Source organism: Akkermansia sp. JRP_AM1 (genome assembly GCF_049262625.1).
Classification (GTDB): Bacteria; Verrucomicrobiota; Verrucomicrobiia; order Verrucomicrobiales; family Akkermansiaceae; genus Akkermansia; species Akkermansia massiliensis.
The window spans coordinates 1,889,930-2,005,272 of the sequence record NZ_CP118234.1 but is presented as its reverse complement, the minus strand read 5'-3'; the positions used below and the strand labels follow the sequence as shown (position 1 = coordinate 2,005,272).

The 115,343-nt window shown below is 58.8% G+C and carries 107 protein-coding genes and 8 pseudogenes (1 of these 115 cut by a window edge); 48 read left to right on the top strand and 67 right to left on the bottom strand.

The window, feature by feature from the left end:
* Together PVA48_RS09555 and PVA48_RS09550 are read right to left on the bottom strand one after the other, a co-directional pair.
* A protein-coding gene (locus PVA48_RS09555) for a MotA/TolQ/ExbB proton channel family protein (protein WP_022397803.1) crosses the window boundary here: on the bottom strand, window positions 1–140 show its 5' portion. The gene continues 511 nt to the left of window position 1, outside the view; only the first 140 of its 651 coding nucleotides appear in the window; it begins with the start codon at window positions 138–140; its stop codon lies beyond the left edge, outside the window.
* 55 nt (window positions 141–195) lie between these two features.
* Entirely contained in the window at window positions 196–894 is a 699-nt protein-coding gene (locus PVA48_RS09550; protein ID WP_180971075.1) for a UbiA family prenyltransferase, read from the bottom strand.
* A gap of 204 nt (window positions 895–1,098) precedes the next feature.
* Between PVA48_RS09550 and PVA48_RS09545 the strand changes: the two genes are divergently transcribed.
* The 6 genes from PVA48_RS09545 to PVA48_RS09520 all read left to right on the top strand — a co-directional run bounded on the left by PVA48_RS09545 (window position 1,099) and on the right by PVA48_RS09520 (window position 9,187).
* Window positions 1,099–2,217: a peptidylprolyl isomerase gene (locus PVA48_RS09545; protein WP_022397801.1), complete on the top strand. Its 1,119-nt coding sequence runs from the start codon at window positions 1,099–1,101 to the stop codon at window positions 2,215–2,217.
* A gap of 304 nt (window positions 2,218–2,521) precedes the next feature.
* Complete coding sequence (locus tag PVA48_RS09540) at window positions 2,522–3,748, top strand: discoidin domain-containing protein (RefSeq protein ID WP_423231649.1); 1,227 nt, start codon at window positions 2,522–2,524, stop codon at window positions 3,746–3,748.
* On the top strand, window positions 3,709–4,917 hold the full coding sequence (locus PVA48_RS09535; protein ID WP_423232517.1) for a glycoside hydrolase family 2 TIM barrel-domain containing protein: 1,209 nt from the start codon (window positions 3,709–3,711) through the stop codon (window positions 4,915–4,917). Before PVA48_RS09540 ends, PVA48_RS09535 begins: the two co-directional genes overlap by 40 nt.
* A gap of 5 nt (window positions 4,918–4,922) precedes the next feature.
* A complete protein-coding gene (locus PVA48_RS09530; RefSeq protein ID WP_423231648.1) occupies window positions 4,923–5,477 on the top strand; it encodes a DUF4982 domain-containing protein in 555 nt (184 codons plus the stop codon).
* Between the two features lie 176 nt (window positions 5,478–5,653).
* Entirely contained in the window at window positions 5,654–8,305 is a 2,652-nt protein-coding gene (locus PVA48_RS09525; protein WP_423231647.1) for a valine--tRNA ligase, read from the top strand.
* A gap of 18 nt (window positions 8,306–8,323) precedes the next feature.
* Window positions 8,324–9,187 carry a hypothetical protein gene (locus tag PVA48_RS09520; RefSeq protein WP_102728504.1) on the top strand — a complete coding sequence of 288 codons (864 nt, stop codon included), beginning with the start codon at window positions 8,324–8,326 and terminating at the stop codon, window positions 9,185–9,187.
* Window positions 9,188–9,820: 633 nt separating this feature from the next.
* On the opposite strand, the gene rplN is transcribed toward PVA48_RS09520, so the two are convergent.
* The 20 genes and pseudogenes from rplN to PVA48_RS09420 all read right to left on the bottom strand — a co-directional run bounded on the left by rplN (window position 9,821) and on the right by PVA48_RS09420 (window position 22,967).
* Window positions 9,821–10,186: a 50S ribosomal protein L14 gene (rplN, locus tag PVA48_RS09515; RefSeq protein ID WP_012419350.1), complete on the bottom strand. Its 366-nt coding sequence runs from the start codon at window positions 10,184–10,186 to the stop codon at window positions 9,821–9,823.
* A gap of 37 nt (window positions 10,187–10,223) precedes the next feature.
* Window positions 10,224–10,496, bottom strand: a complete 273-nt coding sequence (gene rpsQ, locus PVA48_RS09510; RefSeq protein ID WP_012419351.1) for a 30S ribosomal protein S17 — start codon at window positions 10,494–10,496, stop codon at window positions 10,224–10,226.
* A gap of 49 nt (window positions 10,497–10,545) precedes the next feature.
* The gene (gene rpmC / locus PVA48_RS09505) at window positions 10,546–10,749 is read right to left on the bottom strand and encodes a 50S ribosomal protein L29 (RefSeq protein ID WP_022397797.1); all 204 of its coding nucleotides are present in this window, start codon (window positions 10,747–10,749) and stop codon (window positions 10,546–10,548) included.
* Window positions 10,750–10,763: 14 nt separating this feature from the next.
* Complete coding sequence (gene rplP, locus PVA48_RS09500; protein ID WP_022397796.1) at window positions 10,764–11,186, bottom strand: 50S ribosomal protein L16; 423 nt, start codon at window positions 11,184–11,186, stop codon at window positions 10,764–10,766.
* A gap of 51 nt (window positions 11,187–11,237) precedes the next feature.
* Window positions 11,238–11,927, bottom strand: coding sequence for a 30S ribosomal protein S3 (gene rpsC / locus PVA48_RS09495; protein ID WP_022397795.1), 690 nt, complete (start codon window positions 11,925–11,927; stop codon window positions 11,238–11,240).
* A 39-nt stretch (window positions 11,928–11,966) separates the two neighbouring features.
* Window positions 11,967–12,305: a 50S ribosomal protein L22 gene (gene rplV, locus PVA48_RS09490; protein ID WP_022397794.1), complete on the bottom strand. Its 339-nt coding sequence runs from the start codon at window positions 12,303–12,305 to the stop codon at window positions 11,967–11,969.
* Window positions 12,306–12,344: 39 nt separating this feature from the next.
* Window positions 12,345–13,055, bottom strand: a complete 711-nt coding sequence (locus tag PVA48_RS09485; protein ID WP_022397793.1) for a hypothetical protein — start codon at window positions 13,053–13,055, stop codon at window positions 12,345–12,347.
* A gap of 20 nt (window positions 13,056–13,075) precedes the next feature.
* Window positions 13,076–13,345: a 30S ribosomal protein S19 gene (gene rpsS / locus PVA48_RS09480; RefSeq protein WP_022397792.1), complete on the bottom strand. Its 270-nt coding sequence runs from the start codon at window positions 13,343–13,345 to the stop codon at window positions 13,076–13,078.
* Window positions 13,346–13,380: 35 nt separating this feature from the next.
* On the bottom strand, window positions 13,381–14,217 hold the full coding sequence (rplB, locus tag PVA48_RS09475) for a 50S ribosomal protein L2 (protein WP_012419358.1): 837 nt from the start codon (window positions 14,215–14,217) through the stop codon (window positions 13,381–13,383).
* 27 nt (window positions 14,218–14,244) lie between these two features.
* Window positions 14,245–14,529, bottom strand: a complete 285-nt coding sequence (gene rplW, locus PVA48_RS09470; RefSeq protein ID WP_022397790.1) for a 50S ribosomal protein L23 — start codon at window positions 14,527–14,529, stop codon at window positions 14,245–14,247.
* A 6-nt stretch (window positions 14,530–14,535) separates the two neighbouring features.
* On the bottom strand, window positions 14,536–15,144 hold the full coding sequence (gene rplD, locus PVA48_RS09465; RefSeq protein ID WP_022397789.1) for a 50S ribosomal protein L4: 609 nt from the start codon (window positions 15,142–15,144) through the stop codon (window positions 14,536–14,538).
* Window positions 15,145–15,185: 41 nt separating this feature from the next.
* Window positions 15,186–15,821, bottom strand: coding sequence for a 50S ribosomal protein L3 (rplC, locus tag PVA48_RS09460; RefSeq protein ID WP_022397788.1), 636 nt, complete (start codon window positions 15,819–15,821; stop codon window positions 15,186–15,188).
* A gap of 45 nt (window positions 15,822–15,866) precedes the next feature.
* A complete protein-coding gene (gene rpsJ, locus PVA48_RS09455) occupies window positions 15,867–16,175 on the bottom strand; it encodes a 30S ribosomal protein S10 (RefSeq protein WP_022397787.1) in 309 nt (102 codons plus the stop codon).
* A gap of 37 nt (window positions 16,176–16,212) precedes the next feature.
* Window positions 16,213–18,360 (bottom strand): elongation factor G, encoded by a 2,148-nt coding sequence (gene fusA / locus PVA48_RS09450; RefSeq protein ID WP_022397786.1) that lies wholly within the window; start codon window positions 18,358–18,360, stop codon window positions 16,213–16,215.
* Window positions 18,361–18,423: 63 nt separating this feature from the next.
* Entirely contained in the window at window positions 18,424–18,897 is a 474-nt protein-coding gene (gene rpsG, locus PVA48_RS09445; protein ID WP_012419364.1) for a 30S ribosomal protein S7, read from the bottom strand.
* A 27-nt stretch (window positions 18,898–18,924) separates the two neighbouring features.
* Window positions 18,925–19,308: a 30S ribosomal protein S12 gene (rpsL, locus tag PVA48_RS09440; protein ID WP_102721861.1), complete on the bottom strand. Its 384-nt coding sequence runs from the start codon at window positions 19,306–19,308 to the stop codon at window positions 18,925–18,927.
* Between the two features lie 492 nt (window positions 19,309–19,800).
* The gene (locus PVA48_RS09435) at window positions 19,801–20,352 is read right to left on the bottom strand and encodes a hypothetical protein (protein ID WP_215451135.1); all 552 of its coding nucleotides are present in this window, start codon (window positions 20,350–20,352) and stop codon (window positions 19,801–19,803) included.
* The gene (locus tag PVA48_RS09430; protein WP_353415551.1) at window positions 20,343–20,570 is read right to left on the bottom strand and encodes an acyltransferase family protein; all 228 of its coding nucleotides are present in this window, start codon (window positions 20,568–20,570) and stop codon (window positions 20,343–20,345) included. Before PVA48_RS09430 ends, PVA48_RS09435 begins: the two co-directional genes overlap by 10 nt.
* Window positions 20,571–20,987: 417 nt before the next feature.
* Window positions 20,988–22,531: pseudogene (gene gpmI / locus PVA48_RS09425) on the bottom strand (2,3-bisphosphoglycerate-independent phosphoglycerate mutase).
* A gap of 43 nt (window positions 22,532–22,574) precedes the next feature.
* Window positions 22,575–22,967, bottom strand: a complete 393-nt coding sequence (locus tag PVA48_RS09420) for an acyl-CoA thioesterase (protein WP_309557224.1) — start codon at window positions 22,965–22,967, stop codon at window positions 22,575–22,577.
* Window positions 22,968–23,093: 126 nt separating this feature from the next.
* Between PVA48_RS09420 and PVA48_RS09415 the strand changes: the two genes are divergently transcribed.
* The 14 genes and pseudogenes from PVA48_RS09415 to PVA48_RS09350 all read left to right on the top strand — a co-directional run bounded on the left by PVA48_RS09415 (window position 23,094) and on the right by PVA48_RS09350 (window position 34,681).
* Entirely contained in the window at window positions 23,094–24,245 is a 1,152-nt protein-coding gene (locus PVA48_RS09415; RefSeq protein ID WP_102727669.1) for a sensor histidine kinase, read from the top strand.
* Complete coding sequence (locus tag PVA48_RS09410; protein WP_423231646.1) at window positions 24,242–24,478, top strand: response regulator; 237 nt, start codon at window positions 24,242–24,244, stop codon at window positions 24,476–24,478. The genes PVA48_RS09415 and PVA48_RS09410 overlap by 4 nt, the downstream gene beginning before the upstream one ends.
* A pseudogene (locus PVA48_RS09405) lies at window positions 24,475–25,121 on the top strand (sigma-54-dependent transcriptional regulator); the annotation flags it as partial. The gene PVA48_RS09410 and the pseudogene PVA48_RS09405, both read left to right, overlap by 4 nt.
* Window positions 25,122–25,169: 48 nt before the next feature.
* On the top strand, window positions 25,170–25,643 hold the full coding sequence (locus PVA48_RS09400) for a helix-turn-helix domain-containing protein (protein ID WP_423232516.1): 474 nt from the start codon (window positions 25,170–25,172) through the stop codon (window positions 25,641–25,643).
* Complete coding sequence (locus tag PVA48_RS09395; RefSeq protein ID WP_102728499.1) at window positions 25,640–27,523, top strand: hypothetical protein; 1,884 nt, start codon at window positions 25,640–25,642, stop codon at window positions 27,521–27,523. The genes PVA48_RS09400 and PVA48_RS09395 overlap by 4 nt, the downstream gene beginning before the upstream one ends.
* An 8-nt stretch (window positions 27,524–27,531) precedes the next feature.
* Entirely contained in the window at window positions 27,532–27,792 is a 261-nt protein-coding gene (gene xseB / locus PVA48_RS09390; RefSeq protein WP_022397776.1) for an exodeoxyribonuclease VII small subunit, read from the top strand.
* Window positions 27,773–29,659: a 1-deoxy-D-xylulose-5-phosphate synthase gene (gene dxs / locus PVA48_RS09385; RefSeq protein ID WP_102728498.1), complete on the top strand. Its 1,887-nt coding sequence runs from the start codon at window positions 27,773–27,775 to the stop codon at window positions 29,657–29,659. The genes xseB and dxs overlap by 20 nt, the downstream gene beginning before the upstream one ends.
* 7 nt (window positions 29,660–29,666) lie before the next feature.
* Window positions 29,667–30,440 (top strand): tetratricopeptide repeat protein, encoded by a 774-nt coding sequence (locus PVA48_RS09380; protein WP_102728497.1) that lies wholly within the window; start codon window positions 29,667–29,669, stop codon window positions 30,438–30,440.
* Window positions 30,440–30,607: pseudogene (locus tag PVA48_RS09375) on the top strand (recombination protein O N-terminal domain-containing protein); the annotation flags it as partial. The gene PVA48_RS09380 and the pseudogene PVA48_RS09375, both read left to right, overlap by 1 nt.
* On the top strand, window positions 30,607–30,975 hold the full coding sequence (locus PVA48_RS09370; RefSeq protein WP_309557225.1) for a DNA repair protein RecO C-terminal domain-containing protein: 369 nt from the start codon (window positions 30,607–30,609) through the stop codon (window positions 30,973–30,975). The pseudogene PVA48_RS09375 and the gene PVA48_RS09370, both read left to right, overlap by 1 nt.
* A gap of 151 nt (window positions 30,976–31,126) precedes the next feature.
* On the top strand, window positions 31,127–32,218 hold the full coding sequence (locus PVA48_RS09365) for an LptF/LptG family permease (protein ID WP_022397772.1): 1,092 nt from the start codon (window positions 31,127–31,129) through the stop codon (window positions 32,216–32,218).
* A gap of 75 nt (window positions 32,219–32,293) precedes the next feature.
* Window positions 32,294–33,016 carry a GTPase gene (locus PVA48_RS09360; protein WP_423231645.1) on the top strand — a complete coding sequence of 241 codons (723 nt, stop codon included), beginning with the start codon at window positions 32,294–32,296 and terminating at the stop codon, window positions 33,014–33,016.
* On the top strand, window positions 32,905–33,687 hold the full coding sequence (locus PVA48_RS09355) for a GTPase (RefSeq protein ID WP_423232515.1): 783 nt from the start codon (window positions 32,905–32,907) through the stop codon (window positions 33,685–33,687). Before PVA48_RS09360 ends, PVA48_RS09355 begins: the two co-directional genes overlap by 112 nt.
* 18 nt (window positions 33,688–33,705) lie before the next feature.
* Window positions 33,706–34,681 (top strand): annotated as a pseudogene (locus tag PVA48_RS09350) (ABC transporter ATP-binding protein).
* A gap of 50 nt (window positions 34,682–34,731) precedes the next feature.
* Here the strand turns inward: PVA48_RS09350 and PVA48_RS09345 are convergent.
* The 15 genes from PVA48_RS09345 to PVA48_RS09275 all read right to left on the bottom strand — a co-directional run bounded on the left by PVA48_RS09345 (window position 34,732) and on the right by PVA48_RS09275 (window position 45,792).
* Window positions 34,732–35,436, bottom strand: a complete 705-nt coding sequence (locus tag PVA48_RS09345; RefSeq protein WP_423231644.1) for a four helix bundle suffix domain-containing protein — start codon at window positions 35,434–35,436, stop codon at window positions 34,732–34,734.
* Window positions 35,437–35,446: 10 nt separating this feature from the next.
* Entirely contained in the window at window positions 35,447–36,076 is a 630-nt protein-coding gene (locus PVA48_RS09340) for a CatA-like O-acetyltransferase (RefSeq protein ID WP_180975199.1), read from the bottom strand.
* Window positions 36,077–36,080: 4 nt separating this feature from the next.
* Window positions 36,081–36,806: a DUF805 domain-containing protein gene (locus PVA48_RS09335; RefSeq protein ID WP_180976209.1), complete on the bottom strand. Its 726-nt coding sequence runs from the start codon at window positions 36,804–36,806 to the stop codon at window positions 36,081–36,083.
* Complete coding sequence (locus PVA48_RS09330; RefSeq protein WP_418173379.1) at window positions 36,803–37,303, bottom strand: DUF805 domain-containing protein; 501 nt, start codon at window positions 37,301–37,303, stop codon at window positions 36,803–36,805. Before PVA48_RS09330 ends, PVA48_RS09335 begins: the two co-directional genes overlap by 4 nt.
* A 171-nt stretch (window positions 37,304–37,474) precedes the next feature.
* Window positions 37,475–38,251, bottom strand: coding sequence for a DUF805 domain-containing protein (locus tag PVA48_RS09325; protein ID WP_022397766.1), 777 nt, complete (start codon window positions 38,249–38,251; stop codon window positions 37,475–37,477).
* Window positions 38,252–38,331: 80 nt separating this feature from the next.
* Window positions 38,332–38,748, bottom strand: a complete 417-nt coding sequence (locus PVA48_RS09320; RefSeq protein WP_423231643.1) for an ABC transporter permease — start codon at window positions 38,746–38,748, stop codon at window positions 38,332–38,334.
* Window positions 38,749–38,752: 4 nt separating this feature from the next.
* Complete coding sequence (locus PVA48_RS09315) at window positions 38,753–39,982, bottom strand: hypothetical protein (protein WP_423231642.1); 1,230 nt, start codon at window positions 39,980–39,982, stop codon at window positions 38,753–38,755.
* Complete coding sequence (locus PVA48_RS09310) at window positions 39,892–40,980, bottom strand: ABC transporter permease (protein ID WP_423231641.1); 1,089 nt, start codon at window positions 40,978–40,980, stop codon at window positions 39,892–39,894. The genes PVA48_RS09315 and PVA48_RS09310 overlap by 91 nt, the downstream gene beginning before the upstream one ends.
* Window positions 40,913–41,152 carry a hypothetical protein gene (locus PVA48_RS09305; protein WP_423231640.1) on the bottom strand — a complete coding sequence of 80 codons (240 nt, stop codon included), beginning with the start codon at window positions 41,150–41,152 and terminating at the stop codon, window positions 40,913–40,915. The genes PVA48_RS09310 and PVA48_RS09305 overlap by 68 nt, the downstream gene beginning before the upstream one ends.
* Window positions 41,149–41,895, bottom strand: coding sequence for an ABC transporter ATP-binding protein (locus tag PVA48_RS09300; protein ID WP_102728491.1), 747 nt, complete (start codon window positions 41,893–41,895; stop codon window positions 41,149–41,151). Before PVA48_RS09300 ends, PVA48_RS09305 begins: the two co-directional genes overlap by 4 nt.
* Window positions 41,896–41,910: 15 nt before the next feature.
* Window positions 41,911–42,612: a hypothetical protein gene (locus PVA48_RS09295; RefSeq protein WP_423231639.1), complete on the bottom strand. Its 702-nt coding sequence runs from the start codon at window positions 42,610–42,612 to the stop codon at window positions 41,911–41,913.
* The gene (locus PVA48_RS09290; RefSeq protein ID WP_423231638.1) at window positions 42,594–43,787 is read right to left on the bottom strand and encodes a hypothetical protein; all 1,194 of its coding nucleotides are present in this window, start codon (window positions 43,785–43,787) and stop codon (window positions 42,594–42,596) included. The genes PVA48_RS09295 and PVA48_RS09290 overlap by 19 nt, the downstream gene beginning before the upstream one ends.
* On the bottom strand, window positions 43,721–44,116 hold the full coding sequence (locus tag PVA48_RS09285) for a hypothetical protein (RefSeq protein ID WP_423231637.1): 396 nt from the start codon (window positions 44,114–44,116) through the stop codon (window positions 43,721–43,723). Before PVA48_RS09285 ends, PVA48_RS09290 begins: the two co-directional genes overlap by 67 nt.
* Before the next feature lie 135 nt (window positions 44,117–44,251).
* Complete coding sequence (locus tag PVA48_RS09280; protein WP_180971616.1) at window positions 44,252–45,139, bottom strand: prephenate dehydrogenase; 888 nt, start codon at window positions 45,137–45,139, stop codon at window positions 44,252–44,254.
* Between the two features lie 86 nt (window positions 45,140–45,225).
* Window positions 45,226–45,792 (bottom strand): hypothetical protein, encoded by a 567-nt coding sequence (locus tag PVA48_RS09275; protein WP_102721878.1) that lies wholly within the window; start codon window positions 45,790–45,792, stop codon window positions 45,226–45,228.
* Between the two features lie 397 nt (window positions 45,793–46,189).
* On the opposite strand from PVA48_RS09275, the gene PVA48_RS09270 reads away from it, so the two are divergent.
* Complete coding sequence (locus tag PVA48_RS09270; RefSeq protein WP_423231636.1) at window positions 46,190–48,802, top strand: MFS transporter; 2,613 nt, start codon at window positions 46,190–46,192, stop codon at window positions 48,800–48,802.
* Window positions 48,792–49,256, top strand: a complete 465-nt coding sequence (locus PVA48_RS09265) for a deoxycytidylate deaminase (RefSeq protein WP_022397758.1) — start codon at window positions 48,792–48,794, stop codon at window positions 49,254–49,256. Before PVA48_RS09270 ends, PVA48_RS09265 begins: the two co-directional genes overlap by 11 nt.
* 11 nt (window positions 49,257–49,267) lie before the next feature.
* Here PVA48_RS09265 and PVA48_RS09260 read toward each other — a convergent pair whose 3' ends face one another.
* Entirely contained in the window at window positions 49,268–49,582 is a 315-nt protein-coding gene (locus tag PVA48_RS09260; protein ID WP_022397757.1) for a hypothetical protein, read from the bottom strand.
* Between the two features lie 278 nt (window positions 49,583–49,860).
* A complete protein-coding gene (locus PVA48_RS09255; RefSeq protein ID WP_022397756.1) occupies window positions 49,861–50,268 on the bottom strand; it encodes an OsmC family protein in 408 nt (135 codons plus the stop codon).
* 167 nt (window positions 50,269–50,435) lie between these two features.
* Between PVA48_RS09255 and PVA48_RS09250 the strand changes: the two genes are divergently transcribed.
* The 3 genes from PVA48_RS09250 to PVA48_RS09240 are packed head-to-tail and all read left to right on the top strand — an operon-like array spanning window position 50,436 to window position 52,662.
* On the top strand, window positions 50,436–51,464 hold the full coding sequence (locus PVA48_RS09250; RefSeq protein ID WP_423231635.1) for a protein-disulfide reductase DsbD domain-containing protein: 1,029 nt from the start codon (window positions 50,436–50,438) through the stop codon (window positions 51,462–51,464).
* Complete coding sequence (locus PVA48_RS09245; RefSeq protein ID WP_423231634.1) at window positions 51,446–52,366, top strand: hypothetical protein; 921 nt, start codon at window positions 51,446–51,448, stop codon at window positions 52,364–52,366. Before PVA48_RS09250 ends, PVA48_RS09245 begins: the two co-directional genes overlap by 19 nt.
* Window positions 52,324–52,662 carry a thioredoxin family protein gene (locus PVA48_RS09240; RefSeq protein WP_423231633.1) on the top strand — a complete coding sequence of 113 codons (339 nt, stop codon included), beginning with the start codon at window positions 52,324–52,326 and terminating at the stop codon, window positions 52,660–52,662. Before PVA48_RS09245 ends, PVA48_RS09240 begins: the two co-directional genes overlap by 43 nt.
* Before the next feature lie 76 nt (window positions 52,663–52,738).
* Here PVA48_RS09240 and PVA48_RS09235 read toward each other — a convergent pair whose 3' ends face one another.
* The 8 genes from PVA48_RS09235 to PVA48_RS09200 all read right to left on the bottom strand — a co-directional run bounded on the left by PVA48_RS09235 (window position 52,739) and on the right by PVA48_RS09200 (window position 61,791).
* Window positions 52,739–53,470 (bottom strand): GDSL-type esterase/lipase family protein, encoded by a 732-nt coding sequence (locus PVA48_RS09235; protein ID WP_180975195.1) that lies wholly within the window; start codon window positions 53,468–53,470, stop codon window positions 52,739–52,741.
* 54 nt (window positions 53,471–53,524) lie between these two features.
* Window positions 53,525–53,995, bottom strand: coding sequence for an exonuclease domain-containing protein (locus PVA48_RS09230; protein ID WP_423232514.1), 471 nt, complete (start codon window positions 53,993–53,995; stop codon window positions 53,525–53,527).
* Between the two features lie 123 nt (window positions 53,996–54,118).
* Entirely contained in the window at window positions 54,119–56,620 is a 2,502-nt protein-coding gene (gene mutS / locus PVA48_RS09225) for a DNA mismatch repair protein MutS (protein WP_249853131.1), read from the bottom strand.
* A gap of 326 nt (window positions 56,621–56,946) precedes the next feature.
* Window positions 56,947–57,297 (bottom strand): ribosome silencing factor, encoded by a 351-nt coding sequence (rsfS, locus tag PVA48_RS09220; protein WP_022397751.1) that lies wholly within the window; start codon window positions 57,295–57,297, stop codon window positions 56,947–56,949.
* A 21-nt stretch (window positions 57,298–57,318) separates the two neighbouring features.
* On the bottom strand, window positions 57,319–59,763 hold the full coding sequence (gene ftsH / locus PVA48_RS09215; RefSeq protein ID WP_251827863.1) for an ATP-dependent zinc metalloprotease FtsH: 2,445 nt from the start codon (window positions 59,761–59,763) through the stop codon (window positions 57,319–57,321).
* 166 nt (window positions 59,764–59,929) lie between these two features.
* The gene (locus PVA48_RS09210; protein ID WP_102721885.1) at window positions 59,930–60,727 is read right to left on the bottom strand and encodes a hypothetical protein; all 798 of its coding nucleotides are present in this window, start codon (window positions 60,725–60,727) and stop codon (window positions 59,930–59,932) included.
* 9 nt (window positions 60,728–60,736) lie between these two features.
* A complete protein-coding gene (locus PVA48_RS09205) occupies window positions 60,737–61,219 on the bottom strand; it encodes an AAA family ATPase (protein WP_423231632.1) in 483 nt (160 codons plus the stop codon).
* On the bottom strand, window positions 61,177–61,791 hold the full coding sequence (locus PVA48_RS09200; RefSeq protein WP_423231631.1) for a hypothetical protein: 615 nt from the start codon (window positions 61,789–61,791) through the stop codon (window positions 61,177–61,179). The genes PVA48_RS09205 and PVA48_RS09200 overlap by 43 nt, the downstream gene beginning before the upstream one ends.
* Before the next feature lie 281 nt (window positions 61,792–62,072).
* On the opposite strand from PVA48_RS09200, the gene menB reads away from it, so the two are divergent.
* The gene (gene menB / locus PVA48_RS09195) at window positions 62,073–62,897 is read left to right on the top strand and encodes a 1,4-dihydroxy-2-naphthoyl-CoA synthase (RefSeq protein WP_022397747.1); all 825 of its coding nucleotides are present in this window, start codon (window positions 62,073–62,075) and stop codon (window positions 62,895–62,897) included.
* Window positions 62,898–62,909: 12 nt separating this feature from the next.
* The gene (locus PVA48_RS09190) at window positions 62,910–63,740 is read left to right on the top strand and encodes a hypothetical protein (protein WP_022397746.1); all 831 of its coding nucleotides are present in this window, start codon (window positions 62,910–62,912) and stop codon (window positions 63,738–63,740) included.
* 75 nt (window positions 63,741–63,815) lie between these two features.
* Here the strand turns inward: PVA48_RS09190 and PVA48_RS09185 are convergent, their stop codons facing one another.
* Together PVA48_RS09185 and PVA48_RS09180 are read right to left on the bottom strand one after the other, a co-directional pair.
* Window positions 63,816–64,772 carry a hypothetical protein gene (locus tag PVA48_RS09185; protein WP_022397745.1) on the bottom strand — a complete coding sequence of 319 codons (957 nt, stop codon included), beginning with the start codon at window positions 64,770–64,772 and terminating at the stop codon, window positions 63,816–63,818.
* Window positions 64,773–64,851: 79 nt separating this feature from the next.
* A complete protein-coding gene (locus PVA48_RS09180) occupies window positions 64,852–66,027 on the bottom strand; it encodes a hypothetical protein (RefSeq protein ID WP_146017875.1) in 1,176 nt (391 codons plus the stop codon).
* A 382-nt stretch (window positions 66,028–66,409) separates the two neighbouring features.
* Between PVA48_RS09180 and PVA48_RS09175 the strand changes: the two genes are divergently transcribed.
* Both PVA48_RS09175 and PVA48_RS09170 read left to right on the top strand, forming a co-directional pair.
* The gene (locus PVA48_RS09175) at window positions 66,410–66,835 is read left to right on the top strand and encodes a hypothetical protein (protein WP_215709451.1); all 426 of its coding nucleotides are present in this window, start codon (window positions 66,410–66,412) and stop codon (window positions 66,833–66,835) included.
* A 47-nt stretch (window positions 66,836–66,882) separates the two neighbouring features.
* Window positions 66,883–67,350: a hypothetical protein gene (locus PVA48_RS09170; protein ID WP_146017874.1), complete on the top strand. Its 468-nt coding sequence runs from the start codon at window positions 66,883–66,885 to the stop codon at window positions 67,348–67,350.
* A 250-nt stretch (window positions 67,351–67,600) separates the two neighbouring features.
* Here PVA48_RS09170 and PVA48_RS09165 read toward each other — a convergent pair whose 3' ends face one another.
* On the bottom strand, window positions 67,601–67,996 hold the full coding sequence (locus PVA48_RS09165; RefSeq protein ID WP_423231630.1) for a hypothetical protein: 396 nt from the start codon (window positions 67,994–67,996) through the stop codon (window positions 67,601–67,603).
* Between the two features lie 372 nt (window positions 67,997–68,368).
* Between PVA48_RS09165 and PVA48_RS09160 the strand changes: the two genes are divergently transcribed.
* Window positions 68,369–68,608: a hypothetical protein gene (locus PVA48_RS09160; protein ID WP_180971085.1), complete on the top strand. Its 240-nt coding sequence runs from the start codon at window positions 68,369–68,371 to the stop codon at window positions 68,606–68,608.
* On the opposite strand, the gene PVA48_RS09155 is transcribed toward PVA48_RS09160, so the two are convergent.
* The 5 genes from PVA48_RS09155 to PVA48_RS09135 all read right to left on the bottom strand — a co-directional run bounded on the left by PVA48_RS09155 (window position 68,586) and on the right by PVA48_RS09135 (window position 74,685).
* On the bottom strand, window positions 68,586–69,218 hold the full coding sequence (locus tag PVA48_RS09155) for an ATP-binding cassette domain-containing protein (protein ID WP_022397740.1): 633 nt from the start codon (window positions 69,216–69,218) through the stop codon (window positions 68,586–68,588). The genes PVA48_RS09160 and PVA48_RS09155 overlap by 23 nt on opposite strands.
* Window positions 69,215–70,234, bottom strand: a complete 1,020-nt coding sequence (locus tag PVA48_RS09150) for a hypothetical protein (RefSeq protein WP_022397739.1) — start codon at window positions 70,232–70,234, stop codon at window positions 69,215–69,217. The genes PVA48_RS09155 and PVA48_RS09150 overlap by 4 nt, the downstream gene beginning before the upstream one ends.
* Window positions 70,235–70,357: 123 nt before the next feature.
* On the bottom strand, window positions 70,358–70,924 hold the full coding sequence (locus tag PVA48_RS09145; protein WP_022397738.1) for a hypothetical protein: 567 nt from the start codon (window positions 70,922–70,924) through the stop codon (window positions 70,358–70,360).
* A 291-nt stretch (window positions 70,925–71,215) separates the two neighbouring features.
* Complete coding sequence (locus PVA48_RS09140) at window positions 71,216–72,400, bottom strand: ABC transporter permease (RefSeq protein ID WP_423232513.1); 1,185 nt, start codon at window positions 72,398–72,400, stop codon at window positions 71,216–71,218.
* Complete coding sequence (locus PVA48_RS09135) at window positions 72,400–74,685, bottom strand: ATP-binding cassette domain-containing protein (protein WP_423231629.1); 2,286 nt, start codon at window positions 74,683–74,685, stop codon at window positions 72,400–72,402. Before PVA48_RS09135 ends, PVA48_RS09140 begins: the two co-directional genes overlap by 1 nt.
* Window positions 74,686–74,877: 192 nt before the next feature.
* Between PVA48_RS09135 and PVA48_RS09130 the strand changes: the two genes are divergently transcribed.
* From PVA48_RS09130 to PVA48_RS09115, 4 genes and pseudogenes are all read left to right on the top strand, one after another.
* On the top strand, window positions 74,878–75,300 hold the full coding sequence (locus tag PVA48_RS09130) for a DUF6941 family protein (protein WP_102728484.1): 423 nt from the start codon (window positions 74,878–74,880) through the stop codon (window positions 75,298–75,300).
* Between the two features lie 438 nt (window positions 75,301–75,738).
* Entirely contained in the window at window positions 75,739–76,584 is an 846-nt protein-coding gene (locus tag PVA48_RS09125; RefSeq protein WP_022397735.1) for an SDR family NAD(P)-dependent oxidoreductase, read from the top strand.
* The gene (locus tag PVA48_RS09120; protein ID WP_423231628.1) at window positions 76,581–76,946 is read left to right on the top strand and encodes a hypothetical protein; all 366 of its coding nucleotides are present in this window, start codon (window positions 76,581–76,583) and stop codon (window positions 76,944–76,946) included. The genes PVA48_RS09125 and PVA48_RS09120 overlap by 4 nt, the downstream gene beginning before the upstream one ends.
* Window positions 76,943–77,875, top strand: a pseudogene (locus tag PVA48_RS09115) (glycoside hydrolase family 75 protein); the annotation flags it as partial. The gene PVA48_RS09120 and the pseudogene PVA48_RS09115, both read left to right, overlap by 4 nt.
* Before the next feature lie 282 nt (window positions 77,876–78,157).
* Here PVA48_RS09115 and PVA48_RS09110 read toward each other — a convergent pair.
* From PVA48_RS09110 to PVA48_RS09095, 4 genes are all read right to left on the bottom strand, one after another.
* The gene (locus tag PVA48_RS09110; protein WP_423231627.1) at window positions 78,158–78,706 is read right to left on the bottom strand and encodes a phytoene/squalene synthase family protein; all 549 of its coding nucleotides are present in this window, start codon (window positions 78,704–78,706) and stop codon (window positions 78,158–78,160) included.
* Entirely contained in the window at window positions 78,697–79,050 is a 354-nt protein-coding gene (locus PVA48_RS09105) for a squalene/phytoene synthase family protein (protein WP_423231626.1), read from the bottom strand. Before PVA48_RS09105 ends, PVA48_RS09110 begins: the two co-directional genes overlap by 10 nt.
* On the bottom strand, window positions 79,047–80,573 hold the full coding sequence (locus PVA48_RS09100; RefSeq protein WP_102728562.1) for a sigma-54 interaction domain-containing protein: 1,527 nt from the start codon (window positions 80,571–80,573) through the stop codon (window positions 79,047–79,049). Before PVA48_RS09100 ends, PVA48_RS09105 begins: the two co-directional genes overlap by 4 nt.
* Before the next feature lie 197 nt (window positions 80,574–80,770).
* Window positions 80,771–82,561, bottom strand: a complete 1,791-nt coding sequence (locus tag PVA48_RS09095) for a chloride channel protein (protein ID WP_180971086.1) — start codon at window positions 82,559–82,561, stop codon at window positions 80,771–80,773.
* Window positions 82,562–82,762: 201 nt separating this feature from the next.
* On the opposite strand from PVA48_RS09095, the gene PVA48_RS09090 reads away from it, so the two are divergent.
* Window positions 82,763–83,362, top strand: coding sequence for a M15 family metallopeptidase (locus PVA48_RS09090; RefSeq protein WP_102728482.1), 600 nt, complete (start codon window positions 82,763–82,765; stop codon window positions 83,360–83,362).
* Window positions 83,363–83,405: 43 nt separating this feature from the next.
* Here the strand turns inward: PVA48_RS09090 and PVA48_RS09085 are convergent, their stop codons facing one another.
* Window positions 83,406–84,194, bottom strand: a complete 789-nt coding sequence (locus tag PVA48_RS09085; RefSeq protein ID WP_146018241.1) for a hypothetical protein — start codon at window positions 84,192–84,194, stop codon at window positions 83,406–83,408.
* 237 nt (window positions 84,195–84,431) lie between these two features.
* On the opposite strand from PVA48_RS09085, the gene PVA48_RS09080 reads away from it, so the two are divergent.
* Complete coding sequence (locus PVA48_RS09080) at window positions 84,432–86,429, top strand: beta-N-acetylhexosaminidase (protein ID WP_102728481.1); 1,998 nt, start codon at window positions 84,432–84,434, stop codon at window positions 86,427–86,429.
* A gap of 335 nt (window positions 86,430–86,764) precedes the next feature.
* Here PVA48_RS09080 and PVA48_RS09075 read toward each other — a convergent pair whose 3' ends face one another.
* Genes PVA48_RS09075 through PVA48_RS09065 form a run of 3 tightly spaced genes read right to left on the bottom strand, consistent with a single transcriptional unit; the run spans window position 86,765 to window position 89,831 of the window.
* Window positions 86,765–87,292: a hypothetical protein gene (locus tag PVA48_RS09075; RefSeq protein WP_102726592.1), complete on the bottom strand. Its 528-nt coding sequence runs from the start codon at window positions 87,290–87,292 to the stop codon at window positions 86,765–86,767.
* The gene (locus PVA48_RS09070; RefSeq protein ID WP_423231625.1) at window positions 87,289–87,864 is read right to left on the bottom strand and encodes a hypothetical protein; all 576 of its coding nucleotides are present in this window, start codon (window positions 87,862–87,864) and stop codon (window positions 87,289–87,291) included. The genes PVA48_RS09075 and PVA48_RS09070 overlap by 4 nt, the downstream gene beginning before the upstream one ends.
* A gap of 11 nt (window positions 87,865–87,875) precedes the next feature.
* Window positions 87,876–89,831, bottom strand: coding sequence for a ligand-binding sensor domain-containing protein (locus tag PVA48_RS09065; RefSeq protein ID WP_423231624.1), 1,956 nt, complete (start codon window positions 89,829–89,831; stop codon window positions 87,876–87,878).
* A 622-nt stretch (window positions 89,832–90,453) separates the two neighbouring features.
* Between PVA48_RS09065 and PVA48_RS09060 the strand changes: the two genes are divergently transcribed.
* A complete protein-coding gene (locus tag PVA48_RS09060) occupies window positions 90,454–91,734 on the top strand; it encodes a hypothetical protein (RefSeq protein ID WP_423231623.1) in 1,281 nt (426 codons plus the stop codon).
* A gap of 11 nt (window positions 91,735–91,745) precedes the next feature.
* On the top strand, window positions 91,746–92,915 hold the full coding sequence (locus PVA48_RS09055; protein WP_423231622.1) for an autotransporter-associated beta strand repeat-containing protein: 1,170 nt from the start codon (window positions 91,746–91,748) through the stop codon (window positions 92,913–92,915).
* Between the two features lie 186 nt (window positions 92,916–93,101).
* Here PVA48_RS09055 and PVA48_RS09050 read toward each other — a convergent pair whose 3' ends face one another.
* The 3 genes and pseudogenes from PVA48_RS09050 to gltB form a co-directional block, all read right to left on the bottom strand.
* A complete protein-coding gene (locus PVA48_RS09050) occupies window positions 93,102–93,608 on the bottom strand; it encodes a hypothetical protein (RefSeq protein ID WP_022397198.1) in 507 nt (168 codons plus the stop codon).
* Window positions 93,605–96,118 (bottom strand): ligand-binding sensor domain-containing protein, encoded by a 2,514-nt coding sequence (locus PVA48_RS09045; protein ID WP_215833361.1) that lies wholly within the window; start codon window positions 96,116–96,118, stop codon window positions 93,605–93,607. Before PVA48_RS09045 ends, PVA48_RS09050 begins: the two co-directional genes overlap by 4 nt.
* 303 nt (window positions 96,119–96,421) lie before the next feature.
* Window positions 96,422–100,860: pseudogene (gltB, locus tag PVA48_RS09040) on the bottom strand (glutamate synthase large subunit).
* Between the two features lie 398 nt (window positions 100,861–101,258).
* Here gltB and PVA48_RS09035 point away from each other — a divergent pair.
* The 9 genes and pseudogenes from PVA48_RS09035 to PVA48_RS08995 all read left to right on the top strand — a co-directional run bounded on the left by PVA48_RS09035 (window position 101,259) and on the right by PVA48_RS08995 (window position 114,049).
* On the top strand, window positions 101,259–103,394 hold the full coding sequence (locus PVA48_RS09035) for a glutamine synthetase III (protein WP_180971036.1): 2,136 nt from the start codon (window positions 101,259–101,261) through the stop codon (window positions 103,392–103,394).
* A gap of 257 nt (window positions 103,395–103,651) precedes the next feature.
* A complete protein-coding gene (carB, locus tag PVA48_RS09030; protein ID WP_102728474.1) occupies window positions 103,652–106,855 on the top strand; it encodes a carbamoyl-phosphate synthase large subunit in 3,204 nt (1,067 codons plus the stop codon).
* 30 nt (window positions 106,856–106,885) lie between these two features.
* A pseudogene (carA, locus tag PVA48_RS09025) lies at window positions 106,886–108,003 on the top strand (glutamine-hydrolyzing carbamoyl-phosphate synthase small subunit).
* 153 nt (window positions 108,004–108,156) lie between these two features.
* The gene (gene gmd / locus PVA48_RS09020) at window positions 108,157–109,224 is read left to right on the top strand and encodes a GDP-mannose 4,6-dehydratase (protein WP_102721901.1); all 1,068 of its coding nucleotides are present in this window, start codon (window positions 108,157–108,159) and stop codon (window positions 109,222–109,224) included.
* Window position 109,225: 1 nt separating this feature from the next.
* Entirely contained in the window at window positions 109,226–110,314 is a 1,089-nt protein-coding gene (locus PVA48_RS09015) for a GDP-L-fucose synthase family protein (protein ID WP_102728473.1), read from the top strand.
* 34 nt (window positions 110,315–110,348) lie between these two features.
* Window positions 110,349–111,673, top strand: a pseudogene (locus tag PVA48_RS09010) (Na+/H+ antiporter NhaC family protein).
* Window positions 111,674–112,007: 334 nt separating this feature from the next.
* The gene (locus PVA48_RS09005; RefSeq protein WP_423231621.1) at window positions 112,008–112,772 is read left to right on the top strand and encodes a hypothetical protein; all 765 of its coding nucleotides are present in this window, start codon (window positions 112,008–112,010) and stop codon (window positions 112,770–112,772) included.
* Complete coding sequence (locus tag PVA48_RS09000) at window positions 112,760–113,029, top strand: hypothetical protein (protein ID WP_215840672.1); 270 nt, start codon at window positions 112,760–112,762, stop codon at window positions 113,027–113,029. Before PVA48_RS09005 ends, PVA48_RS09000 begins: the two co-directional genes overlap by 13 nt.
* A gap of 99 nt (window positions 113,030–113,128) precedes the next feature.
* On the top strand, window positions 113,129–114,049 hold the full coding sequence (locus PVA48_RS08995) for a type I phosphomannose isomerase catalytic subunit (RefSeq protein ID WP_180975191.1): 921 nt from the start codon (window positions 113,129–113,131) through the stop codon (window positions 114,047–114,049).
* Window positions 114,050–114,222: 173 nt separating this feature from the next.
* Here PVA48_RS08995 and PVA48_RS08990 read toward each other — a convergent pair whose 3' ends face one another.
* Entirely contained in the window at window positions 114,223–114,549 is a 327-nt protein-coding gene (locus PVA48_RS08990) for a hypothetical protein (protein ID WP_423231620.1), read from the bottom strand.
* Between the two features lie 132 nt (window positions 114,550–114,681).
* On the opposite strand from PVA48_RS08990, the gene PVA48_RS08985 reads away from it, so the two are divergent.
* Window positions 114,682–114,927 carry an N-acetylmuramoyl-L-alanine amidase gene (locus PVA48_RS08985; protein WP_259676462.1) on the top strand — a complete coding sequence of 82 codons (246 nt, stop codon included), beginning with the start codon at window positions 114,682–114,684 and terminating at the stop codon, window positions 114,925–114,927.
* Window positions 114,928–115,343 lie beyond the last annotated feature (416 nt).

Here is a 115,343-nt window from a genome sequence, read left to right as displayed (position 1 = left end):
ATGCCCCTTAAAAAATCCCCGGTATTAATCTGAATCCTGTGGAAATATAAAATCCGCTCCGCAACAACCGCCAGCGCGTACACGGCCAGAATGCTTAAAACCCAGAACAACGGCCCTATCTTGATGATCAATTCATTCATAACCCACTTTCTCGCGTCAGATGATGCACACTTTCCATGTAAATTCAATCCAAACCTATGTAGCCCGGCAGCCGAGCTTCTGCAGCAGCCGCGTTCCGGCCCACAATAAAACGGCGCCGATCCACAGCAGGGAACCCAGGCACAACAGCCATACCGCATCAAACAGGCACATGCCGGAAAGCAGCAGCACCACGGCCGCCTGAACCCGGGGCCTGCCCGCTTCACGCCGGGCCACCATGGAAATCAGGCAGGTAAACGCAAACAGGCCGAAAGCATACCACAGCAGGGACGCGGGCAGCACGGGTTCCCCGGCCGCATGGGCAAACACCAGCCCGGCGGCCAGCACCCACAGCCCGCGGCACAGCCCCATCAGAAAAACGGAGCCGCTCCACAACTTGTGAAACATATTGTACAGGGAAATCACGATCAGCAGCACAGCGCCCGCGGCAAACTCCCCGCCCAGCGCCATATTCAGCACCAGGCCGGACAGCCCGGCCACCAGGGACAGCAGCCTCAGCACGGACACGCTCACCGCGCCGCACGGCACGGGACGGTCCGGATAACGGGAAGCGTCCCACCTGGCATCCACACGGTCATTCTCCCACATGCCGTACAAATAAAAGCACAGCCCCATCAGCACCACGCCCGCATACAGGCCGGCAGGCGGCAGCTCCGCTCCCCGGACGGCAGCCCACGCCACGGCCGCATTGGTGAACAGCGTGGGAATATTGGCCGGACGGGAGGAACGGATCACTCCCCTCAATAAACGGCAATCATGCATCGACGCACACTGTATAGGGAAAAACGGCATTTACCAAGCACATCCACAGTCAGCAAAAGTGTGGAGACGGCCCTCCCTACCATGCAGGGCGGTATCCATACATACCCAGAAATAGATTGTCTTTACAGGGCTGTTCCCTATCATCCGGAAACATTAAAGCTTCTTTTTCTCCCCTCCATGAATATCAGAACCCACATCCAGGCGCTTCTCATCTGTACCATGGCCTTATCTGCACAGGCGCAAAGCATCGTGGATTCCCGGGCCTCCCTTCCCCGGGCCGTTCAGCTCCACGGGGATGAAGGAAGAGAAACGGTGCGTCCGGACGAATCCAAGCGCATCTCCCCGAACGAAGCGCCGGCCTCCCGCATGCAGCCCCAGCGCATCGTCAACCGGATAGCGGCCACCGTCAACGGTCGCCCGATCACGGCCAATGAAGTCAGCGTGCGGCTCATGCCCATCGGCGCGCAACTCGCGGCCCAGTACCCCAAACAGGGTCCCGAATTCTACAAACAGCTCGCCCTGGCGAAAAAAAACATCATTGAAGACCTGGTGGAGCGCGAACTGCTCCGCAACGAATTCGAAGGCATGGGCGGCGTCATCCGCGACTCCCTCATTGACCAGGAAATCAACCGCACCATCCTGACCACCTTCAACGGTGACCGCTCCGCTTTCCTGAAAAACCTCAACCTCTCCGGCATGACCATCCGCGCCTTCCGGGAAATGACGAAAAAACAGCTCCAGGTCCAGATCATGCGCGCCTCCAAATACGACCAGGAAATACCGCCCACCCCGGAAGAAATACGGCAGGAATACGAGGCAACCAAGGAACAATACCGGGACCTGACCAAGGACAAAATCAAATTCAAGAAAATCTTCATCCCCATGCTGGGGGACGACTCCGCCTCCACGCCGGAAGTGCAGCTCAACCTGGCGGAACTCATCGCCAAGGAAATCAAATCCAAAAACGCCACCTTTGAAGACATGGCCAAGCGGTACTCCAAAGACCTCTATGCGGAAAAAGGCGGCGATTGGCCCGTCACGGAGCGCTCCACGCTCTCCCCGGAATCCGCCGCCATCATCTTTGGCGCGCAGCCCGGCGAAATCATCGGGCCGCTGGTGGACTCCACCGGCTTCACCATCGTGCTGGTGGAAAAAAAGGAACTGGCCCCTCCTCCGCCACTTTCCGCCATCAAGGAGCAGATCGACATGATGGCGCGCAACAAGCGCAGCAATGAACGCTATAAAAAATGGGTGGAACGCCTCCGGAAAAAAGCCATCGTCAAGGTGTACATCTGAGTTCCTCCCGCCTCTCCCCTTTCCCCCGTTGCCGGACCGGCCCATTCAACAAGGCCGGTCCGGCATTCTCTTTTCATTCCCCCGGTTCCAGTCCATCCAACCGATTCATTCGTCCTCTTTCTTTGACCGGGGCAGCTTCCTCTCAACCATATTTCCGGAAGACGCCTCCATACATAACCGGACGGCGGCTGCAAGTCATCCCGCCGAATACGTGAAGCCCTGCTGACGGAATCCGTGCAGAAACCGCATTCTGCTGAATAAAAATCTTGCAAGATTGCAGATTTCCAGTCGTAATACCACAGATATGTTCACCAACATTACACGCACGACCCTCTGCATTACTGCGTTCAGCATCGCCAGCCTCATGGCGGCGCCCCTGGACGCCACCAAAACGGAGAGCCTGGATTGGAACTGGAAATTTGCCCGTTTCGGAAAAATGCCGGATGGCAGCACACAGCCGGAACCGGGAAAAGCCATGGGATTCGCCACTGCCACCAGTGAGGAATCCGGCAATCCGGCGGACAATGCCGTGGACGGGGACAAGTCCACCCGCTGGTGTGCCGACGGCGGCAAAAGCGGGGAGAAAATCACTGTGGACATGGGACGCCCCGTGGACGTGAAAACCGTCAACATCCTGTGGGAAAAACAAAACAACCATCTCTTCAAGCTGGAAGGCTCCGGTGACGGAAAACGCTGGACGACCATTGAAGACAAAACTTCCGGACAAAACGACTCCAAGGAAGACACGGTGGAAAACAAAACCGGCAAGCCACGCTACTTCCGCGTCACCGTCACGGGCAACAACCAGAGCAACTGGGCCAGCATCCGTGAAATCACCTTTAAAAACGACAAGGGGGAAATCATCCGCCCGCAGGCCGCCGCCGGAGCCAGCAAGACGGACCATCCCTCCAGCCCCGGTTTCAACGACAAAAACTGGCGTTCTCTGAACCTGCCGCATGACTGGGGTGTGGAAGGGCCATACCGCATGGACCTTCCCAATGAAACAGGCAAGCTCCCGTGGGACGGCATCGGCTGGTACCGCAAAACGCTGGAAGTACCGGCGGACGCCAAGGGCAACCAATTCTATCTGGACTTTGACGGCATCATGTCCCGCCCGAAAATCTATGTAAACGGAGACCTGGCCGGCGAATGGAAATACGGGTACGGCTCCTTCCGCGTGGACATCACGCCCTTCCTGAAATTCGGCCAGAAAAACACCATCGCCGTCAGGGTGGACAATCCCCCCAACTCCTCCCGCTGGTATCCGGGCGGCGGCATCCACCGCCATGTGTGGCTCACGGAATCCAACCCCGTGCACATCGAACACTGGGGCGTCTTCGTCAAAACCCCGGAAATCACTAAATCCTCCGCCAAGGTGGAAGTGGACACCACGGTGAAAAACACCACGGACAAGGCCGTCACCCCCTCCGTTACGGAAGAAATTCTGGACGGTGACAAGGTAGTGGCCACAACCACCACCAGGGGGAAGCGATCCCCGCCGGGGAAAAAGGCAAGGTCACCAGCACGCTGACGCTTAAAAACCCCACCCTGTGGACGCTTGAGGCCCCCCATCTGTACAAGATGAAAACCACGGTCAAGCTGGGTGACAAGGTCATTGACCAGAAACTCACGAACTTTGGCGTGCGCACCATTGAATGGAAGCCCACGGGCTTCTACCTCAACGGGGAGCGCGTGCAGCTCAAGGGCGTCTGCCAGCACCATGACCTGGGGCCCCTGGGCGGAGCCGCCCATACGCGCGGCTATGAACGCCAGATTGAAATCCTGAAGGAATTCGGCGTCAACTCCATCCGTACGTCCCACAACCCTCCCGCGCCGGAAGTGCTGGACCTGTGCGACAAGATGGGCATCCTGGTCATTGACGAACTCTTCGACATGTGGCACAGCGCCAAAAAAGGGCAGGACTACCACAACTACTTTGACGAATGGCATGAACGCGACCTGGTCAACTTCTGCCACCGGGACCGCAACCATCCCAGCGTCATCGCCTGGAGCACGGGCAACGAAGTGCCGGAACAGGGCAACAAAAACCTGCATAGCGTCTCCCAGAACCTCACGGACCTCTTCCACCGGGAAGACCCCACCCGCAAGGTGACGGCCGGCTGCAATGACGCAGGGGCCGCCCGGAACGGCTTCGCGGACACGATGGACGTCTATGGCTACAACTACAAGCCCTGGGCGTACAAGGCCTTCTCCAAGGACCGCCCGGACCAGCCCTTCTACGCCAGTGAAACCTCCTCCTGCGTCAGCACGCGCGGAGAATACTTCTTCCCCGTGGACTGGAACAAGAGCAAGGGCTTCTTCCTCTACCAGGTCAGCTCCTATGACCTCTACGCCCCCGGCTGGGCCTACCGCCCGGACGTGGAATTCGCCGCCCAGGACGACAACCCCAACAGCGCGGGCGAATACGTGTGGACGGGCTTCGACTACCTGGGAGAACCCACCCCGTACAACCTGGACGCCACCAACGCCCTGAACGTGCCGGAAGGTCCGGAACGTGAAAAACTGATGGCCGAGCTCAAGAAGCTGGGCAACCGCGCTCCCTCCCGCAGTTCCTACTTCGGCATCGTGGACCTGTGCGGCTTCAAGAAAGACCGCTTCTACATCTACCAGGCCCACTGGAGGCCGGATGTCAAAATGGCCCACATCCTGCCGCACTGGAACTGGCCAAGGGCCAGGTAACGCCCGTGCATGTCTACACCAGCGGGGATGAAGCGGAACTCTTCCTCAACGGGAAATCCCAGGGCGTCCGCAAAAAGGGCACCGGTGAAAAAGACCGCTACCGCCTCGTGTGGGAAGACGTGAAATACACGCCCGGCACCCTCAAAGTCGTCGTCAAAAAAGACGGCAAGCCCTGGGCTACGGACACGGTAACCACCACCGGAAAACCGGCGGCGCTCACCCTCAAGCCGGACCGCAGTGAAATCAAGGGAGACGGCTATGACCTCTCCTACGTCACCGTGGCCGTCCGCGACGCGCAGGGCCGCATGGTGCCCCGCAGCAAAAACCAGCTCACCTTCAAGGTAAGCGGCCCCGCGGACATTGCCGGCATCTGCAACGGCGATCCCACAGACTTCACCACCATGGCGAACCCGGAAAACAAAAACATCATGAAAATCAAGGCCTTCAACGGTCTTGCCCAGGTCATTCTGCGTTCCCGCAAGGGTGAATCCGGAAAAGTGACGCTCCAGGTCATCTCCAACGGCCTCAAGCCGGCCCAGACGACCGTGACGGTCAAATAAATCCTGAAAAAACTCCGCTCAGGCCGCCGGTTCCCGCCAGGGAGCCGGCGGCTTTTTCATACTGCTGCCCCTGGGGCGGAAAGGGCCGGTTTTTCCACCCATCCCAGGGCAGGTAGGGATTGAAAGAAAAAAACTTTATGGTACCCTTTTGCCCATGTCTGATCTGCCCAAAGCATATGAATCCGTCCCTAGTGGAAGAAAAATGGCAATCCCGCTGGATTGAAGAAGGTTGTTTCAAGGCTGACCCGGCTTCTGAAAAGCCTGCCTACTCCGTCGTCATTCCTCCCCCCAACGTCACGGGAGTGCTCCACCTGGGCCATGTGCTGAACAACACCATCCAGGACATCCTGGTGCGCCGCGCGCGCCAGAAAGGATATGAAGCCCTGTGGCTGCCGGGCACGGACCACGCCGGAATCGCCACTCAGGTACGGGTGGAAAAGGACCTCAAGCAGACGACGGGAAAGAGCCGCCATGACCTGGGCCGTGAAGCCTTCCTGGAAAAAGTCTGGGAATGGAAGGAAAAACACGGCGGCATCATCATCAACCAGCTCCACAAGCTGGGCTGCTCCTGTGACTGGGACCGCGAACGCTTCACGATGGATGAGGAATACACCAAAGCCGTCGGGCAGGTATTCATTGACCTCTTCCGGGAAGGCCTCATCTACCGCGGCCGCCGCATGGTCAACTGGTGCCCCGTTTCCCTCACCGCCCTCTCCGATGAGGAAGTCATCATGACGGAGCAAAAAAGCAAGCTTTACACCGTCCTCTACAAGCTGGAAGACGGCTCCGGAGCCCTTCACGTAGCCACCACCCGTCCGGAAACCATCATGGCGGACGTGGCCGTGGCCGTCAACCCGAAGGACCCGCGGTACGCCCACCTCATCGGCAAAAACGTCATGCGCCCGCTCAACGCCGCCCCCATTCCCATCATCGGGGATGAATACGTGGAAATAGAATTCGGCACGGGCGCTCTGAAAATCACCCCGGCCCATGACAAGGCCGACTTTGAAATAGGCCGGAAATTCAATCTGGAAATCATAGACATCCTCACCCCCGACGGCCATATCAACTGCACGGAAGTGCCGGAACTGCACGGCATGGACCGCTTTGACGCGCGCCGGAAATCCGTGGAAATGCTGGAAGCCGCGGGCCTCATGGTCAAAATTGAAGACTATGACAACAAGGTGGGCTTCTCCGAACGCGCCAACGTCCCGATCGAACCGCGCCTCTCCATGCAATGGTTCCTCAAATACCCGTGCGTGAAGGAGGCGGCGGACGCCGTGGCCGGCGGGGACATCACCTTCCGCCCCGCGCGCTGGGCGAAAACCTATGCCCACTGGCTGGAAAACATCCAGGACTGGTGCATCTCCCGCCAGCTCTGGTGGGGGCACCGCATCCCCGTCTGGTACCGGAAGGACAAGGCGGAAGAACTCAGGAACGCCCCTGCTCTGGACGCCTCCGCCCTGGAGCAAGGCTTCCTCTACGTGGGAACCGAGCCGCCCGCGGATCCGGAAAACTGGACTCAGGACAGCGACGTGATGGACACATGGTTCTCCTCCTGGCTGTGGCCCTTCTCCACCATGGATGACGAAACCCGCGCCAAATTCTACCCCACCACGGACCTCGTCACGGGACCGGACATCATCTTCTTCTGGGTGGCCCGCATGATCATGGCCGGCTACCGCTTCCAGCATGACAAGCCGTTCAGCAACGTCTTCTTCACGTCCATCATCCGCGACAAAATAGGACGTAAAATGAGCAAATCCCTGGGCAACTCCCCGGACCCGCTGGACCTGATCGCCAACTACGGCGCGGACGGCCTCCGCTTCGGCCTCATGCGCATCGCCCCCACGGGCACGGACGTGCGCTTTGACGAAAACCAGATTGGCGAGGGCAGGAACTTTGCCAACAAACTTTACAACGCCACCCGCTTCCGCCTGATGCAGGGCGCGGCGGAGGAAGACGCTGCGCCGCACTACTCCCCCGTGCACATCTCCATCATCTCCAAGCTCAAGCAGCTCCATGCAGATGTGGAAAAAGCGCTGGCGGACTACGAATTCAACGCCCTCATCCAGAACCTGTACCAATTCTTCTGGAACGAATACTGCGACCGCTTCCTGGAAGCCGTCAAGGGAGATTTGAGGGACGGAGCGGACCCTGCGGCACGGGCGGCCACGCTAACCACCATGGACACGGTGCTCAGGCACTACCTGGCCCTGCTGCATCCGGTCATGCCGCACATCACGGAGGAACTCTGGGTTTCCCTGGGCTTTGCGGACGCCAACGGCGGCCTTCCGCTCATGCGCACCCCGCTCCCCTCCGCGGACGGTCTTCTGGCAGGGCTGGACGAAACCCGCATCACGCTGGCGAACACCCAGGCTGCGGCTCTCTATGAAACGGCCAACAAGGCCCGGAACCTGAAGGCGGAATACGACCTCTCCAACAACAAAAACGTCAGCTTCATCCTGAAAACCACCCATGACGTCCCGCTGGACATCCTCTCCCGGCTGTCCATTCTGGCAAACGCCAAATCCGTCACCCGGGACGCTGCCTACTCCGCCCCCAAGGGAACGCCTGCGGCCCTCACGCCGCTGGGAGAGCTCTTCCTTCCCCTGGAAGGACTCATTGACGTGGAAGCGGAAAAGGAACGACTGGGCAAGGAGCTGGACAAAATTGCCAGGGAAATCGCCAAATCCTCCTCCAAGCTGGGCAATGCGGGCTTTGTAGAAAGAGCCCCGGCGGAAGTCGTGGACCAGGAAAAAGCCCGTCTGGCGGATTGGGAGGCAAAACAGGCCCAACTGAAAGGGATGCTTGATTCCCTTTCCTAATCATCTATTCTTCCGGGAATGAATGACCTTCAACAGTACTTTGCCGGTCGTGAGCAATTCATTGAATTGCTGGAAGCGGTGGGCATACGTACTCTTGAACAATTCGCTTCCGCGGACCCTTTCACCGTTTTGCCTGAACTCCATCAGGCAAAACGGATGCTGAAACTGCGCACGGAAATACCTCCGGCTCCCGTTTTCAGGGAATGGGTGAACCAGGCGCTTGCAATGCCCATAGCGCCGGAACCGGCTGCACTGCACGCTTCCACGGACGGAAGCCTCCCGCTTGCCACTCCCGTGGTGGAACTGGCTCCGGCGGTGCAGACAACTCCGCGGACATCCGGACCCGGCAGGGAAAAACGGCCACGCCCCCGTGCCGACGGCCCTGCGAAACATCTCTCCACCAAGGCAAGGCGCCAGGAAGAACAAAGCTACCAGCCCGCCAAGCGCGTCCATGTCCGGCAAGAGCCAAAAACCTACCTGCGCAAAAAGGGCGTCAAGCACATGACTCCTTTCCGGACATGGCTGGGAGCCGCCTCCGTCCTCCTCCTCTTCGTCTGCACCCTCTTTTCCATCGCAATCATCACCCTCGTGCTTCTCAACGGGGAACGAGGCTGGTTAATCATCAGCCTATGCTTCGGCCCCTGGTTTCTGGCGCTGATCCTGTATCTTTCCCTGGCGTTGCCCCGGAAATGTAGCGTATGCCGCGCCCACGTCTTCTCCTTTAAAAAATACACCCGCAACAAGGCGGCCCATCGCATCCCCCTCTTCGGCTACGTATTTGCCACGGCTCTGCATATATTCCTCTTCCACTGGTTCCGGTGCCCGGCCTGCGGTTCCTCCCAGCAGTTGGAAAAAACCCGCGCGGAACAGCACAAACACTAGCGTGCGCGTGGCCCCCTCCGCCTTGGCCTCCCCGGGATCTCCCGGCCTTTCTCCTGCGCGTAACGCCCGGAAAAAGGCTCCTTTCCTGTCCGGCGGCAGCAAGAACAGCAATCCCGAACAACGCGTTTCCCGCTCTTTGCCCTATCCCTGGGCCCCAAATCCGGATTCAGACGGGACAAACAGCCTTCCCTCTCCGAATTCTCTGAAATGGCCTTCTATCAGCGGTTCCCGCATCTTCCGCCGTCATCCCCTGCCCGGAAGCGGAACGGGCGCATCTCAAGTCTCTTGGCTCCCGGCACGCCCCAAGACATTCTCTCAGACAGACCGCCTGAGGCCCTTGCCTCCCTTCCGCCTGAAAAACCCGTATCGACATCTTCATGCCGTGCGATGTAAAAACACGTTCCCAACTCGGAAACACGGGAATCCATCGGGACGTTTCAAAAACAGGAAAAAACCTGCCCCATAAACTATTCCGGACTCTCTTCCCAGACGCCCGGCAAACTCGTAGTTCCGGTGACTTTATTGTTTCTCATGAAAAACGCCTCAAACACACATTCACCGGAAAAATACGGGCAACAAAAAAACGCCGTCCTCTCTTCAGAGAACGGCGTTCAAAATCCTGAGGTGTCTCGGTTAGAGCACTTCCGGAGCAAGGGAAACAATCTTCATGAACTTCTTTTCACGGAGTTCACGGGCGACCGGCCCGAAAATACGGGTGCCGCGCGGGTTGTTGTCCTTGTCGATAATGACGACGGCGTTGCCGTCAAAACGGAGCACGGAGCCGTCATCACGGCGGATCGGGGCGGCGGTGCGCACCACTACGGCCTTCACCACAGTACCTTTCTTCACGGAAGCGGTGGGAATGGACTCGCGGATGTGGCAGGTAATAATGTCGCCAATGTGGGCCTGACGGGTGCGCTTGCCGATGACGCCAATCATCTTGGCGGAGCGGGCGCCGGTGTTGTCGGCCACCTGGACTAGGGATTCCATCTGGATCATGGTATCAAATCTCCTTTATTTAATGGTTGATTCCTGATTAGTGGGTAAGCACTTCCACCAGTTCCCAGCACTTGAGCTTGGAAAGCGGGCGGGTTTCAACGATACGTACCTTATCGCCTACCTTGGCCGTGGAATTTTCGTCATGGGCATAGAACTTCTTGCTCTTCTTGACAATCTTCTTGAACTTGGGGTGCGGAACGCGGGCAACGTATTCCACGACGATGGTCTTGTCCATCTTGGTGGAGGTCACCACGCCGACGCGCGTCTTGCGAAGGCCGGGCTTCTTGGTTGTTTCGGTTTGTTCGGACATTGGATTCTAAAAGTGTTAGAATATTCTGTTGTTACCGGAAATCCTCAGTTTACGCTTCCCCGGTTTCACCCTTGATGGTAAGGGCGCGGGCAAGGTCCTTGCGGACGGTGCGGATTCTCTGGTTGTTTTCCAGCTGGCCGGTGGCCTGCTGGAGACGGAGATTGAAGAGTTCTTCACGAAGGCTGCGCACCAGAGCGGAAAGCTCTTTGGCGGACATAGCACGAAGTTCTTTGGGGGAATTCTTATCAGACATGGTGATGAGTAGCTTTAGTGTTGAACGCCTTGACGATAGACGAAGCGGGTCGGCACGCCCAGCTTGTTGGAAGCCAGACGAAGAGCTTCGCGGGCCTGGGATTCGGTCACGCCGCCTACTTCAAACAGAATGTTGCCGGGACGGACAACGGCCACCCAGCCTTCCACGGCGCCCTTGCCCTTACCCATACGAGTATCCGGGGGACGGGACGTAAAGGACTTCTGCGGGAAAATGCGGATGAACACCTTACCTTTACGTTTCAGGTAACGGTTGATCGCAATACGGCAGGCTTCAATCTGGTTGTTGGTGATCCAACCGCGGTCGAGCACCTGAAGGCCGAAGTCACCAAAGGCAACATAGGTACCGCTGGTGGCATTGCCGGAACGGCTGCCGCGGTGCATCTTGCGGTGCTTCACTCTTTTGGGCATTAAAGGCATATCTTATTCCTCCTTGTGTTAAGTGTGATGAACAATGTGATGGCGGCTTTCTTAGGCACGCGGACGACGGGGACCGCGGGGGCCGGACGGGCGTGAGGTCTGCTGGGAGACGACTTCATCGCGCTTGTTGACCCAGCACTTCACGCCGATGATGCCGTACAGGGTGCGGGCTTCGGCGAAACCGTAGTCAATCGGGGTGCGGAGCGTCTGCAACGGCACTTTGCCTTCGCGGTACCATTCGGCACGGGCGATATCGGCGCCGCCGAGACGGCCGGCGCAGCGGATGCGGATGCCGTCGGCGCCACGTTCCATGGCTACCTGCACGGCGCGCTTCATGGCGCGGCGGAAGGAAACGCGGCGTTCCAGCTGGACGGCCACGTTTTCAGCGATGAGCTGGGCGTCCGTTTCAGGAGAACGGATTTCCACGATGTCAATGTTGACCTGGGTGGAAGCGCCGCACAGGCCCTGGAGGTACTGGCGGATCTTTTCAATTTCTTCACCCTTGCGGCCGATGACAAGACCCGGACGGGCGGTGTGGACGGTAATGCGGACGCTGTTCCAGGCACGTTCAATCACGATGCTGGAGACGGCGGCGGACATCAACTGTTCCTTGATGTACTTGCGCATCACCAAGTCTTCATGCAGCTTGGTGGCGTAATCCTGGCCCGTGGCGTACCACTTGGAACGCCAGTCCTTGTTGACGGCGAGGCGGAACCCGATTGGATTTACTTTCTGACCCATGATATTAGTTCAGCTATATGTGTGTTAGATTGGAATGACTTAGCCTTCTTGATCGGCCAGTACGACGGTGATATGGGATGTGCGCTTGCGGATCATGTTGGCGGATCCACGGGCGCGGGGCATCGTGCGGCGCATCGTGGGGCCTTCATCGACCATGACGGACTTGACCACCAGCGTGTCAACGGACAGTTCCGCATTATTCTCGGCGTTGGCCAAGGCGGACTTGAGCGTCTTATTCAGCAGGTAGGCACCCTTCTTGGGGGTGTAGGACAGGATGTCGGTCGCCTGGGAGACGGACAAGCCTTGAATTTCTTGAGCAATATCGCGCATCTTCTTGGCAGAGATGCGGGCGTATTTGTAAACAGCTTTCACTTCCATGGGTTTTTCCTCGTAGTGCAGGTTATTGATGAAGATGATTTAGTCGTTGGTTTTTACTGAGGCAGAATCTCCGACGCGCACCGGCTCGGCGGGCGCCGCAAGTTTCTGAACAAGCGCGCCACATACTTCCTTGCGGACGTCCGTGACTACGGCTTCTCCGATGGTTTGCGCTCCCCGGGTCACCTGTACGGGCATCCCGACTTGCATCCCTGCCGTTCTGCCGGCGTTCAGCACCACTACTCCGGATTCGGAGTCAATGCTGAGCACCTTGGCTTCCGCCAGGGTTCCCGCGCCATCTCGCACGGGCTGTTGCCTGTATCCCAGAACGGACTCCAGCAGGCGCAGGGAGCTTTCCACTGCCGTCCTTGCATTTGCGTCCTCGGATATGGCTTGTTTCATGTAGGCGAGGATGGCTCCGGAGAGCTTGACGGACGCCTGCTCCAGCCGCTGAATGCGGTCATTGGAGGCTTCGATGTCTGCCACCGCCTGAATCAGGCGTTCCTCACTATTACCTAGCGCTGCGCCTCCCAAAGCTTCCAGCCGGGTACGGATGTCCACCAGCTGGGCGGCCGCCTTGTCGGCGTCGCTGCGGGCCTGGACATAGGATGCCTTGAGGGCCGCATTCTGCTTTTCGAGACGCTCGATTCTGCGCGTCAGTGCCGCCGTATCCTCTTCCGCTCCCTGCAGTATCCCGCCCAGCCCTACAAGGGTGGTAAGGGAATAGGCAAGGATGGAAGAAGAGTTCGACATGTTGATTGTTAACTTACTGATTACTTCTTACCGATACCGCCGTGCTGTTTGAAGACACGAGTCGGGGCAAATTCACCAAGCTTGTGGCCTACCATGTTTTCCGTGACGTACACCGTGGCAAAGTTCTTGCCGGCGTGCACCAGGAAGGTCAGACCGACGAAGTCAGGCGTAATCATGGATGCGCGGCTCCAGGTCTTGATCGGCTTGCGGTCACCGGTTTCAAGCTGAGCGTCGATCTTGGCGAGAAGCTTTTGACTGACAAAAGGGCCTTTTTTGAGAGAACGTCCCATGTTATATGATCCTAGTTAAAGTTATTGTGTATTGGTTACTTGGCGTTGCGGCGCTGTACGATGACGGAGTCGCTGGGCTTGCGGAGACGGCGGGTCTTCTGGCCCTTGACGTGGCCCCACGGAGACTTGAGGTGCTGACGACCACCGCCGGACTTGGACTTGCCTTCACCACCACCGTTCGGGTGGTCGACGGGGTTCATCGTCATACCGCGCACGGTGGGACGAACGCCCATCCAGCGGGTGCGGCCGGCCTTGCCGGACATTTCGTTCATGTGCTGGGTATTGCCAACCTGACCGATGGTGCAGTAGCAATCCTCATTGAAACGGCGGATTTCGCCGGAGGGCATCTTGATCAGCGCATAGCCTGCTTCACGGTTGGAAACAATGGCCTGCTGGCCGGCTGCACGGGCAACCTTGCCGCCGGAACCCGGACGGATTTCAATGTTGTGAACGGAGGTACCCAGGGGAACGTTCTTCAGGGGCATCGCATTGCCGACCTTGGGAGCAACCTTCTGGCCGCTTTCCACCTTCATGCCCACCTGGAGGCCCGTAGGAGCCAGGATGTAGGACTTTTCACCGTCCTTGTATTCGATCAAGGCGATGCGGCAGGTGCGGTTGGGATCGTATTCGATGGTAAGCACGGTGGCGGGCACGTCAAACTTGTTGCGCTTGAAGTCCACCAGGCGATACTTGCGCTTGTGGCCACCGCCGATGTGGCGGGTGGTGATGCGGCCGTTGTTATTGCGGCCACCGGATTTCTTGAGGGGTCTGCAGAGACTCTTTTCCGGGGTAGAGGTAGTGATTTCGTCAAAGGACGGCCACACCTTGTAGCGGTTAGAGGGAGTAACTGGCTTGAATGACTTGAGGGACATGATAGCTTTCCTTCCTAGTAGGGGGCTTTAAACGAGGTCAAGGGTTTCACCGTTGGCAAGCTTGATGTAAGCTTTTTTCCAATGAGCGGTGCGACCTGCATCAGCACGGCGCTGACGCTTGAGCTTGCCGTCATAGTTGGCGGTGCGCACGGAAGCGACCTTCTTGCCGAAAGCGACTTCGACAGCCTTTTTGATTTCGATTTTGTTGGCGTCGCGGTCAACTTCAAGGACCAGCTCGCCAGTGGTTTCCTGGAGCATGGTGGCCTTTTCGCTGATGCGCACCTTCTTGATGACTTGGTAAATGTCTTTCATGGCTTCTTAAGCAGTACGGCTGGCGAGGGTTTCTAAAGCGTTGTCAACGAGGATCACTGCATCAGCGTTCATGAGCTGTTCAATGTTCACTTCTGCGGCGGTCATCAGGAGAACTTCCTGAACGTTGCGGCCGGCAAGATAGGTGGAATCGTCAAAGGAGGCGGCTACGATGAGCACCTTCCTGGCGTCCGTCAAATCCTTGACGGCCTTGATGAAGGACTTGGTCTTGCCGTCAGCGACAGAGAATTCGGCAACGGTGCTGACCTTGGAAGCGGCGATCAGATCGCCCAGCACGCGGCGCAGGGCCAGGCGGCGGGTGCTCTTGTTCACCTTCTTGGTGTAGTCGCAGGGGCGGGGACCGAAGACCACGCCGCCGCCCACAAAGATGGGAGCGCGCTTGTCGCCGTGACGGGCATTACCGGTGCCCTTCTGGCGGAAGATCTTCTTGTTGTTGCCGCTGACTTCAGCACGGGTCTTGGAGTTGGCGGAACCGGTGCGGCGGTTCGCCTGGTAGGCCACGATGAGGTCATGCACGGCCTGGGAGCCCTTGTCACTGCCTACAAGCTGGATGTTGGCGGCAGCGGCGGCTTCTAATGTAAAGGTATTTGCGGACATAGATAGGTTTTCCTATAATCAATGTGAGGTTAACTAAAGCCTTACTTCTTCTTGGCGGGGCGGATCACGAGGTAGGAACCGCGTGCACCGGGAACGGCGCCGGAGATAAGAATGACGTTGTCTTCCGGACGTACGGCCACAACCTTCAGGTTCTGTACCGTGCGCTTGGCATTGCCCATCTGTCCGGGCATCTTCTGGTTCTTCCAGACGCGGCCGGGGGTGGAACAGCCACCCACACCACCGGTACGGCGGTGCATCATGGAACCGTGGGCGGCGGGAGAGCCGTGGAAGTTGTGGCGGCGCATCGCGCCCTGGAAGCCCTTCCCCTTGGAAGTGCCGATCACGTCAACCCACTGGCCGGCGGAAAAGAGGTCCACGCCGGGATCTTCAGCACCTTCAGCAGGCAGTTCGGAAGCTTCCACGCGGAATTCCTTGAGGAGCTTGGTGGGCTGGATGCCCAGTTTCTTGAAGTGGCCGGCCTGAGGCTTGGCCACGCGGCTTTCCTTCTGCGCATCAAAGGCAACCTGAATGGCGTTGTAGCCATCCTTGTCTTCCGTTTTGATCTGGGCGAAGGTGTTGCCCTTTACGTCAATGACGGTCACGGGCACCATAGCGCCGGATTCCTGGTCAAACAGACGGGTCATACCGACCTTTTTTCCGATAAGTCCTAGAGCCATTGTAGTGTGTCTTTCTGTTTTTTAATTACTTATCCGGGTACCAAACTAGATGCGGATCGTGATGTCCACACCGGCCGGGAGATTGAGCTTCTTGAGCTCATCAATCGTGCGGGCGGTCGGGTCGACGATGTCGAGCAGGCGCTTGTGGGTGCGGATTTCAAATTGTTCAGCCGACTTCTTGTTGACGTGAACGGAACGGTTCACGGAGAATTTTTCAATGCGGGTCGGCAACGGGATCGGGCCGTGAACTTTGGCTCCGGTGCGCTTGGCGGTTTCAACGATCTCCTGGGAGGAGCGGTCGATGGCGCGGGAGTCAAATGCGCGGAGTCGAATGCGGATTTTTGGACTTTGCATGGACGTGCGGTCTATTGGTTATACTTCAAAGGTTTGTTTATTTAGCCTTCTCGGTGACGATCTGGTCAACGAGGTTCTGAGGCACCTGTTCAAAGTGGGAGGGCTCCATGGAGTAGGAGGCGCGGCCACTGGAAAGGGTACGGATGGCGGTGGAATAACCGAACATTTCGGACAAGGGAACCATGGCCTTCAGGATGCAGGCGTTGGCCTTGTTTTCCATGTTGCTGATCTGACCGCGGCGGCGGTTCAGGTCACCCATGATGTCGCCCTGGTAGTCGGTCGGCGTGGAAGCTTCAACGGACATGATGGGTTCCAGCATGATGGGCTTGGCCTTCTTGAAGGCGTCCTTCATGGCGAAGATGGCGGCCATCTTGAATGCGTTTTCGTTGGAGTCCACTTCGTGGTAGGAACCGTCCACCACTTCAACGTGCACGTCCACCACCGGATAACCGGCGATAACGCCCGTGGTCATGGCTTCATTGAGGCCGGCATAGACGGCGTTCATGTATTCCTTCGGAATGGCGCCGCCCACGATCTTGTTTTCGATGGTGAGGCCCTTGCCGCGTTCGTTCGGCTTCACGTCAATCACCACGTGGCCGTACTGGCCGCGGCCGCCGGACTGCTTGACCAGCTTGCCGTCGCCATGGGCGGGGGCAGTGATGGTTTCGCGGTAGGCGATCTGGGGCTTGCCGATGTCGGCTTCCACCTTGAATTCGCGCATCAGGCGGTCAATGATGATTTCCAGGTGAAGTTCACCCATGCCGGAGATCAGGGTTTGTCCGGTTTCTTCGTCGGTCTTCACGCGGAAGGTCGGGTCTTCTTCAGACAGGCGGCCCAGAGCGTTGGACATTTTTTCCTGGTCGGCCTTGGTCTTGGGTTCCACGGCCATGGAAATAACGGTTTCCGGGAAGGTAGGGGGTTCCAGGCAGACATCGTTGTCCGGGCTGGTGATGGTGTCGCCCGTGGTCACGTTGCGCAGGCCCACGATGGCGGCGATGTCGCCGGAGTATACGGCGTCAATGTCCGTGTGCTGGTCAGCCTGGATCTGGATGATGCGGCCCACGCGTTCCGTCTTGCGGGTGCGGGGGTTGTACACGGTGTCACCCTTCTTGAGGACGCCGGCGTACACGCGGATGAACACCAGCTTGCCGACGAACTTGTCAGCCCAGAGCTTGAATGCCAGAACCATGGGCTTGGCGTCGTCCGTAGCGGTAATCTTGAAGGTTTCTTCCGCATCCAGCGTGCTTTCAGCGTGGGCGGGAACGGTTTCCACCGGAGAGGGGAGGTAATCCACCACGGCGTCAAGCAGGAACTGGACGCCCTTGTTCTTGAAGGCGGAACCACCGGCAACAGGGATGAACTTGTTGGTGATGGTGGCGCGGCGGATGGCTTCCTTGAGTTCCTTGGGGGTGAAGGGTTCTTCCATGAGAACCTTTTCAGCAAGTTCGTCGTCCACGTCGGCCACGCGGCTCACCAGTTCATGGTAGGCCAGTTCGGCTTCTTCCTTGAGTTCAGCGGGGATTTCCTCAACCGTGTAGGTGGAGCCCAGACGGTCGTTGTCGGCATACATGACAGCCTTCTGGTTCACCACGTCAATCTGGCCGCGGAGCTGGTCTTCAGCGCCGATGGGGATCAGAATGGCGGCGGCGTTCGCACCCAGCTTGTTGTGGATGTCGTCCAGCACGTTGTTGAAGTTGGCGCCGGTACGGTCCATCTTGTTCACGAAGCACATGCGGGGAACGCTGTACTTGGTGGCCTGGCGCCATACGGTTTCCGTCTGGGGCTGCACGCCGGCCACACCGCAGAATACCACGATGGCGCCGTCAAGCACGCGGAGGGAACGTTCCACTTCAGCGGTGAAGTCAACGTGCCCGGGGGTGTCAATAATGTTCAGCTGGAAGTTTTCGCCTTCGAACATTTTGCTGATACCTTCATTTTTCACCTGCTTCCAGTTGGTGGTAACGGCAGCGGAGGTAATGGTGATACCGCGTTCGCGTTCCTGCTCCATCCAGTCGGTAGTGGTGGAACCGTCGTGGGTTTCACCGATCTTGTGAATCATGCCGGTGTAGAAAAGAATACGCTCGGACAAAGTAGTTTTGCCGGCGTCAATGTGAGCGGAGATACCGATGTTGCGGTAGCGCTCAAGGGGAGCCTTGCGATTGGGATTGTTTACGTGATCGGACATAGTGTCTGGAAAGTATCTGTAATGATCGAAAGTGAATGGTTCGGCTGACAGTCGCTGAAGGGATTACCAGCGGAAGTGGGCAAAGGCGCGGTTGGCCTGGGCCATCTTGTGAACGTCGTCGCGCTTGCGGACGGAGGAACCCTGGTTGTTGGCGGCTTCCTTGATTTCGTTGGCAAGAGCCTTGTGCATCGGCACGCCCTTGCGGTTGCGGGCGTAGTTCACAATCCAGCGCATGGCCAGGGATTCGGAACGGGCCGGGTCCACTTCCAGAGGCACCTGGTAGGTGGCGCCACCTACGCGGCGGCTCTTCACTTCCACACGGGGCTTGGCATTTTCAATGGCGCGGGTGATCACTTCCAGGGGATCAATGCTGTCCGTGCCTTCGTTAGCCATGTCGATGGCGGCATAAACAATGCGTTCCGCAAGGGAGCGCTTGCCATCCAGCATAACCTTGCTGATCAGTTTGCCAACAAGAGCGCTGTCGTAACGGGGGTCACGACGTTCGATTTTTCTATAGACGCGTTTACGGCGGGCCATAATATATAGTAGGTAAGATGTTAATGTTTACTTGGCGGCAACCTTCGGGCGCTTGGCGCCATACTTGGAGCGGCCCTGGCGGCGCTTGTCAACACCGAGGCAGTCAAGAGCCCCGCGGACGATATGGTAGCGAACACCCGGCAAGTCCTTCACACGACCGCCGCGAACGAGCACGATAGAGTGTTCCTGGAGGTTGTGACCTTCACCGCCGATGTAGGCGATCACTTCTTCACCATTGGTAAGACGGACTTTAGCCACTTTACGAAGAGCCGAGTTCGGCTTCTTGGGCGTACGGGTCATTACCTGGAGACAAACACCGCGGCGTTGCGGGCAGCTATGAAGAGCGCGTGACTTGGACTTCTCTTCCGGAGTAATACGTCCCTTGCGGACGAGCTGATTAATGGTCGGCATGTTTTCCTGCTTTGGTTGTGGTTCGTCGGTCTGGTCCGATATTCAAGGCGAACATCCCTTTCAGTAAGCAGGAAGCGCGCCTTTTTTCCGGAGGCAAACCCGATAGAAAACGTATTTCTTGCGCCTTTCGGCGCGTTTGGGGACGGCCAATATAACGTGATTTTATATCATGACAAGTCTTTTATTCATCTTTTCCTAAATATTTCATCCGTACCATTTTCCCCTGCTCTTTCCCAAGCTTCATTCCGGGTTGCCGGCGCCTTTTTCAGCCTCTTCCCCACCTGGCAGACCTCCACATGCTGATAGACGAAATAGGCGATAACCAGGGAAACACACAAGGCGATTCCCCAGAATAAAACTGGAGGCCATCCACCCCCCACTTCATTCCCGCATGTTCCCGCAGCATGCGGAGTACTTCGGCCATGCCCCGCATCACCGGCATGTGGAACAGAAAAAGGGCGTAAGCCATTCCCGCGCCAATCCCCACCCATTTCAGGAGGGGGCAGGCAGGGACGGCAGGCGGACGCTCCACAGGGAGGCAATGCACAGGGCAAAGATGACGGAAGAAACAACGTACCCCGGGAATGAATAGCTCAGGGCTCCGATTCCTTCATGGGTGGCGGCAGAAGAAGCCAGCAGCCACGCCGCGCCTGCTCCAATCCAAAACCATCGCCATGGACTCTTCCACCGTTCCATATTCCAGGACGCACACCACATCCCCAGCAAAAACTGCCACAGGCGGAAACTCACCTGATAATACAGCCTGCCGTAGTCCATCACGGTGCCGCTCCGGAACGCAGCAAAAAGAACGCTTGCCGCCAGAAGCCACAGGAACGGCCTTTTCTCGTAATAACGGTAAAGCCACGGAAACAGCGCCAGAAAGGCCATGATGCAGACGATGAACCAGACCGCCGCCTTCCCCATCATCTTCCACATCGCAAGTGTTGGCGCGGCTATCAGCAGCCTGACTCCGGCCCACGCCGTCGCCTGCTGGCCTTCAATAAGAAGAACGGCAAAACCGGCAGTCCAGGCAATCAACAGCACCGGCAGCAGGCGTCAGCCTTTTTCCGGCAATATTCCCCGATGCTTCCTTGTGTGAAACCTCCGGCGGATCGAACGGCCAGAAAACCGCTCAAGACAAAAAAGCCATCCACAGCCACGCTCCCTCCGCAATTCCATCCCCCGCTGTAATGGAAAAAGACAACCGTCAGGCACAACAAAATTCTCAGCAGATCCAATCCATAATTCCTGACAGGCAGCATATCCGGAAGCCAACGGATAAGCAATCCGTGGTCAAGCGGTATTTCCAAGGGAGAAAAACTTGCGATGACTCCCCCTTGCCTATCGGAAGCCGTTTGCATGGAAAGGGAAAACCTTCGGAACTGCGTGCCCGGACGGGATGCGGCGCAAGCCTCTCCGGCATCTCAATTTGAAAGGGAACGTTAGCGAACCCTCTTCCCTAAAGCCGGTACATCCTGGCGGACGTTTGCATTCCAGTTCCACAAAGGACTGCTCCGCTCCCCGTGGACAGGGGAATGCTTCCCCGTCTCCAGTCTGTAACGGATTGCTTATCCGCATCCTTTTCCGGCGTTTTTCCGTCAGGGCAACACGGAGACAAAAAAATCCGTTTCCAGCCACGCAAGCTGGAAACGGATTCCAAAGATCAACTGCGGGAACCGTTATTTTTTCGGCGTCACCAGGGAATGCCCGGACATTTCGGCAGGCTGTTTCAGCCCCATCAGGTTCAGCAGGGTGGGGGCCACGTCCGCCAGAATGCCGTTGGAGAGGTTGACCTGGTCCTTGTCGTCCGCCACATAAATGAGGTCCACAAGATTGGTGGTATGGGCCGTGTTCGGGGAGCCGTCCTCATTGCGCATGTGTTCGGCATTGCCATGGTCCGCGGTGATGAGCAGCTTGCCGCCCAGGGCCAGCACCTTCTTCACGCACTTTTCCAGGGCGCTGTCCACCGCTTCGCAGGCGGCGACTCCGGCTTCCACAAATCCGGTATGGCCCACCATGTCCCCGTTGGCAAAATTCATGATCACCACGTCGTACTTGTCCACGGCGTCCACAAACTTGTCCGCCACTTCCTCCGCGCTCATCTGGGGCTTGAGGTCATAAGTGGCCACTTCACGGGGGGAGGGAACCAGAATGCGGTCCTCGCCGGGGAACTGCGTTTCCACGCCTCCGTTAAAGAAGAAAGTGACGTGGGCGTATTTTTCCGTTTCCGCAATGCGGAGCTGAGTCTTCCCGGCTTCTGACACAATCTGTCCGAAAATGTTGTCCAGCTGCTCCTGTTCAAAAACGATGGGGGAGGGATACTTGGCATCGTACTCCGTCAGCGTCACATAATGAACCCTGGGCGTCACTTCACGGTCAAAGCCGTCAAACCCGGGATACAGGAAGGCATCGCTCATCTGGCGGGCGCGGTCCGCACGGAAGTTGAAGAAAAACACCACGTCATTATCGCGCACGCGCTGTTCGTTGCCGTAGGCAAAAATGCCGGGCTTCAGGAATTCATCCGTCTCGCCCTTGGCGTAGCACTGTTCCACATATTCGGAGGGGGAACAGGTGCACTGTTCGCCGCGGCCCAGCACGATGGCGTCCCATGCCAGCTTGTTGCGGTCCCAGCGCTTGTCGCGGTCCATCGCATAGAAGCGGCCGATAACCGTGGCGATTTTCGCGCCGTAAGGCTTGATGGCTTCTTCCAGTTGGCGCATGAATCCGGCCCCGCTGGTGGGGGAACAGTCACGGCCGTCCGTGATGGCATGGATGCAGATGTCGCGCACGCCCGCTTCATAGGCGTATTTGACGATGCCTACCAAATGGTTGATATGGCTGTGCACGCCGCCGTCGCTCACCAGGCCGAGCAGGTGCAGGCGGAGCCGGCGGCCTGGGAAAAAGCGGTCTTCAGCACGGAATTTTCACCCATGGAGCCGTCCTTGATGGCGTTGTCCACCCGGCAAAGATCCTGGAAAACCACGCGGCCAGCGCCCAGGTTCAGGTGCCCCACTTCGGAGTTGCCCATCTGCCCGTCCGGAAGGCCCACGTCCTCCCCGGAAGCGCCCAGCAGGCTGTGGGGATAGTTGGCCAGGAGGTAATCAGTAAAGGGGGTATCAGCCAGAACAGTGGCGTCACCGTACTCTTTCGCGACATCAGGCCCCAACGGATTGCGGCCCCAGCCGTCGCGAATGACAAGAACGACAGGCTTTTTAGAAGACATGGGCCTTATTTACAGGCATCCCCTCCTTTTGAAAAGCCTGAAATCAGGCATTCCTTCTCCGACTCTGAAATAGCCTGCGGTTTCCCCCCTTCCCCACGCGGACAACTACATACCTTCCACTCATGACCGGATGCTCCGAATGGAACACCGCAAACTTCCATTCCAGCGAACTGGTTCCCACCGCTCCCAGGCTCAATTCAATGCTCAACCAGTCGCCCAGACCGGCGGAACTGGCGTAATCCACCTCCACATGCACGCGGGGCCAGCCGCAATCGGGGGAAAGAACCTCCAGCCCCTGGGAACGCAGGTACTCGTGCTCCACCTCCTCTACCAGGCACAGCAGCCGGGTGAAATGAGCCACGCCGGAGGCGTCCGTATCGTGAAAGGCTACCTGGCGTGTTCTGACAAAGGGGATGCAGGGAAGTTCTTCAGGCATGCCTTCATCCTGCCTCCTTTCCCGGAAGCATGTCCAGCCGCAAATGCGTGACAATATGTCACATCAGCTTGATTTGTGACATCCCTCTCTTTATATATAGGGGCGAGCCCGGACGGAAACGCCGCCATGAAGAAAGACACCATCGATAAGCTGATCGGCCGCATTGACCATATCAAGGAAGAGGACCTCCAGCGTTTCTTTGTAAAGCTGGCGGAACAGCAGGGTTTTTTCCAGCAGGTGTTTGAAGCCATCCAGGAAGGCCTGATCCTGCTGGACAGCAAGGGAAAAATCCTGTTTGTCAACCAGGCCGCCCTCAAGCTCCTTGACAAGGAACGCGGCCAGATCACGCCGGAAGACTTCTGCATCTTCCTGGGCAGGGACTGCACCTGGGACACCATCCAGCAGAGCCGGACCGCCGTTTCCCGGGACGTGGAGATTTTTTATCCGGAGCACAAATTCCTGAACATTTTCATCTCCCCCATCGGCGGCAGGAGCCAGGGCCATCTGATCCTGATACGGGATGAAACGCCCCGGCAGAAGAAAAACGCGGAGAACATCGAGGCGGAACGCCTGAACGCCCTCACGCTGCTGGCCGCGGGGGTGGCCCATGAAATAGGCAACCCCCTCAACTCCATCGGCCTTCATCTCCAGCTCCTGGCCCGGAAGGCAAAACAACTGCCCGCGGAGTACCGGACGGACATGGAAGAACTGCTGAAAACGGCAGAGAGCGAAACCACGCGGCTGGACGTCATTCTGAAACAATTCCTCCAGGCCATCCGCCCCACCAAGCCCATCCGGGAACCCCACAACATTGAAACCATCATCATGGAGGTCCTGAAACTGCTGGAGCCGGAAATCCGCCAGCGCGGCATCCAGATCAACACGGACCTCCAGCCCAGCCTCCCCATCCTCAGCCTGGACCCCGTCCAGATCAAGCAGGTCTTCTACAACCTGATCAAAAACGCCTACCAGTCCATCCCGCCGGAGGGAGGCACCATTCTGGTTAAAAGCGGTTATACGGATGACAGCGTGTTCGTCACCGTGGCGGATACCGGCTGCGGCATTTCCCCGGAAGTCATGGGCAGCATTTACGAACCTTTCCTGACCACCAAATCCACCGGCTCCGGCCTGGGCCTGCTCATCGTGCGCCGCATCGTGAAGGAACACGGCGGCTCCATCACCCTGGCCAGCCAGCCGGGGCAGGGAACCACCATCACGGTCTTCCTGCCGCGCGTGGAACGCACCATCAGGCTCCTGCCCTCCTCCATCCCGTCATGAAGATGCCCGTTCTGCTGATCGTAGATGATGAAAAACCCACGCGCGACGCCCTGCGCATGGGCTTTCAGGACGATTACGAAGTGTACACTGCCGCCAATCTTTCCCAGGCCGTCACTCTCCTGCGGGAGGAATCCCCGGACCTGGTCCTGACGGACCTGCGGCTGGGCGGGGAAAGCGGCATGGACGTGCTGAAAGCCGCGGCTTCTCTGCCCCATCCCCCCAGAGCATCATGATGACCGCCTACGGATCCGTGGACGCCGCCGTGGAAGCCATGAAACAGGGCGCGTACGACTTCGTCACAAAGCCCCTGAACCTGGATGCCGTGGAGCTGGTGCTCAAAAGGGCGCTCCATACCCGGAACCTGGAGACGGCCAACCAGGAGCTCACCACCCGCATCCAGGCGGACTCCGGCCTGCAAAAACTGCTCGGACGGTCCGCCGCCATGGAACACGTGTTCTCCATCATCCGCCAGGTGGCGCCCAGCAAGACGACGGTGCTGATTGAAGGGGAAAGCGGAACCGGGAAGGAACTGGTGGCCCAGGCCATCCATTCCCTTTCCGGCAGGCCGGAGAATAAATTCGTGGCCGTCAACTGCGCGGCCCTTTCCCCCAGTTATTGGAAAGCGAGCTGTTCGGCCATGAAAAAGGCTCCTTCACCGGAGCCGGGCAGCGCCGCATCGGCCGCTTTGAACAGGCGGACGGCGGCACCATCTTCCTGGATGAAATCGGGGAAATAGACGCCGGAACGCAGGTCCGCCTGCTGAGGGTGCTGTCCGAACGGACCATTGAACGCGTAGGCTCCAACACGCCCATTCCGGTGAATGTGCGCATTATTGCCGCCACCAACAAATCACTGAAGAAACTCGTCCAGGAGGGCAAATTCCGGGAAGACCTCTATTTCCGCCTCAACGTGGTCCACATCCAGATGCCCCCCCTCCGGGACCGGCGAGAGGACGTGCCCCTGCTCGCCACCGCCTTCCTGAAAGAATTCGCCAGGGAGAACAACAAGGAATTCAAACCCCTTTCCCGGGACGCCCTTGACGCCGTACGGAACTACTCCTGGCCCGGAAACGTGCGGGAGCTGCGCACAGCCATGGAGCACGGCGTCGTCATGAGCAACTCCGCCAGCATAGAACTCTCCCATCTCCCACCCCGGCTGCACGCGCCGCAGCAGCCGGCCGCCCCGGGGAGCATGGCGCAGGAACAATTGGAGGACAATGCCCCCAGCACACAGAATGGGCTTGTCCCGGCAGGGGTTTTGAATTTATCCTTGCTGGAGCGGAATGCCATCCAACAAGCGCTGGCCCGGTCAAACGGCAACAGAACGGCGGCAGCCCACCTTCTGGGCATCAGCCGCCGCACCCTTCAACGCAAATTACAAGATATTCAACCTTCATGAATGCGCCCACCACGGCATCCCGCACACCGTTTATCATCATCCTCATCCTGCTGCTGGCGATTACGGGTGTGCAGTACTTTTTCAATTTTAACGGCCTGAACGCCAGCGCCGCCATGGACCAGGCCCAAATCGCCCGGAACGTGGCCAGGGGACAGGGAATGGCCACCAACTGGCTGAGACCCATCCAGATGGTCTCCGGGAGCACCCGCGCCGGCCTCAACCCCTTTCTTTCCGACGCCCAGATCCGCGAACAGGAAACCATTCTGGCGGGACAGGGGGAATCCCTCGTCAATCCGGAAAAATTCAATCCCTACGCCCTCCGGGACACACGCAACGCCCCTCTGAACATCCTGGTGGAAGCCGCCGTCTTCAAGGTGGCCGGCGTCCACAAGTTTGACCTGTGGAGCATGACGGGCAGCTCCATGATCTACCTGCCGGACCGCATCGTGGCGGGCATTTCCTGCATGTTCTTCATCCTGGCTGTCCTGAGCTGCTATTACATCCTCCACCAAATGTTTGATGTCACCATCGCCAGCTTCACCTGCCTGACGATGATTCTCAGCAACCTCTTCCTGCAATACGCCACCAGCGGCCTCCCGCAGATGATGATGCTCTTCTTCTTTGCCTGGGGCATCCATTTCCTGTCCACGGCCCTGCAAAACAGGGAGGAGAAGCGTAAATTCCTGATGCCGCTCATTTACAGCTCCATCTGTTTTTCATGCGTCTGCCTCACCGGCTGGATCGGCCTGTGGCCCATGGCCGGCTTTCTGATTTTCGTGGGCATCCGCTTCAAGCCTCACGGCCTGTACTGCATTCCGGGACTTGTGATCCTGTTCCTCCTCCTGGCCTACCCCGTTTACATCAACCGCTCCCTCAGCGGAGGCTTCTTCGGAACGGCCTATTACACCATCTTCACGGGGCTGACCGGCAATGAAGAAATCGCGATGAACTCCCTGGCCGCCGGGGACATTCCCATCGCCGCCCAGAAAGCCGTCACCTCCATCGTCAACAACATCCTGACGCAGGGCGACCTCCTTTACGAAAACCTCGGGAACCTTCCCCTGGCCATGGTGTTCCTGCTGGCCCTCCTGCACAAATTCAGAAGGCCGGAAGTCAACCAGGCCAAATGGGGCGTCTTCGCCATGTGGGTGCCCGCCGTCATCGGCATGGCCCTTTACACCTCCAACAAATCCGGTATTTCCCTGGGACAGATTCAAATCCTCTTCGCCCCCTTCTTCACGGCCTACGGCACGGCCTTCGTCCTCAACCTGATCGCACGGCACTCCAACAAGGAGGTAGTCCCCATCCTGCGGGGCGGCGTCCTGCTGCTCGCCCTGCTCATCACTTCCCTCCCCCTTCTGCTCAGCCTTCCCCAGATGGTGCGGGTGGGCATCCTGACGGCCAGCCGCGGCATTCCTGCATGGCCCCCTTATTTCCCCCCGGGCCTCAACCGGGACCTTCGCGCCCAGACGTCGGAAAAGGATTTCATCCTCACGGACCAGCCGTCCGCCGTCGGCTGGTACGCAGACAGGAAAGCCATCGGACTCCCCAAAATGGTGGAGCAATTCATGGTGCTGGAACGCATTCTGAAATTCCACGGCGGCAAGGTGGGCAGCATCCTGGTGACTCCCTCATCCACGCTCAACGCGGACCTCCGCACCATTGCCGCCTCCTACGGGGAATTCACCCCCCTCGTTCTGGAAGGCACCGTCCTGCTTCAGACGAAGGACAGGAATCCCGTATACCTCTTTGACCACAGCCGTGCGCTCTACCCCTTGTCGCAACGCTTTGGGACGCCGGACTCCCGCCAATTCATCCAGGGAGCGGACATGATTCTTTACAAAGACCTTCAGGAAACCGCTTCCACCCCTCAACCTTAATTCCCCATATGGCCAAACAACGGAAAAACGCTCCCGGATTTGAAGAATCCGTAGCCCGCCTGGAAGAAATCATACGCTTGACGGAAGCCCCCGTCACCGAACTGGAAGACATGATAGCCCTGGTGGAAGAAGGCAACAAGCTCATCCGCCACTGCCGCGGCATCCTTCATGATGCGGAACTGCGCATCCAAACCCTCAGCAACCCGGAGACCGTCCAGGATGGAACGGATCCCGATGAACCAGACAGCAATGAATTCTCCCTTACCTGAACTTCCGGAGCTGCTGGCAAGCATCCGCAGCCATGCAGACCTGATGAAAATCCCTGAGTCGGAACTGCCCTGGCTCGCGGAAGAAATCCGGAACACCCTCATCCACTCCCTTTCCCTCACCGGCGGCCATCTGGGCCCCAACCTGGGCGTGGTGGAACTGAGCATTGCCCTTCACCGCGTCTTTGAAACACCGCGGGACAAAATCATCTTTGACGTTTCCCACCAGGCCTACGTCCATAAAATGCTCACGGGGCGCGCCCCGCTGATTCACACCATCCGCCAGCATGAAGGGCTCTCCGGCTTTGCCAAAATGTCGGAATCCCCCCATGACGCCTACGGTGCAGGCCACGCGGGCACGGCGCTTTCCGCCGCCCTGGGCATGTGCGCGGCCAGGGATCTGAAAGGGGAGGACTACCATGTAGTGGCCGTGGCCGGGGATGCGGCATTCACCTGCGGCACCACCCTGGAGGCGCTGAACAACATCAGCCAGACCACCAAGCGCTACATCACCATTCTGAACGACAATGAATGGGCCATTGATAAAAACGTGGGCGCGCTGGCAAAATACTTCAACTCCCTGCAAACCTCGGAAACCTTCTCCTGGCTGAGGGACAAGACGGCCTCCTTCATTGAAAAGCTGGGGGGAACGCAGGCTAGGGACTTCGCCTTCAAGCTGGAAGGCACCACCAAGAACCTCATCTTCCCCTCCCTGCTCTTCAATAAATTCGGCCTGCGCTACTTCGGCCCCTTGGACGGGCACGACATCCCCACCCTCATCCGCACCCTTTCCTACATCAAGGACCTCAACGAACCCGTTATCCTGCACGTGGTCACCCAGAAGGGAAAAGGCTACCAGCCCGCACTGGACAACCCCACCAAATTCCACGGCCTGGGCTCCTACTGCGTGCGGGACGGCGAAACGCAGGCAACCGCCACCCCCACCTTCTCCCACATCTTCGGTTCCACGCTGGTGGAAATGGCGCACGAGGACGAATCCGTCACGGCCATCACGGCCGCCATGGCCAGCGGCACCAAGCTGGACCTGTTCAAGGAAGCCTTCCCAAAACGCTACTTTGACGTAGGCATTGCGGAAGAACACGGAGCCCTCTTTGCGTGCGGGCTGGCGGCGGAAGGCATGAAGCCCTACATCGCCATTTACTCCACCTTCATGCAGCGCTGCATTGACATGATCCAGCATGACGCCGCGCTCCAAAAGCTGCCCGTGCGCTTCTGCATGGACCGCGCCGGGCTCTCCCCGGACGACGGCCCCACGCATCACGGCCTGTTTGACATCGCCATGATCCGCAGCATCCCGAACATCGTCTTCATGCAACCCAAGGATGAAGCGGAATTCGTCCACATGCTCCGGACCATGAACCATTACCAGAACGGCCCCACCGTCATCCGCTATCCCCGGGGTTGCGGCGCCGGGGTCCCCCTTCCCTCCACGCCGGAAATTCTCCCCATCGGCAAGGCGGAAGTGCTCCAGACGGGGAAGGACGTGACTCTCGTTTCCCTGGGCACCATGATTGGCATCGCCCGGGAGACGGCAGCGCTGCTGGAAGCGCAGGGCCACACGGTCACCCTCATCAACGCCCGCTTCATCAAGCCTTTGGATGACGAATGCATCCGCCGGCATGCGGCCTCCAGCCGGGTGGTCTGCACCTTTGAAGACCATTCCATCAGCGGCGGCTTCAACTCCGCCGTGCTTGAATCCCTGGAAGCCGGAGGCGTCACCACGCCCGTGGAAGCCATCGCATGGCCGGACCAGTTCATCGAACACGGTTCGGAACCCATCCTCAGAAAAAAATATGGACTCACGGCGGAAGCCGCGCTACAAAAAATCATTCCCCACCTGAATTCCTGACCCATCCATGAAAGCATGCACCTTCCTACTGGCAGCCCTGACGCTTGCCCTTCTCCCCGCCTCCGCGCAGCAAACACCGCCGGAACCTCCGTCCCCGGCGTGGATTCAGGAATTCAACAGCCTGCCGGAAGCAACCAGAAAAAGCTACATTGACCAATTCCGCAAGGCGGAACAGCTCTTTGCGCAGAAGAGAACCATGGAATGCCTCTTCTCCCTGACGGAGCTGGAAAAGCTTTATGCAGGAAACCCGGGCTTATACAATCTCCGCGGCGCATGCTACATTGAAATCCGCAACATTGAAAAGGCCCTGGAAAACTTTGAAAAGGCCCAGAAGCTGGATCCCTCCAACCTCACCATTCAGTTCAACCTGGCGGAAGCGCACTACGTCAATCATGACTATGCCAGGGCGCTGAAAGCCTTCACGGAGCTTCTGCCTCCCTTCAAAGACAATCCCGGCATGACTCCCCTGCTGCAATTCAAGCGCTATATCTGCGCCCGCAAGCTGGACAACCGGCCCCTGGCCAAGGAACTGGAAAACCTGTACGGCCCGATGGACGACACGCCGTACTACTACTGCACCCAGGCCATCGTCAAATTCATGGGAGGAGACAAGGACGCCGCCCAGGAACAGCTCCTTTCCGCCATCCGCATCCACGGAGGCACCAGCGCCATCCAGGCCTTTACGGACGCCATGACGGAAGCCGGCATCCTGCCCTCCCCCTACGGGCAGACCGTCCCAACGGAACAACCGGCTAAAACAGGGCTGGAAAAACGCCGCTGATGAATGCGGAAGCGACGGTCCTGAAGCTCTATCCCCTGGGAGAGAACGGCCTGATTGTCGTCTGGTGCACGGAGGAAGGCATCATCAGAACGGCGGCCAAAAGCGCCAGAAAGCCCAACAGCCCCTTTGCCGGGCGCCTGGACCTCTTCTACCAGTGCCGCATGCAGTGGACGCAGGCAAAAACGGGAGACCTGCACTCCCTGACTTCCGCGGACCTGCTCTCCCCCGCCTGCCCCTCCGGAAAAGCTACCTCCGGCTCAGCGCGGCAGGCTACTTCGCGCGCCTGTTTCTCCAAATGCTGGAGCCGGACACGCCCATCCCGGAATTCTACGACCTCCTGCAACGGGCATACGCCTATCTGGAAAACAACGACCCCTCCCTCCGCGCCGTCCTGCACTTTGAACAGGAACTCGCGCGGCTGCACGGCATCGCGCATCCCGGCATTCCGGCGCACGTCATTCTGAAATCCCACTTCGGCAAGCTTCCCCCACAGCGGGAAAAACTGCTCGGCAGCCTGGAACAAAAAGAAAACTGAACAACATGCCGCATCCTTTTTCACCAGCCGCACGGACTTTCATCCTCCCATCCAACTCCTCCTTCCCTCCGGGGAAGGATACGGATTGTTCCGTGCGCGTGATTGACTTGTCCGCGGCCTTCGGGCAAAATCTCCGGCACGGTTTTACTGCATGAAGATCTTTGACAGATACATTGCCCGCCAGCTGCTGGGTGTTACGGCCCTGGGGGTGATGGCCCTGAGCGCCCTGCTGCTCCTGGGCAACCTGTTCAAGGAACTGCGCCCCCTTCTGGTGGAAAACAAGGCGCCCATCAGCATCGTTCTGGAATTCATCTTCCAGGTAATACCCTTCTCGCTGATGTTCTCCATTCCATGGGGATTCCTGACGGCCGTGCTGCTGGTATACGGACGCCTGGCCTCGGACAACGAACTCACCTCCATGCGCATGTCCGGCATGAGCCTGTGGCGTCTGAGCGCCCCCGCCATCGCCATCGGCATCGCCCTCTCCGGCCTCTGCTACTGGATCAACATAGACATCGCGCCCCGCGCCAAGCAATCCATTTCCGAACTGCTCATCAAGGCCGCCTCCATCAACCCGAAGGGGCTTCTCAATGAAGGACAGGCCATCACCAAATTCGATAATCTGGAAATCTACATTGACAAGCGCGTGGACGACGTCATCCACGGCATGCACATCTATCAGAAGGCGGACGACAAATCCCCCGCCGTGGCCATGCACTCGGAACGCGTGACCATGGACTTCTCTCCCGAGAAAAAAACCCTTTACCTGCACCTCATCAATCCGCTCATCACCACGCAGGAAAAGGACTCCATCTCCCAAAGCGTGACCATGGATGAAATGCCCCTGAGCATCAACCTGGACAAATCCCGCTCCCGGCGCATCAAGGCCAACCGCTTCACCAACCGGGAAATCAGGGAAGCCCTGAACACGCCCGGCTATCTGGATAAAAAACAGACCACGGAATTCGCCACGGAACTGCCCAGGCGCGCCTCCTTCTCCCTGGCCTGCATCGTCTTTGCCCTCATTGGCGTGCCCCTGGCCATCAACACCCGCAGAAAAGACACCTCCACGGGATTTGCCCTGGGCATCCTGATCGCCTCCCTCTACTTTGTGGCCCTGATCTTTGCGGACCTGTCCCGGAAAAGCGACACGATGCTCCCCTACATCCTGCTATGGCTTCCCAACGTCATCACGATCGCCGTGGCGCTGTACCTTCACAATCAGGCCAGGCACAAGGGATAAGCCCCCGGCGGAAGCGCCCGCCGTTGGCGCGGAATTAGCTTTCACAGCTCCGGCCCTTCGGGTAACATGGCGCGCATGCAGCACGTCCCCACCATCGCCATCGTAGGCAGGCCCAATGTCGGGAAATCCGCCATCTTCAACAGAATGGCCGGAAGGCGCATCGCCATCGTGCATGATGAACCCGGCGTCACTCGCGACCGGCTCTCCGCCCCCTGCAAGATTACGGACCGCGCCTGTAAAATCATGGACACGGGCGGCATCGGCGCGCGCCTGACCGACGGCTTTGCGGAACAGGTGGCGGCAGAGGCGGACATAGCCATGAAAACGGCGGACCTCATCCTCTTCGTGCTGGACTGCCGGGACCACCTCACTCCCATTGACCAGAGCATTGCGGACCACCTCCGCAAGTCGGACGTTCCCGTCATCCTCCTGCTCAACAAGGCGGACCATGAAAAGCAGGATCTGAACCTGGGAGAATTCGCCGGACTGGGCTTTGACGACCATATCTTTCTCTCCGCCGCCCACGGCAGGGGCTTCTCCGAACTCGCCTCCCGGCTGGACGATTTCCTCAAACAGGAGGGCGCCCCGCTGAAAGAAGAACTGGAGGAAGAACCGGAAGAAGGGGAGGTCGCCGCCCCCCCATCAAGGTGGCCGTCGTTGGACGCCCCAACGCGGGCAAATCCTCCCTGGTCAACGCCATCCTCCAGGACAAGCGCACCATCGTTTCCGACGTGGCGGGCACCACCCGCGACGCCATTGACGTCCCCTACCTGCACGACGGCCAGCCCTACGTGCTGATCGACACCGCCGGCATGCGCCCGCGCTCCCGGCGGGACACCTCCGTGGAAGTCTTCTCCGCCATGCGCAGTGAAAAAGCCATCCGCCGGGCGGACATCTGCCTGCTGGTCATTGACATTGCGGCAGGCATCACGCAGCAGGACCGCCGTATCGCCGGCATCATTGCGGAGGAAGGGAAACCCTGCATCATCATCGTGAACAAATTCGACCTCTTCCACCCGAATGCCCCGCGCAAGGACCGCATGGCGGAAGTGGAGGAACAGGTGCGCAGGGAACTCTTCTTCATCAACTATGCGCCCTTCATCGCCACCTCCGCAAAAAAAGCGGAGGGCGTGGAAATCATCTTCAAGGTCATCACGCGCATCCGCCGGGAATCCCGTAACCTGCCCACCACCGGACAGCTCAACCGCCTCATCCAGCTTGCCCAGCAGATGAACCCTCCCGGCACCGCCAGCGGCTCCACCAGAAGACTGAAAATCTACTACGTCACCACGGCGGTGGACCCCAAGTACAACACCATTCCCGTCCCGCGCTACGTCCTCTTCGTCAATGACAAGAACCTGCTCACGGACAGCTACTCCCAGTACCTGCGCAACAAAATCAGGGAAGCCTACCCCGCTCCCGGCATCCCGGTCATCTTCTCCGCCCGCTCGCGCGTGCGCAATGACTGACAATCCCGCCTTCTCCGCATGCTCTCCGTCAGGAACCTCAGCGCCTCCTTCCACACCAGGGCCGGCATCGTCCGGGCGGTGAGAAACGTGTCCTTTGACGTGGCGCCGGGGGAAACGCTCGGCATCGTGGGGGAATCCGGGTCCGGAAAATCCGTCACCTGCTACTCCATGATGGGGCTCATCCCGATGCCTCCGGGCCGCATTGAAAGCGGTTCCGCCATGCTGGACGGCACGGACCTGCTTCATTGTCCGGAAAAGGAACTCCGTTCCATCCGCGGCAAGCGCATCTCCATGATCTTCCAGGATCCCATGACCTCCCTCAATCCGTACCTGACCATCGGGGAGCAGGTGGCGGAACCCCTCGTCATTCATGAGGGAGCCGGCAAAAAGAGGCGCGCGACCGCGCGCTGGAACAGCTTGCCCTGGTAGGCATACCGGACGCTGAACAGCGCATGGACGCCTATCCCCATCAATTCTCCGGCGGCATGCGCCAGCGCGTCATGATCGCCATGGCCCTTATCACCAGGCCGGAAATCCTCATTGCGGACGAGCCCACTACTGCCCTTGACGTCACCGTGCAGAAGCAGGTGCTTGACCTCATCAGAAAACTTCAGCAGGACATGGGCACCTCCGTCATCCTCATCACGCATGACCTCGGCGTGGTGCGCCAATATGCGGACCGCATCAACGTCATGTACGCAGGCCGCATTGTTGAAAGCGCCCCGGCGCGGGAGCTTTTGGAACATCCCCGGCACGCCTACACCAGGGCCCTGATGAAATCCATTCCCGGACTACATGCGAAAGGCTCCCCCTCTACACCATTCCCGGACTGCCTCCCAACATGATGCAGGAGCCTTGCGGATGCAGCTTCCGCCCCAGAAATACCCTCGGGAACCCGGAACTCTGCCTGACGGACCGGGAACCGGAGCTGGTGGAAATATCTCCGGGGCACTCAGTCCAGAACTGTCCGGGATGCCTGGCCGGGAATCAGTAAAACCTTGGGAGAAGAATAGGGCCTATGGGGCTCACAGGAAACTTTAGGGATTATAGGGAATTCCCATCATCACCCCTATCACCCCTATCACCCCTATCACCCCTATCACCCCTATCACCCCTATCACCCCTATCACCCCTATCACCCCTATCACCCCTATCACCCCTATCACCCCTATCACCCCTATCACCCCTATCACCCCTATCACCCCTATCACCCCTATCCCTTCTCATCCGGCTCATTCTTTCCCTCATCCCCCCTTCTCCAAGAAACTTCCCCTCCAAAAACCTGAGCTGCCGCATTAATAAATACTTGGCCTGAAAAATCAGGCAAATGGCCATATTGGCCACCACCTCCGGCGGCCTTGTCCGGGCCAGTTCCAAAAAATAATCCCGGGCCAGACATTTATCCTCACCCTTCTTTCTGACAAAAAGGGACTCTCGTGAATCCTTTTCCCACACGGGAAAGCCTCTCACTCTCAAAACGTATTCATAATCAGCCAGTAATTCATCCAGACTGGCTCTGGCTACATTCATCAGCTTGATTTCCGTTTCCATGGAGACCAGCCCCGCCTCCTTTCCCTCCGCAATATTCTGCTTTCCGGAACGGGCAGCCTGAACCATCTGATCAACCGTCCTGTCGCGAGAAGACAAGTACGCCTTACAAAAATAATAGGTCAGATCATAAATCTGCTCCGCCTTTCTGTAGGAAAGCAGAGACCGGTAATCGCCGGAAGGGCGCAACAGGGAAGCCATGCGTCCCAGCCTAAAACCCGCAACAAAAACAATCAATATTTTTATAAAAATTACCAACATGGACCCCGTCCACCAGCACATGGTTCGCCTGAATGGCCACGGGCATCATCAGCCTGCCGGAAACGTCCGCCTCCATCTTCCCCCAATGGATGAGGGGAAGGTACTGCCCCCGGAACACCCTGTAGGCGCTGGCCACCTGCGTAAACGGAATCCACGGCAGGCAGCTGAACACGGCAATATCCGTCCGATGGCAGGGATTCGCCCGGGCCGGAGCCTGCTTGGCTGCCTGAATGAGCGGAACGGCATGCTCCAGAAAATCAGCCAGCTCCGCCCGGTACTCTACTAAAATCTGGGTGAATTCCCCATCCTTAGCCAGCACCGGAACCAGGGCGTCCACGGATTCATACTCCCACACCTCCCCTTCCTCCACCCTCTGGCGCAGTTGGGGAATCTTATTCACCGCCTTCAACAGCACAAACAGGCACAGGGCGAAAAAGGAAATCCCCTCCTGTTTCGCATAATGGTACAAGGCATCCACCCGCACGGGAGACGTGATGGAAAACATGGGACATTCAAACGTCTGGAAATACTCGTAATGGGACCTTCGCGGCCAGGAAGCGATTTCTATTTTCTTTTTCATGCACTTATTTTCTATTCCAGGAAGGCTCTCCATAGATGTTTTTGCGCTTTTGCTCCGGCAGCAAAAGACTGAACAGGACGGGAGCAGTCAAGACAGCTATGCCCGTAAATATTCCCCCTACAAGATCCCAGCAAAAGGACATTGCCAGAAACTTTCCCTTAAAAGAACAAATCAGGACTGCTATCCATACCGGCCAGATGATCGCCAACCAGCCCCCATCCAGCCCGGCATCATGAAAACGTCTGACGCCCAGCGCAATGAAGCAAAACAAGAAGAAAAACAACAGAAACAACCCCGACAGAAGAGCAAAAAGCATCCCAAAAGGAAGAGGTTCAAAAACATCGCAGGCTCCACAAAAACAAACTATCCAGACGAGAGGAGCAGACGCCAGAAGTGCGCCGTAGGTAACAGCCGCCTCCCGGCGCGAGGAACGGGACTGCATCACCAGCAGGGAAAAAAACCACTTAAAACGACTTCTTCTGCCGCATTTCCATATTTTGCCCACTTTCATCCATTCCCCGGTTCCGGAATACCGCTCCTTGAGCAACTTCCATTCCGGCGGAGTTCCCGGAATGTCTCCTATCCATATCCAGTCTTCCGAACGCTCCTCCCTGACCATCAGTCCCAGCGGTAATCCGGCATAGCGGACTTCCCTGACCAGGAAATCAAAATCGGACGGCCCATGCAATTCCCCATCCGGCGTATGGTAATAATAACGTTTCACAATCACTCCTTTCCTTCCGTTCTTTCCCCGGTTCGCCCGGAAATGCCGGACCGGCTGTTGGCGGGAACACATCCCAGCGCAAGCGGCGCCAGGGAACAAAACAGAAACATGCAGAAAAACATGGCGCCGCAAATTAAAAGGGAGGCATTCCCTCCCGCCGCAGCCCGCGCCCATCCGTACACATGATAAAAGCCCGTCTCCGCACATCCCAAGGAAGCCGCGTAAACGGGAACCGCCCAGAGGAGGCCCAGATCAAGATCACGGAGCCTGCGAAAAACAAGTCCCAGGCATGGAACAAGCATGGCCGCACTCAAACACGCCAGGTTTATTCCATGCTCAGCCGTTACCATAAAACGCGGATGAATACTCCCATTCACCGCGGCCCAATATCCTGAAAAAACCAGCGTCCCCATGCACACGCCATAAAACAGCCACGCATATAAATATGAGGCGCTGGAAATGCGGCCGGACCAAGAAAACAACCACCTCCATCTTGCCGCCATCCATTCAGGCAAGCTGAACTTCCTTTCAGAAAAAGGACCAGGACTGGAAGAAGACAGATTCACGGGAAAGCCCTTTCAGTCAAACACGCATTACGGGGTTTGTCGATATTATCCTCCCTTTCCGGCGAAAGGAAAAATCCCCGGTTCTTCTCTGTCCGGGAAACGGAACGGTCATACCTCCGGGGGATGACCGTATTGATTTTCCTTCTTCGTACCGGGAAACAGGCCCAGCAGCGCAACAACCCAGGTTCCGGACAACACGAAAACGGCCACTCCCATTCCTCCTGCCGCCATTACTCCGGCCTTTCCTGCATGTGCCATGAACATTCCCCACGCATCAGACTGGAACAAACGACCAAACAACCATTCTACCGGCAAACTGCCAGCCAGAAGGACAAAAGGAAGAACAAACGACCAACCGCCCGCCAGGGACAAGTCATGAAGCCTTCTCCAACACAAGGCAAAGAATTGAAGGACAATTAGCAACCCCAGCAACAATCTCAAGAGCAGGAAGATGAAGAACAAACAGGAAAACACGTCGATTCCCGGCATCAGGGGAGGAAGAGCAAGCCCCAGCAGAATCTGGGCAACCGCCAGCCCCAGGCAATCCGCCAGCGTCATGGACAGGAAAACGGACAGGCATTCCCGCCGGGAAGCGCGTCCGGAAAAGACGAATGCCATTCTCCATGATCTCCGATAATAATACCGGAGACGCTTCCAAAACGACAGACCGGCTACCTCTTCCGGCGGAACAGACATCACGTTCGGATAAAATCCGGTTCCCGTTTCCCTTTTCACTGCCTCCGCCAGGGCAACCCATTCTTCACCATCCACTGGACGAATCATCAAATGATCAGGCAGACCGCCCCATTTTACCTCACAGGCCAGAAAATCCAGTTCAGCAGGACCATGCAATTCTCCATTCCGATCATGGTAAAAATATTTCATTCTAAAGTATACAGCTGATCCTATTTGCTTAATTTTCAGCAATCAATACTTTTTTCGACAAATATAATCCAGAAGGCCCCCTACCCCTCCCGGACGGAAAGCAAGTCCGTCACAGACGCGCGCTTCATGCGCCACGCAGGCAGAAGGCACGCCAGGGAGGAAAGGGCCAGCACCAGAAGCACCGCATACCCCAGATGGGTCCAGGGCATCGTGACGGGAGGAGTGACGATGCCGAAGTGATAGCCGTATTCCAGAATCTGGATGGAGCACCAGGCTCCCAGCACGCCCAGGGCCAGGCTCATGACGACGGCGCACAGGGAGACCATCAGCGTCTCCGCCCAGAGCATCCGCATCACCATGGCGGCCGGCACTCCTACCGCCCGCATCAGGCCGAATTCCCGGCGGCGGGACTGCACGGAGGCCAGAACAGTATTGAGCACGGCCAGCACGGCAATCACCATCATGATGATGGGAAGCTTGCTCATCGTAAAGATCACGTCGTCACCGCGGCTGGTGACGCTCCCCCAGGCTTTCCCGGGTCAGGGCCTTCACCAGCGGCTTCACGCCTTCCCCTTCGTTCTCCTGCTGCCGCACCTTCATCAGGGCGTATTCCCCCAGGTCGTTCTGGAGCTCCAGGTTGCTTACCCCGGGGGCGGTGTCCCCCCAGATGAACTGGAACCCCTGATGGCCGTATTCCTCCTTGAGCCAGCGTTCATCGGCAATCGCCAGGGCCGCCACAAAGCCGCCGCGACGCACGCGCATGCCGCTGGTCTTGGTCAGCCAGTGCCAGCCGGGGAAGGAGACGACTCCCGCCACCTTCCAGGGTTCCCCCTGCATGCCGGGGCCTCTGCCCCGTCCGTGAGCTCCGGCAGACGGAGCATTCCCGGAACGGCGCCCCTGATGGGACGGATTCACCAGCATCAGGTCATCCCCGGCCTTCAGCCCCACCGTCCGGGCAAAGGTGTCCGGAATCAGCAGGGAACGGGTGGATTCCAGCATGGCATAGGCTTCCTGCGGGTTGCCGGAAACGAACACGGGCCTGAACAGGGGATGGCTTCCCTGAGCCATCTCCGCCACGGGAATGCCGGCCAGCACGATGGAGCGGTTGCGCATTCCGGAAAAACCTGGGGTCTTCATCTGCGCCGGGGCAATGTCCGGTTCATCCACGTAAATGGGATACATCCGCGAATTACGCAGGCTGGGCCGCGCCATCAGCTCCGGAACGTCCGCAGGCTTGAACTCCGTATGCAGGAAGGAAACCAGCGTTCCGGGCGTGGACGTATCCGGAGAGAAAGGAACCAGCATGGAATATCCCCACGTCTGCACCCCTACAAAGAGGGACAGGCCCACGGACATGGATACGGCGGTTCCCACGGAACGGCTGAGGTTGCGGCTGAGCTGCACTTTCAGGAAAGAATGCGGCACGCGCAGCAGCAGCCCCGTGATCCATGATCCGGCCCACTCCGTCACGCGCACGAAGGCGGGAGCCAGGAACAGCGCACCGGCCACCAGGCCGGGATACCCCAGCCAGAAAAAGATCCACTTGCGCGTCTCCACCTCCAGGCCCGGCAGAAGCAGGGCCGCAGGCTGGAGGCACACGCACGCCAGCCCGGCGATCACGGACCACACGGGAACGCGGCTCACTTTCCCGATGAATCCGGAAGAGGGCACGGCCGCTTCCAGCGGAGACTGGCGGGAAGCGCGCCATGCGGGAATGATGGAAGCCAGCAAGGCCCCCCCACGGCGCACGCGGCGGCAGCCAGCACCGTCGTCCAGGTCAGGACGGGGACCGAGGAAGAACCTTCCTCCAGAAGGTACACCAGGCAAAAGCCGGCGGCCAGGCCGCCCAGCAGCGCCGGAATGCACAGGAAAAGCCCCTCTCCCACAATCAGCAGCGCGATCTGCATGCGGCTCATCCCCAGCGCACGCATCAGGGCCAGTCTGCGGGTGCGCTCGCTGACGCCGATGCTCAGGGTCGTGAAAATGATGAAGACGCAGGAGAACAGGACGAGCCAGACAGACATCTCCGCACTCTCCTTCTGGGAGCGCACGGAACGGTCGCTGGAAAGCCGCTGGATAATGGAATCCGTATCCGCCACCACGGCGGAGGCCTGGGCCAGCTCCTGCCGGAGGCCGTCCACAAACTCCTTTTTGTCCACCCCTTCCTTGAGCTGAACGTAAATCAAATTGGGGGCAAAAGGCTGGCCCGTGATTTTTTCACACACCTTTACGGGCACAAAGAGGGAGGAAAAAGCCGGTCCGGACATGCCGCCCGGTCCCATAATGACGCCGGGGGTAGCCTTGGCCTGCTTGACGATGCCCACGACCTTCACGTCGTACACGTGCGTTCCCACGCGCACGTTCATGACGGTTCCCACGCCCGCGCTGAAATACTTGGCGCTTCCGCTGCCCAGCACCCCCTCCATGGCGGAGGAGGAAGCCATATCCGGCCAGACGCCTTCCTTCAAATCATAAGGACATTCCACGGCATGGTTCCCCACCAGGATGGGGCTCTGCGGAGGAATCCCCATGCGGTCGCGCGTCTGCTCGTCAAAGCTGCCGCGTTCATTCCCGCAGCCGATCTGGAGGCGGGGCACCTGGCAGGCGGCGTTCACGGATTCCACCAGAGGGGAGGCAGCCAGGCGAGCGGCCAGATCCGGATCACTGAACCGCGGGTACTGCCCGGGGAAGCGGCCCTTTGGGCGCCTCCGGCACCAGGCAAAGGTCATAGCTGCCCATGTAGGCCTCCGCGTCGTTATCGAACTCCTTGACCAGCGTATCATAGCTCCCCATCATCCAGACGATGAGGCTGACGGAGACGAGGATGGCGAACACGCTGACCGCCACCCGGCCGGGGTTGGCGCGCAGGTCCCGCCAAATCAGTTTGAACAGCAGCGTCATAAGGCGTCATTCAGCGTGCGTTCATAGAAGGAGGACAATTCTACAGGTCCGGCAAATTCCGCCGTGGGCCTGTCGTCCACGATGCGGCCGTCCTTGAGCACAATCACGCGGTCCGCCCACATGGCTACGTCCGGCGCATGCGTCACCAGCACGAAGGCGCAGCCCTGCGTACGGTGCAAATCCCGGAACAGGTCCCCCATGAGCCGGGTGTTTTCAGAATCCAGATTGCCCGTGGGTTCATCCGCCAGCACCAGCGCCGGGCCGGAAACCAGCGCACGGGCAATCGCCACCCGCTGCTGTTCCCCGCCGCTGAGCGTATCCGGCATGGCGTGCCGGCGGTGGGACAGCCCCACTTTTTCAATCATGGTGTCCAGAGTGGAAGAGGCCACTTTTTTGCCCCCCGCCAGGGAGGGCAGCAGGATGTTTTCCTCCACGTTCAGGGTTCCCACCAGGTTGAACATCTGGAAGATGAACCCCACGCGGTCGCGCCGGTACACTGTCAGGGCGGCATCAGACATGGAGCCGAGGTCCAGCCCATCCACCGTCACCGTGCCGGAATCCGGAGGCAGCAGCCCCCCCAGCACGTTCAGCAGGGTGCTTTTTCCGGAGCCGCTCGCGCCCATGACGGCGACGAACTCTCCCTGGTTCACGGTAAGGCTGATGTCTTTCAGCACGGCTATGTCCTCGGAACCGGACTTGAAGCTGCGCTTGAGGCGGGTGACGGAAATGACGGGGGAACTCATGGCTGGAAGGAATGGTTAGAAGGCAGTCTTCACGCCTACTTCAAACGTGCGGGGCTCTCCCACCGTGCACTGCACGGCGTGGCGGGTGGACTGCACGTACTTCTTGTCGAAAATGTTGTATACGGCCAGCCTCAGGGTGGCATCCTTCAGCCATTTGGTTTCCGGCAGGGGGATTTCCACCGTGAAGTCAAACACGCTGTAGGAAGGTATGGTATAATTATCCGCAATCTTTGCACCGCGGAACGTGGCGTAGTAGGAATCCTTGCAACGGTAGCCCAGGCCCAGCACCGTGCCGTTCAGCAGGCCGCCGTCAATGCGGTATTTCTGCCAGAGGGCCAGCGCATTCGGAGCGATGGTGGGATACACTTCCCCGGAGGTCCGGTTCTTGGTGCGGGTGTAGGTGTAGGAAAGGTAGGAACTCCAGTTCTTGGTGATTTCCCCGTTCAGGGAAAGTTCCACGCCTTCCGCCCTCTTGGAGCCGTCCGAATAGTACCGGTTGGTATATCCGTCTATGGCTACGGGAGTGTTATTCTGGATGATGTCAAACCAGGAAGCGGAGAACCACACCTTGTCCACCGGGCTGACCCGGAAGCCGAATTCCATCTGGTCCGTACGCCAGGAATCGGTCAGTTCCTTCCCGTTTTCATCCAGATACCCGAAATTGGGGGCGGAAGTACGGGCCGCATTGGCGAACAGAGCTACGCGCTCACCGAACATGCGGGTAATTCCGAAACGGGGGCTCCACGCAAACGCGTAATTATTGTCCAGGCTGAAATGCGCGTCCCCGCGCACGCCGGCCAGGAAACGCCACTGTCCGTAGCTAAGGACATCCTGCAGCAGGACGCCCGCCCGCTGAACCACGGTATCCGTCGCATTGGCTCCGGAATAGTCGCGCCCGGCGGGAAAAAGGGCGGAGGATTGTACAGGGAGAAATAGCCGTTCGTGTTCGCGGTAGCGTTCGTCACCAGGCTGGAACCGTCGCCATAGGTGCTGCTCCCCGTGTAGGAAACGCCCATCAGGGCTTCATGCTCCACCTGTCCGGTCTTGAACTCCGCCAGCGCGTTGGAATAGAAATTCCAGTTGATGTTCCACTCGTCGCTCCACGCGGCTTCGTATTTGGCCTTTCCGGAAGCAATCATCTGGTTGTAATAATCCTCCGTGCTCATTCCGCGTCCGGCGGAAGAAGAAATGCCCCAGACATTGTAGTCCACATCGCTGTACCCCATGCCGCCGCCGATGCGGATTGTCCAGACCTTCTCCAGCTTGCGCTCGAAATCCAGCATCGCCAGCAGGGATTTGGCATTGAGCCTTCCGCTCGGAGAACCGTACCAGGCGTCATACGGCCCCACAAAGTGGCCGCCCAGCACGGGGATGCCCATCGTCGTCGGCGAATTCTGGTACTGGAAACTGGTCGTCAGCACCGTCTTGGTACGGGAATCATGCTGCCAGCGGAAAATGGGGGAAACCGTGTACTTCTGGCCACCGTTGGCTCCGTTGCTCAGCCAGAACGGGCGTTCATACTCGGCGGCTACCACCGTGCGCAGGGCAAAACCGTCCGTTTCATTACCCCTGTACCGGGTGTCGTCAATAGTTACGCGGTACTTCTGCCCATGATGGGAAAGACGGGCGTAAGCCGTCAACTCCGTTCGTTCCTCAAAATCAGGCGCCTTCAGGATCAGGTTAATGGAACCGCCGGCGCCGTATGCCCCGAGCGTACTGGTCTGGCCGCCGGAAATGGACCCGATGGGGCCTTTGACAATTTCAATATTTTCTATCAGGGACGTATCCATGCCGTATCCCATGCCGCGGGGAAGAGGCATGTTGCCTATCTGCACATCGGTGCCGGCAAAACCGCGGATGGTGTACTGGTCCGCCGTGCGGGACAGCAGCATGTCTCCCCCGTATTGACGGAGGAATCCATGCGCAGGGCCTCCACCAGGGAATCGGAACCCTTGGAATCCATCAGATCCCGCGTAATAACGTTTACCGTTTGCGGAACTTCTTCCGTCTTCATGTTCGTGAGGGTGGCGGAACTGACCGTCTCCGCCCGCAGGGACTTGGAACGGATGGTCATCACGCGTTCCGGCATTTCCTGCACGCCCTCCTCTGCGGCGGCGGGTTTAGTCTCGGCATAGGCGGACTGCCCGAGGACAAGCAGGCTCCCAATGGCGGCGGCACGGTGCAAACCGCGCCCCTGGCGGCGGCGGCGAGGGGTATTCATGTTGGATAAACGCATGGGGCAAGTATAAAACGGAACATCGGGCCGTCCATCCCGGATTGTTAACAATTTGATAACAGGCTGTTCCTTTCCCTTCCTGCAAAGGCACATCCGGCAGCAGAACGCCCCCGGCGCCTCTCACAGGCCAAGAGCCTGCGCCCGGCTCTCCGCCGCGGCCTTCAGCCATTTCCGCAGCGCCTCCTTGTCTCCGGAGGCCAGCCGGTTCCGCACCTCCCCCAACTGGGACAGGGCTTCGTCCAGCCGGTCCAGGACGGCGGGGGCATTCTCCGTCAGGATTTCCGCCCACATGGACGGTTCCCCCATGGAAACGCGGGTGGTATCGCGAAAACCGCCGGCGGACACCAGCCCCAGCAGCTTCACATCCCCCCCGTCCAGGGCGGTGTGGACGCACAGGGCGGACAAGGCATGCGGTATATGGGAAATGCGGGCTACGGAAGAATCATGGTCCGCCGCTTTCATGCGGATGCAGTGGCAGCCCACGCGCTCCCAGAACCGCTGGAGCAGCAGCAGCATGTCTTCATGCACGTGCTCGTCATTGGTCAGAATGCACGTGGCGTCCCGGAAAAGTTCCCCGGAGGCATGCTCCATGCCCTGCTTTTCAGAACCGGCCATGGGATGGGAGCCGATAAACGCCACGCCGGTTTCCGTCAGAGCGGAGCCCACGGACTGGTGGACGCAGCCCTTCACGGAACCCACGTCCGTCACCAGCACGCCCGGTTTCAGCAGGGGGAGCATTCCGGAAACGAGGCGGGACATCACGCCCACCGGGGTAGCCAGCACGACCAGGTCCGCGCCTTCCACCACCTCTTCCAACCGGGTGGAGGCGGCATGGGCGGCTCCGGAAGAGCGGGCATATTCCAGCGGCTCCTCCCTCCTGCCCCACAGGCGCACGTGGACATGCGGCAGCTGCTTCCTGACGGCAAGCGCCAGGGAACCGCCCAGAAGGCCGGGGCCGAGAATGGCTACGGAGGAAAAGGAAAGCTGTTTTCTGGAAGCTTCGCTCATGGTTTCACAGGGGGTAGAATACACCAGCGCCCCGGAACATACAGCATGTTCAGGGGCGCGGGCATCATCTTTTCGCGGCGGCCGCATCAGGGCACGCGGAACTTCTTGATCTCGTTCGGGAAGTTGGTGTCCCGCAGCACGGTACCGGAAGGGTAGGGCTTGTTGGTGCCCCGGTTCAGAATCTTGATCTTCTTGGTGCGGTCATACGGGCTGACCACCACCGTGGGGTCCGCCGTGGGCCACGCCACGGGAATGGAGGAGGCAGTGGAGGGCTCCACGGGCCTGGGAGCGGCAATGCCGGAATTGGCAGAGTCACTCACGGGATTGGGAACGACAGGCTTGGGCGCAACGGGCGGCGGAGGCGTGATATTGTTGGTGCCTCCCACCATGTTGCCGATGGTGCCGGAATTGGTCTGGGCCGGATCCGGATTGAAGCCGGAATTCTGACCCGCTACCGGATCCAGAGAATTTTCACGCTGAATCTCATTCAACAGGCTGCTGCCCTGGGCGCCCATGGCGCCGGAGCCGGACGGATAGACATTTTCCGTAGGATAAATGCCGATGGGGCGTTCATTCACGCGTTCCGTTTCACAGGAAGGCAGAAGGATTGCGCCTGCGGCCAGCAGCACGCCTATCGTCTGGGAAGTATTCATATGATCTCTCTTCGGGTGATAGCTTTCTGCCAGCATCCTACGGCCCCCTACCTTCATGTCAACCATAAAGCCTGTTTGCCGAACCGCTTCATGACAAGGATTCTCCGGCTTCCGGCCCCTCATCCGTGCAAAGCCGTACGGGGCTGCGGCGCTCCACGGGGGTTTTCAGGCCCGGTGGCGCGTCCTCCGCTTCACTGCGGGAATACACGCTTTCACCTCCGTCCGGCCATGGCCGTTCCACCGTCCCCGCATCCTTTTCCTTTCCAAAAATCGGGAAAAAGCCTCCTGCACGCCTTCCCCGGAGCGCTCCGGTACGGAAACAGATTATCCTTCCCTACCCCCTGTGATTTGCTACAATCCGCCCCACATGGATGACGTACAGACATCTAAGAAAAAAATGCCCTCAAAAAAGGAATGGAGGGGCTTTTATTCCCTGATTCTCATTCAAGCCCAGAACGCCTTCAATGAAAAAGCCGCCCAGTTCCTGCTGATTCCCCTGGGCGTCTGGCTGGCCGCCAACAGCGCCGTGTACGGGCCGGACTCCTGGGTCAACTCCCTCCAGTACATCCTTGCCTGCATCTTCGTACTGCCCTACATCCTGTTCTCCCCCTTCGTCGGCTGGCTGGCGGACTGCTTCTGCAAGGCCCGCATCATCCAGTTCATGTCTTTCCTCCAGATCCTGGTGCTGGGGGCCATGTTCCTGTGCTACAAGTATGAGAACATTGAAATGGCCGTCTTCTGGTTCTGCGTCTTCTCCGTCCAGGCGACCATCCTGAGCCCGGCGAAAAAGGGGGTGGTGAAGGACATGGTGGGCTCCCGCCAGCTTGGCTACGCCTCCGGGCTGATGGAAATGAGCCTCATCCTGTCCATGCTGGCGGCGCAGATCGGCATCTTCGTCTGGTTCGACATCCTGCAAGTTTCCTCCAACGACGGCTGGGAAGCCGCCGCCTTCCCCACGCTCATCCTCACCTGCATCGCCGTTCCCGTAGCCATTGCGGCCCTGTCCCTTCCCCGGTACCCGGCCAACCAGACCCGGAAATTCGAGTGGAAGCTCTTTTACGAGCACTTCGTGCAGCTCAAGTACCTGTGGAGTCAGCGGGACCTGAGGCTCAGCGAAATCGGCGTCTCCTACTTCTGGTTCCTGGCCGGGGCCCTGATGCTCATCTCCCTCCAGATCGCCCAGGAGCACCCCATTGACGGCACCGGATTCAGCATGTCCGCGGCCATTCTCATGGCGTGGCTCAGCGGCGGCACGGTGGTGGGCGGCGTCATAGCCTCCATCATTTGCCGTAAAAAAATTGAACTGGGCCTCATCCCCCTGGGCGCGATCGGCTTCACTATCGGCTGCATCTTCCTGTCCTTCTTCGCTCCTGGCTCGCTGCCCAGCAACATCGGCTTCGGTATCACGGGAGCCTTCGCCGCCGCGTACCTGGTGCCGCTGAACGCTCACCTCCAGGACAACTGCAATCCCTCCAACCGCAGCACGGTCATCGCCGCGGGCAACCTGATGGACTGCCTGATGGGCCTGGTGGCCGTCGGCTTCCAGCTCATGCTCAGGAACATCTTCTCCATCCAGAACCAATTCTGGGTGCTGGCCGCCCTGGGCGTGGTCATCACGATTGTGGCGTTCCGTCTCATTCCCCGCGAATTCATCCGCATGATGGGCCTCTGGATCATGAGGATCGTCTACCGCTCCCGCATCATCCACCAGGACCGCATTCCGGAGGACGGCGGAGCCATCATCGTCTCCAACCACGTCACGTACGGGGACGCGCTGTTCCTTTCCCTCATCTGTCCGCGGCCCATCCGCTTCATCGTGGCGGAGGAATTCGTAGCCATCCGCTGGCTCGGCTGGATTCTGGAACTCTTCAACTGCCTCCCCATTTCCTCCCGGAATCCCCGGGAATCCCTGTCCAAGGCCATTCAGGCCCTCAAGGCCGGAGAAGTGATCTGCATCTTCCCGGAAGGCCAGCTCACCCGCACGGGCACCCTGTGCGCCGCGCGCAGGGGGCTGGAAATGCTGGCGAAAAAATCGCGCTGCCCCATCGTTCCCATCTACATGGACGAGCTGTGGGGGAGCATCTTCTCCTACTCCGGCAACCGTTTCTTCTCCAAGGCCCCCCTCCATGTCCCCTACCGCTTCACGGCCGCCATCGGAGAACCCATTGCGCCTGATGCCGTCAACCCCCGCATCGTCATCAACACCCTGCGGGAGCTCTCCTCCACCTGCCTGGAAATTGCCGCCAGCATCGGCAGGGACACCATCCTGAACCACCTGGAGCGCATCGCCCACAAGCCGCTCGTTTTAGCAAAAAACGCGCGGCTCACCGGGTATGAAATAGCCGAATGCCTGATGAACGACACCGTGGAGGCGGACCACCCGGAACTCAGGAAGTGGCTGGCCACCCTGCTGGACAGCTCCCGCTCCCAGAGCCGCCTGTGCGACTTCTGGATGAACGCCCAGCAATTGGAGCGCGTGAACTCCCTCCAGCCCCGGGAACTGCTGCTCACCAGCGTGGGGCATGACGAAGTGCATGAAACGGTGGCATCTGTCCTGTGGCCCATCCTCACCAGCACCCCCGTGTACCTCATCAGCGACGGAGACCACAGCATGCCGGAGGGCATCAAGCAGGTGACGGGCTCCGACTTCCTGCGCCGAAGGCTGTACAGCCTGGTTCCGGAAACGCGCACGCCGTTTTACGATTTCAGCGGCTCCGGAGACCTGGTGCTTCCCAACATCGGGTGGCGCCCCTGCTTCGCCACGGACCGCGGCATCATTCTGGCCATGTCCATGAAAAGGAGCGTCTTCAAGCTGGATGACGGCACCGTGCAGCTCGGCATGCGGGCCAGAACGCGAGGACGCCTTCTCCCGGGCTTTTACCTGAATCCCCCCCTCTCCAACGTTATCGCCGGGGCTACGCTCCCCACCCCATATTCCCTGCCGCCCAACCTGTATCTGGACGAGTCAGGCTTCCTGGCGGAACTCCAGTCTTCCAACCATGAACAGTAACTCATCATCCCGCCTCCCCATTCCGCAGTATGTAATGACGCTGGCGCATGCGGCCGCCCTGCGCTCGGAAGACCCCTACCGCAAGGTGGGAGCTGCCGCCCTGGATGCGGACAACCGCGTGATCGGCACCGCCTACAACGGCCTGTACCCCGGCTTCAAGGCACAGGACACCTTCTGGGCCAGCCGGGACGAACGCCAGAAATACATGCTGCATGCGGAAATCAACCTGTGCAGCCTGTTCCGCAGGGGGGAGGCGAAGGTGGTGGCATGCACCACGATGCCCTGCACCTCATGCATGCAGGCGCTGTGCGCCCATGGCGTTAAAACCATTTATTACTGCGAGCCGTATGACAAGTCCGAGGCTCCGGCCATTGCCAGCCTTTACGGCGTGGAGCTGATCCAGGTCACGGATTACCCGCTCAGCCAGCACTTTCCCCTCGTCCTGGACTGCTGATCTGCGGAAACTCAATCCCGGTGCACGCGGCACGTCCAGCCGGCCATGGGGCGCGGAACGCCGTCAATGGAGAAATCAATGTCCGGTCCGGTTTCCGTAACGGTTCCGGAGACAATCACGCCCGTGCTCCTTTCAGCATCGTCAAAGGAAATATTCACGTCCGCCATGGCGCAGGCGGCGCGGCTGTTGGAAGCCGGCACAATATTCAAAACCCCGGAATTCGCGCCTTCATTGAACCGGTACGTGTAAACCCCATCATACACGATTCTCGTCTCCATCTTGATGACGTCCACATCCCGTCCGCCGAACTGAAGCCTGAACAGCATGTCCCCTCCCTCAAAGAGGCTTACCTGCTGACCACTGAGGGAAACGCTCCCGTCATCCCCTGATTTTCCCGAACCGCCGCCGCATCCGCACAAAAGCCCGCACACTGTTACAGGAACCAAACACAAAACAGGGAAAATTTCTTCATGCCCGGAAAAATGCACAACCTGACAATATAAGTCAAGTTCACTCAATTATTATTACATTTTTCCAACATTTTTTAACATCATAAAAAAACCGCCTGTTTTCACAGGCGGCCTCAAGAAAACACAGGCGGCTGTCAACCCACCCAGTTCCAGGTGATGGGAACTTCAATATCGGGATGCAGGCTGTGCTTGACGGGGCAGCTCAGGGCGGCCTGTTCCAGCAGCTTCCTGTCCGGATGATCGGCTGGGAGGGGCACGGTGATGACCACTTCCAGCTTGCCGATGCGGCGCGGGTCAGCATTCATGTGCTTGCCCACTTCCACCGTCATGCCTTCCAGCTTAATTCCTTTGCGTTCGGCCACAATGCCCATGATCGTGCTCATGCAGCCGGCGAGCGCCGCGCCTACCAGGTCCGTGGGGGAGAAGGACTCGCCCTTTCCATTGTTGTCCACGGGGGCATCCGTGGAAAGCTTGGCCCCGGAAGGCTCATGAACCATGGAGCAGTGGAGGCCGCCCTCGTACGTCGTTTTAGTTTTTACCATGACCCTATTTTATACAAGGCGCCGCACCATGCAACACACAAACATTGAATCCCCCCTTTCTTTATGGTAACCGCCTTTGTTATGAGAAACTTTTTGAAAGCCGCCGCCGTTTCCCTGGGTATTTTTGCCGGGGAGCAGGTACGGGGGCGGCACAGGACTTCGGAGCCATGAACTTCGGCGGCGCGGGAGATTTTGGAACGCCCCAGGCATCCGGAACCTCCAAGGCTACAGTCACGTCCTACGGAGAAACTCCCTTCGTCATCGTGACGGAGCTGACTCTGCCGGACCACTGGCACGTCTACTACAAGAATCCGGGAACGGTAGGGCTGCCCATGGAAGCCGCGTTCAAAGCCGTTCCCGGCTTCCGGGTGGAAGGCCCCTTCTGGCAAATTCCGGAATTGGGGAAAGGACTCGTGGATTTTTACGGTTACAGCGGGAAGGCGAAAATGGCCTTCCGCGTGACTCCTGAGAAGGACGCCCCCGCGGAAACGACCTTCACCACCACCATGACGTGGCAAATGTGCGCGGAACAATGCGCCGCACCGGAGACCAAAGACTTCAGCGTGACGCTGAAACGCGGAGACGGACAGGCCGCCCCCGACGCGGCCGAACTGTCCGGCGGCATGGCGGGACTTTCCACCCCCGCATGGGCGCAGGGACTGAAGGCCCGGATTTCCCAGGAAGGAAAAACCGTCACCCTGCACCTCAGGACGAACGGGCAACCGGTTCCGGAAGATTCCGTTTATTTCTTCTGCGACCAGGGGGAAATCAACCCCACCACTCCCCAGACCTTCAAAAAACTGAATGGCTCCAACTACGAGCTGGCCATGCAGTACAATGACACCACGGACGGCCTTTACCCCAACAACCTGCCGGAAGCGGACAAAGGAAAACCGCTGGCCAGCCTTTCCGGCATCCTGCGCGCAGGGAAGGAAGGCGTCAGCATCACGGCGGACAACCGCCCCTTTTCCGAGGGAGCGCAGGCGGCGGCAACAGCCGCGGAAGCCTCCCCCGCGTCTTCCGGACCCGTTCCCGCGCCGCCGCTGATGGGACTGGGGGAAATCATGTTCTTCATGTTCATCGGCGGCATCATCCTGAACGTCATGCCGTGCGTCTTCCCGGTAATCGGCCTCAAGATCATGAGCTTCGTCCAGCTGGGAGGGGGGAACGGAAAAAAGTGCTGGCCCACTCCCTGACCTTCGTGCTGGGCATCCTGATCTCCTTCTGGATCATTACGGCCATCCTGATTGCGCTGAAAGCGAACATGTTCGACTGGGGCGCCCCTGCGGGACCCGGCATTTTCAGCAGTGAATTCTGGCTGGGCCACGGCGCGGAAGGCGTTGTGAACTGGGCCTTCTGGTTTGAAAACCCCTGGGTGAACTTCTGCCTGCTGGGCCTGATGCTCGCCATGGGGCTGAGCATGTTCGGTGTTTTTGAAATAGGCGTCAAGGCCACCACCATGGGCAACGACCTCCAGCACCAGAAGGGCTATGCCGGCTCCTTCTGGTCCGGCGCCCTGGCTACGGTCATTTCCACTCCGTGCAGCGCGCCGTTCCTGGGGCAGGCCATCGGCGCGGCCATGCTCCAGCCTCCGCTGGGCATCGTGCTCTGCCTGACCATGATGGGCCTCGGGATGTCCCTGCCCTACATCATTCTGGGAGCCTTCCCCGTTCTGACCAAATACCTTCCCAAACCGGGAGCGTGGATGGAATCCTTCAAGCAGTCCATGTCCTTCCTGATGTTCGGCACCGCCGCCTACTTCCTGTGGATTTACATTGCGTTCTTTGACGCGGACAACCATCCGCAGGACATCCTGTTCCTGTTCTTCGGCCTGGTGCTGTTCTCCATGGCCTTCTGGGTGTACGGCAGATGGTGCCCCATGTACCGCAGCCGGAAATCCCGCATCACGGGGGGCGTTTTCTTCGTGATTTTCCTGCTGGCCGGCCTGTACTACATGCTCCCCCGGAAGGAGCCGCCTGGTTCGGCCGCGGAGCGGATTCCGGAACAGCGGATTCCTCCGCAGCTACGGCTCCCGCCCGCCAGGCGGAAGGAAGCGTGTGGACCCCCTGGAGCCCGGAAGCCATGCAGGCCGCCCTGAAGGAGGGAAAGCCCGTTTACGTGGACTTCACGGCCCGGTGGTGCTCCACCTGCCAGGTCAACAAGGCGTCCTACACGGATGAAGTGCTGGCCGCCTTCAGGAAATACGGCATTGTCATGATGAAGGCGGACAAAACCCGCACGAACCCCGCCATTGACCAGGAACTCAAAAACCTGGGACGCACGGCGGTTCCCGTGAACGCCCTGTACCTGCCCGGCAAAAAGCCAATCGTCACCCGGGAACTCCTGTCCCCCTCCTACCTGCTGGAATTCCTGGAAACGGAAATGGACCGCTGAAAGCGGCCTTTTCCGCAGACGGAAACCAGTCCGGACCACAAAAGCAACGGCAAGGCGGACAAGAAACCGGGAAAACTCAGCCTTCCCGGTTCAGCAGGGGCATCAGCGCCTCCGCCCAGGCCTGGTAGCCTTTCGCGGTCAGGTGCACCTTGTCTCTGAACATTCCTTCCCGGAACGTTCCGTCCGCATTCAACAGGCGTCCGTTAATGGAGAGAATGGTGGTCCGGGGCAGTTTCAAACCGCGCAGGCGTTCATTGATCTCCTCCTGCCGCTTGCGGAGGGGTGCGGAAGGATCGGGACCGTAGGGCGTCACCTCCATCAGGATCAGACGGGTTTCCGGGAACCTCTTCAGCAGGCGCACGGCCACTTCCCGGATGCCCTTTACCGTTTCTTCCGCGGGCTGCTTCCCTTCCCACCGTCCGATGTTATTCGTCCCGGCCAGCAGAACGCAGTAACGCGGCGGCGTTTTGACTGCCAGCTCCGTATCCTCCATGCGCCACAGGATGCTCTCCGTCCTGTCTCCGCTGACGCCGAAGTTGACCGCCTTCATCGGCAGGAACACCTTCTTCCACCATTCCGCGCCTTCCTGCTCCCAGCCCTGCGTGATGGAATCCCCCACGAACAGGATGCCGCACTCCTTCCCCAGCAACTGCTCCCGGACTACCTTGTAACGGGCGGGAACCCAGTGCTGCGTGTTCATCCTGGGAACGTCCGGGGGATCCAGGACAATCCCTGCCGGGGGCTTCTCCGCAAAAACGGAAGAAAGGGACAGGAGCAGAAAAGCGGCAAGAAAAACGGAAGCTTTCATCTTCCCTGTAATACGCATGGACGGCAGGCCAATCTTTCCGGGGGAAAAGGAAAATCACTTTCCCAACGCCCTGCCAAGCACCTCCAGGGGCTGGGAGGACAGCTTCAGCTCCCGCACCAGGAACCGGACGACGAGCAGGCTTCCCAGCGCATCATACAGGGCGTCATGCCACCGGCGGCCGGGAAGCAGAGCATCCACGGAGGGGGTTAGCCCCAGGGAATCACACAAAGTGGACAGGGAATAATCCGGCAGGCCCGGCACGCACATCTTCCCGAGCGCCAGCGTATCCAGCCACGGCCCGAAGCCGTGCCCCGGAAAGCGGCGCAGGAACTTCCGTTCCGTGGCGGGGTTATGTCCCACCACCACGGCGTCCCCCAGGCGGGAACGGATAGCCGGCCACAGGGAGGGAAAGGAAGGCGCATCCGCCAGCATCTCCGTAGTAATGCCGTGCACCTGGGAGGCCGACCATAAAACGGGTTTGTCCGTAGAAATATAGGACGTCCACAGCTCCGGCTCCCCTTCCAGGGAAGGACAGGCGGCAATGCCTATCTGAACGGGCTGGTCCGTCTCCCCCGGGCCGCCCCGGCGGATTCAAAATCAATGGCGGCGAAGCGCAGGCCGCCGATCATGTCTGCGGGCAGAGTCATATCAGAACAACTCCAGCTGGGCGTACTCTCCGGTGGGCATATCGTCGTCCATGTCCGTATTCTTGGCCCTGGGTTCCGCCAGACGGGCGCGGTCCTTTTTCCGGGGCCGCGTGGAATTCATTTCCAGATGGGACAGGATGGCCTTGGCGCGGTCCACGATGGCGGCAGGCATGCCCGCCAGGCGGGCCACCTGGATGCCGTAGGACTTGTCCGCCGCCCCCTGCACGATCTTGCGCAGGAACACAATCTCCTCCTTCCATTCCCGCACGGCCACATTGTAATTCTGCACGCCGGCCCTGGAACGGGCCAGGTCCGTCAGTTCATGGTAATGTGTGGCGAACAGGGTGCGGGACTTCAACTCGTCATGCAGGTATTCCGCCACGGCCCACGCGATGGAAAGGCCGTCAAAGGTGGCGGTCCCGCGCCCGATTTCATCCAGAATAATCAGGGAACGCTCCGTGGCGTTGTTCAGGATCAAAGACGTCTCACTCATCTCCACCATGAAGGTGGACTGCCCGCGCGCCAGGTCGTCGCTGGCCCCCACGCGGCAGAAAATGCGGTCCACCAGGCCGATGTGGGCGGACTCCGCCGGAACGTAAGCCCCGATCTGGGCCATCAGCGTAATCAGGGCCACCTGGCGGATATAGGTGCTCTTGCCCGCCATGTTGGGCCCGGTCAGCAGGATGAGGCGGTTTTCCTCCGGTTCCAGAAAGGCGTCATTGGGCACGAACACGTCGCCGGAAACATTCTGCTCGATAACGGGATGGCGGCCGTTGACAATGCGCAGGGTCATGGAATTGTCCAGCACGGGGCGGCAGTACTGGTACTGCTGCGCGCCCTCCGCCAGCCCCAGCAGCACGTCCAGGTCCGCCATGGCGTCCGCCGTAATCTGGATGCCGTCAATGTGGCGCCCCACTTCCTCCCGCAGCAGCAGGAACTGTTCATACTCCACCTGGCGGGAACGTTCGTCCGCCCCCAGGATGGTATTCTCCATCTGCTTGAGCTCCGGGGTGACGAAGCGTTCCGCATTCACCAGCGTCTGCTTGCGCTGGTAGTCGGGAGGCACCTTGTCGTAATGGCTCTTGGTTACTTCAATGTAGTAGCCGAAAACGTTGTTGAAGCGGATTTTCAGGGAATCAATGCCCGTCCGCCTGCGCTCCTTCTCCTGGAGCTGGGCCAGCCACTCCTTCCCGTCGCGGGAAGCCAGGCGCAACTCATCCAGCCCGGCGTGGTACCCTTCCCGGATGATGCCGCCCTCCTTGATCGTCACGGGCGGCTCATCCACCAGGGCGCGCTGGAGCAGGTCCACCAGCTCGTCAAAGCAGCCCATGCGGGAGCGGATGCTTTCCAGCATTTCCCCGCTTCCGGGCAGGGATTCCAAATCATCCCTGAGCGCGGGAATGCGCCCCAGGGAGGAAGCCAGCGCCTGGAGGTCACGGGCGTTCCCTGCGCCCTGGGAAATGCGGCCCGTCAGCCGTTCCATGTCCCGGACGTTTTTCAGGCTCTCCCGCAGCTTGCTCATCAGGTAGGGTTCCTGCAAAAGAACGGAGATCATCTCCTGCCGCGCCTGGAGCTTTTCCAGGTCGCACAGGGGGTGGAGCAGCCAGTCCCGGAGCTTGCGCGCGCCCATCGGGGTGCTCGTCCTGTCCAGGGTTCCCAGCAGGGAAAGCTTCACGCCGCCGCGGGAATCCACCAGGTCCAGGTTCCTCTGGCTGGCCTGGTCAATCAGCACGGCGCTCTCCGTGGCGCGCACGGAAATACGGCGCAAATGGTCCGTGGGGCGGCGGAGCTGGTAGCCCAGGTAATGAAGCACCGCGCCAGACGCCCCCAAAGCGGCGGTCATCTCCCCGCAGCCGAAACCGTCCAGGGAATGCACCCGGAAGTGGCTCAGCAGATTGGGAATGGCCGTGGAAGGCAGGAACGTATACCCGTCGTAATAAAGCGTGGGATAGGCGCCGGGGAAGCAGTCCGTCTGCTCGTCGCTGATCAGAAGTTCGGAAGGATTGATGCGGGACAGCTCGTCCAGAAGCAGGTCCATGTGCTCAAACTGGGCCACGGAAAATTCCCCCGTGGTGTGGTCCACGCATGCCAGGCCGAAATGCTTTTTATCCTTATAAAGAGCCACGATGTAATTGTGGCGGGAGGAATCCAGCAGATTCATATCCGCCAGGGTTCCGGCGGAAATCACGCGGGTCAGCTCCCGCTCCACCAGCTTGCCCGGCTGCGGAATGGTGGTCTGCTCCGCAATCGCCACGCGCTTCCCTCCCTTCACCAGGCGGCCAATATACCCTTCCGCGCTGTGGTGAGGCACCCCGCACATCGGAATGCCGTGGCGCTTGGTCAGCGTCAGGCCCAGAATAGAGGAAGCCTCCTTGGCGTCCTCAAAGAACATCTCATAAAAATCCCCCAGCCGGAAAAACAGCAGGACGTCCTCCGGCAAGCCCTTCTTCATGCGAAGGTACTGATCCATCATCGGGGTGGAGGTAGGTCCGGAATTACTCATAAATAACGGTGAAAGAGTAATCTGATTGCGGCTGCAAGGCAAGATTGGAATCTTGTTAGAACCGGGCCGCCATGCCGCTTTTCCAAGGAAAAACCGGGGAGAGCGCCCCCAAATCCCTGGTAAAGAAAATGCGCTGACGCAACAATCATTGCCCCTTTTTCTTCCGGGCCGGATCAGGCCCCCATCATGCGGAGGAGCGCAAACATCCTGTCACCGATTCCTTTGCTCCGACGGACGGCCAACAAGCCGTCCCTCCCCTCCGGAAAGATAAAAAAGCCGTGCCGCTGTCAGACAGAGGCACGGCGGAAAATTCAGATCACCGGGGGTTAGTACTCCACCAAGGGGGCATCCTTCCACAGGGTGTCCATACCGTAGAATTCGCGCGTTTCCTGCCCCATGATGTGAACCATCACGTCAATGTAGTCCACCACGGACCACAGCGCCACGGGCGTGTCTTCCACATAGGTGGGGAGGGCGCCCGTCTTTTCCCGGACGGATTCTTCCAGCTCCCGGATGACGGCGCGCAGGTGGGGGACGGACAAGCCCGTGCACACCACCATGAAATCCGTCAGGGAAGACATGCCGCGCAGGTCGTACACCCGCACATTTTCAGCCTTGGCGTCATCCGCGGCGCGGGCGCACATCCTGGCCAGTTCCATCGCATCGTTGGCTACCATAATTGATTCGTTTCTATTGGATTATTTCTTCTCTTCGCCGTCCTTGCCGTACTCCTCCACGGGATTGTAGGAAAAGGGGTCCTGCTCCGTCTGGCCGCTCTCCTTCTTCCGTTCCTCCGCGTCCTCCGTGCGGTCTTCTTCGGCATCCTTCTTCACGGAAGAACCGGAATCACCCTTCCCGGGCTGCTCTTCCACCTCCGAAGGCATGGGAGGCGGGGTCACCTTGGCGGGAGGATTCTTCATTTCCCCGTATTCCAGAATGTCCATGACCTGGGAGCCTTCCAGCGTTTCAAATTCCATCAGGGCTTCCGTCAGCATGTCCAGCTTGTCCCGGTTCTCCGTCAGGATGGTCATGGCGCGTTCATACGCGCTGTCCACCAGGAAGCGGACTTCCGAGTCAATCAGTTCCGCCGTGGATTCGGAATAATTGCGGGATCGCGTCCCCAGGTCGCGGGCAATGTACACTTCCCCCTGGTGTTCGCCGTATTCAATCAGCCCCAGTTTCTCGCTCATGCCGAACTCGCACACCATGCGGCGGGCCAGGCTGGTGGCGCTCTTGATGTCTCCGGTAGCTCCGCTGGTCACGTCGCCAAAGACGATTTGTTCAGCGCAGCGGCCGCCCATCGCCACGACGAGCTGGTCAAGCATCTCGGACCGGAGCTGGTGCATCTTGTCGTCCGAAGGAAGCCACATGGTCATGCCCAGGGCTCCCCCACGGGGAACGATGGTCACCCGGTGCAAAGGTTCGCTGTGCGGGGTCTTCAACAGGCAGATGGCGTGTCCCGCCTCATGCACGGCGGTAATGCGGCGCCCGCGTTCATTAATCGCCAGGCTGCGGCGTTCGCGGCCCCAACTGACCTTGTCGCGGGCTTCTTCCAGTTCCGCTTCCGTAATCTCCTTCAATCCCTTACGGGCGGCCAGCAGGGCGGCTTCATTGATCAGGTTGGCCAACTGGGCTCCGGAGAAGCCGGCCGTGCCGCGGGCAATGCGCGCAAAACCGACTCCGGGAGCCATTTTCACCTTTCTGGCGTGCACCTGGAGGATTTGTTCGCGCCCCCGGACGTCCGGAAGGTTCACCACCACCTGCCGGTCAAAACGGCCCGGACGGAGCAGCGCCGGGTCCAGGATGTCCGCACGGTTGGTCGCCGCAATTACGATCACATTGGAGTTGTTTTCAAAACCGTCCATCTCCACCAGCAGGGCGTTCAGCGTCTGCTCCCGTTCGTCATTGCCGCCCCCCATGCCGTAGCCGCGCTGACGGCCCACGGCGTCAATTTCATCAATGAAAATCAGGCTGGGGGCCGTTCTCTTGGCTTGCTCAAACATGTCGCGCACGCGGCTCGCGCCCACGCCCACGAACATTTCCACAAAGTCCGAACCGCTGATGGAATAAAAAGATGCATTGGATTCCCCGGCGATGGCGCGTGCCAGCAGGGTCTTGCCCGTACCGGGAGAGCCCACCATCAGCACGCCGCGGGGAATGGTGGCGCCCAGGTCACGGAACTTTTCCGGATTGCGCAGGAATTCCACCAGTTCCCATACCTCCTCCTTCGCCTCGCTGATGCCGGCCACGTCCTTGAACGTCACCTTGTTCTTGTCCGGGGCGATGAGGCGCGCCCGGCTCTTGCCGAAGCTCATGGCGCCCCTGGCCCCGCCGCTCTGCGCGCGGAACATGAAGAACAGGATTACCAGAATGAGCACGATAGGCAGCAGGTTCAGCAGAATGCCGCCCCAGGAGCCGGACTCGCGCTTGAACTTCGTATCCGGCCCCAGCAACTGTTTGACCCGGTCTCCCTGGAATTCCAGGGTAAAAGGCACTTCCACGCGTTCAAAACGCTGCTTGTCCACGGAGGCGTCCCCCGTGGCAGCAGGCCAGATGCGGGTGACAATCTGGCCGACCAGCACGTTCTGGTTCCCGTCTTCCGCCAGGACAAGGCCCTCATTTCCGCCCGCGATGCGGCCTTCCAGAGCCAGGCGGTTGAACTCGGGCACGGAAAGCTTCTGCGCTTCTTCAGGAATAATGGAAACATTTTTCCCCGCCTCCGTCCGGTACGGGCTTTCCACCATCCTGTAGCCGGAAAGCTCGTTCAGCAGAGGCTTGTCCCGGTCCGGCAGGGACATGGAATAGGACAGCACGAAGGGTTTCATTTCCACCTTCGGCTGGATGTCCTTTTTATAAACCAGCGCATGGATGACGCCTTCAGAGCCGTTCTCGCTCAGCACCACTTCCACGGGGGCCTTCGGATCGTTCAGCACCACGCGGCCTGCCTTGTACTGGGCTTCAAAGGATTCCAGGTTTTCCTTGCGGGGCCCCAGTCCAAAGGATTCCGGGGTGAAAAATCCGAACGCGAGGACGCCTGCAATGAGAAGAACCATGACCCACACGCCCCAGTTGGGGGATTCGGGCTTTCCGGAGCCGGGAAATTTGGGAGGACGAGGAGGACTGGGTGGCATTCTGTCAGACATAATGTGGTTAGCACACAGAAGTTAATGAATCGGGCGGCATGATACGCGAGTCCTTGTAAAATAAAACTTTTTTCCGAGACATGCCATACAGCCGGCGCAGGATGGAACCGGACCGTTCCGGGCCCGGAAGCGCCTTCCGGCAATGAGGCAATAGACAGCGCGGGATTCAGTCCCGTTTCCTTTTTCTGCGTCGTCCCTCGTGATTCGCGCTTTCCCCGTTCATGCGCTGCTGGAGGCGGCGCTTCCACTGGGGCATCTTTTCCGCCGTTTCCGCCGGATGAAAGCCGCTCCCCTTCCGGCTCTTTTCCTGCCAGGCGCTCTCCTCCTGCGCCTCCAGCCGTTCCCGCCGCCGCTGTTCCTGAATTTCCGCCAGTTTCCTGGCGCGCCGGATTTCCACCCGCTTGCTCACCTCCCCGTGGGCGGAGGTCACGCGCCACGGGCCGATGCGGTGGGGATACGTGATGGGCGCGCAGATCAGCTCCGCATCCAGAAACCGCATGGAGCCCACCAGCAGGTTCTTGACGTTTGCCAGCAGGCCGCCGTCCGTCCAGACGCCGCCCATGCCCATTTCCAGCAGAAAAGCCAGGTGAAGCGTTTCCGCCTCCGAGGCCAGAATGGAAAAATCCCTCAGGGAAATGCCCTCCGCCGGCTCTTCATGCGGGGCGGCCACGGAAGCGGCCCGGAGAAGAAACATCGTATCCCGGACCTTGCGGCTCAGGGCGCAGACCAGTTCCCCCACCTTGGGACGGGCGTCAAAACGGTAGTCCTTCACCTCCACCAGCCATAAATCCCGGCGTTCCGGATGATACAGCAGGAAGTCCATCTCCTTGCACCCCCCGCAGAAATTCTGCGCCTGCCGGGCATAATAGTCCGAGCATTCAATGCGGCACACGACGTAGCCTTCATCGATCCAGAAACGGTGGACTCCCTCCACGTAATGAGCTTCTGACGGCTTATGACTCATAGCTCAGCTTCAAATACCTGTCCGCCTGCTCGATTTCCGCTTCAAGAGATTCGATAGGCCCCACATCCTCCAGGGATTCCCCCAGGTCACCTTTACCCCGGAGCGGTCTCCCCGCGGCACGCTCATCCCGAAAAACTTCCTCTGCACCATGGCATTGCGGGGTTCGGAAAGCTGAATCATCAGCTCCCGCAGCAGGAACAGGCTGTGGGAGGACAGAATCACCTGCACCCCCGTCTTGGCAAGCCCCGTCAGGGTTTTCACCAGCACGGGCAGATGGGAGGCGTTCAGGTTCATTTCCGGCTCATCCCAGAACAGCACGGACCCTCTTTTCACGGAACCGTTCCGGATCAGGTAGCTCAGCGTGCCCAGCCTTTTGAAGCCCTCCGCCACCAGGCTCATCTCGATCGGCTGCTGTCCGGGACGCTGCAAAAAGAACCGTCCGTCGCGCTTCACCACCTCCCCGCCGATGATCTTCTCCAGCCTGGCGACCACGCGCCCGGCGTCCGTGCTGATAGGTTCCGCTGCCGCATCCACGTCCAGGTAACGGCAGAGGTCCCAGCTCCCCCGTCCAGGAACTCGGGGAACCTGCTCCCCACCTGTACAAAGCTCGGGTAAATGGTCAGAACCTCCCGCGCCGCCAGGAACACCACCGGCACGTTCAGGAAGCGTTTGGGCATCTCCTGAATGCTCAGCCCCTCCTCCTCATGCCCCGCCTGAAAATCAAACACCAGGTTCCCCATGCCTTCCGGCACCCCGTCCCCCTCCATGGAGGCCTCCACATGGGCATGGGCGTTCCCGCGGTTCCGTGCCGTCAGCCCGGCCAGTCCGCGGGACGCGAAGACCCGCATCAGGTCCTTCCGGAGCCGCTGTTCCTCCGCCCATTTCTCCGGCAGGGACTTCCTGCCCCCGTCCGCGCTCCACTTGGCTACGGTATAGCACAATTTCAGCAGATGGCTCTTGCCGGAATCATTGCCGCCCACCACCACATTGATTCCGGGGACAAACTCAAAATGTTCGCTCCCGGGAAACACCGTCACGCCGCGCACCAGTAGGTCATGTATCATACCGTTCCCAATGTAGCACAGAAGCGCATGCCGTAAATTACAAATGCCGCCAGCTTCCGTCACCGGGAAGCCTTCCGGAAAAGCAGCGGAAAACCGGGATGAAGGAAAAAGATTGCCGCCCGGCTCCGTCCACGCTTTTCCAGAGCCTGTCTCCCGGAAAACGCAGAAAAAACGCCTGCTCCCGCCCTCCGCCGCCTTTCCCCCCGCCCAAGTCCGCATACACCCGGAAGGCGGCGCATTTTAAGCTTCCCATTGACGGACGCCTTATTAAAGTAGTCCGCATGAGCGCACAATGGACCACCGCCAGGGAATATACGGATATCAAGTATGAAACAACGGACGACGGCAGCATCGCGAAAATCACGATCAACCGCCCCCAAGTCCGCAACGCGTTCCGTCCCCAGACCGTGCATGAAATGCTCAACGCCCTCAACGCCGCGCATGAAGACCCCAAGGTGGGCGTGGTCATCCTGACCGGGGAAGGCCCTGACGCCTTCTGCTCCGGCGGCGACCAGAAAGTGCGCGGAAATGCCGGCTACATCGGTGAAGACGGCGTGCCGCGCCTGAATATTCTGGATGTGCAGCGCACCATCCGCACCATGCCCAAGCCCGTCGTCGCCATGGTGGCCGGCTACGCCATCGGCGGTGGGCACGTCCTCCATGTCGTCTGCGACCTCACCATCGCCGCGGACAACGCCAAATTCGGCCAGACGGGCCCCAAGGTCGGCTCCTTTGACGGCGGTCTCGGCTCCTCCTACCTGGCGCGCATCGTGGGCCAGAAAAAGGCTCGGGAAATCTGGTACCTGTGCAGGCAGTACGACGCGCGGGAAGCGCTGGACATGGGACTGGTCAATACCGTGGTGCCTCTGGAAAAGCTGGAAGAGGAAACGCTCTCCTGGTGCCGCCAGATGCTCCGGCACAGCCCCCTGGCCCTCCGCTGCCTGAAAGCCTCCCTGAACGCTGACTGCGACGGACAGATGGGCCTGCTGGACCTGGCCGGAAACGCCACCCTGCTCTACTACATGAGCGAGGAAGCGAAGGAAGGCAAAAACGCCTTCGTCGAAAAACGCGCACCCGACTTCTCCAAATTCCCCAGACTCCCGTAACCCCTCCGCACCATGTCCCCCAACTCCGACAACGAAGGCGCCACCCGGAACGGCTCCGCCGGCAGGGAATCCCTGCACGACCTGCCGGAACATGAAAACATCGTGGAACATTTCTACGATCCGGAGGAACAGGCCGGCCAGGAGAAACCCGTCCGTGAAAAAACGCCCTTCTCCCTGATCGGCAATCTTATCTTCCTGTTCACCATAGCCATTCTGGCGGCTATTTCCTGGCTGATTTATTCCTCCTGGAGCCCGCAGAACACGGCTGACCTGCCCGGCTTCCGCCAAAAGGAAAACGCTCCGGACATCCCCAAAATCCTGAAACAGGCCATTAACAGGGACGCCTCCGTTTCCTTTTCGGAAGAAGACATCAACCGCTACCTGGCCTCCTCCGTCCATCCGCAGCAGCACGGAGCCCTGGCCATCTTCGCCACCAATCCGGCGGTAGGCATCCGGCTGCACGGCGGCAAGGAACAGCCGGACGGCGCCATCGGGGAAGGCTGCATGGAAATCATCATTGAACGCTATACGGGCATCGACTCCCGCCAGACGATTTCCCTGTTCCTGACGCCCTTCCAGTCCATGGACCCGCACAACTACATGGCGGTGCAGACCCGCTTTGAATTCTACAATGACGAGACTCTGCCGGGGGGTATCCACGTGGGTGGCACCATCGGCAGCCTTTCCGTCCCCCAGGGCTACATGATCTTTCTCCTTCCCGCATTTGAAAACCTGCTCCAGGCCTATCTGCCGCTCATCCACATGATTGAGGAAAGCGGCATGGGCATCCACATCAGTGAAGGCAGGCTGAACCTGACGCCTCCGCAAAAACGCACGCTGTAGCGGAAATCCGCAGGGGTTCCGCAAGGGCCAAACACCAAAGCTCAAAGGTCCTATTCAAACCTTTGTCTCCGGCATTTAGTTTTTCTCCAAATCCCTGACCATCAGGGTCATGTATTCTTCCGGCCAGGAATGGGTAATCTGCCCGGCGTCATTGAAGACCGCCACCAGGCGAATGGAATCCCGCCCGTCCGAAAGCACCAGCACGGTTTCATCCTTTTCAAAATCGTAACGGGGCTTGCCGAGCTTGAAGGCGGCATTCCTGCGGTCCGTTTTCAGCCACGTGCGCGCCTGTTCCATCGTCATTCCCCGCAGGGCGCGGGCATCCTTGAAAACGCGCCGCGCCGCATTCATGGCCGCAGGGGTGGAAACCACCATGCTGTTGCGAAACGGACGGGTTTCCCACATGCGGTCAATGTCACGGTCCAGCGCGCCGCCCATGCCTCCGGAAAGGAAAAACACGGCTGCGGGCCAGACCAGAAGAATACCTACTACCCAAGCCGTCAACCGTTTACGGCTCCTGGAAAGCGCCGCGATGCCCTGGGCTATTTTCCCCCATTTTTCCACCAGTTCCTCATCCGCATGCCCGAACAGGAAATTCACCTGCCTGCGTTTAATGCCGTTCCGCAGTTCCGCCACCGTCCTTCCCTTCTCCGGAGCCAGGTCCTCCAGCGTGGGGCTTCCCTCTACAAAATGGCGGAAGATTTTAGGCCACAGCACGGGAACTACCGCAAACCGGATCGTCAGCAGAACCAGACTGCCCACCAAACAGCCGCTCACGAACAGAACGTCAAACGGGCGGCTGAAAAAATAGTCCGGATTCCACATCCAAATAAAAGGCGCGGCCAGATAAATCCCCAGGGAAAACAGGCACCATGACCAGACAATGGCGGAAAAACGGCTGACCGCCACGGCCACCCCCAGCAGGAACAAAAAGGCCCCCAGGGCGATTCCCCACGGGAACGCCCCGTAAATGGCGGCCGGAAAAGCCAGAATCATCAACGCCATGCCTACGGGCTGCCGAACTTTTTGCATGTCCGGACCGTAACACAAGCCTTTGAAGGCATCAAGAAAGGAAGGCACCGCAGTCACACAGGGCCGCTCCGCCTTCCCCTTATTTCAGCCAGCCGTACTCCATGATGAGCGCCGCTTCCACTTCCGCATTCTTGGCGGCTTCCGCATCCAGATTCTCATGCATGGTTTTAATATCCTTCCTTTGCGCCAGATATTCCTTGCCTGATAAAGCCATCCTGGACTTTTTAAACTCAATTTCCTTCAAAATGACTTTCTTCCAGATTTCAAATCTTTTCCTGCTCTCCATCAGCGCGGCCACCTTGATGCGCCTCTGCTGCAAATCCATCACAACCTTTTTCTGCATCAGATCATGATTTTCCTTGGCCGTCTTGTATTGGAACCAGGAGGTCAGCCGGGTGTCCAATTCTTCACGCAGGCTCATATTCACCTGCATGTCTCCGGCGCCTGCAAAGAACCCCTGGTAAGTGCCGCCCGTACTGGAAAACAAGGTAGGGCTGTAAAAATTAATATCCACGGACGGGAAAAACTTCATCTTGGCATTTAAAACCTGCAACCTGGAAGCTTCCAATTCCATGGCTACCATGGTCACCACCAGCAAATCCAAATGGCGGGAAGCACTCTTGTATTTCCTCCAGTCCACCCTGGGCATCGTTTCAGGCCTGACGAGCCACTGGGCATCCATATTCCCCATGAGGACAGCAAATCCCTGGGAAATTTCACTCACTCTCTTCTCCCAGTCATCCTGGATCAATTTCTTCTGAACTCCATCATCGTCATAGGGCACGGCATCCAGCCGGTTCTTATGGCTGACACATGCATTCTGATAGGAAAGTACCTGCCGGTACAACCTGGACACCAGCTCCCTTTTTTTCATCTCCAAGGTTTTCCGGGCCGTATAAACGGCGGATTTGGCCGAATAATAATCAAAAGGTATCTGCGTCAGGGACGGCATATTAAACAGAATATTGGTATTATACTCTACATCCTGCGCTGTTACACGGGTCAGCTCGCTCAGCTCTTTTGTCAGCATCCAATCCAGGTTCACGCCCGGAATGACCTGGGTATACACGCTGATAACAGAACGTTCCGTAGCCCTGAGAGCCTGTTCCGAGCGCTTCAAATCCAAATTTCCCTCCATCATGACGGCCATTGCCGTATCCCATGAGATTTCCCTCCGGGGCAGTTCGTCCCAGTTGGGGATGGCAGCCATTTTATCCATCAGCTCCACCGTTTTTCTTTCCATGTGCTTATCCACGGAACAGGAAGTACATGCAACGGCGCAAATACAGAAACCCAACAGAGTCCTCCACCGAGCCACCCTGAATGGACTCCAGAAAAAGCTGCAAACCGAGGAGAAAAGGAGCATACTGGTGCCCGTTTCATAACTTCTGCCTCTGAAAAGTCAAGTACCAACACAGCAGAACCGGGAAAAGGAGGAAGGGGGAAGATCAGCAATGGCAAGCCGAAATCCTCTTCCATCCCCTTTCTGAAAGGGGTTCCATTTTCCAAATTTCCTTCCTTGACAAATCATAGGAAATACTACAATCTCCTTCAATAAACATTATCTACAGTTATTTGTTATGCTCCCTCTTTCCCAGAAAATCTCCCTGGCCTGCTGTTCCCTTGGACTTCTCTTTTTGACGCAATGCGGCGGAAGCAGCAGTAGCGGCGGCAATGCCCCCGATACCCTCAACGGTACCGTATTATCTATCAGGCTGGGAATAACGGCATCGGATTTCCCGAATATTTTTGAACTGATCACCGCCACCAACGGACAGTCCAGTCTTCAAACCCGTGGACAGAATATTGAAGAATGGAATGGCTCTCCAACCGTGATTTACCACAAGACGGGCAATAATGCAGCTACTCTGAACCTGCGCTGGATTGCAGGGAAAAACAATACTACGGCATATTCCATGGACCTCCCTGCTCTGGAATTTGACCAATCCACCCATGCATCCGTAGGCGGCGAAGGAGGAACGCTTTCACGCCAGCCCGCAGGACAAGAAATGCAAACTCTCAATGGCGTCAGTGCAGACGTTACCATTACTTACAGCAACTAATCATCCCTTTCCGTCTTACTCATATAATTTCAATATCCTCCATCTATATGAATACTCGTTTTTGCATCATGGCATCTCTGCTCCTCCCCTCCTTTTTGTGCACGTCCGTGCTCACAGGTTGCGGGGGCTCCAGTAAAACGGAAGAAATCTATATTCCTGTCGGAACAGCCCGCAATGTAGAAATCTCCCTGGAAAACAACCAGGTATATACGGTTGCCTTTGACGTTGTTTCCACACACAACGCCAACATCTATTCCGGAGAGAGCGCGGAGCCCAGTGTCGCGTCCATGCACGTCAGAGGCTATGTTCCCGCTGATGACACCGCCGCTGAAATAGCTTTTTACTGGTACACCAACAGAGCCGGTGAAGAGGCCTTCCCCTGCTACTTGATCATGACCGACGTTAAAAATGTAACCAAAGGCACAGGAACCGCTACATGCGCCCTGTCTGATCCCTATTTTGCCGATCCTGCCGTTACCGACCGGCCCGGTACTCTGACGAAATTCAATAAATAACCAGAATTCATTCTCTGACTTTTAAAGGCCTGCGGACTTCCTCCGCAGGCCTTTTTGTATCAAAAAACCGCATTTCCAAACGAAGGAGGAACAATTATTTACCCCCCGGCATGGGGCATGAGCACTGCTTACTTCAACACTTTCCCAATAGGGCGATAGGCAGAGAAGGCAACCGGCACGGAAGAAAGCAACACACAGATCAAAAGTGAAACTCCCAAAAGCCACAAATCCTGCCGTATGTCCGCATACGTCAACACCGCATCGCCCAGCTTGAAAATTCTCCCAGGACAATCTTTTGAGTCTTCATGAAGGCCCATACAGCTCCGGCATAAGAAATTCCTATCAGGAATATGTTCTCCACAATAAATGTCAGCACCAGCAGAGCCGGACGCACCCCAAAACTTTTCATCAATGTATAGACATACTCGTTCTGCCGGAATTCCATAGACGCCAGGGCAATCAGAAGAATGCCTACAATAACCGCAATACCGATAGAAAAACCGGTCCGGCATTCCATCTGGTTGCTCATCAGCACTTCCAACCTCTTCAACATGCTCACATGAGTCTGAACCATCGTCATGCTCCCGTCATAGCGCACCATATTATTAAGCGTTTCCTCAATATTCTGGATATTGTCCGCCGTCATCTCATGAACCCTGATTACATACCGGTCATTGCTTATAGGGGCCTCCTGCCCGGTATTGAAAGCTCCTTCCGGAGCCAGCACCACTCCTGAAGGATATAATTTCCCTAAAAGGTGGTTCTCCGGCAACGGGGATGCATTCAATGAAAAGTCAAAATCCCCGATGACAACTCTGCACGGTCCCGGATGCAGGGAACTCCTGTCCGGGTGAAACAAAAGGACGACAGGCACTTCCTCCAGCCCCAAATCAGCAAGATAAAAGCAGGACTCCATATTGTATTCCAGAATGGGGAAAACCGCCTTTCCCACACGGGCGAATCCCGCGGGAGCATCTTTTAACGCCAGGACGTCGCAGCCATACAAGGAAGGCAATTCATGCTGAAGCAAATTCCTTTTGGAAGGTTCACCGTCGCGCACGGTATCAAGGACTACAATCAGATCAGCCCCGTTTCTTTTGATCTCATCATGCAGCATCTTTGCAGAGAGAACATAATTCGCAAGAAACGAAAGGGCGCACAGGGAGAGGAAAAACGCTACCAATACCCGGGAAAGCGGGCTGGCGGGCCTTTCCCTCCACCGGTGCAGAGTATCCTTAAAGAGATACAGGCTGATTAAAATCAATGATTTCATGAGTCAGGTCAAAGAGCCGGGAATCATGCGTGCTTAAAATGCATATCTTATCGGACGGGTATTCCCTGATCAATTTCTTGATGATCTCCGTATTGCTGTCATCCAGACCGGAAGTAGGTTCGTCCAGCAGCAGAATATCTGAATCCTTCATCAGCGTACGGGCCAGAGCCGCACGCTGGGCCTGTCCGCCGGACAGGCTGCCCGCCTTCTTGTGACGCAGGGATTCCAATCCCAAACGCTCCACGAGGTCGTCCACTCTTTGTGTCCACTGTTTTTTAGGCAGCATGGCCATCTCCGCACACAATTGAAGATTCCTCTCCACCGTAGCCAGAGGCAGCAGATTGATCCCCTGAAACATGTAACTTACTTCCTTCCTGCGATAAAGAGCATCAGTGAGAGAACGCCGGCCGGGAGCAAGAACCTTTCCGCGCTGGGGTTTCAGATAACCGGCCAAAAGTTTCAGCAGCGTGGTTTTTCCGCATCCGGAATACCCTTTTAAAATAGTGATTCCAGATGAAAAAAGCCTACTGTAGTTTTCAAAAATCCATTGCTTTCCCGAGTAGCTGAAATAAACGGATTCACATGCCAATTTCATTTTTTCCGTACAATCAATTCCGTTTCTCCATTTACAATCAGCTCCATATCCGGATGCGTTTTTTCAAGCAGTTCCTGCCAGGAGGAACATTTCCTTCCTTCCGGACTGGAGGCCAGCAAAACCTTATTGAGACGAATCACCTCTCCGGAAGGAGAATAATAGAGCCTGGCCGTGCAATTGGAACCCAGCATGGCGTGAGCCCGGTCATGATCCTTTGGAGACAGGCGGAAAAAATAAGCCAGTAAATCCCCCCCGCTGGAAGTGTTTTTCTCTACACGCTTGAAAGCAAAGTTCCCCCGCAGCATGGAACCGTCACTCATGGGAACAGCCAGATATAATGATTCCGGCGGCAGCCTGGTCAAATCAGGATCCGCTATGGAAATGGTAATATAATAGGCGGAATCATCACAAACGGTAGCAATGGCTGCCGCCGCATCCAGATACAGGGATACGCTGTTGTCCCGCGGGAAGGAAAACTGGTACTGCAGCTTGCCGTCAAAGGGCATTTTAAGGATGTATTTTTCCTCTTTCTTGCTGAAGTCCAATCTGGCCTTGTCCCCCACCATGGCTAATTCCTTTTTGGTCAGTTCAATCTTGTCCTTCAAGGATTTTTCCGCCCGTTGGCCGCCTTCCGGCTGTTTGCTGGCATACTGCCTTTCCTCCCTGGACAGGGAAGAATAAAATTTCATTTCTTCCAATTGTTTCTCCAATTCGGACAGTTCCTCCTCCTTGGCGATACGGTCTTTTAAAATCTTGACCTCCAGCTCCCTCCGCTCCATCTCAATTTCATCCTCATTGACCGTAGCAATGATGGTATCCCGCCGAACGCGGCCGTCCGCCGGAATCCAGTTGCTGACGATGCCGTCCGCCGGCATGCTAAAAGAACGTATCCTCTCAGGGACGACCTTGGCCCTGAATACATTGATGTAGCAGTCCCTGGCTGTTTCCGGAACTTCTTCTTGAACGTTCGGAACAGTCTCCGTTCCGAAGCCATGCGGCAAAAAAGACGCCAGCATGCATGAAAATGTCACCAGGCATAATTTTCCCCAATTTTTCAACATATTTCCTGCAAAAAAAAGCGCGGCCATCCTTCACGAACGACCGCACTTTGAATATAAAAACTGTGACTCATGGGCCACTCAATTACCGGTAGGATAATAGAACACCGTGCCATCCGTTCCCGCCCAGGGGTTCCCGGCAACAATAGCTCCTTCTCCGTCCTGAATGCCGCTCACGAACGAAACGTTGCCCGTACACGTACCCTCGGCCGTTTCATACTTTGAAGAGGTATTGAATGTGATGTCCATGTTCACCTGAACGGAGCCGTAGAAAATCACCACAATCGGACCAGGCAAAGTGACCTGGCCCTGAGCAATCACGAAGTTGCCCACCAGAGAAGCTTTTTCCGCAGTCGTCCTTCTGTACACCATGTGAGTCGTGGCGGGAATAGAAGTACCGGCAGCGGCTCCCTGAATCTTCGCCAGAGGAAGGTCGGTATCATTGCCATCCAGCTGGATGATGAGAGAGGAGGCGTTATCCGGGTTCACCTGATCCGTAATCGGCACTACCATATTCAGCCTGCTGCCTGAGGGAAGACAGGTTCCTTCTCCACTATCGCCGCTGCCTCCGCAGGACAGGAGCCCGGCAGACACTGCCGCCAGAGACAAAAAGGAGAGAGAATACTTGTTAAATACACGGGCAAACATAATGGAAAATGAGTTTTTTTCAAGATAGTGATTCTTGGGAGAACGTCAACAAAATAACTGCATTGATCTGCATCTTCATGCTGTTCCGCGGACTCAAAGCCCCCGGGGAAAAGAACGGACGGCCTGGTTTATCTTCCCCAGCACATCAAAACACGCGAAATACGGAACCCCCTCTCCGCATCTTCCAGCAGCGTTCATGCATAAGCAGCATCATCTTATGATCAACCTACCTGACCTTTTCCAAACGCCGCTTGAGCACGCGCCCCGTGATGAAGAGGGGGGCCGCCCCCATCAGGAACAGCAGCAGGGAGTCCTTCCAGGGGGTAGGCACCGTTCCTTCGTCCGCGCTGTAGCCGGGATCGTCCGGAGCCTTCCCGTGTTGCCCCACGGCAGGGGCTGGCGGCGCGCCAGGAAAATTTCCGGGCGGTCCAGCGTATCACGGCTGACGCGCTGGATTTCCGCGGATTCATCCAGCATTACAATGCGGTCATTGACGTAAAAGGATTTAACGGAGGGCTTGCCCTTCCCCTGCTGTTCCAGTTCCGCAATCACCTGCCTGTAGTTTTTCTCATAGCCGTTGACCGCCGCCCTACGTACCCGCCGGACCGCGGCCTTGGCCTGTTCCGGATCGTCCGCCCCGATGGCGGCTATGTGCAGGAGCGCCATCTTGAGCAGCTTGAATTCCTCAAATTCTCTGTTGTCCAATTGGGGCTGCTCCTTGAGCTCGTCCACTTTCTCCTGAATGGTTTCACGCTCCCTTTCCCATACGTTTTTGGAGGCCTGGTCCACCACCATCGTTTCAAAGGAGTAGCGCAGGGGGCAGAATTCCGCCACCAGCGGCACGCGGCCCGGCTTGAGGCGCCCGTGTTCATCCGTGCGGTGGGCGGACCACGGGATGAACTGGTTCATTTCATCAAAGTGGACAATGGCCCCGGCCATCAGTATCTGGGGAATCAGCAGCAGGGGCACCATATTGAGAGCCGCGCGCTCCGTTTTGGCAAAGACGGAGACCAGCAGGGACAGGCTTACGCCGATGAAGGCCGTCAGGGTCATCGTCCCCAGGTAGATCAGGAACATTTCATGGATTTCCAGGATGGCGTTCCCCACCCACAGGAAGAGGGCGGACTGCACGGCGGAAAGCCCCGTCAGCACCAGCGCCTTGGCGAGCACGTAACCGGTCACGAACACCTTGGCGTTGCTCTCCCGCTTGAGCAGGGCGCGGTCCTTGAGCACTTCGCTGGCCGCCCCGGTCAGGCCGAAGAACATGGCCACGATGGTCGCCAGGAACAAATAGGAAGGTATGTGAAGGGCGGTGGCAAACGTGTATTCCGGGCTGGAAGAGGCGCGCAGGGTCAGGGAAATCAGCAGGGCCAGCACCGGCCCTTCCAGCAGCATGGTGTACAGCCCCATGCGGCTCCGCACGCGGCCCAGGAAGGTGCGCACGGCCCAGATGCGGAAAAGCCGCCAGAGCTGCATCACGCTGCGCCGGGGGCAGGCGGGAATTCCAGCGTGCCTTCATACAACGTTCTGGGCGCCCCTCCTTCATGGTGGTGCCCCATTACGTTGCGGAATCGGTAGCCTTCAAAGCGCTCCTGCCACAGCCGGGGGTGCTGCCGCCTGCGGCGGTCATGCCAGGAAAGGGGGGCCTCCAGCACTTCAAACACGTAGTCCGCGCCGCCGGCCGTCCGCGCCTCCTCGGAAACGTCAATGGCCATATCCACGGCCGCCTTCCGGAAATAGCGCATCATGCCCGGCACGTCCCCCCAGTAGGCCATCTGGCCGCCGTGGTCCAGCACCAGCACCTTCTGGAACTGGTTCAGGATGGCCGTGCTGGGCCGGTGCATGGTGGCGATCACCATCTTGTCACGGCTCATGTTCAGCATGGTCTGCATGACCAGCTTGGCGTCGGAGGTGGAAAGGCCGCTGATGGGCTCGTCCAGCAGGAAGACGTCCGCAATGCCCGCCAGGTCAAGCCCCAGGTTCAGGCGCGTGCGCTCTCCGTCGGAAATGGTGCGCGCATTCATCTCTCCCACGCGACGGGAGGCGATGTGCGTCAGCCCCAGGAATTTCAGAATGGCGTTCACCCGCCTGACGCGCTCCGACCGGGTCAGGCGCGGACGGCGGATGATGGTGGCCTGGGCGATGTGCTCGGAAACGCTCATGGCCGCATCCAGAATGTCCTCCCGCGGAATGAAGGCGATGTAGGGCCGGATCAGGTCCGGAGCGCTGTACAGAAGCTGGTTGTTGTAACGGATGCAGCCGCGCGTGGGCGGAAGCTGCCCGGCCAGCATGGAGAGCAGCGTGCTTTTTCCGGATCCGCTGGGGCCCAGGATGCAGACCATCTCTCCGCGCTTCACGGTCAGGTCAATGTTGTCCAGCACACGGCCGGAACGCATGAATTCCTTGGTCACGCCCTCCACGCTGAGGGTTCTGATGGCGTGGTATTCTTCATCCAGCACCCCGGCGGAAAAACGGCAGCGCAAGGCGTGATAGGCGTTCAGGTGCACCACGTCCCCGTCGCGCAAGGAAACCCTTCCCCGCACGGGCCTGCCATTGAGCAGCAGGGGCATGGAAGCCTCCACCACTTCCAGCCAGCCGGAATTGGTGGCGCTGGAAAAGGAAACCTCCAGCACCACTCCGGCGGCCAGACCCGGCGTCAGCAGCATGTCCCCCTTGCGCGCCTTTTCCGGCAGGTTGGTTACGCGCAGCTTGCGGGTCCCGGGGTCCAGGCGGAAGCGGCGTCCGATGTCCGACATGGAGTTCTGCACCTCCCCCATGGAAAAAGGCCCCTCCCCGTCCAGCGTGAAGGAGGAATAGTAGGCCATGCGCACGTTCTCACCGGGGTACAGGCGCCGCCCGTCCACCACGAATTCCACTTCCGGCCTCAGAACCTCCACCCTGCACGCCAACCCCATGTTCACGCGCACCTCGCTGGCCCGTGAACGCACCCGGCTGATTTGCAGGGCGCCGTTGTCCAGGGAAATATAGCATACTTCCTGCTTGCCGGAACGCTTGCAATCCAGGAAGAACGCGAAGTCTTCAAAGCTTAGCGGACCTGACGGCAGCAGCACCACCTGCCCGTTGGTCAGCGGCATTACCCCGCCGGGCGGCAGGTGGCGGCCGCGCACCACAATAGGCCTGGAGCCGTCATTCACCACCAGCACCAGGCGCGAACACCGGATCAGGCGGAAGGAAATGCCCTTGTCCTGTTCCGGCAGGGATACCTCCGCACCAATGCCGGAGGAAAAACCGACGCTGTACGCCGGCTCCTGGGCCTCCACGTCCGGCGTCATCAGAAGCTGCCTCAAGTGGTTTGCCGTACCCGGCAGTTCCAGGCCGTACGTCACCTGGTCAAACAGCTCCCCGGTCATGCGGGGGTCTCCCGTGTTGATGAGCAGGGAAAGCACTTCCAGCGCAATCGCCATACGCTCCGTCTCGTCCCTGCCGGAGGCGGCGGAAGCCAGCACATCCGCCACCGTCAGATTGGCCCGCATGGAACGCTCGAAACGGTTGGAAAGCCAGCGGTGCTCCACTTCCGGGAAGGTGTAGCGCAGAATGTCCAGCGCGGCATCCGCGTCGCGCGCGCTCAAGTGGCGGCGCCCGCTCAGAATGGTAGCAAACAGGTCCACCAGCGTGCCGGCATGCACTTTCATGGAACCGTCGTCCCGGCGCAGCCACGGCACGTAGGCGCCCAGCGTCCTGACCAGATTCAGCCTCCAGTGAATCAGCTTGGAGGGTATGTCAAAAAACCATCGGATCATGCCAGGGAACGCGTTGCCGGAACCAGTAGTACAGGGATTCCCGGCCTACCTCAAGCGCAACCGGAATTTCACGGAGAAATGACAATATTTTCTACAGCTTTATCTTGCAATAGGTCTGGAGGAAGTATAGTTCTGTCCAATGTTCATGCTTTCCATGCGAAAGCGAGCCAAATACATCAACATTATCACAACATGGATATTTTAGTTTCTACTCTTTGTGACTTCGCCGCCGACTACCAGGGCAAGCTTTGCATCCAGGGCGGTTTTGACTCCCTGGTCGCCCGTCAGTTCCCCGTCGTGCACCCCGTCTGCGCCGTTGCCCTGCGCATCTGCCTCACTCCTGAAGACGAAGGCACCCACGAACTGGGCCTGAGCATCGTTGACGCCGACGGCACGCCGCTGGACAAGGAACGCATGCCCATCAAGATCAACTTCCCGGTGCCCGCTTTCCCGGAAGGCGTCTCCTTCTTCACCCGCAACCTGATTATGAACTTCCAGGGCCTGCGCTTTGAAAAGCCCGGCAACTACTCCATCGACCTGACGGTTGACGGCGAACTGGCCTCCCGCGTGCCTTTCCGCGTGGTGCAGGTGCAGGAAGAAGCTCCCCAGGCCTAAGAATAATCTTCTTTTTCATCAAACCGCCTCCCGTTCACCCGGCAGGCGGTTTTTTGTTGGGGTGCATGGAGCCCCCGTCTGCCCGAAGGAGGGAGATGAAAACCACCGGTTCCATGTTCCCATGAAAGCCGGTTCGCTCACAAAGCCTTCCCCCGGGAGCGGAGGTGGCTTTCCGGCCTTCGTACTGAAAAGCTTTTCAAAGCGGAACCTAGGCTCATTTTTCTCTTTTACTAACCGGACATGGCTATGAGGGCCGGGAGTCCCTCTTTCCCGGGAGAGCGCAGGCAGGCTTTCGCCGGGTGGGGAAGCGCCATGGTTGGCGCAGCCCTCTTTTCTCTTTGGAAAGAAAGGAGGTGCGCCTTTTTTGCGTTCTCCAGCCCCCTTTTTCATTGCGGTTCCCCACCGGATTGACCATGATACGAACCGCTCCCACCCGCCATGCAAACCCCACGCCTCCAGTACGACAGGATTATCATCACGGGCGCATCGTCCGGATTCGGGGAAGCCTTTGCCGGAACGCTGGCCCCTCATGCGGCGGAACTGGTGCTGATTGCCCGGAACGGGGACGTCCTGCGCCAGCTTGCCGCCGCGCTGGAAAAACGCCACCCCGGCCTGCGCGCCTCCGTCTTTCCCTGCGACCTGGCGGATGAAGCTTCCCTGGACACGCTCGTTTCACATCTGGACAGCCTTCCTCCGGGCAGAACCCTGCTGATCAACAATGCGGGAGCCGGGGATTACGGAGAATTCGCGGACGGCCGCTGGGAAAAAATCCGCGCCCTGCTGCGCCTGAACGTGGAAAGCCTCACCCGCCTGTGCCATGCGCTGATCCCCTCCATGAAACGGAACGGCGGGGACATCATCAACCTCAGCTCCCTGGGAGCCCTCCTGCCCATTCCGGATTTTGCCGTTTATGCGGCCACCAAGGCTTATGTTTCCAGCCTGTCGGAAGCGCTGCGGCTGGAACTGCGCGAACACGGCATCCGCGTGCTGGCCGTCTGCCCCGGCCCGGTTTCCACGGGCTTCGGAAAAGCGGCCCGGCGCCCCGGCTTTACCGGAAACATGATGCCGGGCCGCAACGCCTTTGATACGTCCGTTGAAACCGTCGTGAAAGACAGCCTCCGCGCCCTGTCCCGCGGGCGCGCACGTGTCTTCCCCGGCATGAAGATACGGCTGGCGGCCCTGCTGTTGAGCATTGCCCCGCTGGGGCTGATCCGCTTTTTCATGGGCAGGCGCCCGCGGAAAGTCCAGCCTGCCCCCAACGATTCACCTTCTTCAGCATCATGAAAGCACACCGCCGCGGAACACCCCGCCTCACCTGGTTCAAGCTTGCAGTCTGCATCTGCCTGGCAGCCATGGCGGCATCCCTGTTCACACCGTATCCGGCCCAGATTATCCGGGCCCTGAAAGGGGAACCCGAACAGGCGCCCCCGGATTCCGGCGCCTATCCGCCGCATGAATCCATCCCTGCGGAACAGCCAGGGCAGGAAGAGCCTGCGCCCCCCTTACTCCATCCGTTCCCGGAAAGGAACCTGAAGATTCACGGCTGGCCACGCCTTGGACGCCGGAGCGCACGATTGCCCTCCCCCCGGTGCAGTATCCCCCCTTCCCGCCCGTCCTCCCCACGAAGCCCGCGGAGGGAGCCATGACGAATATCTACGAACTGGCACGCGGCCTGAACCTGAAAACGCAGGTCAATTTCCAGCCCGGCACCCTGGCTTCCAGGGACAGGGAGACTAAAAGCAATTACCAGATGACCCTCACCCTGAACGTCAAGCAGCCCAAGGCCCTGACAAAGAAGGAGGACATCCTGAACATCAACCCCAAGCTGGGAACCATGCTTCCCGGCCTGTCCACCCTGTTCAAGCATGCGCGGGTCTCCCCCTATTACGGGCAGATTTACGTCCGCAAGCAGACGGAAATCCGCAAGAACCTGGCCTCCCTGCTCAAGCTCCTGGACCGCCATAATTACTACGATACGGAGACGATTCTGGAAACCACCTATCCGGATACGGGCAGAAAACTCCTCTGGCTACAGAGTGAAATGGACGTTGTTTCCGACGGTTCGGACGGGGACCGCCTGTCCACCATGCCGGATAAAATCCTGAAAAGCTCCTTCTACCAGCCCAGCACTTCCTACCGCTGGAAGAAGCGCACGGACAAGCCCAATCCCCTCCTCAAGCCCTGGCAGCAGAGGCTGGCTTCCTACAAGAAGACGCTGGAAAAAGCCTCCGCCGCGGAAAAACCGGCCCTGCGCCGCAAGATAGACCACGCGGAACGGGTCATTGAAGAATTGAAGCGCTACAGTTTCCTGATCTCGGAATACGATCCGTTCATCGTGGTCCCGCTGGGAGTGGTCAACCAATCCTCTCCCTTTTCCCCGCAGTTCGGGGATTACGCCGTCGTCATCGTGGGGGACAAGTTGTACCCGGCCCTGGTGGGAGACGCCGGACCGCGCTACAAGACGGGGGAAGGCTCCCTGCGCCTGAGCCGTGAAATCAACCCCAAGGCGGGGCCTTACAGCCGCCCCGTTTCCGACCTGGTAGTCAGCTACCTGATCTTCCCCGGTTCCGCGGATCCGGAAGCCGGACCGCCCGACTACGAGAAGCTTACAGCCAAATGCCAGGAGCTGCTCCATGACATCGGCGGCATGGGAAAGGATTTCAAGCTCCACCAGTGGGAGGACCTGCTGGCGCCCAAGCCGCCGCCCGCTCCCCCGCGCCCAAACAAGGGAGCGGCAATCCTGCGGAAACATCCGCGAACGACCAGAAGAAGGCGGATGCCCCGACGGAAAATCCGGCCCCGGCAGCCTCCCCTGTCACTCCGCCCGCTCCGGAACCCGGCAAAACCGCCGCGTAGGCTACAGGGCTTCCTTCCAGGAAAAGAGAAAGGCCTTCCACATGCGGGAATGAACGGTCCCGCGCGTGATTTTTACCTTTCCTGTTCCCGGCTGTTCCTGCCGTTGGAGCAGTTCCAGCGTATCCAGCCCCAGCCATGCGGGCAGTACGGTGGAAAAACGCAGCCGCCCGTTCCGGAGGGATTCCGCATAAAACACGCCTTCCTTCAGCCAGCGTTCTGCCCGGTCCAGCCACGGCTGAACATCGGAAGTAGGCAAATAGCTTCTTCCACGGGAGAGGTCTTCCTCCCGGTCGCGCAGAATGTTCACCAATTGCAGCCCCATGCCGTAGTGCCTGCCCCAGCGTAAAAGCTGGTCCTCCGGCTGCGTGCTGAAGCCTGATCCCAGCGCCAGCAGGCCCAGCCTGGTCCAGAATTCTCCCACGCAGCCGGCCACCATGTAGGTATAATGCTCCAGTTGTTCGGGACATGAAACCGAGGAACGGGCTTCAAAATATTCCAAATCCCACGCCTGCCCCTCCACAATGGTGGACAGCACCTGCCTCACGAGCATCTGCTCACGGGGGAAAGGGCTTCCAGCAGCGCCAGGCATTCTGGAAAACGGGCCAGCAGCTCCGCCTCCCCCCGGTGCGTCTGGACGGTGGAAAGAATGCCCAGACGGCCAAAACAGGAGGCGGCGGCCTCCCGGGAGGCGTCCCCGGCTACCGTCGCGCCCATCATCCTCAGCAGCGCCAGGCGTTCCCGGCAATCCATGTCCACGGTATCCGCCACCGTATCCGTAGCGCGCGCCAGCAGATAGCCCACGGCCACGCCGGGGCGCATCTCCCGGGGCAGGAAGCGCATGCTCAAATAAAAGGACCGGGAAACGGCGGACAGAAGCTGACGAAGTCCTTTCATGATTTTTGCAGGCCCAGCCTGTGCATTTTATAATGGAGCACCCGTGGGGAAATGCCCAGTTCCCGCGCCGCTGCGGACATGTTGCCCGGAGAGCGTTTCAGCGCGGCCACAATCAATTCCCGTTCAAAGGAATCCACCATCGTCGGCAAGTCCGCATGATCCTCTCCGTCACGGGAAGACGGGGCGTCATGGCTGGGCATTTGGAGGGAGGCGGGCAGGTTGTAACCGTAAATGCAGTCGTCCTGCGCCGTGATGACTGCACGCTCCATGCAGTTTTCCAGCTCCCGCACGTTGCCGGGCCAGTGGTAGGCCATGAGCATGTTGATGGCTGGCGTGGACAGCCGCTTGATATCTTTCCCGTATTTCAGGTTGAACTTGGAAAGAAAGTGTTCCGCCAGCAGCATGATGTCCCCCTTGCGCTTGGAGAGGTCCGGCATGACGATGGGGAAAATGTTCAGCCGGTAGTACAAGTCCTCCCGGAATTTGTTTTCCGCCATCAATTCCTCCAGATTGCGGCTGGTGGCGGCAATGAAGCGCACGTCGGAATGAAGCTCCCTGTTGCTCCCCACGCGGGAAAAAGTCTTTTCCTGAAGAAAGCGCAGCAGCTTCACCTGCATCTGGAGGCTCAAATCCCCGATTTCATCCAGAAACAGGGTACCTCCGTCCGCCGCCTCCGCCCGGCCGATGCGGCGGGCGGTGGCTCCGGTGAAGGAGCCTTTTTCATGGCCGAACAACTCGCTTTCCAGCAGGTTTTCCGGCATGGCCGCACAGTTCAGCGTCACCAGCGGCTTGTCCTTCCTGCCGCTCAGGTTCACTACGGCGCGCGCTACCAGCTCCTTCCCCGTTCCGGAACTGCCCCGGATCAGCACCGTGGCGTCGCTGGGGGCCACCTGGCGTATCTGTTCATACACCTGGAGCATGGGGCGGCAGTTGCCGATCAGTTCGCCCGGATTGGTTGTTAAAAGCTGGCGCAGTTTCTCGTTCTCCGCCATCAGGGCCGCCCGTTCCTCATGCGCCTGCAGGCTGGCCGCCAGCGCGTCCCCCACGATGTTGCCCACAATCTCCAGCAGCTTCTGGTCCCGTTCCAGGTCCGTTTCCCTGTCCACGGGACGGTCAATGCTCAGGGTGCCGATCACCTGCTGCAAATGAATGATGGGCACGCAGATGAACGCCACCTTTTCCCCGCTCTTGCGGGTACGGGTACGGTTCAGGAACCTGGAATCCCGGGAAATGTCCTCAATCACATGGGGCCTCCCCGTTTCCGCCACATGGCCCGTAATGCCCTCCCCCACATGGTAATGGCCGCGCTTCATCTCCTGCTCGTCCAGGCCGTGGGACGCTTCTATCATCAGATCGTTCCCGCGGCGGATGGTGAAGGTGCCGCGCAGCATCTTCATGCGGCGGTAGAGCACGTCCAGAATATGCCGGAGCAGCGCCGTGCCGTTGCGTTCATTGACAATGGCGGAGCTGATTTCCTGCAGCACGACCATTTCCAAATCCGGTGACTTGTTTATTTCATTCATGAAGTCCGGGGCTGGGCGAATATTAACCGTACGGTCCTGGCAGACCAACTACTTTTTCTTCCACCGTCATGCAGCCGGGGAAAAAGCTGCCGCGGGAAATGCAGATAACGTTCTAGTACTTAACTTTGATGTTGTTATGAACGAAGGAGAAAAGAAGTTTACAAAATTGTAATGCATGGCGCCTCTTTCCTCCCGTTTCACATGCCCACGTCTCCGCCGGACTCCCTTTTCATCATTTCCGTGATGACCTGGAACAGCGCGTTGCGGTACAGGACGCCATCCAGCCGCCCGGTATTTTTCCAGACCACGGGAAAGGCGGGCAGATGGGTCTGTTCAAACAATTTCAGGGCATCCGTCAGATGGGTGCCGGCATCCAGCACGGGGGCGCCCGCGCGGATCAGCTCCCCGGCGGTGGGAGGAGGGCTCTTCCCCTTTTCCTCCATCTGCCGGCGGACAGCCAGAAAGTCATCCGGATAAATGGCACCCTCATAAGTCCCGTCCTTTTTCACCACAAAAATCAGGTCTCCGGGATTCCGCAGCATCAGGGAGGAAACGTCGTCCAGGGAAGCGTCCGGCGCCACCTGGGGCACCACATGGCGAGCCAGGTCATGCACATGGACCTGCGCCATGGGCAGGTTGACCACGGACTCCGGACTGCCGGACAGGCTGGCGGCATACATGGACCGCGCGCGAATCAGCCGCCCCGTTCCATAAGCGCTCACCACGCCGATCAGGAGCGGGTAAATCATTTCCCCGCTCATGGAGAACTCCACCACCATCACCAGCGCGGTCAGGGGAGCCTGGGCCGCCACGGCAAAAAAGGCCGCCATCCCCACCATCGCATACGCCACCGTATGGTTGCCCTCCATGCCCAGAGACGTCAGGACCGTACTGAAAATAAACCCGACCATGCTTCCCACATACAGCGTGGGCGTCATGGCTCCGCCCACCGTACCGCAGCCGAACACGATCGCCACGGCGGACACCTTCACCAGAAGCAGGATAAACGCCTGCTGCGTGCTGTAATCTTCATCCACCAGCCCGGTAATCAGGGCCTGCCCGTTGCCCACCACCTCCGGATAAAAAACCGCCAGCACCCCCACAACCAGTCCGGCGGCCATCAGGCGCAGCGGCAGGAGGGACTGGCGGCCGTTCAAATACCTGGTAGCTACATCCAGCAGGCTGACCCATCCCCTGGCCGCCACGGCGGCCGCCACTCCCAGCGCAATGCACCACAGGGACTGGGAAAAGACGGTAAAGCTTTCAAACGGCGAACTGTACAGCGGGGCGGGATCCCCCAGCAGGTGCAGCATGGCGAACCCGGTGCAGGAGGCAATCAGCAGAGGCGCCAGAATATCCATGCTCACGGTGCCGATGATGATTTCACTCACGAACAGGCACCCGGCAAAGGGGGCATGGAACGCCGTGGTGAACCCGGCCGCCGCCCCGCAGCCGACCAGCAGCCGGAGCCGCGGAATGGATACGTGCAGCCGCTGCCCCACCGCGGACGCGATCAAGGCGGAGGACTGGATGATAGGCCCTTCCTTGCCGATGGCCGCTCCGGAAGCAATGCTCCATGCCGCGGAAAACACCTTCAGGGCGGACGCCCGGAATTTGATCAGCCCGTTTCCGATGGACATGGCCTCCATGTATTCCGTGGCCTGTCCCGGCATCCTTTTTTTCAGGAACAGCAGGATGCAGCCGGCCGCCAGGCCGCCCACCACCGGAATAAACATGCGCCACTCAGGCTCCACCTGGGAAAAGGTGCCTACGCGGGAATCCGACCAGATGCCCGTGAGCAGCCATTGAATCACTTCCACCGTCCACTCAAAAAACAGGGACATGCTGGCGCCCACCACCCCCACAATCACGGCCCACACGTAAGTGACCTGCCTTTCCCCCACCTTCCAATGATGGAACAGCCTTAAAATCCACCCGTACCAGACGGAATCCGGCGGCGGCTGGGGCTGGGGGGATGGAGAATTCATGGGCAAAGCGGCAATATTATTCCATTGTGACAAAAAAACGCCTCCGGATGTTCGATGCCGCAGAAAATACCTGCAGTGCTTCATCCGTGAAGGGCCGCAAGACGCGGAAGGCCGCTCCCTCCGGAGAAGGCGCCTGCCCGGCAAAGGTCCTGCACCGCGCCGGAAACCTGCTACACCGGAAGAACCCCAACCCCTTTTCCCATGCCTGACCGCACGCCGCAACCTCCGCCACGGCTATCCCCGCGCCTCCGGAAGCAGGCGCTTCTGCTGATTGCCTGCGTCATTTCAGGCAGCCAGCTGTACGGCCTCAAACATCCCGCCTCCGTCTGGCCCGCGGAACGGGAAGTGCTTTCCGGCCATTCCATCTTCGGACAGCCGGGGGACCCGGCCTCCCTGGTCACGGTTCCGCTGCCCTATCCGCTGAGGCCGTCCTGGTCCCCGGACACGGAGCTTGCGTCCATTACCTGCCACCGTTTCATCGCCGTGCCGCTCACCAGGATTTTCCAGCGAACGCTGGAACATTACGGCATGGAGCGCATCCGCGAACTGCGGCTGGACGTTTACGGAGGCTGCTTCAACAACCGCCCCATCCGCGGAGGCTCCCGCCCGTCCCTGCACGCGTGGGGCATTGCGATAGACATGGACCCCGAACGCAATACCCTGTACATGAGCACGCCGGAAGCCGTCTTTTCCGGACCGGAATACGATGCCTTCTGGTCCATCGTGGAAAAGGAGGGGGCCTTTTCCCTGGGACGCGAGAGAAATTACGACTGGATGCACTTCCAGTTCGCCAGGCCGTGAAAGTGCGCGGAAGCCCCCAGGCGGCACCGGAGCGGCCCGGGCGTCAGAACGTATATTTCAGGTTGATGCCGTAATAAAAATCATCCCCCAGGTCCCTCTGCTTCACCACGGTCAGCGCCTGGCTGTAGTTGGTGAACAATTCCACGGTCAGGCGCGAGGTAGCGCGGAAGGTAAAACTCAGGTTGTAATCCAGGGCGTTGGATCCGTGGTGCACCACCGGGCCCACGTACCCCCCGTTGTAGCCGTAACGCACCACGGCATCCACCCTCACGCAATCCGCGATCTCCTCGTGCAGCCCCGCAAACACGGCGTAATAGCCGCGGAACGTATGGTTGTTATACTGCCAGTAGAGGTCCGTGCCGCCGAACCAGCGGTCGGAAAAATGATAGGTCGTCTTCAGGCCGGGGCGCGGGATGCCCTTGTCCCCCGGAAAAACAAAGCTGTGCTCATACCAGGGCATCACCGTCCAGTTCCCCAGCTCCTTGATGTAATCCAGCCGGTACTTTAATTCCGCATGGTTCCGGTGGTCCGTGGAAACGCCGTACCATATCTTCCCCACCCATTCCTTGTACTGTATTTCTGGAACGAACATGCACAGGGAGCCGTCCCACAGGTCAAGACCCTCGCACTCGTACTTGCTGGCCCATCCCGTCTGGAAGCGCAGATAAACCCGGTCATCCGTGGGGCCGGCCAGGGAAAGGGGATGGGGGCAGGCCGTCTTCAGGTAGTAGGACTGATCCTGGCAAACCGTCGTGGAACCCCAGGCGCCGGGGCATGACAGCACACCCGCACAGGCCGCCAGCAATAGTTGAGTCGCAGTGTTCGTTTTCATATTCATTTATGGTTGGACAGGCGTTTTCTGGGGCGGCGCATCCGGACGAGGACGGCATCCTTCCATGTTGTACTCCCGCTCCGTTTTTTACTGCAAGCCGATACTCCGCCCGCAGCCGGATAAAATGCCTTCTGAAAATGGGACACCATGGAAAAAACAATATGCAGCCTCCAGAGCAAAAAAACAAACCTCCATTGAAAGATTGTGTCAGCAGGATTTGTATCCAAGACAGTATTCATGAAGTTCCTTATTCCCGCGCTCGTTCTGTCCGCCTGCCTTCCCGCGGCATTTTCGCAAGAACAAATTATCCCGAAACCGGCAGAAATCACGGTGTTCCACGGGAAGCCTGCCCAGCTCACGCCGGCGTCCGCCATCATTACCGCGACGCAGGACAAGGCTTTCCTGAACCGCGCCAGGCAATTGCAACAGATGCTCGGCGAAGGAACCGGACTGCCCCTCCCCCTTAAAACGCCCGGAGAAGCACCGGAGAATGCCGCCTGCATCATCATTAAAAAGGACCCGGCCCTGGCCGCGAAGGGGGAGGAAGCCTACTCCATCCAATCCTCCCCCAGGGGAATCATTCTTTCAGCCGCCCATGCCAAAGGCATTTTTTACGCCGGGCAAAGCCTGATCCAGATGATGCCCGTCATTTTCCACGACCGGAAGGCGGACAAATCCGCCGTCCAGTGGAATATTTCCGGAGCTCCGTTCAACATGGTGGACTACCCGCGGTTCTCCTGGCGTGCGCTGATGATTGACGAGGTTCGCCACTTTTTCGGTGAAAAAGCCATCAAGCAGATCATCGACCAGATGGCCCTGTTGAAAATGAACATCCTGCACTGGCACCTGACGGACGACGTCGGATGGCGCATTGAAATCAAGAAGTATCCCCGTCTGACCACCATCGGTTCCAGGCGCAGGGAATCCGAAACCGGTACGTGGAACAGCGGCAAGTCCGACGGCACGCCGCATGAAGGCTTTTATACCCAGGAGCAGATCAGGGACATCGTTCAATACGCGGCCCGGCGCAATATCACCATCGTCCCTGAAATTGAAATGCCGGGCCACGCCAGCGCGGCTGCCACAGCGTACCCGTTCCTGAGCTTGAAATCACCCAGGGAAGTGCCCACCACGTTCATCGTCAACACGGCCTTTGACCCTACCTCGGAAAAGACCTATGCCTTCCTGTCCGACGTACTGGACGAAGTCGTGGCGCTGTTCCCCAGCAGGATCATCCATATCGGCGGCGATGAAGTGCGCTATGCCCAGCAATGGAAGGACGTTCCGGAAATTGAGGCGTTCATGAAAAAGAACAACATGAAGAGTTATGCGGACGTCCAGATGTACTTCACCAACCGCATGTCCGGCATCGTCGCCAAAAAAGGGCGCCGCATGATGGGCTGGAATGAGATTTACGGCCATGACGTCAACGGGGACGGCGGAGGCAAAGCCGGAACCAAACTGGACACGAACGCCGTCATCCACTTCTGGAAAGGGAATACGGACCTGGCTAAAAACGCCATCAAGGACGGGCATGAGGTCATCAATTCCCTCCACAGCTCCACTTACCTTGATTACAGCTACGGCAGAATTTCCCTGCAAAAGGCATACGGCTTCGAGCCCATTTTCCCGGGCCTGGAGGAACAGTACCATTCCAGGGTCAAGGGGCTGGGGACGCAGGTATGGACGGAATGGATTGCCAATACGGAGCGCCTCCACCACCAGGCATTCCCCCGGGCCTGCGCCTTTGCGGAAGTGGGCTGGACACCTGCCGGGAAAAAGGATTTCCCGGATTTTAAAAAGCGCTTGAAGGAATATAGCGGGCGCATGGACCTGATGGGCATCAAGTACGCCGGGGATGTGATCAACCGGATAGACAAGTCCGACTTTTTCAACACGCCGCAGATCGGCACATGGACGCCTGACGACCTGTCCGGACAGGAGCATTCGTTCGACGTCACCAAACTGGTCAAGGTTCCCGGCAAATACACCGTGACCCTGCTCTACGACAAGGGGGCACACGCCATTGAAATCGAATCCGTGGCCCTGTATGAAGGTGAGAAGGAAATTGCCCGGGACGCTCATTCGGGCAGGAGCGGTACCGATCAGAAAAATATCCAGTACATCCTGAACGTTCCGGAAGCCAGGCAAGGGGCATCCTACACGGTCAAGGCCAGATTCAAGGGGGCCGGAGGCAGCGACTCCTACGGAACGGTGTACTGTGAAGCGCCCTAAAAACTGCTGAATCAACCCGCAACAAAAACCGGAGGGGCTTCATGCCCTCCGGCTTTTGTTTCAGCAACCGGGATACTGCCGCTTGGACTATCCTTCCCAGGCATTGTTCTTTTTCAATCCCATCAGGTTTCCCAGGCACAGGGTGCCTTTCACGAACAGGAAGCCCGTACCTTCCATCAAGCAGAGCGGAATTGCTGCCGCCTTCACCCGGAGCTGCGCAACCCGGGTTCCGGTTGCATTAAAAAGGCGCCGGAGGCCCTCACTTGCAGACCTCCGGCGCCTGAATGACCGGAATCAGCGGACGATAATCTTCATCCGCGGAAACCGGGCGCAGCTCACATTTCAGCCATCATCTTTTCCACGTATTGGAAAAAGATGCTTCCGTCCTCCCCGCTGATGCCATAGTCTTTGGTATCCTCGATATTCGCATTTTTGATGCGGGTGATGATATAAACTTTGGAGAACATGATTCCCCATTGTCCATACTTGTCATTATCAAACCAAACGTGATGATTGTAGGTCGGCTCGAAGTAGATGGTCCCTCCGTCATCAGGCTCGGCAATCGGACCACAATATTTGATAATGATGTGGCTGATGCCCTTGTAGCACCACTCCTTTCCGCATTGCGGCTTCTTGGAGAGGCTGGTAGTCATCTCGATGGTGGCATTTGTAATGTTGAAGGATAATTTATCCTCATCATGGTACATGACCCCCTTTTGAGGGAGAGTCACCTCGTTCTGGATGGAGACCCCTTCATAAATGAGGCGCGCCCCTTTCCACTCCGTTTCCGGCGGAGCTATTTCCCCTTTCAGGAAGCAGGTCCCTGAGAGAGAAACCATAATTGCACAGGCAATTTTGTTCATTGTTGTTTTCTGGTTTGTTGTTGTTTTAATAATTCCTTTTTGAGGAATTCCTTCATTTCCTGAACAGTTTTTTCAGGAGGATTTTTCGCATCGTCCCGGTACTGCCGCCAGTCGATGCGCAGCTTGGCCATGAGGCGCAGTTCCCTGGGGGAGAAAGGAACGGTGCCCGGAGCATTAGGCATGAAATCCCGGGACCGGTTGCCGATGTAATAAATCTGGCTCTGGTCCCATGAGCGCTTCATGGTTTCATCAAAGGAAGCCCTTACCCGGTCGTCACTGACTCTGGCTTCCCACTGGAGGCAATCCGCCAGGCAGCCGCCCTCCGCCCGGTTCTCCCGGGCCTGCCGCCACAGGGAGAGAATATACCTGTTCTGAAGGCTGCACGCCGCAGGCGTCAGGTACTTGCGCGTGTATTGCAGCTCATACAGGGGCTTGCACACGGCCTTCTCCCTCTGCCCCAGGGTGGCTCCGTTCACTCTCTCTGGAGTGGGAACAATGCCCGCGAGCTGGCCGGCCACATAATAGGGCAGTTCCTCCGGCATGCGGATTTCCCACGGAATCTTTTCATTCACGAATACGCCGTTTAAAATGGTATTGAAGGAACCGTTGCGGCAAACACGGAACAGGTAGATTCCCCCCTTCCTGCACATGAACCTCTTATAAACCCCGGAACCCGCAAATCTGGAAACGCGCGTGCGCGCTTCCACCGGGAAGGAATACCACTGCTCCATGGCGGCGGTAAGAACTTTCCCCACTTGTTCTGTTCCCCTATCGCGAGGTCTCCCACATTGTTGAACTGGAAGACGAGGGAGGAGGTGGAAGGATGCCTTCTGGCTTCCACCACGTAATCCCGCCTGGATTCATTGGAAAGATAACCGTTGGGATTATAGAAATACAGGGCTATTTCATGGACGCCCTCCGGCACTTCCACAACGGTCCAAATGTCGGGACCATCCACAAAGCCCGGATACACTTCCCCGTGGTCGTCCCATTCCGCCTCCGTCCGCACGGAATCCGTGGGATTGAAAAGAATGTTGCGGTTATCATTCTCCTTGATGCTATGCACCCACCAGCGCAGGGCATCCCCCTTGTTGCGGTTGAGCCCCATCAATCCCTGGATCCAGTAAGAAGACACGGCCCCCTGGTATCCGGGATAACCCGGAACGGAGGAAAGGGTTCGGAACGACACGGTCTTGGCCTTAAACTCGGAATTGCTCATGGGGGCATTCGTGGCGCACAGCGTGGCGCGCGTCAGGCCGTACCTCCCGCACCAGTCCCCCTTCGTGGACCAGTCCTCCCCGCGGAACACAATGCTCTTCCCCGCATGCGCATCCGCTCCCAGCTTTTCCAGCCTCCTCAGGACTGCGGCAGGGTCTTCCATCCGGGACGGGGACGGGAACGGAATCTCATCGTCCTGCTGCTTCCTGTCCAGTTGATAAGACAGGGAACCCTTTTTCAGACTGACAAGCCCTTTCCCATACGTCGCCGCCCAGACACTTCCGTCCTTCAGCGCCAGCAGGGAGGGGACATCCGTATTTTCCAGTCCCTTCCTGATTCTCCGGCGCACCGTCATCCTTTCGGCATCCAGCACGTCCACTCCCTGCGTCCGGTAGCCGATGAAAATATCCTTTCCCTGCCGGAGGATGGAAGACACGAAGTCTTCCGACAGCATTTTGGCATTTCCCTCACCCGGAACGGCCGTCTTCCGCGCAGCGGAACCATACAGATTACTATTCTTCCGGGCATAATCCCGGCCGCGCAAGAAACGCCAGGAGCTGATGCCGTTGCTGTACGCCAGGCCGGACCAGGTGCCTACCAGCACCTGGTCTTTTTCCGTACAGGCCAGAACATTGCAGATATTGGAAGGCAGCCCGTCCCCATACGGCTGGTACGGCTGCCGGGCAAACTGCTTGTTGTCCCAGTACCACGGCGCCTGCACGTTCTTCCACTGCATGTACCCCGACTTGCGCGGTGAATACGAGATACCGCCGCAGGCATAGGCCAGCCACAGATTCCCCCTGGCGTCAAAGCCGGCGGAAGCCGCCTGGTCTTCCACCAGTCCCGTAGACCGGTCCAGCGCCTTCCATGAATCATTTCCGGGATCATAAACGGACACGCCTCCGGACGTGGCAACGGCCACCTCCCCGGAAACGGGAGAGACGGCCAGCGCATAAACATGCTCTCCGTTCAGGGCATTGCCGCGGTCATACGTCTTCCACTCCCTCCCGTTGAAAACGGCCACGCCGCTGTCGTCCGTGCCCACCCAGATGCGGCCCTGCCTGTCCTCCGCAATGCAGGTGAAATTCTTCCCTTTGGGAAAGCCGGAATAATAATCCATGTTGAGCCACGACTTCTCGTACGCTCTGTCGCCGACTTGAAGGCGGTAAACGCTTTCCCTCTCCCCCACGGCCCATATAGCTCCATCCTGCGCCACCAGAGTACCGCGGATAAAGCGCACCGGGCATTCCGGCAGTTGTTCCGGGATCTGGACGGATTTGACTTCTCCTGCGGACCATCCCCCCAGCAGGGGGAAAACCAATGCGAGTGTTCCTATGAAATGTTTGAATTTAATTAACATAACCAATTATTTCCTGATTATTATGTGAGAATATTATCGTATTTTGCCGACGTCAACCCCATTTCCAAGTTATTCTCAATTTTATCCAATCAAAAAACCACACAATCGGTTTACAGTCAAATATATAAGTCATTCAATATATGTTAGTTATAAAAATTATTCAGGTTTAGAAAAACCCAAGACACACCGCCCTTCCTGTACCCGGACAGAAAAAATGCAGGAGACTAACTCAAAAGCGGCGACCAACCGCTTTTTCTTCTTTCAAAAATGCTCTTTCCGGACATTCATCAACATCGAATTCCGAATCCGAAGTCAACAGGAAAGTTTGGTTTAAAACATGTTAGAAGAATTTGGATTTGGAAAAATTGGAGAAATAGCAATTAATGAAAAAATGAATTAAATGATAACTATCTGACAGTCTTGATATTCATGTGTTCAAGGCATTGCAACGGATTCGGAATCCGATAAGAACCGGGTATCGCAGGGGTTTCTTTCTCTCCTGAATTTTGAATGGAATAATTTAAATTACTATAGTATTAATTTCATGCAACCTCATTTGCCTTATCAACTAACAGCGTGGCTTATGGCAGCCGCCTTCTTCGGAACTCTCGCCTCCCAATCCCAGGCTGCCGGAGAAAGCATCAGCATCAATTTTGGTACCAACGAACCAAACGGCACCATTTCCGATTCTTCCAGCGCCGGGCTTGAAGCCGTTCCCGGCTCCAACTGGAATCAATTCAGCGGAGCTTCCCAATCCACGGCCCAGAACCTGAAGGATAACAACGGAGACGCCACCGGAGCGACCGTCACCTGGTCCAGTAAAAATACCTGGCGCGGAGGCGACACCCCCTCCACCGGGGACGGCCAGATGCTGAAGGGCTACCTGGACGACGGCAGCGGCATCACCATCAATGTCAGCGGCGTTGATTTCCTGACCTACGGCGTCTACATTTATTGCAATACGGACACAGCCAACGGAAACTTCTCCGCCAAGACCGTCAACGGCGTTTCCTACACCTGGAACGGAACTTCCACCGTGGCAGGCTCTGCCGCGTGGGGAGCAACGGGAACCTTTGGACAGGCGGTGGAAGGGACCAATACGCTGTATGTGGAAGGCCAGACTTCACCCAACCTGAGCATCACCGCTCCGAGCAACACCAGCGGTTCAGGCACCCGCGGCTGCATTGCAGGCATCCAGATCGTCAATACCTATGAGGGCGTTAAAATTTCCGCTACGCTGGATGGCACCTCCTCCTCTGAGTGGACTTCCTCCCAACTGGGGGATGCCGCATGGACGGACTCCGCTGACGGAGCCGGCACCTATGCTTCCATCAACGTCACCAACGGCCCGGGAGCCCTGACTATTGCGGACGGGGAAACGCGCCATACGGACGCCATCCTACTCACCGGCGGAAACCTCACCATTTCCGGCGGCACCCTGAGCCTGTCGGGCCCCGGCATCCTCCGCGCGGCAGAAGGCACCACGCTCACCGTATCCTCCAGCCTGTCCGGAACGGCTACTCTGGACGGGGCCGGCACCGTCATCATGAACGGAACCAGCACCCTGACGGGCCTGGCCGGTTCCGGAGCCCTGACTCTGGGGGACAACGCCTCCATTTCCATCACGGGAGATACCGCCTCCCGCTATACGGGAGCCCTGACTCTGGGAGAAAACGCCTCCCTCACGGCAGCCAATCCCAACTGGACCTTCGCCGGAGCCCTGACCATAGCGGCGGCCAACTACAATGCCAACGACTCATGGGCGCACACCGCCTCCTCCCTCACCCTGACGGGAGCCGGAGACGTGGAATACACCTTTGAAGGGGAACGCTTATTCCCATCACCCATGCAGACAGCACCCTGACGGTCCGCAAGGTGACGGACGGCACCGGCACCATCAATGCCAACCATGCCTCCGACATCGCACACCTGATCATTGACGCCGGCACAGTCAACCTGTCCGGCAGCGACACCGCCTACACGTTTGAATCCATCACCATCGGCCAGAACTCCAAGCTGAGCCTGAATGGCGTAGGCATCGTACTGGGCGGCACGCCGGATATCCTGATGAAGTCCGGCTCCACATTTGAAATGCTCAACTGCCGCGCGTATGGCGCGGATACCCCCATCAGCGCCAACATTACCGTTGACGCCGCCGGAGCCGGCGTGACCATCTCCGGCTCCCTTTACGGAAACGCCACCAACCTTGGCGGAACGATCACCGGCGAAGGAGAACTGCTGGTCACCAACGGTTCCAGCGGAAGCAACAACTTCACCATTTCCTCCGTCATTTCCGACAAGGACGCCTCCCACCAGATGAGCGTGAAGGTGAACAAGAACAGCTCCGTAGTCGTTTTCTCCGGCAACAACACGTACACCGGCGGCACCACCATCGTGCAGGGAACGCTCCAGACCAACTCCGCAACCGCACTTGGCCAGGGTTCCGTTCTGGTGCAGGGAGGAACGCTCAACGCCAACAGCCAGGCCCTGGCCAACGCCATTACGCTCCAGACGGGCACCATCCAGAACCTCGGCAGCGCTTCCGCTCCCAAGGACCTCACCGTCAGCCTGACGGGGAACGCCGCCATCAACAACTCAACGGTAATCCTGGGCAACGCTTCCGGCGCGCCCATGATTTCCACAGGCCAGGTGCTGACGCTTTCCGGCACTACCTCAGCCACGCTGAACAACGCCACGCTGAACCTCTCCAGCTTCAACACGGCTCTGATCGACATGCAGGGAACGTCCACCCTGAACCTGACCGGCGGCCTGACGCTGAATCTGGACAGTGCCCTGGCGCTTGACCTTACCTCCCTGACGATCGACCTGATCACTGTGGGCGAAGGCACATCCCTGGCGGACAACATCGACTGGGATTCCCTGCTGACGCTTACGCAGAACGGCCAGAACCTGATCTGGGACGGCGTTACCTACAACAACGGCAGCCTGACCTTCACCGGCCTGGCCGTACCGGAACCCGGCACGGCCACCCTGAGCCTGCTGGGCCTCACGGCCCTGCTGATGCGCCGCAGAAAGAAGGCCTGAGCTTCCTGAATTAACAGAAGACTCCATTCAGGGGCTGTTCCGCCAGCAAGGTGCGGAACAGCCCCTGTTTGCTATATATCCAACTCTAAAAAACAAGGGCCGCTGCCATACGGAAACCCTTGTTTGAAGTCTTATCCCTTTCCGGATAAGGAATAAAACCTCCGCATCATACTGCCGGAATGCCGGTCATATTTTCTTAACTAAAGTAAAAGTAGGGTCTTCATCCTTTCCGCTGGTCCCGAAATCACTTTTATTCTCCATTTTAGTCACCTTGTGCAGGGCCGTGATATAGACTTGTGAATAAAGGGTTCCCGATGTTCCAAATTTATTGGGATCATAGGCGAAGGGGACATCATTCTTCGTATCGGCGAATATCAGCGCTACATATATATTTCCAGTCATGGATATCCGTACTTCATGTATTTTTTTGTACAGCCATTCCTGTTTTTCCTGAGGATTTTTATTGAGGCTTGTGATCACCGTCACTTTACCCGGCATAATATTGTAGGCATTTTTTACACCCTTTTTTGCTTCCACTCCTTTTTGGGGAAGCGCCGGCTTATTAATAATGGAAACCCCATCATAATTCAGATGAGTTCCTGACCACATGGTATGCTCCCCGGTAATCTCTCCGTTGAGCACGTTCATGCTCAACAGACTGATTCCCGCAGCCAATATCATTTTATTATTCATGTTGTCGTTTTCTTTTGGGATTCATGTTCAAGGTGTTTCTTCATCTCTTGAACTGATTTCACAGGAGGTTGTTCGGCATCATCTCGATATTGCCTCCAATCAATATCCAGCTTATCCATCAAATAAACTTCATTTACGGAAAAAGGTATCGTGCCCGGGGCATTCGGAACACATTCCCTGGATCTGAGATCCGGATAATAAATCTGACACTGGTCCCACGCAGCCGCCATGGTCTGGTCAAAAGAAGAACGTACATCTGGAGAGTAAATTCTGGCTTCCCATTGAAACCAGTCTTCCAAGCACCTGCTCTTTTTCTTTCCTTCAACCGCCTCACGGAATGAGGAAAGAATGTACCTGTTCAAGCAGGAAGATCCTGCGGGCGTAACATACCGTGGCTGATACTGGAGAGTGAGCAGTTGATTGAGAAGAACCTTCTCCTCCGGCCCGGCAACAGAAGAATGAACTCTCTCGGGGGAAGGAATAATGCCTGCAAATAATCCATCAACATAATAAGGCAATTCATCAGGCGTTCTCATTTCCAGAGGAAGAAGCGCATTGATGAATACCCCATTTAAAATAGTATTGAAGGAACCGTTCCTGCAAACATGGAACAAGTATACGCCGCCTTTCCTGCACATGAAGCGCTTGTAAACTCCGGACCCCGCAAACCTGGAAACGCGCGTGCGCGCTTCCACCGGGAACGACTGCCACTGCTCCATAGAAGCGGCAAGCGTCTTCCCTTTTTTAGTGCGGTTCCCAATTTCAATATCCGCTTTGTTGTCGAACAGGCTTTGAATGGAAGAAGAAAAAGGATGCCTCCGGGCTTCTACCACATAATCCCGCCTGGATTCATGTTGAAGATATCCGTTGGGATTATAGAAATACAGGGCTATTTCATGAACCCCTTCCGGCACTTCCACAGCTACCCATATACCGGGACCGTCCACAAAGGACGGATATACTTCCCCGTGGTCGTCCCATTCCGCCTCTGTTCTTGTGGAATCACTGGGGTCAAAGAGAACATTGCGGTTTCCTGCCACATTGGCGCTTTGTACCCACCAGCGCAATCCATCTCCCTGATTGCGGTTGAGCCCCATCAGTCCCTGAATCCAATAACAGGGATACACTCGTTTCCATTTAGGGTCTTCAGCGCTCGTTTCCATGCGGACAGGTAATTGCTTGGCTTTAAACTCGGAATTGTTCATGGGGGCATTCATGGCGCACAGCGTGGCGCGCGTCAGGCCGTACCTCCCGCACCAGTCCCCCTTCGTGGACCAGTCCTCCCCGCGGAACACAATGCTCTTCCCCGCATGCGCATCCGCTCCCAGCTTTTCCAGCCTCTTCAGGACTGCGGCAGGGTCTTCCATCCGGGCCGGGGACGGGAACGGAATCTCATCGTCCTGCTGCTTCCTGTCCAGTTGATAAGACAGGGAACCCTTTTTCAGACTGACAAGCCCTTTCCCATACGTCGCCGCCCAGACACTTCCGTCCTTCAGCGCCAGCAGGGAGGGGACATCCGTATTTTCCAGTCCCTTCCTGATTCTCCGGCGCACCGTCATCCTTTCAGCATCCAGCACGTCCACCCCCTGCGTCCGGTAGCCGATGAAAATATCCTTTCCCTGCCGGAGGATGGAAGACACGAAGTCTTCCGACAGCATTTTGGCATTTCCCTCACCCGGAACGGCCGTCTTCCGCGCAGCGGAACCATACAGATTACTATTCTTCTGGGCATAATCCCGGCCGCGCAAGAAACGCCAGGAGCTGATGCCGTTGCTGTACACCAGGCCGGACCAGGTGCCTACCAGTACCTGGTCTTTTTCCGTACAGGCCAGAACATTGCAGATATTGGAAGGCAGCCCGTCCCCATACGGCTGGTACGGCTGCCGGGCAAACTGCTTGCTGTCCCAGTACCACGGCGCCTGCACGTTCTTCCACTGCATGTACCCCGACTTGCGCGGTGAATACGAGATACCGCCGCAGGCATAGGCCAGCCACAGATTCCCCCTGGCGTCAAAGCCGGCGGAAGCCGCCTGGTCTTCCACCAGTCCCGTAGACCGGTCCAGCGCCTTCCATGAATCATTCCCGGGATCATAAACGGACACGCCTCCGGACGTGGCAACGGCCACCTCTCCGGAAACGGGAGAGACGGCCAGCGCATAAACATGCTCTCCGTTCAGGGCATTGCCGCGGTCATACGTCTTCCACTCCCTCCCGTTGAAAACGGCCACGCCGCTGTCGTCCGTGCCCACCCAGATGCGGCCCTGCCTGTCCTCCGCAATGCAGGTGAAATTCTTTCCTTTGGGAAAGCCGGAATAATAATCCATGTTGAGCCACGACTTCTCGTATGCCCTGTCGCCGACTTGAAGGCGGTAAACGCTTTCCCTCTCCCCCACGGCCCATATAGCTCCATCCTGCGCCACCAGGGTACCGCGGATAAAGCGCACCGGGCATTCCGGCAGTTGTTCCGGCACTTGGACAAAGGCAATTCCCCCCTCAGTCCACATCCCCATAACAATCAGCAGCATAGCGGCAGCACTGCATAAATTTCCGAATATGACACTCATTATCCTTTTATGATATTTTCTGTATAATTGATGCATCATTCAAAGTCAACCAAATGGAAAGTTATTTTTTAATATCGGATTTCAGAAAATTACTTCATTCCTGCTTTCAGGGCCAATCTGCTACCTTGAAAAGGTCAGCGGACGCTCCGGCAATGAGACCAATAAGACTTCAAAGAACAAAAAAAGGGCCTCCGCACCCGCGGAGGCCCCCAGCTTACCCAAACAACAGAAAACTGCTGCATGCTTCTTTCAGGAATGCATGGCCAGGGCATGCCGGTATTCCACCGGGAAGACCTTGATGAATTTGCCGCGTTCCTCCGGCCAGTTGTTTAACAGGTCGCAGGCCCGGCGGCTTTTCGTAGCCATGTAGTGCTCGTAAATGAGCTGGAGCAGTTCCGCCTCGTCGGCGGAGTGCGGCATGACCGTTTCCAGGTCCACGCTGCCCAGGTTGCATTTCTGATCGAAGTCGTTGTCCGCATCGTACACGTAGGCCAGTCCGCCGGTCATTCCCGCGGCGAAGTTGACGCCCACCTTGCCGAGCACCGCCACACGGCCCCCGGTCATGTATTCGCAGCCGTGGTCGCCGATGCCTTCCACCACCATCTTGGCTCCGCTGTTGCGGATGGCGAAACGCTCCCCGGCCTGCCCGTGCAGGAAGATGCTGCCGGACGTGGCCCCGTAGCCGATGACGTTGCCGGCAATGACGTTGTCCGACGGAGCGTAGGAGATGTTTTCCGGAGGCCTCACGATGATTTTGCCCCCGGAAAGCCCCTTCCCTACGAAGTCGTTCGCCTCCCCGGCGAGTTCAAAGGTGATGCCCGGCGCCAGAAAGGCCCCGAAGCTCTGCCCCGCGCATCCGGTGAAGTGCACCGTGAGCGTATCCTCCGCCAGGCCGCGCGGGCCGAATTTCATCACCAGCTCTCCGGATAGCTCCGTGCCCACCGTCCGGTCCACATTGCGGACGTCGCGGAAGAGTTCGGTCTTTTCCCCTTTTTCCAGCAGGCCCTTCAAGTCCGGGAGCAGGCGGCGCCGGTCGTAGTTGTCCAGAGGTTCCTTTTCAAAGGAGGGGTCAAATCTGCGTCCGTCCCCCTCCGCCGCATGCAGGATGGAGGAGAAGTCCAGATGCTGAGCCTTGTAGAAGTCAATGGCGCGGTTCACGGAGAGCAGGTCCGCCCTGCCGACGGCTTCGTCCAGGGAGCGGAGGCCCAGGGAAGCCAGGATTTCCCGCGTTTCCTGCGCCACGAAGCGAAGGTAGTTGATGACGTATTCCGGCTTGCCGCTGAACTTGGCTCTCAGGGCCGGGTTCTGCGTGGCGACGCCCACCGGGCACGTGTTTTCATGGCACCTGCGGAGCATGGCGCAGCCGATGGCGACCAGAACGGCAGTGCCGAAGCCGAATTCCTCCGCTCCCAGCAGGGCCGCCATGACGACGTCCCTCCCGGTGCGCAGCTGGCCGTCCACCTGGAGCCGGACGCGGGAGCGGAGCTTGTTGAGCACAAGCGTCTGCTGCGTTTCCGCCAGACCCAGTTCCCACGGCAGTCCGGCGTGCTTGACGCTGGTGAGCGGGGAGGCGCCCGTACCCCCGTCGTGGCCGCTGACCACAACCACGTCCGCGTGGGCCTTCACCACTCCGGCGGCCACCGCGCCGATGCCCACCTCGGAGACGAGCTTGACGGAGACGCGGGCGTCCGGGTTGGAGTTCCGCAGGTCGTAGATCAATTGGGCCAGGTCTTCAATGGAGTAGATGTCATGGTGCGGCGGGGGAGAGATGAGGCTGACGTTCGGCATGGAATGGCGCAGCCGGGCGATGTACGGGTCCACCTTGTGCGCCGGGAGCTGGCCGCCCTCTCCGGGCTTGGCGCCCTGGGCCATCTTGATTTGGAGCTCGGAGGCGTGGCGCAGATAGTTGATGGTCACGCCGAAGCGTCCGCTCGCCACCTGCTTGATCGCGCTGTAGCGCACCTCGCCCCTGGCGTTGGGTTCGTAGCGGGCTTCATCCTCGCCCCCTTCACCGGAGTTGCTTTTGGCTCCTATTTTATTCATCGCGATGGCGATGGTTTCATGGGCCTCCGGGCTGAGGGAACCCAGGGACATGGCCCCGGAGACGAAGCGGCGCAGGATGGAATCCGCGCTTTCCACTTCCTCCAGCGGGACGGTGTCCGCGGGAGCGAATTCAAACAGGCCGCGCAGGGTGCAGAGGTGCTGCGCCTGGTGGTTGCTGTAGTCCGCAAATTCCCGGTATTTCCGTTCGTCATTGTCGCGAACGGCGGCACGGAAGGCCTGGAGCGTCTGCGGGTTCCAGAGGTGGTTTTCTCCGCCCTTCCTGTACTTGTACTGGCCGCCCGCATTCAGCCCGCCTTCCTTCCCGGCGTTTTGCGCGGCGCGCTGGTTGCATTCCGCAGCTATTTCCTCCAGCCCGATGCCGCCCACGCGGCTGACGGTGCCGGGGAAGAATTCGTCAATCAGTTCCCGGTTCAGCCCCACGGCCTCGAACAATTGGGAGGAGCGGTAGCTACGCAGGGTGGAAATGCCCATCTTGGACATGATTTTAAGCAGCCCCTTGTCAATGGCGTTGATGTAGTTGCCGGAGGCCTTCACCACGTCCAGCGGGCAGTCCTGCGGCGCGGCCAGGGAGGTGACCGTCGCCAGAGCCAGGTACGGATTGACCGCCGTGGCCCCGAAACCCAGCAACAGGGCGAAGTGCATCGTTTCCCGCGCTTCCCCGTTTCCAGGATCAGGCCCACGTCGGAACGCAGTCCGGCGGCCGCCAGGGCGCGGTGCACCACGGAGCAGGCCAGCAGGCTGGGAACGGGAAGGTAGCCGCGGCCTATGTTGCGGTCCGTCAGCACCAGGATGCGCACGCCGGACCTGACCAGCCCCACGGCGGATTCCGCCAGGCTGTCCAGCGTCTCCCGCAGAGCGTTTCCGTCCCCGCCTTCCGGGAACTGGAGGGGGAGCCTGGCGGAAGGGAAGCCGGCTTCCCGGATGTTGCAGAGGCGGTTGAGCTCCTCGTCCGTAATGACGGGGCGCGCCATCTTGATGAGCCGGGCGTGCTCCGGCGTTTCCTCCAGAATGTTGGGATGGTTGCCGATGTACGTGGTCAGGCTCATGACGAGTTCCTCCCGGATGGGGTCGATGGGCGGGTTGGTCACCTGCGCGAACAATTGCTTGAAGTAGTTGAACAGGAGCGGCGCCTTTCCGGAGAGGACGGCCAGCGGCGCGTCGTTCCCCATGGAGCCGAGGGGTTCCGCGCCCTTCATCATCATCGGGCGGAGGATGAGTTCCACATCCTCCTGCGTGAAGCCGAACTGGCGCTGATGAACCGCCAGGTCCGGCATTTCCGCGGAGGCGGAGACAGAGTCGAACAGGGAGCGGACGGAAATCTTGTTTTGTTCCACCCAGCGGCGGTAGGGCATGCGCCGGGCCATTTCATTCTTGGTTTCCGCATCGGACACCAGGCGGTGGTTCACCAAGTCGCAGTAGATCATCTCTCCGGGGCGCAGGCGGCCCTTGCGGGCCACTTTTTCCGCGGGAATGTCCGCTACGCCCGTTTCCGAGGCCAGGATGAAAATATCGTCCGTGGTCAGCGTGTAGCGGGCGGGGCGCAAGCCGTTGCGGTCCAGCATGGCGCCCGCGTTGACGCCGTCGGAGAAGACGACGGCGGTCGGGCCGTCCCACGGCTCCATCAGGGCGGAATGGTATTCAAAGAAGCCACGCACGTCCGGCCCCAGATGGTAGTTGACGCCCCAGGCCTGCGGCATGAGCATGAGCATGGCGTGGCGCAGGTCGCGCCCGGCGGCGGCGAGCAGTTCCACCATGTTGTCCAGGCAGGCGGAATCGCTCTGGCCGGGAGGAATGAGGGGCAGGAGCTTCTGCAAGTCATCCCCCAGCAGGGCGGAGGACAGGTGCGGCTCCCGCACGCTCAGATGGTTCAGGTTTCCGCGCAGGGTGTTGATTTCCCCGTTGTGGGCCAGGTAGCGGAAGGGATGGGCCAGGCTCCACGTGGGGAAGGTGTTCGTGCTGTAGCGCTGGTGGACGAGGGCCAGCGGAGATTTGAAACGCTCATGGCGCAGGTCTTCGTAAAATCCGTCAATTTGCGTGCCGAGGAACAATCCCTTATACACGATGCTGCGGCTGGAACAACTGCACACGTAGCATCCTTCCACGCGCCGCTCCATTTCCCGGCGCATTACGAAGAGCTTGCGTTCCAGTGCCGCCTGGTCCGCAAAGCCGCTGCCGTCGATGAAGAGCTGGCGAATCAGGGGGCAGGTGCGCCGGGCGTTCTCGCCGATGCTGTCGCGGTCCACGGGAACCTCTCTCCAGGCAATCACCCTGCCGCCGTTTTCCGTGACGGCGGCCTCCAGTTCCTCTTCATGGCCGCAGCCGCCGAACATCATGGCGACTCCGTATTTTCCTCTGGCGGGGAGTTTGTTGGGAAGGAGCAGGCGGAAGAATTCATCCGGCAGGGCCAGCAGGATGCCCGCTCCGTCCCCGGTATCGGGATCGCTTCCCACGGCGCCGCGGTGCATCAGCCTCTTGAGAACGGTGACACCCATTTCAATGATTTTGTGGCTCGGTTCATTCTTCAGGTCCGCCACCAGCCCCACGCCGCAGGCGTCCCTCTCCTGTTCAAAGTCATACAATCCCTGCGGCGCAGGAATGCCTGTCTCGAATTGATCACTATTCATCAGTTTGCTGTTTTATTTGAGTTAAGCTGATTTTCTTATAGCAAAAACCGTGCCAACATTATGCACTCCTTCCACTCTCCCCGTTTTCCGAACGCCGCCGCCCCGGTTTTACATGATTTGACAGGCCTTCCGGCATGACAGAGGACCCACGGCGGCAAAGGACAATTCCCTCTCCCAAGCAGATATTTTTACATTTTCGTAATTACCCTTTTACCGTGATTTTACATTTTTGTAATTAATGCTTTCACCTTTTTCATCCCTCTTCTTTCCACGGCTTCCTTTTACAATTTCTGCAATATATTTATAGGCAACTTCTTAAAACACCATACCCACTCCGGCACAAGTTGATTCAAAAAGCTGGCACGGTTCTTGCTAAGAAAAAGATACAACAGTTAACCATGATGAGTGACTCGACAAGAACACAAGCCATCAGCGCCATCGCCTCCCTTCCCGTGAGCGGGGTGAGCGAGAGCGCTCCTGTCCGCATTGATTATTACGGCGCCGACGTTTTCAGTACGGAGGTGATGAAGAAGTACCTGCCCAAGGACACGGCGAAAACCCTCCTGTCCACCATCCAGGACGGCCTGCCGCTGAACGCGGACATTGCCGCGGACGTAGCCCACGCCATGAAGCAGTGGGCTCTGGAACGGGGAGCCACTCACTACACGCACTGGTTCCAGCCCATGACGGGTTCCACGGCGGAGAAGCATGATTCCTTCCTGGACCCCAAGGGCATGGAGCCGATCATGAGCTTTTCCGGCAAGAACCTGATCGTGAGCGAGCCGGATGCTTCCAGCTTCCCCTCCGGCGGCCTGCGCTGCACGTTTGAGGCCCGCGGATACACCGCGTGGGACCCCACCAGCCCCGCCTTCATCAAGAGGCACGGGAACGGAGCCACCCTCTGCATTCCCACCGCCTATTGTTCCTATACGGGAGACGCGCTGGACAAGAAAACCCCTCTGCTCCGCTCCCGGCAGGCATTGGGCAACGCCGTCAAGAGGCTGATGAAGTGCTTCGGGCTGCCGGATGAACGCGTGACCATCACGCTGGGGCCGGAACAGGAGTATTTCCTGATCGACAAGAATTTCTATCTGAACCGCCCGGACCTGGTCCAGACGGGCCGCACCCTTTTCGGCGCGCCGCCCGCCAAGCACCAGCAGCTGGAAGACCATTATTTCGGCTCCATCAAGCCGCGCATCCTCAATTTCATGAATGATGTGGAAAAGGAACTCTGGCGGCTGGGCATTCCGGCCAAGACGCGCCACAATGAGGTGGCCCCGGCCCAGTTTGAACTGGCCCCCCTGTTTGAGGACGTGAACCTGGCGATCGACCACAATATGCTGGTGATGGAAATCCTGCGCCAGCAGGCCAGCAGGCACGGGCTGGTGTGCCTGCTCCACGAGAAGCCCTTCGTGGGCGTCAACGGCTCCGGCAAGCACAACAACTGGTCCATTTCCTACGGGGACAAGAATCTGCTGGATCCCGGCACGGACCCGCAGCAGAACGCCATTTTCCTGACCGTGCTGGCCGCCATCATCGAGGCTGTGGACAAGCACAGCGACCTGCTGCGCAATTCCGTAGCCAGCGCCGGGAACGACCACCGCCTGGGCGCGAACGAGGCCCCTCCCGCCATTATCTCCATTTTCCTGGGCGACCAGCTCAATGAAGTGATCGAGAATATCATCAACGGGGAATCCGGCCGCGGCAGGCGCAACGACACGCTCCAGATCGGCGTGGATACGCTGCCCGTCCTTCCCCGGGACGCGACGGACCGCAACCGCACCAGCCCGTTCGCCTTCACCGGCAACAAGTTCGAGTTCCGCGCCCCCGGCTCCGCCCAGTCCTGCGCGGGCCCCATGATGACCCTGAACACCATTGTGGCGGAGGCCTTCGATTCCCTGGCGGAGGAGCTTTCCTCCTTCGCTCCGGAGACCTTCCTGGCCCAGCTCCAGGAGACGCTCAAGCGCAGGATTTCCGAACACAAGAGAATCATCTTCAACGGAGACAATTATTCGGAGGAATGGGTGAAGGAAGCGGAACGCCGCGGCCTTCCCAACCTGAAAAACACGATGACCGCCCTCCACACCCTGGTGAATGAGAAGAATGTGGCCCTGTTCGAGAAGTACGGGGTGTTCTCCCGCAGGGAACTGGAATCCCGGTTTGAGATTTTCCTGGAGGAATACCACAGGCGCATCCGCATTGAAGGGCGCCTGTCCTGGGAAATGGCGGCCACCATCATCCTCCCTGCCCTGCGCAACGAATACAAGCAAACCGTTTCCGCGCTCTCCAGGGCGCTGGACGCCAAGCGGACCAACGGGACCGCCGCCCTGCAAAAGCTGGCGGACAAGCTGGGCGACGCCCTGGATTCCGTCGTGTCCGACCTGGATACCCTGGAAACCGCGCTCACGAGCTGCCATGAGGACATCCTTGCCGCGATGTCCCGATTGAGAACCAGCGTCGATGCCGCAGAAACCCTGGTGAACGACCGGTCCTGGCCTCTCCCCAAGTACCGGGAAATGCTGTTCATCTATTAGGGTGCACCGACGAGCTCCGGAGCTTTGCCGGCCCCCTTGCGGGGCAAGCCTCTGCCCGCAGAGGGAAAGGCACGGCTCCGGGGCCTTGGCGCGCCCTGTCCCGGCCGCCCTTTTTCCCACTGTTTTCCACCGACCACCAACCCCAGAAAAATCCGCGTCATTGGCCGTAAAAAAACTTTCCTCCGGAGCCCTGCGGGCACTTAATTCCCCCGGCGGAAATCCACGGTCCAGAACCACAGGATTCTTCCATCGCCATTATGCCTAAAGATACCTCCATCAAAAAGATTCTCGTGATCGGCTCCGGCCCGATCGTCATCGGCCAGGGCTGCGAATTCGACTACTCCGGCACCCAGGCCTGCAAGGCCCTCCGGGAAGAAGGTTATGAAGTAGTGCTGGTAAACTCCAATCCCGCCACCATCATGACGGACCCGGAGACCGCCCCGCGCACCTACGTTGAACCGATCACCCCGGAGTTCGTGGAGAAAATCATCATCCGGGAAAAGCCGGACGCCCTGCTCCCCACCCTGGGCGGCCAGACGGCCCTGAACTGCGCCATGGAGCTCCACCGCAGCGGCGTGCTGGAGAGGGAGAACGTGCGCATGATCGGCGCCCATGCGGACGCCATTGACCGCGGGGAGGACCGCAACCTGTTCAAGGAGGCCATGATCCGCATCGGCCTGGACGTGCCGCGCTCCGGCATCGCCCACACGATGGAGGAGGCGCGCCGGGTAGCCGGGGACATAGGCACCTTTCCCCTGATTATCCGCCCCGCCTTCACGCTGGGCGGCATGGGCGGCGGCGTGGCGTACAACAAGACGGAGTTTGAGGAAATCTGCGCCCGCGGGCTGGACCTCTCCCCCGTTTCCGAAATCCTGATTGAGGAATCCCTCATCGGCTGGAAGGAGTTTGAAATGGAAGTGATGAGAGACCGCGCGGACAATTGCGTGGTGATCTGCTCCATTGAGAACATTGACGCGATGGGCGTGCATACCGGGGATTCCATCACCGTGGCTCCCATCCAGACCCTGACGGACAGGGAATACCAGGTCATGAGGGACGCATCCTTCGCCGTCATCCGGGAAATCGGCGTGGAAACGGGCGGTTCCAACATCCAGTTCGCCATCAACCCGGCCAACGGCCGCATGATCGTCATTGAGATGAACCCCCGCGTTTCACGTTCCTCCGCTCTGGCTTCCAAGGCCACGGGGTTCCCCATCGCCAAGCTGGCCGCCAAGCTGGCCGTGGGCTACACGCTGGACGAACTGCGCAACGACATCACGAGGGAAACGCCCGCCTGCTTTGAGCCCACCATTGACTACGTGGTGACCAAGGTCCCCCGCTTCACGTTTGAAAAGTTCAAGCAGGCGGACGAGCACCTGACCACCTCCATGAAATCCGTGGGGGAAGCCATGGCCATAGGCCGCACGTTCAAGGAATCCCTGCAAAAGGCCCTGCGCTCCCTGGAAACGGGCCGCTGGGGCTGGGGTTTCGACACGAAGGCGCCGCAGAAGCCCACCGCGGAGGAAATCACGCGGAAGCTTGCCGTCCCCACGGCGGAACGCATTTTCTGGATTCAGACGGCGTTCAGCAGCGGCTTTTCCCTGGACGAGGTGCACCAGCTCACCCAGATTGACCCCTGGTTCCTGGCCCAGATGCGGGACCTGGCGAAGGCGGGCGACCGCCTGGACGCGCTGGACCTGCGGGAAGCCAAGAAGCTGGGCTTTTCCGACAGGCAGATCGCCCTGGCCCGCGGAACTACGGAGGAAAGCATCCGCAAGGAACGCCGCGAACAGGGCATCGTGCCCGGCTACCGCCTGGTGGACACCTGCGCCGCGGAGTTTGAGGCATACACGCCTTACTTTTATTCCACGTACGGGGATGAAAACGAGGCGCGCGACACGGGCCGGAAGAAGATCCTCATCCTGGGAGGCGGCCCGAACCGCATCGGCCAGGGCATCGAGTTCGACTACTGCTGCGTGCACGCCTCCATGGCCCTGCGGGAAATGGGGTATGAAACCATCATCGTGAATTCCAACCCTGAGACCGTCTCCACGGACTACGATTCCTCCGACAAGCTTTTCTTTGAACCCCTGACGCTGGAAGACGTGCTCCACATCTGCGAGCAGGAGAAGCCGGACGGCGTCATCGTCCAGTTCGGCGGCCAGACGCCGCTGAACCTGGCCAACGCCCTGGAAGCCCACGGCGTGCCCGTCATCGGCACCAGCCCGAAGGCCATTGACCTGGCAGAGGACCGCGAACATTTCTCCGCCCTGCTGAGGGAGCTGGGGCTGAAGCAGGCGGACGCGGGGACGGCCACCAACGTGGAGGACGCCGCCGCCATTGCCGCCCGCATCGGCTATCCGGTGCTGCTGCGCCCCTCCTTCGTGCTGGGCGGCCGCGGCATGATCATCGTGTACGAGGAGCAGGAGCTGCGCCGGTACATGAACGAAGCCGTGGAGGCCTCCGAGGAACGCCCCGTGCTGATCGACCGCTTTCTGGAAAACGCCGTGGAGATTGACGTGGACGTCATCGCGGACCGGGAGCGGGCCGTCATCGGCGCCATCATGCAGCACGTGGAGCCCGCGGGCATCCACTCCGGGGATTCCGCCAGCATGATTCCCGCCATGGGCATTTCCATGAAAATGCACAAGGAAATCACGCGCGCCTCCAAGGAGCTGGCACGGCGGCTGAACGTCTGCGGGCTGATGAACATCCAGTTCGCCGTGAAGGACGAACAGCTTTACGTCATTGAAGTGAATCCGCGCGCCTCCCGCACCGTTCCGTTCGTCTCCAAGGCCATCGGCAGGCCCCTCGCCAAGCTGGCCGCACAGGTCATGGCCGGCAAGACGCTGGAGGAGCTGGGCTTTACCCGGGAAATCACGCCGGAATACCACTGCGTGAAGGAGGCCGTCTTCCCCTGGGGCCGCTTTCCGGGCATCGACGTGGTGCTGGGGCCGGAGATGAAATCCACCGGGGAGGTGATGGGCATCGACCCGGACCCGGACATCGCCTTCGCCAAATCCCAGATCAGCGCATTCAATCCCCTGCCGACGGAAGGCAAGGTTTTCATCTCCGTGAATGACCGGGACAAGGAGCGCGTGCTCCACATGGCCCGCCAGCTGGCGGACATGGGCTTCACGCTGTGCGCCACGCGCGGCACGATGATCCACCTGCTCCAGCACGACATCGAATGCGAACGCGCGTACAAGGTGAACGAGGCGCGCCGCCCGAACATCGTGGACCACATCAAGAACGGGGACATCGATTTCATCATCAACACGCCCGGCTCCCACGACGCGCGGGCGGACGACATCATCATCCGTTCCTCCGCCATCGCCGCCAAAACCTCCTACTGCACGAACCTGGCCTCCGCACAGGCCTGCGTGAACGCCATTGAGGCGCTGAAGAACAGGAACCTCCAGGTGTGCACCATCCAGGAATACCATGCCCAGACCGTTTAACCCCATACCAAACAGCATTTTTATATCATCATGAGAGCCATTCTCGCACTGGAAGACGGAAGCGTCTTCATCGGTTCGCACTTCGGAGCTACGGGCACGGAAGTGGGGAAGCCTGCTTCAACACGTCCATGACCGGCTACCAGGAAGTCCTGACGGACCCGTCCTACAGCGGCCAGATTGTCACGATGACCTATCCCCTGATCGGCAATTACGGCGTCAACCCGGAAGATTACGAGTCCGGCAAGGCGCAGGTCAGCGGCTTCGTGGTGGCGGAGCTGGCGAAGGTTCCTTCCAACTGGCGCGCCACGGAAGCCCTGGGCCCGTGGCTGGAAAAGCAGGGCGTGATCGGCATTGAGGGGGTGGACACCCGCAAGATCGCCAAGCACCTGCGCTCCGCGGGCGCCATGCGCGCCTGCCTCACCACGGAGCTGACGCCGGAGGAAGCCGTGGAAGCCGCCAGAAAGGCCCCCTCCATGGAAGGCTGCAACATCGTAGACAAGATCGGCTCCCATCCCATGACCCCGGAGGAAGTGGACGCGCTGGTGACGGAAGGGGTACTGCCCCCCACGGAGTACGACATCGTGGCCTTCGACTTCGGCATCAAGTACAACATCCTGCGCCAACTGAGGGAAAACGGCTTCCGTGTGACCGTGGTTCCCGCCCACACGACGGCGGAGGAAGTGCTTGGCATGAAGCCGGACGGCGTTTTTCTTTCCAACGGTCCGGGGGACCCCGCCACGCTGACGGACATCCACCGTGAAGTAGCCGCCCTGATCGGGAAGGTTCCCATGTTCGGCATCTGCCTTGGGCACCAGATCATTTCCCACGCGCTGGGGGCGAAGACCTTCAAGCTGAAGTTCGGCCACCGCGGCGCCAACCATCCGGTGAAGGACCTCCGCACGGGTAAAATCAGCATCACGTCCCAGAACCACGGTTTTGCCGTGGATCCGGACACCGTGCCGGACGACGTGGAAATCACGCTGATGAACCTGAATGACAATACCGTGGAGGGCATCGCCCACAAAACGCTCCCCGTTTTCAGCGTGCAGTACCACCCGGAAGCCGCCCCCGGCCCCAGAGACCCCCAGTACCTGTTCCGGGACTTCAAGCAGATGATTGCGGCCAGCAAACGGCAAACCGCCCGCTGACAGTGGCATTCCTCTTCCATGACCAGAGCATTTTCCTCGTCACCATGGGAAAAATGCGCTATTTATGCCCGGGCACATGAATTGCGGCTCCGGCGGAGGTTTTTCCTTTCATTCATCAACCTCCCCAACCAACAAACCATCTACACACAGCACATGAGCAAAATCGCATTAATCTCCGGCATCACGGGACAGGACGGTTCTTTTCTCGCAGAGTTCCTGATTGACAAGGGCTATGAAGTACACGGCATCCTGCGCCGCTCCTCTTCCTTCAACACGGGCCGCATCGAGCATCTTTACCTGGACGAGTGGGTGCGGGACATGAAGAAAAACCGGCTGATCAACCTCCACTATGGCGACATGACGGATTCCAGCTCTCTGATCCGCATCATCCAGACCGTGCAGCCGGATGAAATCTACAACCTGGCGGCCCAGAGCCATGTGAAGGTCAGCTTTGACGTGCCGGAATACACGGCGGAAACGGACGCCGTGGGCACCCTCCGCATGCTGGAGGCCGTCCGCATCCTGGGCATGGAAAAGAAATGCCGCATTTACCAGGCTTCCACGTCCGAACTCTTCGGGCTGGTGCAGGAAGTTCCCCAGAAGGAAACCACGCCGTTCTATCCCCGCTCCCCCTACGGCGTAGCCAAGCAATACGGCTTCTGGATCACCAAGAATTACCGCGAATCCTACGGCATGTTCGCCGTCAACGGCATCCTGTTCAACCACGAGAGCGAACGCCGCGGGGAAAACTTCGTCACCCGCAAGATCACGCTGGCGGCGGCCCGCATCGCCCAGGGCATGCAGGACAAGCTTTATCTGGGCAACCTGAACGCCCTGCGCGACTGGGGCTACGCGAAGGATTACGTGGAATGCATGTGGCTGATTCTCCAGCACGACAAGCCGGAAGACTTCGTCATCGCCACCGGGGAGATGCATACGGTCCGGGAGTTCTGCACGCTGGCCTTCCGTGAAGCCGGAATTGAGCTGGAATGGGAAGGCGAAGGCGTGGAAGAACGCGGGCGCGACAAGAAGACGGGCCATATCCTGGTGGAAGTGGATCCCAAGTACTTCCGCCCCTCCGAGGTGGAACAACTGCTGGGAGACCCCACCAAGGCCAGAACCCTCCTCGGCTGGAACCCCACCTCCACCCCGTTTGAGGAACTCGTGCGCATCATGGTCCGCCACGACATGGAATACGTCAAAAATCCCGTCAATTCCTGAGATGGAAAAAAACAGCAGAATATTCGTGGCCGGACACCGCGGCCTCGTGGGCTCCGCCATCTGGAAATCCCTGGAAGACAGGGGTTATTCTAACCTGATCGGGCGGACGCACCGGGAACTGGACCTGGAGGACCCGGCGGCCGTGCGGGAATTCTTTGACCGGGAAAAGCCGGAATACGTCTTTCTGGCGGCGGCGTTCGTGGGCGGCATCATCGCCAACTCACGGTACCGGGCGGACTTTATCTTCCGCAACCTCCAGATCCAGCAGAACGTCATCGGGGAAAGTTTCCGGCACGGCGTCTCCAAGCTCCTCTTCCTGGGGAGCACCTGCATCTATCCGCGAGAGGCACCCCAGCCCATGAAGGAGAGCGCCCTGCTCACCTCCCCGCTGGAATACACCAACGAGCCCTACGCCATCGCCAAAATCGCAGGCCTGAAAATGTGCGAGAGCTTCAACCTCCAGTACGGCACCAACTACATCGCCGTGATGCCTACGAACCTGTACGGCCCCAATGACAACTTCCACCTGGAGAACAGCCACGTGCTGCCCGCCATGGTGCGCAAGATTCACCTGGCCAAGCGCCTGATGGAAGGGGACTGGGACGCCGTGCGGAAAGACCTGGACGCGCGGCCTGTGGAACAGGTGGACGGGACGGCGCCGGAAGAAGCCATCCTGGACGCGCTGGCCAAATACGGCATCACCCCCGGTTCCGTGGAACTGTGGGGAACGGGCACGCCCCTGCGCGAATTCCTGTGGAGCGAAGACATGGCGGACGCCTGCGTCCACGTGATGGAACAGGTGGATTTCAGCCAGCTGAAAGGGGAAGACCGGGAGGTGCGGAACTGCCATATCAACATCGGCACCGGAAAGGAAATCTCCATCGGCGATCTGGCGCGCCTGATAGCCGCCACGGAAGGCTACCGGGGAGAACTGGTATTCAACGCGGACAAGCCGGACGGCACCATGCGCAAGCTGACGGACGTTTCCAAGCTGCATTCCCTGGGCTGGACCCACCGGGTGGAGCTGGAAGAAGGCGTGGAGCGCATCTACCGGTGGTATCTGGGCCAGGCGGAAGCCGCCGGAAACTAAGCCGCCCAGCATCTCCGGCAGCACGCACTCCTCCATGACCCATTTTCCAGACAGCCAGGATACGGCGCCCGTCAAACCCAGCCTGTGGGCGCTGAGCCCCCTGCTGGTTTTCTTCCTGCTTTACCTGGTCATCTCCGTAGCCGTACAGGATTTTTACGCCGTTCCGGTGACGGTGGCCTTTACGGCGGCGGCAGTCTGGGCCGTGCTCATCACCCGCGGGAAAAGCATGGCGGAACGGGTGGACCTGTTTTCCTCCGGCGTAGCCAACCGGAATATCCTGATGATGATCTGGATTTTCGTGCTGGCGGGCGCATTCGCCCAGTCCGCCAGGGACATGGGGGCAATTGACGCCACCGTGCAGCTCACGCTGCGCCTCCTGCCGGACAATCTGCTGCTTGCCAGCGTCTTCATCGCATCCTGCTTCATCTCCCTTTCTGTGGGCACTTCCGTGGGCACCATTGTGGCGCTTGCTCCCGTAGCCACGGGGCTGGCGCACGCCACGCAGGTCAGCACCGGCATGATGACGGCCATTGTGGTGGGCGGAGCGTTTTTTGGAGACAACCTTTCCTTCATTTCAGACACCACGATCGCCGCCACCCGCACGCAGGGCTGCGCCATGCGGGACAAATTCCGGGCTAACGTGAAGGTGGTGCTTCCCGCCGCGCTGCTGGCCCTGGCCTGCTACACCCTGCTCGGATGGAACGTGCAGTCCCCCTCCATGGCGGACGCTCCCATTGAATGGATGAAGGTGTTCCCCTACCTGCTGGTTCTGGTGACGGCGCTGGCCGGAGTCCACGTGATGGCCGTTCTGACGCTGGGGCTGCTCGCCACGGGACTTGTCGGAGTAGGCATGGGGTATTTTTCCTTCATGGCCTGGTTCCGCGCCATGGGCAGCGGCATGACCGGCATGGGGGAGCTGATCATCGTCACCCTGCTGGCCGGCGGCGTGCTGGCGTTGATCCGCTTCAACGGCGGCATTGCGTACATCATCGGAAAAATCACGGCCCACATCCGGAGCAGGCGCGGCGCGGAATTCAGCATCGCCGGCCTGGTCTCCCTGGCCAATCTCTGCACCGCCAACAACACGATCGCCATCATTACGGTGGGTCCCATCGCGAAGGAGATCAGCGATAAATTCCATATCGCGCCCAGGCGCAGCGCCAGTATTCTGGACACCTTTTCCTGCCTGGTCCAGGGCGTCATTCCCTACGGGGCCCAGATGCTCATGGCCGCCGGAATCGCCCAGGTTTCCCCCTGCTGATCATGGAATACCTGTATTACCCCCTGATTCTGGGCGTCTGTTCCATTCTTGCCATCGCACTGGCTCCCGGAAAAACGGGAAAGCGCAGGAAAAGCTGAGAAGCCATAAGGAAGAAGAGGCGTCAAAGACGCCCTTTTTGTTACCGACATGTTATCCTTGTTATCCTCATGTTACTCAACATATGGGGCTCCTATGTTATCATACATGCATGAGCCTTCATATAGAACCCACAGAAGACGCAGTGGAAACCCTGCGCAAGGAAAGGCGGAAAAATTACATTGCCGCATTGGCGACATCCATTCTCTCCGTCGTCCTGGCGGGAGCCATTCTCTACTCCCTGACCATCATCATCGCCCCCCGGAAGAACCCAAGGTCGTCGGCTACATCACGCCGGACGAAGCTCCTCCGTCGGATACGCCTCCGCCGCCGGAAGTGCAGAGGGAAACCTCCTCTTCCTCCCATGCGGAAACTCCCGTCAAAGTCGTGGTAGCCGCGGCGGCAGCCCCGGTCAGCCTCCCCAAGATCGACATTGACCCGCCGGACGAACCCGTCATGCTGGAAGAAGGAACCGCCCTGGGCATGGGAGACGGCTTCGGCCCCGACCTGGGTGACGCCACCTCCGCCTTCGGCACGTCCCAGCCCTCCGGAAGTACGCTGGTAGGCACCTTTTACGATACCAAGCAGACGCCCGGCGGACGGCCCACCAACATGACGATGGACCAGTACCGCGCCTTTCTTTCCCGCTTTGTCAACAAAGGCTGGAATGAGTCGGAGCTGAATCGTTTTTACAAGGCGCCGCAGCAATTGTACGCCGCCCAGTTCTACATTCCCAGAACTCCCGCCAAAGACGCGCCCAAGGCCTACGGATGCGACGACAAGGTGAAACCCAGCCAGTGGCTTGCCATTTACCGGGGCAAAGTGCGCGCTCCCAAATCCGGCACGTTCCGCTTCGTGGGGCTGGGAGACGACTACCTGGTAGTGCGGTTCAACAACCAGAACGTATTCGACTACGGCTGGGAATCCGCCTCCCTGGGGAAAATGACGGCGAACAACGCCAAATGGCTTGATGCCATGGAAGGCAAGCCCGGCAACGACGACCTGAAGAAGGAACTCAAGGACGCGGGCATCAACGTCCCCCCGTCACGTTCTACAAATACGGCCCCTCCGGCCACTGGAACAACACCATGCGCGGCGTAGCCGCCGGCAAGCAGTTCACGGTGGAGCAAGGCAAGGTGTACCCCATTGAAATCCTGGTCAGCGAAGGTCCCGGCGGCGAATTCGGCATGACCCTGCTGCTGGAGGAAGTGGGAATGGCACCCATGAGCAAGGATCCCAAGACGGGAGCGCCCATCCTGCCCCTGTTCCGGACCAACTACGGTGTACCGAAACCGGACAAGAACAAGGAATATGTGCCGTTTGATGAGATCGGCATCGTATGGGAATCCATCAAATAACCGGAAACTTCCCGATTTCCCTCTCTTCATGCCCGCAGGCCTCCTGCGGGCATTTTACTTGCCCGGCCGTAAAAGATGGCCTACGCTCCCGTTATTACGATGCAGCCTTTTCGATTCCATTCCATCTATCAGCCGCGCATCTGGGGCGGCCAGCACATGAGAACCATGCTGGGCCGGGAACTGCCCAACCGGGAAACGGCCTACGGGGAAGCCTGGGAAATCAGCGACCGTCCGGAAGCCATGAGCACGGTGAGGGAAGGCGAATGGGAAGGAATGCCCCTGCACCAGCTATGGGAAGAACGGCGGGAAGAACTCTTCGGGCCCGGCTACGAACGTTTTCCGCGTTTTCCCCTGCTCTGCAAAATTCTGGACGCCCGTGAGAATCTTTCCGTCCAGGTGCATCCCCCGGAATGCACGGCGGCAGCACGGCGGGGAGAGGTTAAAAACGAGGTATGGTACGTGCTGCACGCGGACCCGGATGCCCTGATTTACGGAGGAATGGAAGAAACCGCTACGCTCTCGGACATCCGCCGGGCGGCGGAAACGGGCCAAATGGAGCAACTGATACGCTCCACCCATCTGGAAAAGGGGGAACATCTTTACATTCCCGCCGGCCTGGTTCACGCCATCGGCGCCGGGCACCTCATTGCGGAGATCCAGCAGAACAGCGACACCACCTACCGCCTTTACGACTGGAACCGGACAGACGCTTCCGGACAGGGACGGGAACTGCACATGGAACAGGCGCTGGATTCCATCGCGGAATTCCGGGAGCTCTGCCGGCAGCCCGGCTACCTGACGGAAATGCCGCATTTCACCACGGAGGAATATCGGCTGGACCAGGGAGAACGATTCACCCAGCCGGACGCCTCCCGCTTCGCCATCTTCACAGTTCTCCGCGGCTCCGTGTCCTGGGACGGGAAAACGGCGCGGCAGGGGGAATTCATCCTGTCTCCGGCAAATGCGGACGCCGTCACCGCCGTGGAACCGGATACCGTTTTGCTCTCAACAACGGTTTGAACGGCCCAATATGACAAAAAGCGTGAAGAATTCGGCACAAAGCTAAAGCTTTCACACTTTTTCGTTGCAAAGAAGAAAGGTGAATCTTAGCGTGAACTAAACTTTTCCCGCATCCGTGCTGTAAATCCCTCACCTCCCGGCCGCCGTATGAGCAATATTTCCACCATCGCCACTTATCTTGCCCGTGTTTCCGGACAGCTCCAGCCCATGCTGGAGAAAGTCCAGGGCATGGACCGCAGAACCTTCCTGCTGGAAGCCGCCGCCCTGCTGGCCCTGACCAGTTGTTCGGAACCCTCCGGCAAAGCCGGAATGGCGCCCATGATTTCCTTCAAGCCCTCCGGTGTCCCCGTGGTGAAGCGCTCTCCACGGCAGCTGCTGGCGGAATGCAACGTCCGGCCTATGTTCATGCCCCGCTCTTCCCCTCTCCGGCAGCGCTCTTCCCGGATGAAGCCGCGCTTCATCACCATGCACAACACGGAAAACCCTTCCGCAGACGCCATGCAGCACGCGCGCGCGCTGAATAACGGAGCCCTGCGCTGCAACTGGCACTACACGGTGGATCCGTATGTAGCCATGCAGCATATCCCCCTGAATGAAACGGGACGCCATGCGGACCGGGCGGCCCCGGGGACATGTATTCCATCGGCATTGAAATGTGCGAAAAGCGGGGACAGAGCATCGTCAAGACCTTTGACCGCGCCGCCAAGCTGGCCGCCTACAACATGTACGCCCACGATATTCCCCTGCGGAACGTCGTGCCGCATTACTACTGGACCGGAAAACGCTGCCCCCACCTGCTGCTGGACAACGGCAAGCCCGGTTTCAAATGGTCCTGGTTCATTTCCCGCGTGGATTATTATTACCGCTGCATCAGCTAAGCGCCATTCCACGCCTCCCGCTGCATTCCGGATTTGAGGATGGAGGAAGACTCCTGACCGGGGTTGTTCCCTTGCTTTTTGCCGATCGTGTTAAAGCGGCGGGCACAGCTTTTTTGAATCCATCATTCGCTGCCAGCCGGCAATGCGTCCGCGACGCGGCATCATGTAAGCGGATCAGGGAATCAACAGCCTCCGCGCCGTCCCCTTCCGGTAATCTCCGCAGGGTCTGCAACCCGGCGGCATGAAAAAACAGGACGGCTTTTATCAATCCCGCCTGTCCCAACGCGCCAGGCTTTGAAACGCAGCAATCTTTCACCAAGTAAAGATGACGCCTCAAACAGGTGGACCCCGCATTTATCCGGAGTCCGCGCTATACCCCCCACCCTTCCGAAAGAATGATGCAAGGATCCTTGCGG

Coding starts and splice junctions, on each gene's coding strand:
- ftsH (WP_251827863.1), bottom strand. CDS start 59,763: ATGTCTGACAGAATGCCACCCAGTCCTCCTCGTCCTCCCAAATTTCCC.
- carB (WP_102728474.1), top strand. CDS start 103,652: ATGCCTAAAGATACCTCCATCAAAAAGATTCTCGTGATCGGCTCCGGC.
- PVA48_RS09075 (WP_102726592.1), bottom strand. CDS start 87,292: ATGAACAAAATTGCCTGTGCAATTATGGTTTCTCTCTCAGGGACCTGC.
- rplB (WP_012419358.1), bottom strand. CDS start 14,217: ATGTCCCTCAAGTCATTCAAGCCAGTTACTCCCTCTAACCGCTACAAG.
- PVA48_RS09095 (WP_180971086.1), bottom strand. CDS start 82,561: ATGAATTCTCCATCCCCCCAGCCCCAGCCGCCGCCGGATTCCGTCTGG.
- PVA48_RS09305 (WP_423231640.1), bottom strand. CDS start 41,152: ATGACGCTGCTGTTCAAACTGATTTGGCGGGACCTGCGCGCCAACCCC.
- PVA48_RS09135 (WP_423231629.1), bottom strand. CDS start 74,685: ATGATCCGATGGTTTTTTGACATACCCTCCAAGCTGATTCACTGGAGG.
- PVA48_RS09290 (WP_423231638.1), bottom strand. CDS start 43,787: ATGCTGCTGTCCCGCACGGCGGACCAGTACACCATCCGCGGTTTTGCC.
- PVA48_RS09415 (WP_102727669.1), top strand. CDS start 23,094: ATGAAGAAAGACACCATCGATAAGCTGATCGGCCGCATTGACCATATC.
- PVA48_RS09270 (WP_423231636.1), top strand. CDS start 46,190: ATGCCCTCAAAAAAGGAATGGAGGGGCTTTTATTCCCTGATTCTCATT.
- PVA48_RS09420 (WP_309557224.1), bottom strand. CDS start 22,967: ATGCCTGAAGAACTTCCCTGCATCCCCTTTGTCAGAACACGCCAGGTA.
- PVA48_RS09235 (WP_180975195.1), bottom strand. CDS start 53,470: ATGAAAGCTTCCGTTTTTCTTGCCGCTTTTCTGCTCCTGTCCCTTTCT.
- rpsL (WP_102721861.1), bottom strand. CDS start 19,308: ATGCCGACCATTAATCAGCTCGTCCGCAAGGGACGTATTACTCCGGAA.
- dxs (WP_102728498.1), top strand. CDS start 27,773: ATGAATTCTCCCTTACCTGAACTTCCGGAGCTGCTGGCAAGCATCCGC.
- PVA48_RS09365 (WP_022397772.1), top strand. CDS start 31,127: ATGAAGATCTTTGACAGATACATTGCCCGCCAGCTGCTGGGTGTTACG.
- PVA48_RS09080 (WP_102728481.1), top strand. CDS start 84,432: ATGAAGTTCCTTATTCCCGCGCTCGTTCTGTCCGCCTGCCTTCCCGCG.
- PVA48_RS09170 (WP_146017874.1), top strand. CDS start 66,883: ATGAATACTCGTTTTTGCATCATGGCATCTCTGCTCCTCCCCTCCTTT.
- PVA48_RS09105 (WP_423231626.1), bottom strand. CDS start 79,050: ATGAAAGGACTTCGTCAGCTTCTGTCCGCCGTTTCCCGGTCCTTTTAT.
- PVA48_RS09165 (WP_423231630.1), bottom strand. CDS start 67,996: ATGACGGCGGACAATATCCAGAATATTGAGGAAACGCTTAATAATATG.
- rpmC (WP_022397797.1), bottom strand. CDS start 10,749: ATGTCTGATAAGAATTCCCCCAAAGAACTTCGTGCTATGTCCGCCAAA.
- rpsC (WP_022397795.1), bottom strand. CDS start 11,927: ATGGGTCAGAAAGTAAATCCAATCGGGTTCCGCCTCGCCGTCAACAAG.
- PVA48_RS09525 (WP_423231647.1), top strand. CDS start 5,654: ATGAATCCGTCCCTAGTGGAAGAAAAATGGCAATCCCGCTGGATTGAA.
- PVA48_RS09185 (WP_022397745.1), bottom strand. CDS start 64,772: ATGCAAAAAGTTCGGCAGCCCGTAGGCATGGCGTTGATGATTCTGGCT.
- PVA48_RS09045 (WP_215833361.1), bottom strand. CDS start 96,118: ATGGGGATGTGGACTGAGGGGGGAATTGCCTTTGTCCAAGTGCCGGAA.
- PVA48_RS09015 (WP_102728473.1), top strand. CDS start 109,226: ATGGAAAAAAACAGCAGAATATTCGTGGCCGGACACCGCGGCCTCGTG.
- PVA48_RS09545 (WP_022397801.1), top strand. CDS start 1,099: ATGAATATCAGAACCCACATCCAGGCGCTTCTCATCTGTACCATGGCC.
- PVA48_RS09410 (WP_423231646.1), top strand. CDS start 24,242: ATGAAGATGCCCGTTCTGCTGATCGTAGATGATGAAAAACCCACGCGC.
- PVA48_RS09310 (WP_423231641.1), bottom strand. CDS start 40,980: ATGACCTTTGCCTGGTGCCGGAGGCGCCCAAAGGGCCGCTTCCCCGGG.
- rpsJ (WP_022397787.1), bottom strand. CDS start 16,175: ATGCAAAGTCCAAAAATCCGCATTCGACTCCGCGCATTTGACTCCCGC.
- PVA48_RS09000 (WP_215840672.1), top strand. CDS start 112,760: ATGCGCGGCGTAGCCGCCGGCAAGCAGTTCACGGTGGAGCAAGGCAAG.
- PVA48_RS09060 (WP_423231623.1), top strand. CDS start 90,454: ATGGCAGCCGCCTTCTTCGGAACTCTCGCCTCCCAATCCCAGGCTGCC.
- PVA48_RS09380 (WP_102728497.1), top strand. CDS start 29,667: ATGAAAGCATGCACCTTCCTACTGGCAGCCCTGACGCTTGCCCTTCTC.
- PVA48_RS09540 (WP_423231649.1), top strand. CDS start 2,522: ATGTTCACCAACATTACACGCACGACCCTCTGCATTACTGCGTTCAGC.
- PVA48_RS09485 (WP_022397793.1), bottom strand. CDS start 13,055: ATGTCGAACTCTTCTTCCATCCTTGCCTATTCCCTTACCACCCTTGTA.
- PVA48_RS09085 (WP_146018241.1), bottom strand. CDS start 84,194: ATGAAAACGAACACTGCGACTCAACTATTGCTGGCGGCCTGTGCGGGT.
- PVA48_RS08985 (WP_259676462.1), top strand. CDS start 114,682: ATGTATTCCATCGGCATTGAAATGTGCGAAAAGCGGGGACAGAGCATC.
- PVA48_RS09340 (WP_180975199.1), bottom strand. CDS start 36,076: ATGAAAAAGAAAATAGAAATCGCTTCCTGGCCGCGAAGGTCCCATTAC.
- gmd (WP_102721901.1), top strand. CDS start 108,157: ATGAGCAAAATCGCATTAATCTCCGGCATCACGGGACAGGACGGTTCT.
- xseB (WP_022397776.1), top strand. CDS start 27,532: ATGGCCAAACAACGGAAAAACGCTCCCGGATTTGAAGAATCCGTAGCC.
- PVA48_RS09275 (WP_102721878.1), bottom strand. CDS start 45,792: ATGAATACTTCCCAGACGATAGGCGTGCTGCTGGCCGCAGGCGCAATC.
- PVA48_RS09160 (WP_180971085.1), top strand. CDS start 68,369: ATGCTGAAGCAAATTCCTTTTGGAAGGTTCACCGTCGCGCACGGTATC.
- rplC (WP_022397788.1), bottom strand. CDS start 15,821: ATGGCTCTAGGACTTATCGGAAAAAAGGTCGGTATGACCCGTCTGTTT.
- PVA48_RS09325 (WP_022397766.1), bottom strand. CDS start 38,251: ATGAAATATTTTTACCATGATCGGAATGGAGAATTGCATGGTCCTGCT.
- PVA48_RS09125 (WP_022397735.1), top strand. CDS start 75,739: ATGCAAACCCCACGCCTCCAGTACGACAGGATTATCATCACGGGCGCA.
- PVA48_RS09110 (WP_423231627.1), bottom strand. CDS start 78,706: ATGCTCGTGAGGCAGGTGCTGTCCACCATTGTGGAGGGGCAGGCGTGG.
- PVA48_RS09145 (WP_022397738.1), bottom strand. CDS start 70,924: ATGTTTGCCCGTGTATTTAACAAGTATTCTCTCTCCTTTTTGTCTCTG.
- menB (WP_022397747.1), top strand. CDS start 62,073: ATGAGCGCACAATGGACCACCGCCAGGGAATATACGGATATCAAGTAT.
- PVA48_RS09250 (WP_423231635.1), top strand. CDS start 50,436: ATGAACTTCGGCGGCGCGGGAGATTTTGGAACGCCCCAGGCATCCGGA.
- mutS (WP_249853131.1), bottom strand. CDS start 56,620: ATGAGTAATTCCGGACCTACCTCCACCCCGATGATGGATCAGTACCTT.
- rpsG (WP_012419364.1), bottom strand. CDS start 18,897: ATGGCCCGCCGTAAACGCGTCTATAGAAAAATCGAACGTCGTGACCCC.
- PVA48_RS09255 (WP_022397756.1), bottom strand. CDS start 50,268: ATGGTAAAAACTAAAACGACGTACGAGGGCGGCCTCCACTGCTCCATG.
- rplN (WP_012419350.1), bottom strand. CDS start 10,186: ATGATCCAGATGGAATCCCTAGTCCAGGTGGCCGACAACACCGGCGCC.
- PVA48_RS08990 (WP_423231620.1), bottom strand. CDS start 114,549: ATGGCGTCTGCGGAAGGGTTTTCCGTGTTGTGCATGGTGATGAAGCGC.
- PVA48_RS09330 (WP_418173379.1), bottom strand. CDS start 37,303: ATGGCGGCAAGATGGAGGTGGTTGTTTTCTTGGTCCGGCCGCATTTCC.
- rplD (WP_022397789.1), bottom strand. CDS start 15,144: ATGTCCGCAAATACCTTTACATTAGAAGCCGCCGCTGCCGCCAACATC.
- PVA48_RS09520 (WP_102728504.1), top strand. CDS start 8,324: ATGAATGACCTTCAACAGTACTTTGCCGGTCGTGAGCAATTCATTGAA.
- PVA48_RS09155 (WP_022397740.1), bottom strand. CDS start 69,218: ATGAAATTGGCATGTGAATCCGTTTATTTCAGCTACTCGGGAAAGCAA.
- PVA48_RS09120 (WP_423231628.1), top strand. CDS start 76,581: ATGAAAGCACACCGCCGCGGAACACCCCGCCTCACCTGGTTCAAGCTT.
- PVA48_RS09265 (WP_022397758.1), top strand. CDS start 48,792: ATGAACAGTAACTCATCATCCCGCCTCCCCATTCCGCAGTATGTAATG.
- rplV (WP_022397794.1), bottom strand. CDS start 12,305: ATGGAAGTGAAAGCTGTTTACAAATACGCCCGCATCTCTGCCAAGAAG.
- PVA48_RS09300 (WP_102728491.1), bottom strand. CDS start 41,895: ATGAGTTCCCCCGTCATTTCCGTCACCCGCCTCAAGCGCAGCTTCAAG.
- PVA48_RS09210 (WP_102721885.1), bottom strand. CDS start 60,727: ATGAGTCATAAGCCGTCAGAAGCTCATTACGTGGAGGGAGTCCACCGT.
- PVA48_RS09130 (WP_102728484.1), top strand. CDS start 74,878: ATGGATATTTTAGTTTCTACTCTTTGTGACTTCGCCGCCGACTACCAG.
- rsfS (WP_022397751.1), bottom strand. CDS start 57,297: ATGGTAGCCAACGATGCGATGGAACTGGCCAGGATGTGCGCCCGCGCC.
- PVA48_RS09280 (WP_180971616.1), bottom strand. CDS start 45,139: ATGAGCGAAGCTTCCAGAAAACAGCTTTCCTTTTCCTCCGTAGCCATT.
- PVA48_RS09200 (WP_423231631.1), bottom strand. CDS start 61,791: ATGATACATGACCTACTGGTGCGCGGCGTGACGGTGTTTCCCGGGAGC.
- PVA48_RS09035 (WP_180971036.1), top strand. CDS start 101,259: ATGATGAGTGACTCGACAAGAACACAAGCCATCAGCGCCATCGCCTCC.
- PVA48_RS09395 (WP_102728499.1), top strand. CDS start 25,640: ATGAATGCGCCCACCACGGCATCCCGCACACCGTTTATCATCATCCTC.
- PVA48_RS09360 (WP_423231645.1), top strand. CDS start 32,294: ATGCAGCACGTCCCCACCATCGCCATCGTAGGCAGGCCCAATGTCGGG.
- rpsQ (WP_012419351.1), bottom strand. CDS start 10,496: ATGTCCGAACAAACCGAAACAACCAAGAAGCCCGGCCTTCGCAAGACG.
- PVA48_RS09345 (WP_423231644.1), bottom strand. CDS start 35,436: ATGGCTTCCCTGTTGCGCCCTTCCGGCGATTACCGGTCTCTGCTTTCC.
- rplP (WP_022397796.1), bottom strand. CDS start 11,186: ATGCCTTTAATGCCCAAAAGAGTGAAGCACCGCAAGATGCACCGCGGC.
- PVA48_RS09090 (WP_102728482.1), top strand. CDS start 82,763: ATGCCTGACCGCACGCCGCAACCTCCGCCACGGCTATCCCCGCGCCTC.
- PVA48_RS09295 (WP_423231639.1), bottom strand. CDS start 42,612: ATGTTCGGTGAGCGCGTAGCTCTGTTCGCCAATGCGGCCCGTACTTCC.
- PVA48_RS09050 (WP_022397198.1), bottom strand. CDS start 93,608: ATGAATAATAAAATGATATTGGCTGCGGGAATCAGTCTGTTGAGCATG.
- rpsS (WP_022397792.1), bottom strand. CDS start 13,345: ATGGGACGTTCTCTCAAAAAAGGCCCTTTTGTCAGTCAAAAGCTTCTC.
- PVA48_RS09260 (WP_022397757.1), bottom strand. CDS start 49,582: ATGCTGTTCAGGCTTCAGTTCGGCGGACGGGATGTGGACGTCATCAAG.
- PVA48_RS08995 (WP_180975191.1), top strand. CDS start 113,129: ATGCAGCCTTTTCGATTCCATTCCATCTATCAGCCGCGCATCTGGGGC.
- PVA48_RS09150 (WP_022397739.1), bottom strand. CDS start 70,234: ATGCTGGCGTCTTTTTTGCCGCATGGCTTCGGAACGGAGACTGTTCCG.
- PVA48_RS09400 (WP_423232516.1), top strand. CDS start 25,170: ATGCCCCCCCTCCGGGACCGGCGAGAGGACGTGCCCCTGCTCGCCACC.
- PVA48_RS09285 (WP_423231637.1), bottom strand. CDS start 44,116: ATGAATACCCCTCGCCGCCGCCGCCAGGGGCGCGGTTTGCACCGTGCC.
- rplW (WP_022397790.1), bottom strand. CDS start 14,529: ATGAAAGACATTTACCAAGTCATCAAGAAGGTGCGCATCAGCGAAAAG.
- PVA48_RS09430 (WP_353415551.1), bottom strand. CDS start 20,570: ATGCTGCCTGTCAGGAATTATGGATTGGATCTGCTGAGAATTTTGTTG.
- PVA48_RS09190 (WP_022397746.1), top strand. CDS start 62,910: ATGTCCCCCAACTCCGACAACGAAGGCGCCACCCGGAACGGCTCCGCC.
- fusA (WP_022397786.1), bottom strand. CDS start 18,360: ATGTCCGATCACGTAAACAATCCCAATCGCAAGGCTCCCCTTGAGCGC.
- PVA48_RS09100 (WP_102728562.1), bottom strand. CDS start 80,573: ATGAATGAAATAAACAAGTCACCGGATTTGGAAATGGTCGTGCTGCAG.
- PVA48_RS09140 (WP_423232513.1), bottom strand. CDS start 72,400: ATGCAGCTCTGGCGGCTTTTCCGCATCTGGGCCGTGCGCACCTTCCTG.